General features: G+C 42.8%; 95 protein-coding genes (1 of these 95 running past the window's edge). 39 read left to right on the plus strand and 56 right to left on the minus strand.

The window, feature by feature from the left end; all coding sequences use genetic code 11:
• Positions 1–125: 125 nt before the first annotated feature.
• Together secA and OHT75_RS06140 are read right to left on the minus strand one after the other, a co-directional pair.
• Entirely contained in the window at positions 126–2,846 is a 2,721-nt protein-coding gene (gene secA, locus OHT75_RS06135) for a preprotein translocase subunit SecA (RefSeq protein WP_264725811.1), read from the minus strand.
• 58 nt (positions 2,847–2,904) lie between these two features.
• The gene (locus OHT75_RS06140; RefSeq protein WP_264725607.1) at positions 2,905–3,804 is read right to left on the minus strand and encodes a M23 family metallopeptidase; all 900 of its coding nucleotides are present in this window, start codon (positions 3,802–3,804) and stop codon (positions 2,905–2,907) included.
• A 27-nt stretch (positions 3,805–3,831) separates the two neighbouring features.
• Here OHT75_RS06140 and OHT75_RS06145 point away from each other — a divergent pair, with 27 nt between their 5' ends.
• Positions 3,832–4,290 carry a DUF721 domain-containing protein gene (locus OHT75_RS06145; RefSeq protein WP_264725608.1) on the plus strand — a complete coding sequence of 153 codons (459 nt, stop codon included), beginning with the start codon at positions 3,832–3,834 and terminating at the stop codon, positions 4,288–4,290.
• Here OHT75_RS06145 and lpxC read toward each other — a convergent pair.
• The 15 genes from lpxC to mraZ form a co-directional block, all read right to left on the minus strand.
• Positions 4,287–5,207 carry a UDP-3-O-acyl-N-acetylglucosamine deacetylase gene (gene lpxC, locus OHT75_RS06150; protein ID WP_264725609.1) on the minus strand — a complete coding sequence of 307 codons (921 nt, stop codon included), beginning with the start codon at positions 5,205–5,207 and terminating at the stop codon, positions 4,287–4,289. The two genes, OHT75_RS06145 and lpxC, sit on opposite strands and share 4 nt — an antisense overlap.
• Positions 5,208–5,451: 244 nt before the next feature.
• Positions 5,452–6,618 carry a cell division protein FtsZ gene (gene ftsZ, locus OHT75_RS06155; protein ID WP_264725610.1) on the minus strand — a complete coding sequence of 389 codons (1,167 nt, stop codon included), beginning with the start codon at positions 6,616–6,618 and terminating at the stop codon, positions 5,452–5,454.
• 27 nt (positions 6,619–6,645) lie between these two features.
• Complete coding sequence (gene ftsA, locus OHT75_RS06160) at positions 6,646–7,881, minus strand: cell division protein FtsA (RefSeq protein ID WP_188842030.1); 1,236 nt, start codon at positions 7,879–7,881, stop codon at positions 6,646–6,648.
• Positions 7,878–8,648 (minus strand): cell division protein FtsQ/DivIB, encoded by a 771-nt coding sequence (locus OHT75_RS06165; RefSeq protein WP_264725611.1) that lies wholly within the window; start codon positions 8,646–8,648, stop codon positions 7,878–7,880. The genes ftsA and OHT75_RS06165 overlap by 4 nt, the downstream gene beginning before the upstream one ends.
• A 111-nt stretch (positions 8,649–8,759) precedes the next feature.
• Complete coding sequence (gene murC / locus OHT75_RS06170) at positions 8,760–10,226, minus strand: UDP-N-acetylmuramate--L-alanine ligase (protein WP_264725612.1); 1,467 nt, start codon at positions 10,224–10,226, stop codon at positions 8,760–8,762.
• Between the two features lies 1 nt (position 10,227).
• On the minus strand, positions 10,228–11,292 hold the full coding sequence (gene murG, locus OHT75_RS06175; RefSeq protein ID WP_264725812.1) for an undecaprenyldiphospho-muramoylpentapeptide beta-N-acetylglucosaminyltransferase: 1,065 nt from the start codon (positions 11,290–11,292) through the stop codon (positions 10,228–10,230).
• 47 nt (positions 11,293–11,339) lie between these two features.
• Positions 11,340–12,554 carry a cell division protein FtsW gene (gene ftsW, locus OHT75_RS06180; RefSeq protein ID WP_264725613.1) on the minus strand — a complete coding sequence of 405 codons (1,215 nt, stop codon included), beginning with the start codon at positions 12,552–12,554 and terminating at the stop codon, positions 11,340–11,342.
• Complete coding sequence (murD, locus tag OHT75_RS06185) at positions 12,544–13,863, minus strand: UDP-N-acetylmuramoyl-L-alanine--D-glutamate ligase (RefSeq protein ID WP_264725614.1); 1,320 nt, start codon at positions 13,861–13,863, stop codon at positions 12,544–12,546. The genes ftsW and murD overlap by 11 nt, the downstream gene beginning before the upstream one ends.
• Positions 13,864–13,869: 6 nt before the next feature.
• A complete protein-coding gene (gene mraY / locus OHT75_RS06190; protein ID WP_264725615.1) occupies positions 13,870–14,952 on the minus strand; it encodes a phospho-N-acetylmuramoyl-pentapeptide-transferase in 1,083 nt (360 codons plus the stop codon).
• Positions 14,953–16,326, minus strand: coding sequence for a UDP-N-acetylmuramoyl-tripeptide--D-alanyl-D-alanine ligase (locus tag OHT75_RS06195; protein ID WP_264725617.1), 1,374 nt, complete (start codon positions 16,324–16,326; stop codon positions 14,953–14,955).
• Positions 16,323–17,825 carry a UDP-N-acetylmuramoyl-L-alanyl-D-glutamate--2,6-diaminopimelate ligase gene (gene murE, locus OHT75_RS06200; RefSeq protein WP_264725618.1) on the minus strand — a complete coding sequence of 501 codons (1,503 nt, stop codon included), beginning with the start codon at positions 17,823–17,825 and terminating at the stop codon, positions 16,323–16,325. The genes OHT75_RS06195 and murE overlap by 4 nt, the downstream gene beginning before the upstream one ends.
• Complete coding sequence (locus OHT75_RS06205) at positions 17,822–19,558, minus strand: peptidoglycan D,D-transpeptidase FtsI family protein (RefSeq protein WP_264725619.1); 1,737 nt, start codon at positions 19,556–19,558, stop codon at positions 17,822–17,824. Before OHT75_RS06205 ends, murE begins: the two co-directional genes overlap by 4 nt.
• Before the next feature lie 11 nt (positions 19,559–19,569).
• On the minus strand, positions 19,570–19,884 hold the full coding sequence (gene ftsL / locus OHT75_RS06210) for a cell division protein FtsL (RefSeq protein WP_264725620.1): 315 nt from the start codon (positions 19,882–19,884) through the stop codon (positions 19,570–19,572).
• A gap of 10 nt (positions 19,885–19,894) precedes the next feature.
• Positions 19,895–20,836: a 16S rRNA (cytosine(1402)-N(4))-methyltransferase RsmH gene (rsmH, locus tag OHT75_RS06215; protein WP_264725621.1), complete on the minus strand. Its 942-nt coding sequence runs from the start codon at positions 20,834–20,836 to the stop codon at positions 19,895–19,897.
• A gap of 21 nt (positions 20,837–20,857) precedes the next feature.
• A complete protein-coding gene (gene mraZ / locus OHT75_RS06220; RefSeq protein WP_264725622.1) occupies positions 20,858–21,316 on the minus strand; it encodes a division/cell wall cluster transcriptional repressor MraZ in 459 nt (152 codons plus the stop codon).
• A 686-nt stretch (positions 21,317–22,002) separates the two neighbouring features.
• Here mraZ and OHT75_RS06225 point away from each other — a divergent pair.
• Positions 22,003–22,284 carry a hypothetical protein gene (locus OHT75_RS06225; protein WP_264725623.1) on the plus strand — a complete coding sequence of 94 codons (282 nt, stop codon included), beginning with the start codon at positions 22,003–22,005 and terminating at the stop codon, positions 22,282–22,284.
• A 17-nt stretch (positions 22,285–22,301) separates the two neighbouring features.
• Here the strand turns inward: OHT75_RS06225 and glpK are convergent, their stop codons facing one another.
• The 4 genes from glpK to glnA all read right to left on the minus strand — a co-directional run bounded on the left by glpK (position 22,302) and on the right by glnA (position 27,960).
• Complete coding sequence (gene glpK / locus OHT75_RS06230) at positions 22,302–23,789, minus strand: glycerol kinase GlpK (RefSeq protein WP_264725624.1); 1,488 nt, start codon at positions 23,787–23,789, stop codon at positions 22,302–22,304.
• A 100-nt stretch (positions 23,790–23,889) separates the two neighbouring features.
• Positions 23,890–24,318, minus strand: a complete 429-nt coding sequence (locus tag OHT75_RS06235) for a nuclear transport factor 2 family protein (protein WP_264725625.1) — start codon at positions 24,316–24,318, stop codon at positions 23,890–23,892.
• A gap of 72 nt (positions 24,319–24,390) precedes the next feature.
• The gene (locus OHT75_RS06240; protein ID WP_264725627.1) at positions 24,391–25,743 is read right to left on the minus strand and encodes an outer membrane protein transport protein; all 1,353 of its coding nucleotides are present in this window, start codon (positions 25,741–25,743) and stop codon (positions 24,391–24,393) included.
• Positions 25,744–26,550: 807 nt separating this feature from the next.
• Positions 26,551–27,960, minus strand: coding sequence for a glutamate--ammonia ligase (gene glnA, locus OHT75_RS06245; RefSeq protein ID WP_264725628.1), 1,410 nt, complete (start codon positions 27,958–27,960; stop codon positions 26,551–26,553).
• Between the two features lie 561 nt (positions 27,961–28,521).
• Between glnA and typA the strand changes: the two genes are divergently transcribed.
• The 5 genes from typA to glnG all read left to right on the plus strand — a co-directional run bounded on the left by typA (position 28,522) and on the right by glnG (position 34,334).
• On the plus strand, positions 28,522–30,339 hold the full coding sequence (gene typA, locus OHT75_RS06250) for a translational GTPase TypA (RefSeq protein WP_264725629.1): 1,818 nt from the start codon (positions 28,522–28,524) through the stop codon (positions 30,337–30,339).
• 152 nt (positions 30,340–30,491) lie between these two features.
• Complete coding sequence (gene ppnP, locus OHT75_RS06255) at positions 30,492–30,803, plus strand: pyrimidine/purine nucleoside phosphorylase (RefSeq protein ID WP_264725630.1); 312 nt, start codon at positions 30,492–30,494, stop codon at positions 30,801–30,803.
• Positions 30,804–31,187: 384 nt separating this feature from the next.
• The gene (locus OHT75_RS06260) at positions 31,188–31,715 is read left to right on the plus strand and encodes a DUF4124 domain-containing protein (protein WP_264725631.1); all 528 of its coding nucleotides are present in this window, start codon (positions 31,188–31,190) and stop codon (positions 31,713–31,715) included.
• A 136-nt stretch (positions 31,716–31,851) separates the two neighbouring features.
• Positions 31,852–32,889 (plus strand): nitrogen regulation protein NR(II), encoded by a 1,038-nt coding sequence (gene glnL / locus OHT75_RS06265; RefSeq protein WP_264725632.1) that lies wholly within the window; start codon positions 31,852–31,854, stop codon positions 32,887–32,889.
• 32 nt (positions 32,890–32,921) lie between these two features.
• Positions 32,922–34,334 (plus strand): nitrogen regulation protein NR(I), encoded by a 1,413-nt coding sequence (gene glnG, locus OHT75_RS06270; RefSeq protein WP_264725634.1) that lies wholly within the window; start codon positions 32,922–32,924, stop codon positions 34,332–34,334.
• Between the two features lie 69 nt (positions 34,335–34,403).
• Here glnG and fieF read toward each other — a convergent pair whose 3' ends face one another.
• Together fieF and OHT75_RS06280 are read right to left on the minus strand one after the other, a co-directional pair.
• Positions 34,404–35,273 (minus strand): cation efflux pump FieF, encoded by an 870-nt coding sequence (gene fieF, locus OHT75_RS06275; protein ID WP_264725635.1) that lies wholly within the window; start codon positions 35,271–35,273, stop codon positions 34,404–34,406.
• A gap of 229 nt (positions 35,274–35,502) precedes the next feature.
• Entirely contained in the window at positions 35,503–35,991 is a 489-nt protein-coding gene (locus OHT75_RS06280; protein ID WP_264725636.1) for a Spy/CpxP family protein refolding chaperone, read from the minus strand.
• A gap of 280 nt (positions 35,992–36,271) precedes the next feature.
• Between OHT75_RS06280 and OHT75_RS06285 the strand changes: the two genes are divergently transcribed.
• The 6 genes from OHT75_RS06285 to OHT75_RS06310 all read left to right on the plus strand — a co-directional run bounded on the left by OHT75_RS06285 (position 36,272) and on the right by OHT75_RS06310 (position 41,574).
• Positions 36,272–37,708: a cytochrome C biosynthesis protein gene (locus OHT75_RS06285; RefSeq protein ID WP_264725637.1), complete on the plus strand. Its 1,437-nt coding sequence runs from the start codon at positions 36,272–36,274 to the stop codon at positions 37,706–37,708.
• A gap of 83 nt (positions 37,709–37,791) precedes the next feature.
• Positions 37,792–38,478, plus strand: a complete 687-nt coding sequence (locus OHT75_RS06290; protein WP_264725638.1) for a response regulator — start codon at positions 37,792–37,794, stop codon at positions 38,476–38,478.
• On the plus strand, positions 38,478–39,851 hold the full coding sequence (locus tag OHT75_RS06295; RefSeq protein ID WP_264725639.1) for an ATP-binding protein: 1,374 nt from the start codon (positions 38,478–38,480) through the stop codon (positions 39,849–39,851). Before OHT75_RS06290 ends, OHT75_RS06295 begins: the two co-directional genes overlap by 1 nt.
• A 106-nt stretch (positions 39,852–39,957) precedes the next feature.
• A complete protein-coding gene (locus OHT75_RS06300) occupies positions 39,958–40,695 on the plus strand; it encodes a type 2 periplasmic-binding domain-containing protein (RefSeq protein ID WP_264725640.1) in 738 nt (245 codons plus the stop codon).
• 85 nt (positions 40,696–40,780) lie between these two features.
• Positions 40,781–41,245, plus strand: a complete 465-nt coding sequence (trmL, locus tag OHT75_RS06305) for a tRNA (uridine(34)/cytosine(34)/5-carboxymethylaminomethyluridine(34)-2'-O)-methyltransferase TrmL (RefSeq protein WP_264725641.1) — start codon at positions 40,781–40,783, stop codon at positions 41,243–41,245.
• Positions 41,242–41,574: a DUF2956 domain-containing protein gene (locus OHT75_RS06310; protein WP_264725642.1), complete on the plus strand. Its 333-nt coding sequence runs from the start codon at positions 41,242–41,244 to the stop codon at positions 41,572–41,574. The genes trmL and OHT75_RS06310 overlap by 4 nt, the downstream gene beginning before the upstream one ends.
• 35 nt (positions 41,575–41,609) lie before the next feature.
• Here the strand turns inward: OHT75_RS06310 and OHT75_RS06315 are convergent, their stop codons facing one another.
• The 8 genes from OHT75_RS06315 to OHT75_RS06350 all read right to left on the minus strand — a co-directional run bounded on the left by OHT75_RS06315 (position 41,610) and on the right by OHT75_RS06350 (position 48,998).
• Entirely contained in the window at positions 41,610–42,161 is a 552-nt protein-coding gene (locus tag OHT75_RS06315; RefSeq protein WP_264725643.1) for a hypothetical protein, read from the minus strand.
• Positions 42,142–42,747, minus strand: a complete 606-nt coding sequence (locus OHT75_RS06320) for a hypothetical protein (protein ID WP_264725645.1) — start codon at positions 42,745–42,747, stop codon at positions 42,142–42,144. Before OHT75_RS06320 ends, OHT75_RS06315 begins: the two co-directional genes overlap by 20 nt.
• 94 nt (positions 42,748–42,841) lie before the next feature.
• On the minus strand, positions 42,842–44,287 hold the full coding sequence (locus OHT75_RS06325; RefSeq protein WP_264725646.1) for a M16 family metallopeptidase: 1,446 nt from the start codon (positions 44,285–44,287) through the stop codon (positions 42,842–42,844).
• Positions 44,284–45,612, minus strand: a complete 1,329-nt coding sequence (locus OHT75_RS06330) for a M16 family metallopeptidase (protein ID WP_264725647.1) — start codon at positions 45,610–45,612, stop codon at positions 44,284–44,286. The genes OHT75_RS06325 and OHT75_RS06330 overlap by 4 nt, the downstream gene beginning before the upstream one ends.
• Positions 45,613–45,979: 367 nt before the next feature.
• Positions 45,980–46,639 (minus strand): class I SAM-dependent methyltransferase, encoded by a 660-nt coding sequence (locus OHT75_RS06335; RefSeq protein WP_264725648.1) that lies wholly within the window; start codon positions 46,637–46,639, stop codon positions 45,980–45,982.
• A 28-nt stretch (positions 46,640–46,667) separates the two neighbouring features.
• Positions 46,668–47,039, minus strand: a complete 372-nt coding sequence (locus OHT75_RS06340) for a hypothetical protein (RefSeq protein ID WP_264725649.1) — start codon at positions 47,037–47,039, stop codon at positions 46,668–46,670.
• Positions 47,036–47,653 (minus strand): tRNA-uridine aminocarboxypropyltransferase, encoded by a 618-nt coding sequence (locus tag OHT75_RS06345; protein WP_264725650.1) that lies wholly within the window; start codon positions 47,651–47,653, stop codon positions 47,036–47,038. The genes OHT75_RS06340 and OHT75_RS06345 overlap by 4 nt, the downstream gene beginning before the upstream one ends.
• A 145-nt stretch (positions 47,654–47,798) precedes the next feature.
• On the minus strand, positions 47,799–48,998 hold the full coding sequence (locus OHT75_RS06350; protein ID WP_264725651.1) for a multidrug effflux MFS transporter: 1,200 nt from the start codon (positions 48,996–48,998) through the stop codon (positions 47,799–47,801).
• 124 nt (positions 48,999–49,122) lie between these two features.
• Between OHT75_RS06350 and OHT75_RS06355 the strand changes: the two genes are divergently transcribed.
• Positions 49,123–50,091: a LysR family transcriptional regulator gene (locus OHT75_RS06355; protein WP_264725652.1), complete on the plus strand. Its 969-nt coding sequence runs from the start codon at positions 49,123–49,125 to the stop codon at positions 50,089–50,091.
• Positions 50,092–50,183: 92 nt separating this feature from the next.
• Complete coding sequence (locus OHT75_RS06360) at positions 50,184–50,546, plus strand: hypothetical protein (RefSeq protein WP_264725653.1); 363 nt, start codon at positions 50,184–50,186, stop codon at positions 50,544–50,546.
• Between the two features lie 201 nt (positions 50,547–50,747).
• Here the strand turns inward: OHT75_RS06360 and OHT75_RS06365 are convergent, their stop codons facing one another.
• The 3 genes from OHT75_RS06365 to OHT75_RS06375 all read right to left on the minus strand — a co-directional run bounded on the left by OHT75_RS06365 (position 50,748) and on the right by OHT75_RS06375 (position 54,079).
• A complete protein-coding gene (locus tag OHT75_RS06365) occupies positions 50,748–51,482 on the minus strand; it encodes an EAL domain-containing protein (RefSeq protein WP_264725654.1) in 735 nt (244 codons plus the stop codon).
• A gap of 220 nt (positions 51,483–51,702) precedes the next feature.
• Positions 51,703–53,121, minus strand: coding sequence for a tetratricopeptide repeat protein (locus tag OHT75_RS06370; protein ID WP_264725655.1), 1,419 nt, complete (start codon positions 53,119–53,121; stop codon positions 51,703–51,705).
• 223 nt (positions 53,122–53,344) lie between these two features.
• Positions 53,345–54,079: a hypothetical protein gene (locus tag OHT75_RS06375; protein ID WP_264725656.1), complete on the minus strand. Its 735-nt coding sequence runs from the start codon at positions 54,077–54,079 to the stop codon at positions 53,345–53,347.
• Positions 54,080–54,237: 158 nt separating this feature from the next.
• On the opposite strand from OHT75_RS06375, the gene OHT75_RS06380 reads away from it, so the two are divergent.
• Positions 54,238–54,771 (plus strand): DUF2780 domain-containing protein, encoded by a 534-nt coding sequence (locus OHT75_RS06380; RefSeq protein ID WP_264725657.1) that lies wholly within the window; start codon positions 54,238–54,240, stop codon positions 54,769–54,771.
• 112 nt (positions 54,772–54,883) lie between these two features.
• A complete protein-coding gene (locus OHT75_RS06385) occupies positions 54,884–55,333 on the plus strand; it encodes a tellurite resistance TerB family protein (RefSeq protein WP_264725658.1) in 450 nt (149 codons plus the stop codon).
• Positions 55,334–55,340: 7 nt separating this feature from the next.
• Here OHT75_RS06385 and yjeH read toward each other — a convergent pair whose 3' ends face one another.
• Positions 55,341–56,630: an L-methionine/branched-chain amino acid transporter gene (yjeH, locus tag OHT75_RS06390; RefSeq protein ID WP_264725659.1), complete on the minus strand. Its 1,290-nt coding sequence runs from the start codon at positions 56,628–56,630 to the stop codon at positions 55,341–55,343.
• Positions 56,631–56,771: 141 nt separating this feature from the next.
• Here yjeH and OHT75_RS06395 point away from each other — a divergent pair, with 141 nt between their 5' ends.
• Positions 56,772–57,200 (plus strand): Lrp/AsnC family transcriptional regulator, encoded by a 429-nt coding sequence (locus tag OHT75_RS06395; RefSeq protein ID WP_264725660.1) that lies wholly within the window; start codon positions 56,772–56,774, stop codon positions 57,198–57,200.
• 79 nt (positions 57,201–57,279) lie between these two features.
• On the opposite strand, the gene OHT75_RS06400 is transcribed toward OHT75_RS06395, so the two are convergent.
• Complete coding sequence (locus OHT75_RS06400) at positions 57,280–58,110, minus strand: HDOD domain-containing protein (protein WP_264725661.1); 831 nt, start codon at positions 58,108–58,110, stop codon at positions 57,280–57,282.
• 251 nt (positions 58,111–58,361) lie between these two features.
• On the opposite strand from OHT75_RS06400, the gene menD reads away from it, so the two are divergent.
• The 4 genes from menD to menE are packed head-to-tail and all read left to right on the plus strand — an operon-like array spanning position 58,362 to position 63,434.
• On the plus strand, positions 58,362–60,101 hold the full coding sequence (gene menD, locus OHT75_RS06405; protein WP_264725662.1) for a 2-succinyl-5-enolpyruvyl-6-hydroxy-3-cyclohexene-1-carboxylic-acid synthase: 1,740 nt from the start codon (positions 58,362–58,364) through the stop codon (positions 60,099–60,101).
• Positions 60,101–60,895, plus strand: coding sequence for a 2-succinyl-6-hydroxy-2,4-cyclohexadiene-1-carboxylate synthase (gene menH, locus OHT75_RS06410; RefSeq protein WP_264725663.1), 795 nt, complete (start codon positions 60,101–60,103; stop codon positions 60,893–60,895). Before menD ends, menH begins: the two co-directional genes overlap by 1 nt.
• 9 nt (positions 60,896–60,904) lie before the next feature.
• Positions 60,905–61,930 carry an o-succinylbenzoate synthase gene (menC, locus tag OHT75_RS06415; protein WP_264725664.1) on the plus strand — a complete coding sequence of 342 codons (1,026 nt, stop codon included), beginning with the start codon at positions 60,905–60,907 and terminating at the stop codon, positions 61,928–61,930.
• 7 nt (positions 61,931–61,937) lie between these two features.
• A complete protein-coding gene (gene menE, locus OHT75_RS06420) occupies positions 61,938–63,434 on the plus strand; it encodes an o-succinylbenzoate--CoA ligase (RefSeq protein WP_264725665.1) in 1,497 nt (498 codons plus the stop codon).
• A 287-nt stretch (positions 63,435–63,721) separates the two neighbouring features.
• Here menE and OHT75_RS06425 read toward each other — a convergent pair whose 3' ends face one another.
• A complete protein-coding gene (locus OHT75_RS06425; RefSeq protein ID WP_264725666.1) occupies positions 63,722–65,878 on the minus strand; it encodes a TonB-dependent siderophore receptor in 2,157 nt (718 codons plus the stop codon).
• A gap of 441 nt (positions 65,879–66,319) precedes the next feature.
• Here OHT75_RS06425 and OHT75_RS06430 point away from each other — a divergent pair, with 441 nt between their 5' ends.
• Positions 66,320–67,387, plus strand: a complete 1,068-nt coding sequence (locus OHT75_RS06430; RefSeq protein ID WP_264725667.1) for a PepSY-associated TM helix domain-containing protein — start codon at positions 66,320–66,322, stop codon at positions 67,385–67,387.
• A 64-nt stretch (positions 67,388–67,451) separates the two neighbouring features.
• Here the strand turns inward: OHT75_RS06430 and OHT75_RS06435 are convergent, their stop codons facing one another.
• Together OHT75_RS06435 and nfuA are read right to left on the minus strand one after the other, a co-directional pair.
• On the minus strand, positions 67,452–68,027 hold the full coding sequence (locus OHT75_RS06435; RefSeq protein ID WP_319803628.1) for a type II secretion system protein: 576 nt from the start codon (positions 68,025–68,027) through the stop codon (positions 67,452–67,454).
• A 105-nt stretch (positions 68,028–68,132) separates the two neighbouring features.
• Complete coding sequence (nfuA, locus tag OHT75_RS06440) at positions 68,133–68,711, minus strand: Fe-S biogenesis protein NfuA (protein WP_264725668.1); 579 nt, start codon at positions 68,709–68,711, stop codon at positions 68,133–68,135.
• Between the two features lie 161 nt (positions 68,712–68,872).
• On the opposite strand from nfuA, the gene OHT75_RS06445 reads away from it, so the two are divergent.
• Entirely contained in the window at positions 68,873–71,488 is a 2,616-nt protein-coding gene (locus OHT75_RS06445; RefSeq protein WP_264725669.1) for a M14 family zinc carboxypeptidase, read from the plus strand.
• On the opposite strand, the gene OHT75_RS06450 is transcribed toward OHT75_RS06445, so the two are convergent.
• Positions 71,485–72,354, minus strand: a complete 870-nt coding sequence (locus OHT75_RS06450) for a ComF family protein (RefSeq protein ID WP_264725670.1) — start codon at positions 72,352–72,354, stop codon at positions 71,485–71,487. The two genes, OHT75_RS06445 and OHT75_RS06450, sit on opposite strands and share 4 nt — an antisense overlap.
• 36 nt (positions 72,355–72,390) lie before the next feature.
• Here OHT75_RS06450 and bioH point away from each other — a divergent pair, with 36 nt between their 5' ends.
• On the plus strand, positions 72,391–73,176 hold the full coding sequence (gene bioH, locus OHT75_RS06455) for a pimeloyl-ACP methyl ester esterase BioH (RefSeq protein ID WP_264725671.1): 786 nt from the start codon (positions 72,391–72,393) through the stop codon (positions 73,174–73,176).
• 110 nt (positions 73,177–73,286) lie between these two features.
• Positions 73,287–73,733 (plus strand): hypothetical protein, encoded by a 447-nt coding sequence (locus OHT75_RS06460; protein ID WP_264725672.1) that lies wholly within the window; start codon positions 73,287–73,289, stop codon positions 73,731–73,733.
• A 62-nt stretch (positions 73,734–73,795) separates the two neighbouring features.
• Here OHT75_RS06460 and OHT75_RS06465 read toward each other — a convergent pair whose 3' ends face one another.
• Positions 73,796–75,805 (minus strand): LTA synthase family protein, encoded by a 2,010-nt coding sequence (locus OHT75_RS06465; RefSeq protein ID WP_264725673.1) that lies wholly within the window; start codon positions 75,803–75,805, stop codon positions 73,796–73,798.
• Positions 75,806–76,234: 429 nt separating this feature from the next.
• On the minus strand, positions 76,235–77,899 hold the full coding sequence (locus OHT75_RS06470) for a phosphoethanolamine transferase (RefSeq protein ID WP_264725674.1): 1,665 nt from the start codon (positions 77,897–77,899) through the stop codon (positions 76,235–76,237).
• A gap of 692 nt (positions 77,900–78,591) precedes the next feature.
• On the opposite strand from OHT75_RS06470, the gene OHT75_RS06475 reads away from it, so the two are divergent.
• Positions 78,592–81,744: a hypothetical protein gene (locus OHT75_RS06475; protein WP_264725675.1), complete on the plus strand. Its 3,153-nt coding sequence runs from the start codon at positions 78,592–78,594 to the stop codon at positions 81,742–81,744.
• An 80-nt stretch (positions 81,745–81,824) separates the two neighbouring features.
• Entirely contained in the window at positions 81,825–82,913 is a 1,089-nt protein-coding gene (locus OHT75_RS06480; protein WP_264725676.1) for an OmpA family protein, read from the plus strand.
• A 130-nt stretch (positions 82,914–83,043) separates the two neighbouring features.
• Here the strand turns inward: OHT75_RS06480 and OHT75_RS06485 are convergent, their stop codons facing one another.
• Complete coding sequence (locus OHT75_RS06485) at positions 83,044–85,380, minus strand: Tex family protein (RefSeq protein WP_264725677.1); 2,337 nt, start codon at positions 85,378–85,380, stop codon at positions 83,044–83,046.
• A 192-nt stretch (positions 85,381–85,572) separates the two neighbouring features.
• Between OHT75_RS06485 and OHT75_RS06490 the strand changes: the two genes are divergently transcribed.
• Positions 85,573–88,617, plus strand: a complete 3,045-nt coding sequence (locus OHT75_RS06490) for a bacteriohemerythrin (protein WP_264725678.1) — start codon at positions 85,573–85,575, stop codon at positions 88,615–88,617.
• Positions 88,618–88,752: 135 nt separating this feature from the next.
• On the opposite strand, the gene OHT75_RS06495 is transcribed toward OHT75_RS06490, so the two are convergent.
• Together OHT75_RS06495 and greB are read right to left on the minus strand one after the other, a co-directional pair.
• Entirely contained in the window at positions 88,753–89,322 is a 570-nt protein-coding gene (locus OHT75_RS06495; RefSeq protein WP_264725679.1) for a cytochrome b/b6 domain-containing protein, read from the minus strand.
• 774 nt (positions 89,323–90,096) lie between these two features.
• Positions 90,097–90,582 carry a transcription elongation factor GreB gene (gene greB / locus OHT75_RS06500; RefSeq protein ID WP_264725680.1) on the minus strand — a complete coding sequence of 162 codons (486 nt, stop codon included), beginning with the start codon at positions 90,580–90,582 and terminating at the stop codon, positions 90,097–90,099.
• A gap of 302 nt (positions 90,583–90,884) precedes the next feature.
• Here greB and OHT75_RS06505 point away from each other — a divergent pair, with 302 nt between their 5' ends.
• From OHT75_RS06505 to OHT75_RS06520, 4 genes are all read left to right on the plus strand, one after another.
• Positions 90,885–91,442: a hypothetical protein gene (locus OHT75_RS06505; protein WP_264725681.1), complete on the plus strand. Its 558-nt coding sequence runs from the start codon at positions 90,885–90,887 to the stop codon at positions 91,440–91,442.
• A 243-nt stretch (positions 91,443–91,685) separates the two neighbouring features.
• Positions 91,686–92,411, plus strand: a complete 726-nt coding sequence (gene ompR, locus OHT75_RS06510) for an osmolarity response regulator transcription factor OmpR (protein WP_264725682.1) — start codon at positions 91,686–91,688, stop codon at positions 92,409–92,411.
• A gap of 3 nt (positions 92,412–92,414) precedes the next feature.
• A complete protein-coding gene (gene envZ, locus OHT75_RS06515) occupies positions 92,415–93,749 on the plus strand; it encodes a two-component system sensor histidine kinase EnvZ (protein WP_264725683.1) in 1,335 nt (444 codons plus the stop codon).
• A 125-nt stretch (positions 93,750–93,874) separates the two neighbouring features.
• Positions 93,875–94,729 (plus strand): hypothetical protein, encoded by an 855-nt coding sequence (locus tag OHT75_RS06520; protein WP_264725684.1) that lies wholly within the window; start codon positions 93,875–93,877, stop codon positions 94,727–94,729.
• Positions 94,730–94,934: 205 nt separating this feature from the next.
• Here the strand turns inward: OHT75_RS06520 and OHT75_RS06525 are convergent, their stop codons facing one another.
• The 7 genes from OHT75_RS06525 to OHT75_RS06555 all read right to left on the minus strand — a co-directional run bounded on the left by OHT75_RS06525 (position 94,935) and on the right by OHT75_RS06555 (position 100,894).
• Complete coding sequence (locus tag OHT75_RS06525) at positions 94,935–95,408, minus strand: peroxiredoxin (RefSeq protein WP_264725685.1); 474 nt, start codon at positions 95,406–95,408, stop codon at positions 94,935–94,937.
• A gap of 323 nt (positions 95,409–95,731) precedes the next feature.
• Positions 95,732–97,192 (minus strand): ATP-binding protein, encoded by a 1,461-nt coding sequence (locus OHT75_RS06530; RefSeq protein WP_264725686.1) that lies wholly within the window; start codon positions 97,190–97,192, stop codon positions 95,732–95,734.
• Positions 97,192–97,851, minus strand: a complete 660-nt coding sequence (locus tag OHT75_RS06535; RefSeq protein WP_264725687.1) for a response regulator transcription factor — start codon at positions 97,849–97,851, stop codon at positions 97,192–97,194. Before OHT75_RS06535 ends, OHT75_RS06530 begins: the two co-directional genes overlap by 1 nt.
• 24 nt (positions 97,852–97,875) lie before the next feature.
• Positions 97,876–98,790, minus strand: coding sequence for an FAD:protein FMN transferase (locus tag OHT75_RS06540; protein ID WP_264725688.1), 915 nt, complete (start codon positions 98,788–98,790; stop codon positions 97,876–97,878).
• A 35-nt stretch (positions 98,791–98,825) separates the two neighbouring features.
• Entirely contained in the window at positions 98,826–100,130 is a 1,305-nt protein-coding gene (locus OHT75_RS06545) for a DUF3570 domain-containing protein (RefSeq protein WP_264725689.1), read from the minus strand.
• Positions 100,121–100,309 (minus strand): DUF4266 domain-containing protein, encoded by a 189-nt coding sequence (locus OHT75_RS06550; RefSeq protein ID WP_188842053.1) that lies wholly within the window; start codon positions 100,307–100,309, stop codon positions 100,121–100,123. Before OHT75_RS06550 ends, OHT75_RS06545 begins: the two co-directional genes overlap by 10 nt.
• A 54-nt stretch (positions 100,310–100,363) precedes the next feature.
• Positions 100,364–100,894, minus strand: coding sequence for a TlpA disulfide reductase family protein (locus OHT75_RS06555; protein WP_264725691.1), 531 nt, complete (start codon positions 100,892–100,894; stop codon positions 100,364–100,366).
• 241 nt (positions 100,895–101,135) lie between these two features.
• On the opposite strand from OHT75_RS06555, the gene ppiC reads away from it, so the two are divergent.
• The 3 genes from ppiC (at position 101,136) to OHT75_RS06570 (ending at position 105,093) form a co-directional block, all read left to right on the plus strand.
• Positions 101,136–101,414 (plus strand): peptidylprolyl isomerase PpiC, encoded by a 279-nt coding sequence (ppiC, locus tag OHT75_RS06560; protein WP_264725692.1) that lies wholly within the window; start codon positions 101,136–101,138, stop codon positions 101,412–101,414.
• Positions 101,415–101,801: 387 nt separating this feature from the next.
• Complete coding sequence (locus OHT75_RS06565) at positions 101,802–104,189, plus strand: fatty acid cis/trans isomerase (protein WP_264725693.1); 2,388 nt, start codon at positions 101,802–101,804, stop codon at positions 104,187–104,189.
• A 136-nt stretch (positions 104,190–104,325) separates the two neighbouring features.
• Complete coding sequence (locus OHT75_RS06570; protein ID WP_264725694.1) at positions 104,326–105,093, plus strand: hypothetical protein; 768 nt, start codon at positions 104,326–104,328, stop codon at positions 105,091–105,093.
• Between the two features lie 339 nt (positions 105,094–105,432).
• Here OHT75_RS06570 and OHT75_RS06575 read toward each other — a convergent pair whose 3' ends face one another.
• Positions 105,433–106,401, minus strand: coding sequence for a TDT family transporter (locus OHT75_RS06575; RefSeq protein ID WP_264725695.1), 969 nt, complete (start codon positions 106,399–106,401; stop codon positions 105,433–105,435).
• A 207-nt stretch (positions 106,402–106,608) separates the two neighbouring features.
• Here OHT75_RS06575 and OHT75_RS06580 point away from each other — a divergent pair, with 207 nt between their 5' ends.
• Positions 106,609–107,505: a LysR substrate-binding domain-containing protein gene (locus tag OHT75_RS06580; protein WP_264725814.1), complete on the plus strand. Its 897-nt coding sequence runs from the start codon at positions 106,609–106,611 to the stop codon at positions 107,503–107,505.
• Between the two features lie 59 nt (positions 107,506–107,564).
• On the opposite strand, the gene OHT75_RS06585 is transcribed toward OHT75_RS06580, so the two are convergent.
• Positions 107,565–109,661, minus strand: coding sequence for an alkyl/aryl-sulfatase (locus tag OHT75_RS06585; protein ID WP_264725696.1), 2,097 nt, complete (start codon positions 109,659–109,661; stop codon positions 107,565–107,567).
• Positions 109,662–109,832: 171 nt separating this feature from the next.
• Here OHT75_RS06585 and OHT75_RS06590 point away from each other — a divergent pair, with 171 nt between their 5' ends.
• Positions 109,833–110,750 carry a LysR family transcriptional regulator gene (locus OHT75_RS06590; protein ID WP_264725697.1) on the plus strand — a complete coding sequence of 306 codons (918 nt, stop codon included), beginning with the start codon at positions 109,833–109,835 and terminating at the stop codon, positions 110,748–110,750.
• A gap of 377 nt (positions 110,751–111,127) precedes the next feature.
• Here OHT75_RS06590 and OHT75_RS06595 read toward each other — a convergent pair whose 3' ends face one another.
• Positions 111,128–113,596: an alpha/beta hydrolase family protein gene (locus OHT75_RS06595; RefSeq protein ID WP_264725698.1), complete on the minus strand. Its 2,469-nt coding sequence runs from the start codon at positions 113,594–113,596 to the stop codon at positions 111,128–111,130.
• Between the two features lie 426 nt (positions 113,597–114,022).
• Between OHT75_RS06595 and OHT75_RS06600 the strand changes: the two genes are divergently transcribed.
• Positions 114,023–115,006, plus strand: a complete 984-nt coding sequence (locus OHT75_RS06600) for a TerC family protein (RefSeq protein WP_264725699.1) — start codon at positions 114,023–114,025, stop codon at positions 115,004–115,006.
• 81 nt (positions 115,007–115,087) lie between these two features.
• On the opposite strand, the gene OHT75_RS06605 is transcribed toward OHT75_RS06600, so the two are convergent.
• Positions 115,088–115,343: the end of an efflux RND transporter permease subunit gene (locus tag OHT75_RS06605; RefSeq protein ID WP_264725700.1), read on the minus strand. The gene runs 2,879 nt beyond the window's last position; only the last 256 of its 3,135 coding nucleotides appear in the window; the start codon falls outside the window, past its right edge; its stop codon occupies positions 115,088–115,090.

Below are 115,343 nucleotides of genomic sequence, written 5' to 3' on the forward strand. Positions count from 1 at the left end.
ATCTCTGTTGCAGGCCTTTATACATCAACCAGTAGATCGGTCAACCGATCTAAAAAGTGCTTATCTGATCGGCATTAGCTATATAAGCTGCTTTTTGAGTGGATATCTTGGTAGTAATAGAAGAACTAACTTATTTTACCATGACACTGTTTGTATTTTTGACCAGAACCACATGGGCAAGGATCATTACGCCCCACTTTTTCACCTTCGCGGATCACCGTTTGCGGTTTGGCTGGAGCTTCGCTTTCATTATCGCTTAACGCCTGTGCTGAGGCATGTTGGTAAGCTCGTTGGATCTTTGCTTCTTCTTCGCGACGACGTTGTTCCATTTCATCAACATCTGATTGTGCTTGAACTTGCACTTTAGATAAGACGCTAATCACGTCATGCTTTAATGTTTCAAGCATTTGTTGAAATAACTCGAATGATTCACGCTTATATTCTTGCTTAGGGTTTTTCTGAGCATAACCACGTAAATGGATACCTTGGCGAAGATGATCCATTGCTGCAAGATGTTCTTTCCACAAACCATCTAATGTTTGTAGCATCACCGCTTTTTCAAATTGGCGTAAGACTTGCGCACCGACCATATCTTCTTTTGCTTTAAATGCATCTGTCCAAGCTTTTACAATACGCTCACGTAATGTTTCTTCATGTAGTTCGTCTTCTTTATCTAACCACTCTTGGATAGGGAGCTTTAATGAGAACTCATTTGATAAACGTTGTTCGAGTCCTGGTACATCCCATAACTCTTCTAATGATTGAGGTGGAATATAAGTATCAATAACCCCAGAAATCACATCTTCTTCGATATTTTTAATGGTGTCTTCGATGCTTTCAGCATCCATTAGCTCGTTTCGTTGCGAGTAAACCACTTGGCGTTGATCATTGGCGACGTCATCGTATTCCAATAATTGCTTACGAATATCGAAGTTACGTGCTTCCACTTTACGTTGAGCATTTTCAATGGCACGTGAAACCCATGGATGTTCGATTGCTTCACCTTCTTCCATACCCAGCTTTTTCATCATGCCTGAGACACGATCTGAAGCAAAGATACGCATTAAGCTATCTTCCATAGATAAATAGAAACGTGAAGAGCCCGCATCACCTTGGCGACCCGCACGACCACGTAACTGATTATCGATACGACGGGATTCGTGACGCTCAGTTCCAAGAATGTGTAAACCGCCTGCAGCAAGCACTTCGTCATGGCGGATCTGCCAATCTGCTTTAATCTTGGCTTTTTGCTCAGCAGTGGGATTATCTAGTGCTTCAATTTCCATGTTCCAGTTACCGCCTAATACGATATCTGTACCACGGCCTGCCATGTTTGTTGCAATCGTCACCGCACCTAAGCTACCTGCTTGGGCAACAATTTCAGCTTCTTTTTCATGGAACTTAGCATTTAACACGTTATGGGGAATTTTGGCTTTTTTGAGTAAGCCGTGCAGTAATTCTGATTGTTCAATCGAAACGGTACCCACCAATACTGGTTGACCACGTTCGCGGCAACTTTTGATATCGGCAATAATCGCATCATACTTTTCTTTAGCCGTTAAATAGACTAAATCCGCCATGTCGTTACGAACCATTGGACGGTTAGTTGGCACAACAACGGTATCTAAACCATAAATGTGTTGGAATTCGAATGCTTCGGTATCTGCGGTTCCTGTCATACCCGCTAATTTTTCATATTGACGGAAGTAGTTCTGGAAGGTTATTGATGCCAAAGTTTGGTTTTCATTTTGAATGTGCACACCTTCTTTGGCCTCAACAGCTTGGTGTAAACCTTCAGACCAACGACGTCCTGGCATAGTGCGGCCAGTGTGCTCATCAACAATCACTACATCGCCATCTTGAATGATGTAATCGACATCGCGTTCAAATAAAGTATGAGCACGAAGTGCTGCATAGACATGATGTAATAATGAAATGTTGGAGGCAGAATACAGAGAGTCACCTTCTGCAAGCATGCCCTGTTCAGTGAGTAGTAACTCAACCTTTTCTTGGCCACGCTCAGTTAAGTGAACTTGTTTACCTTTTTCATCAATCGTGAAGTCGCCTTCACCAATGAAATCTTCGGTATCTTCTTTGTCTTGACGGATCAGGCTAGGTATTAACACGTTCACTTTTGTGTAAAGTTCAGAGCTGTCTTCAGCAGCGCCTGAAATAATCAGCGGTGTACGCGCTTCATCAATTAAGATTGAATCGACTTCATCGATAAGGGCATAGTGCAATGGACGCTGAACACGTTCTTGCGGAGAAAATGCCATATTGTCACGCAGATAGTCGAAACCAAATTCATTATTGGTACCGTAAGTAATATCTGAGTTGTAAGCTTCTTTTTTCTCAACTTGACTTAAACCAGCAACGTTAACACCGACTGTTAGGCCTAAGAATTCAAATAAAGGACGGTTAAATTCAGCATCACGACGGGCTAGGTAATCGTTCACGGTAATCACGTGGACGCCTTTACCACTAATACCATTTAAATACGCTGGTAATGTGGCGGTTAAGGTTTTACCCTCACCGGTGCGCATTTCAGCGATACGATTACTGTCTAGTACCATGCCGCCTAATAACTGAACATCAAAATGACGCATATCGAACACACGCTTTGATGCTTCGCGAACAACCGCGAATGCTTCAGCCATTATGCTGTCTAGGCTTTCACCCGACTCTAAGCGCTGACGAAACTCTGTCGTTTTTTGTTTTAATTCTTCATCAGAAAGCTTTTCGTAATCTGCTTCCAATGCATTAATTTTATCAACCACTTTGCCTAAGCCTTTCAGGGTGCGGTCGTTTCTGCTTCCAAATACTTTTGTCAGTAATTTACCTAACATCTTAGTCACTTATCTCTTGTAGGTTTGGCTCATCAGAGCGCATTAACCGTTAATATGATTAACTTGCTTTGCGGTAAACAAACTTTTGCGGATCAATTTGTTGTCCATCGCGTAGCACTTCGTAATGCACATGAGGGCCGGTTGAACGACCTGTGCTTCCCATATTGGCAATTTTATCGCCTTTGGCAACGACGTCACCTACGTTTACTGACAGAGATTTATTGTGTCCATAGCGAGTGCGAAGGCCATTACCATGGTCTATTTCGACAAGCTCACCATATCCAAACATACTTCCTGACCACGTTACGACACCTGCGGCAGTTGCTGTAACGGCTGTCCCTTCTCGCCCGGCAAAATCAATACCTTTATGCATTGTTCTGCGGCCATTAAAAGGGTCATTACGTAAACCATAGGGCGAAGATAACCAACCTTTATCGATTGGCCGCCCTGATATATAACGCTCTTCATCTATATGGAGATTCGTTGACACTGTTTCAAGTAGTGACAACTGAAGATTATTATTATCAATTCGTGATGCCAGCTTATCCATATCACTAATAAGCTGACTTAATTCGATTCCTGTCCCTAATTCACTGTAACCGCCAACGCCGACTTCTGTTTGAAAATCGAATTGGTCATCAAGTAAATTATTTTGGGCAACCTGCTGCCCAAGGGCTTCAAGTCGAGTAATTTTGGCTTGCATTTTAGCAACATGGGTAACTAATGTGGCTAATTGCACTTCGGTTGCGTGTTTGAGCTCAATCACTTGTTGTTTTTGTTGCTCACGCAGTTGTTGGTTTTTATCGACTTTAGCCTGTTGATTAGCAAAGCGATCGGCACTGTATTGGTAAATTGCAGTCCCTGTTACCATAATCATAATCGGTAGGAGGAACCATCGTTTACTGGGTTGCCAGCGCGTGACCCCATTTCGACCTTGAACAAATACTGTTACACTCATAGCCTAATTCAGCCATCTTATTATCATATGAAAAAGCCCCCTCAAGACCTCAGCAATTTATTACATTTGTCAGGAAAATTACCTGAACTCGCTGAGAAAGCAGAACTACTGAATAATCTGAATCGGTATGTGAAACAAATTATTGGTGGTCCTGCGGCAGAGCAACTTAATGTTGCTAATCTCCGCCAGGGTGTTCTTGTTATTGAAACGGCCTCCGCTGCTTGGGCTGCTCGGCTCAATTTTCAAAAGCCTAAACTATTACGACAACTTCAGGCTGAAACGCTTCCCATGCTCACTGCTATTGAGGTTAAAGTCAACCCAGGTTTAGCAATGATTAAAGCAAGCTCTCAAATTAATCACGCAAAACTCAGCAATCAATCTGCACAACATATTGCTGCGCTAGCTGAGCATGTAGATGGATCACTAGGTGAAAAACTAAAACGGCTGGCTGCATTGGCCAGCCGTAATAGGCAATCTAAGGATTAAGCGAGTGCGGTTGTACCAGGCACCATAAAGCTGACAGGTACATCGGCTTCTTTGTCGAAGCTGACTAATTCCCATGCATCCTGCTGGGCTAGCAAAGCTCTGACCAATTGATTATTTAACGCATGGCCGGTTTTAAAGGCTGAAAACTCACCGACAATGGCATGACCTGCTACATATAAGTCACCAAAAGCGTCGAGAATTTTATGCTTAACGAACTCGTCATCATAACGCAGACCATCAGGGTTGAGGACGCGGTACTCATCAAGCACAACAGCATTTTCCATGCTGCCACCTAACGCAAGGTTATTAGCACGTAAATATTCAATATCACGCATAAAGCCGAAGGTTCTTGCACGGCTGATATCTTTAACAAATGCCGATGTCGAAAAATCCATAACCATATGTTGTTGGCTGCGGGCAATTTCTGGGTGAGCAAAGTCAATTTTAAAATTAACCCTAAACCCTTTAAACGGTTTTAGCTCTGCCCATTTATCTCCGTCTTCAACACGAATAGGTTTGGTGATCTTAAGGTATTTTTTAGGTGCTGCCTGTTCTTTAATTCCTGCACTTTGCAGCAAGAAAACAAACGGGCTGGCACTGCCATCCATAATTGGGATTTCAGGCGCATCAACTTCGATAACAGCGTTATCAATGCCTAAGCCTGCAAGGGCAGCAAACAGATGCTCAATTGTAGAAATACGAACACCAGCATCGTTTACAAGTGCTGTACACATCGTTGTTTCACGTACTAAATGCGCCTTTGCAGGTATCGACACTGCAGGCGTAAGATCGGTACGTGTGAGTACAATCCCTGTATTTACTGGTGCGGGCATAATGCACAGAGTAACCTTGTTGCCGGAGTGTAATCCGACACCAGTACTCTTCACCATTTTTTGAACAGTTCTTTGAAAAATCATTCATTTACCCGTAAATAACAATAAAAACAAAAGTTTATAAAAATAACTTAAAGCTATCATGTATAGCTGGTACGACATGCTACCATATCTTGCGTCATTCACAAAAAAAATGCAAATAGGTGCAAAACAACGGTATATCGTTATTTGCTATCACAACAGTGAACTTTTCATCTGATTAATTCCATATGGTATTAATCTCGGCTTATCAAAACCGCTTGTTTAGCGGATTGATAATGATGCAAAGTTAATCTGCTTGCTTACGTAAAAATGCTGGAATATCTAAATAGTCCGCATCTGCACGTGGCGTTGTTAATGGCTGTGGAACAGCATTGCCTTTTGGTGCAGCATAAGATTGCTGAATCACTGGCTCATCAACTGGCTCTGGGCGAGTTTCAATCACAACAGGCTCAGGGCGAGGAGCTGGCTTTTGCACTAACTGAATATCAGGCTTTTTTTCAGCACCAATACCCGTAGCAACCACTGTTACGCGCAGTTCTTCACTCATTTCTGGGTCAATTACCGCACCAACTACCACTGTCGCATTATCAGATGCGTAAGCTTTAACATGGTTACCCACGGTTTCAAGCTCTTCAATACTGATGTCCATACCTGCTGTGATGTTAACTAATACGCCGCGCGCGCCAGCAAGATCAATATCTTCAAGTAAAGGACTTGCAACTGCTGCTTCTGCCGCTTCTTCTGCACGATCATCACCAGTTGCGACACCAGTACCCATCATGGCATTACCCATTTCTGACATAACTGTTTTCACGTCGGCGAAATCCACGTTAATTAGGCCTGGGCGAGTGATTAATTCAGCAATACCTTGAACCGCACCTAATAACACGTTGTTTGCGGCAGCAAATGCATCAAGTAAAGACGTACCACGACCCAATACTTTTAATAGTTTTTCATTCGGGATAGTGATTAACGAGTCAACGTGTTTAGCTAGCTCTGCAATACCTTGCTCGGCATAAACCATGCGTTTTTTACCTTCAAATGGAAAAGGCTTGGTCACAACAGCGACTGTTAAAATACCTTCTTCGCGTGCAATCTCTGCAACTACAGGCGCGGCACCAGTACCTGTACCACCGCCCATACCAGCTGCGATAAAGATCATGTCAGATCCTTTAATCGCGGCACGAATGTTTTCACGGTCTTCTTCTGCAGCTTGACGGCCAACATCAGGATTAGCGCCAGCGCCAAGTCCTTTAGTGACATCACGACCCAGTTGAATCGTTGAGCCTGCACTTGATTTACGTAATGCCTGTGCATCCGTGTTTGTTACGATAAACTCAACACCTTCAATGTTGTGCTTAACCATATGCTCGACAGCGTTACCGCCACCACCACCGACACCGATGACCTTGATCACCGCTTCGTCTGAATGTGTATCCATGATCTCAAACATAGTCTGATCTCCGTTAGTCTGCGTTATTTAAAATTCACCCTTAAACCAGCTTTTCACCCGATTCAAAAAGCTAGTTACCCCTTGGCGATCAGGACGTTCAAACTGGCGTTCGATAACCCTTCTAGCCCCATAGTGAAGCAACCCTATCCCTGTTGAGTAAATTGGTTGGTCCACGTATTCATATAATCCTTTTACTGGCAGTGGCGAAGCAACTCGCACTGGCATACCGAAAGTGGCTTCGGCAATGTCTACTGCACCTGTAATGGAAGATGTGCCACCGGTTAGTACAATACCTGCAGCAATTTGATCTTCTAAACCGCTGTCTTGTAATTGTTTAAGCACTAACTCGAATAATTCTTGATACCTTGGCTCTACAACTTCAGCTAAGGTATGGCGTGACATGCTGCGTGATGGTCTTCCTCCCACAGATGGCACTTCGATACTGTCTTCACGGCTTACCATTGAGCTTCTTGCACTGGCAAACTGTACTTTAATTTGTTCGGCATGTGTCAGGGGGGTACGGAATATTTTGGCAATATCGCTAGTCACTTGGTTACCCGCCACTGGCACAACTGCGCAATGGCGTAATGCCCCATTGGTATACACTGCTATATCCGTTGTGCCGCCACCGATATCGACAATACACACGCCTAAATCTTTCTCATCGTTAGTCAATACTGAGTCTGCTGAAGCAATGCCCGAGAACACTAAGTCATCCACTTTTAAACCGCAACGCTCAACACTTTTGGTGATGTTTTTTGCCATATCATTTGCACATGTCACGATATGGGCTTTAGCTTCCATTCGCATGCCTGACATGCCAATTGGGCTTTTGATGCCATCTTGAACATCAATAGAATATTCTTGTGGCAATACGTGTAATATCCGGCGCTCTGTCGGTATCTTTACTGAGCGCGCGGTATGGATCACGTTGTCGACATCTTCTTGTGTCACTTCTTCGTCGTTAATCGACACCATACCATTTTCATTTTGGCAGGCGATGTGTTTACCCGAAATGCTTAGATAAACCGACGAAACTTGGCAATCAGCCATTAATTCAGCCTGATCAAGGGCGCGTTGAACACTGCGTACGATAGAGTCGAGATCATTTACCCCGCCCTTATCCATGCCACGAGAAGGATGATTACCTAAACCAATAACACTAATTTCACCGTCAGGCAGTACTTCACCAATAATCACGGCAACCTTGGATGTTCCGATATCTAACCCTACGATAAGGTTTCTTTCCTGATTCTTGGTCATTTGCTCTCAGTTCTCTTATTGGTATCAGCCCAGCCCACTGCAAAACCTGTGTCGTAGCGTAAATCGACTGTCGCTACAGGTTTCTCGCTTTGTTGCAATGTCGGGTATACATTGATAAAACGCTGTATTCGAGTCATTTTATCTTCACGCCCTAGCTCTATTTTTATGCCGTTAGCTAATTCGGCTTGCCACGCATGACGTGGACTTAAACGCAAACTGGCTAATTTAAATCCATTAATTTTCAGTAAATCATCCAACTGCCCATAACTGACTAAGACTTCTTCTGCCATATCATCCGGTCCAGATAACATGGGTAAATCGGTTAATTCTGGATAACCTACCGCATCAAACACTTCGCCATTAACATTAAGCCAAGCTTGCCCATTCCAATGCGCCACAGCTTGTTGCTCTTGTATGGTAACCTTAAACTTTGCAGGCCATTCTCGTCTCACCGACGCGTGATAAACCCACGGTAAATCTTCTAGTGCTCGCTGCACATCAACAACATCTGCGTTAAAAAAGCTGCTTTTCATTAACGATTGCAATGCCGTTTGGATCTCTTCATCAGAGGTAAATTTACGTTCACCTTTAACGGCAATCGCTTCTATCGGTAGCGCATCAGCATCATTCAACAAACCATGAAGCTTTAACCCACCCCATGTAATTGTGATTAACACGCTGAGTAAAAACAGCAAACCAAAATACAAATACCAATCGACTTGTTTTAGCTTTTGTTTTAACTGGCGCCCCTTATTACTCCACGACACCGATAATTACTCCCGAAGATTACCATTTCTGCCCTGCAACAAACCGGTCATTATATAGCGCTTAATGACTGTATAAAAGCACGATTTTTCAACCGCATAGCTGTACAAAAACTAATCTATTTTATCTTGACTTTCGGGCGCATTAAAACCCAATTCTGTCGCAGCTAAATCACGCGATAATGCCCCAATATTACCTGCACCTTGGGTCAGTAATAAATCACCATCCTGCAGTACATCTGGAAGCACACCCGCTAGCTGTTCAGGTCCTGAAACAAAAATAGGATCCACTTGACCACGAACTCGAATCGAGCGGCATAATGCTCGGCCATCAGCGCCTGGTATTGGGTTTTCTCCCGCAGCATACACATCAAGCAATAATAAACAGTCCACCTGTGACAACACATCGACAAAATCTTCGTATAAATCACGTGTTCGGCTATAACGGTGCGGTTGATAGGCCATCACTAAACGCTTATCGGGCCACCCTGCACGTGCGGCTTTAATTGTGGCAAGCACTTCACTTGGATGGTGACCATAATCATCGACTAACATGACTTTGCCATTTGGCGTATCAAATTCACCTAAATGCTGAAAACGACGACCAATACCTTCGAACTCAGCAAGGGCTTTTACGATTGATGCATCGTCAATGTCATCTTCACTTGCGACCGCTATCGCAGCCAGTGAATTAAGCACGTTATGCTGGCCTGGTAAATTCAACACGATATCTAAATCGGGTTTATCTTTTCTGTGGGCGGTAAACCGTGATTGATGTCCTTGCTGCACAAAATTACTGGCACGTACGTCGGCATGCTCACTAAAACCATAGGTCACCACTTGACGACCAATACGCGGCAATAGCTCTTCAATTACCGGATCGTCAACACACATCACCGCTACACCATAAAATGGTAAGTTATGTAAAAAGTCGACAAAAGTGGTTTTAAGCACTTCAAAATCGCCGCCATAGGTGTCCATATGATCGGCTTCAATATTAGTCACCACACTGACCATTGGCTGCAAGTGTAAAAAGCTAGCATCGCTTTCATCGGCTTCGGCAATCAAATAGCGACTGGTGCCTAAACGCGCATTGGTTCCTGCACTGTTAAGCAATCCACCAATCACAAAGGTAGGATCTCGCTCGGCTTCACCGTAAACACTGGCAATTAGGCTGGTAGTGGTTGTTTTACCATGGGTGCCAGCAATGGCAACCCCGTGGCGGTAACGCATTAATTCAGCTAACATTTCCGCACGGCGCACAATAGGTGTACGGTTTTCTTGCGCGGTAAGAATTTCTGGGTTTTGCTTGTTAATGGCCGTTGATACGACCACCACATCAACACCAACAACATTGTCTGCATGATGGCCAATAATGATCTTGGCACCTAATCGTGCTAATCGCTCAGTCACGCTATTTACCGCAATATCAGAGCCACTGATTTGGTAACCTTCATTGACTAGCACTTCCGCAATACCACCCATGCCGGCACCACCGATGCCAACAAAATGAATGCGCTTGATCCGTCTCATTTCAGGGATCATAGTGCGAAGTTGTGCGTACTTTTCTGTCTTTGTCATGTTAACCCTTGTTCGCTACCGTGGCGCATATATCTGCAACTCGTTGAGTGGCATCTAGCACCGCAACGCCGCGTGCTTTTAACCCCATTTGGAGTAAAACCTGTCTGTCACTGGCAAATAGCTGCAGTTTGTCTGCAAGCAATTGAGCCGTTAATTCTGTTTGCGGGCATAAAAAACCCGCCTGTGCATCCACAAGTACTGATGCATTTTTAGTTTGATGATCATCAACCGCATGTGGGTAAGGGACTAAAATACTGGGTAAACCCACCGCTGCAAGTTCTGATACGGTTAACGCACCAGAACGACACACGACCACATCTGCCCAGCGGTATGCCGCTTCCATATCATCAATAAACTCAGCAACATTCACCTTATCCAACTGGTTAAGATGCTGATATGCAGCCTTAACTGAATCAAGGTTATTTTTGCCCACCTGATGCCAAACTGTCACTGAATATTGATTAGATAATTTCGCGACAGCATCGGGTAACGTTTCATTCAGTACTTTTGCCCCAAGACTTCCACCCACAACAAGCACTTTTAAGGCGTCCTCGCTAAGGGGTTTCGCCTCACTGCCTAATGACACAAGTTCTTGCCGAATAGGGTTACCGACAACTTCAACATTTTTTACTGTGTTGGCGAAGGTATTAGCAAATGCACAAAGTACTTTAGTCGCAATTTTTGACAATAATTTGTTGGTTAATCCGGGGATCGCATTTTGCTCATGCAGCACCACGGGCACGCCAGATAATTTAGCCGCCACGCCACCAGGGCCACTGGCAAAACCGCCCATACCCAAAACCACATCGGGTTCAAAATCATCAATCACCGCTTTAGCCTGAATAATAGAGCGTATGACTTTAAACGGAGCTGAAAGCTTACGTAACAAACCATTACCACGCACACCTTTGATATCGATAAATTCAATATCAAATCCATGCTGCGGCACTAATCGCGCTTCCATTCTATCGGCCGTACCTAGCCATCGTACTTGCCAACCTTTAGCCGCAAGGTGCTTGGCCACGGCAAGCGCCGGAAAAACATGACCACCAGTACCACCGGCCATCACTAATAATTTAGGGGAACGACCATAAGCCACTGCACTTGTATTTGTCACGACTTAGTCCTCCCTTGCACTGCTTGTATCAAACTCACTCGCCTTTCATGATCGATTCGCACCAACAGCATAACTGCGGCTGTCATCACCCATAAACTACTGCCACCATAACTGATAAAAGGCAATGTCAGCCCTTTGGTTGGCAACATACCAATACTGGCTCCTACGTTAACCACGGTTTGGAAACAAATCCAAATGCCCACGCCATACGCCACGTAACTTTCAAAAGGGCGTTGCATTTGCAAACATAAGTTACCTAATCGTATCGCACGCAAAGCGATAAAAAATAGCATCAGCAACACACAAATAATGCCGATGAACCCGAGCTCTTCACCTATCACCGCAAAAATAAAGTCGGTGTGCGCTTCAGGTAAGTAGGCTAATTTTTGAATACTGTTGCCTAAACCTTGCCCCAGCCAGTCACCGCGACCATATGCCATAAGTGACTGAGTTAACTGGTAGCCACTGCCAAATGGATCGTCCCATGGGTCCATAAACGAGGTGACTCGGCGCATACGGTAAGGTTCAAATAGCACCAACAATACGAACGTGGCCACACCTAATAAAATCAGCACCATAAAGTCGATTATTCGAGCGCCGGCCAAAAATAACAAGCTCACAGTACACACGAACAACACCACCACAGTGCCTAAATCTGGCTGTAATAATATCAATACGGCGAACAGACCATAAACACCAATTGGCTTGTAAAAACCTTTGCGGTTATCGCGTAATTCACCATGACGTCGAACCAAATACCCTGCCATGTAAACAATAAAAACAAACTTTGCTATTTCAGCTACTTGTATACGAATAGGTCCAATTGATAACCAACGTCTTGCCCCATTCACCGAGGTACCAATCACCAAAACAGCAAACAATAAAACCAGCACGCCAATCATCAACATGCCGCTGTTTTTTTCCCAGTAACTGACATCCGCTTTGAGTACTGCAAAGGCAATCACCACACAGCCGATTAAGTAAAAAACATGTCGCCCGATAAAATGAAATGGATTGCCGGTTAGCTTCTCCGCTTCAGGCATGGAAGCTGACATCACCATGACAAAGCCAAAACACATCAAGCTGATAATCGCGACTAAAAATGCCCTGTCGTATAGCGGCATACCCGGGGAATTATTGTCAGCTAATAATGACGGCCAAAGCCCATTTAGGCCTTGTTTGAATAAGCTTAATTGCTCATTACTGGCCATCTAATTGCTCCACGCATAATTTAAAGTCATCGCCACGGGCCATGAAGTTTTTATACATATCTAAACTGGCGCAGGCAGGAGACAGCAACACAATATCGCCGGAGAAAGCCAATTTTGCAGCCTGCTCAACTGCTTCTTTCATGGTGCTAACGCTGATACTATCCGCTTTTAATTCAGCGATTTTATGACCATCTTTACCTAAAGTAATCACCTTTGCGACATGGTCTAAGGCTGGAGTTAGTGGCGTAAAATCTGCCCCTTTACCATCGCCACCGGCAATTAAAAACACTTCCCCTAAATGGGTGTTTAATCCCTGCAATGCTGCAACCGTTGCGCCAACATTGGTGGCTTTAGAGTCATTAATGTAAGTTACGCCATCGACTACCGCGACCAATTCACAACGATGGCTTAGACCTTTGAAGCTACTTGCAACCTGAATGGCAAATGCTTTATCCACACCGCAAGCATCCACTAATGCCATCGCAGCAAGTAGATTGGCATGGTTATGTGAACCTATCAAAGTGACATCATTTAAGTTCATGATTTCACTGTCACCGTGAAAAATCTTACCGTCACTCAATCCCCATTCGTCACCTTCTGGCACACCTAAACCAAAGGTGTTTTGGTTCATGGGTTCAAGTGGGAACGTTAATTCATCATCGCGGTTATACATGACAAATTTGCTTTGTGGATATAAATTTAATTTGGCTTCACGGTAGGTGTTAATGCTGCAATATCGATCCATATGATCTTCACTGATATTCAAGCAGGTAGCCGCAATGCAATTAAGTGAAAAGGTTGTTTCAAGTTGAAAACTCGACAATTCAAGCACGTAGTAATCGGCATCTAATGCTAATAGGTCTAAAGCAGGAATGCCGATGTTACCGCCCATGACCACTTTTAAGCCTGCGGCTTTGAGCATGTCGTGAACTAACGTGGTGACGGTTGATTTACCATTCGAGCCGGTAATACCAACAACGCAAGGTTTCCTATCAGCGATCTCTCTGGCAAAAAGTTCAACATCACCAATAACTTCAATACCCATATCACTCGCAGCTTTCACCTCTGGGGTATCCACTGCAATGCCTGGACTGATGATAATTTGCTTTGCTTGCACCAAATAGCGGCAATCAAAACCGCCTGTGATCAGCTCAATATCAGCAAACTCTTTTGCTAGTAAATCTTCACCAGGAGGGTGACGACGGCTATCCATTACTAAGGGTTTAATGCCTTGGGCAACCAAATAACGCACCACTGAAAGCCCAGTGGCTCCCAGTCCCAACACTATATGAGTGTAATTGGATAGCATAATCATTTACCTTAACTTCAAGGTCGCTAGACCCAGTAACACAAGGAATAACGAGATAATCCAAAAGCGCACAATCACGCGCGGCTCTGGCCAACCCTTTAATTCATAGTGATGATGGATGGGTGCCATACGGAAAATACGCTGCCCTCTCAGCTTGTATGATCCGACTTGTAAGATGACCGACACCGTCTCCATGACAAAGACACCACCCATGATGATCAACAGGATTTCTTGGCGCACTAATACGGCGATTGTGCCCAATGCAGCGCCTAGTGCTAACGAACCTACATCACCCATAAAGACCTGTGCTGGGTAAGTGTTAAACCACAAAAAGCCGAGTCCTGCCCCAACAATGGCTGTGCATACAATCACAAGTTCACCCGCTTCTGGTAGGTGTGGTATGTGTAAGTAATTGGCAAATTGTGCGTGCCCTGAAAGATAGGCTATCAAAGCAAATGCACCGGCAACCATTACCGTTGGCATAATGGCTAAACCATCTAATCCATCGGTTAAGTTCACCGCATTACTGGCACCCACTATGGTGAAATAGGCTAAAAAGATAAACACAATACCCAGTTGTGGCATCACATCTTTAAAAAACGGCACGACCAGCTGGGTTTCTCCAGGTATGGCTGATGAAGCATATAAATAAAACGCGACCACTAGCGCAGCAATTGACTGCCCGGCATATTTCCAACGGGCAATTAACCCCTTAGAATTTTTCTTGACCACTTTTAAGTAATCATCTAAAAATCCAATCGCACCAAATGCACCTAATACAAACAGCATCACCAACACGTAGCGGCTAGATAAATCGCCCCATAATAAAACACTGATAAAAATACCAGCAAGGATCAGCAATCCACCCATTGTGGGTGTACCGCGCTTGCTAAAATGCGACTCTGGTCCATCGTTACGCACCACTTGACCAATTTGCAATAACTGCAATCGCTCAATCAACTTGGGTCCCCACCAGAGACTAAATACTAATGCGGTAAGTAACCCCAAAATAGCTCGGAATGTCACATAAGAAAAAACGTTAAACCCGCTGTAAAATTGGGTTAAATACTCGGCCAGATAAACCAGCATCTACACTAACTCCCCACACCCGAAGGCATCTACTAACAAATCGACCACGCGTTCCATTGCCGCGCTTCGAGAACCTTTAACTAATATGGTCGCCTCGCCTGGCAACTGATTTAATTGTGCTATTAATGCCTGAGCCAGTGCGGTGACATCTTGAAAATGTGGGCTACCAAATGCTTTACTGGTATTAGCAGATAAACTGCCGCAACAATAAAGTGCATCAATATTAGCCACTTTTGCTTGTTGCCCTAACTGCTCATGCAAAGGGGCAGCATTGTCGCCTAATTCGCCCAAATCTCCCAGTACTAAACACCGATAATTATCGCGTTGTTGTAACCAGGATATTGCAGCCTGTACGGAACTTGGGTTGGCATTGTAACTGTCATCAACCACTAAGAAGCGCCCTAGTACCTTGGGCATCATTCTGCCCTTAACGGGTTGTAACTGACTTAAGCCGCTAGCAATTGTTGATAAATCAAGCCCTAATGCAATACACATACAGGCTGCGGCCAAGGCGTTGCTGACCTGATGTATACCTGCCAATGGCAATTGCACCACAACTGATTGGGTTAAATATTCAAGATTAAATTGATAGCATCCGTGAATATCGGCTGTTAAATCGGTTGCTCTAACATCGGCTTTTACCCCCGGAATGCGCGAAAAATGCAGCTGTTTATACCCAGCAGCTTTAGCTGACATAAACTCAGCAAAGGCATCATCGGCATTAATCACCGCCACGCCATCTTGATTTAGATGATTAAAGATTTCAGACTTGGCCTTAGCAATCCCCTCTACAGAACCAAAGCCTTCAAGGTGGGCACTGCCGATGTTATTCACTAAAGCCACTTGAGGCTGCACCAGCGCGCTAGTGTAATCAATTTCACCTTTATGGTTTGCACCAAGCTCAAACACCCCGTATTGGTCGCCTGCCGACAAACGTAATAATGTCAATGGCACACCGATATCATTATTAAAATTGCCCGCGGTAAAGAGCACCTGAAATTGTTGCGACAATATAGTGGCAACCATTTCTTTCACGCTGGTTTTGCCATTTGACCCCGTCAGAGCAACGGCGATAGGGGCCACTTGCTGGCGTACAAACTGGCCTAATTGCCCCAGAGCTTTATGGGTATCTTCAACTACAACCTGTGGTACGTTTAATGGCAATTGTGTTGATACCAAAAGCGCTTTAGCGCCATTTTCAATCGCTTTATTGGCAAATTCATGGGCGTCAAAACGCTCACCTTTTAAAGCAATAAACAGGCTGTCATTATCACACTGACGACTGTCTGTACTCACAGCATCAATGGTGATGTTGTCACCGACTAATTGACCATTTAACGCTTGTGCAATTTGAACTAATGAAAGTGAAATCATATCGAGGCCTCCATTAACTGTTTGGCCAATGCGCGTTCATCATAATCCAATCGTTTGCCTGCCACTTCTTGATAGGTTTCATGACCTTTACCCGCCAATAAAATAATGTCGTGCGGTTTCGCTTGCGCCACAACGTGCTTAATTGCGTTGATCCGGTCGATATTTGACAAGGCTTGTTCTGGCTGACTCAGTCCAGCTAAGACATCATCGATAATGGCTTGTGGGTCTTCACTTCTGGCATTATCACTGGTCACCATCACACGATCAGCAAAGGCTTCGGCGGCTTGTGCCATAAGTGGGCGCTTACCTTTATCTCGGTCGCCACCACAACCAAATACACACCACAATTGCCCATGGCAATGGACTCTCAGTGCAGTTAATGCTTGTTCGATTGCATCTGGAGTATGTGCATAATCAACCACTAAAGTAGCTTTACCTTGGCAAGAAAAACGTTCCATGCGTCCGGCAACGGGTTTAATTTGCGGAAGAACCTGAAGAATTTCAGCCATATCGATGCCTTGTAACGATAAGGCTGATATTGCGGCTAGCACATTGGATAAATTAAATTCACCTAATAATGGCGAAACAAGATTAGCCCTTAGCTTGTCAGAGCCATTGTTGGCCGGATATACCAAGGTAGCGCTTACCCCTTGTTCATCAAATTGCGTATTCTGGCAATAAAAATCTGCTTGTGTGTTAGCCACACTATAAGAAAACAACTGAGGGTTGGCTAGCGTTGGGGTAGCGTTAAATTCGTTAAGCCAATTGGCACCAACTGCATCATCAAGATTAATCATGCCATTTTTTAACGAGGCAAATTTAAATAAACGTTTTTTAGCCGCAGCATAGGAAGCCATATCACCGTGATAATCAAGGTGGTCTCGGCTTAAATTAGTGAATACAGCGGTATTGAAAGGCACTGCTTCAATTCGACCTTGCACTAAACCATGGCTGGATACTTCCATGGCACACACGGTTGCGCCTTGCTGTTCAAATATCGACAATTGCTGCATCACAGTGATGGCATCGGCAGTAGTATTACCACTGTCAATAAGCTCACCCCATAAACCATTACCTAGCGTGCCCATAACGGCGGCTTTTTGTCCCAATAATGTCACCAACTGAGCAATAATTTGGCTGACTGAGGTTTTACCATTAGTGCCCGTTACACCAATCACGCTCAGCTTGTTTGAGACCGTATAATATTGTGCTGCTACAGCTGATAGTTGTCGGCTCAGTTGGCAAAAATGAATCACAGGGATGCCATCAACCCAGTCGACTTTTTCATGTTTTTCAGGGAAGTCGGTGTGAGCTAGCACAGCCGTTGCACCTTTTTCGATTGCAGCCGCAATGTATGCTCGGCCATCCACTTTATGCCCAGGCAAAGCCACAAACACTTTACCCACTTCAGCTAGGCGACTATCAAGCGTTAAACCACAAATCGTTTCAGCCCCGGCATAATAAAACCAGGGTGCAAGTAAATCTTTTAGTAACATCATTCTGCGCTCCTTGGCGCAGATGCCATTTGGATGGCCTCACGTTTAGAAATGGGCTCAACATTAAGCATTTGTAACGCACCCGACATAATTTTTGCAAAGGCTGGGCCGGCCACATCGCCACCATAATACTTATCGCCTTTGGGTTCATTAATCACGACTGAAATAGCTAACCTTGGGTTGTGAACAGGCGCAACACCGGCAAAAAGCGCTACGTAATCATCACCATAACCTCCGGCTACTGCCTTACGACTGGTACCAGTTTTACCCGCTATAGGGTAACCATCAATGTGTGCTTTGGTGGCAGTACCGCCGGCTTCAGTCACCCCAACCAGCATTTGCATGACATCATTAGCTACTTTTTCTGATAAAACCTGTTGCCCTTTAGGTGCTTCTTTTAACTTTAAAATCGACACTGGATACAACACGCCACCACTGCCTAAGGTGGCATACATGCGTGCTAATTGAAGTGGCGTTGCAGTAAATCCATAACCAAATGATAATGTGGCGCGTTCAAAGTCAGACCAACGACGACGATCGTGAATTAATCCAGCACTTTCTCCGGTTAAATTAATCCCGGAATAATTGCCTAACCCCATTGATTGATAGGTACCAAGCAATTGCTGCACGGGCATGGATAAAGCCAGTTTACTGATGCCCACGTTTGATGATTTAACCAAAATTTTTGCCAGTGACATGTCACCGTAATTATTTGAATCTCGCACCTGACGACCACCAATGCGCATCCAGCCCGGTGATGTTGGGATTAGCTCATCTGACTTAACCGTTCCGGCTTCTAATGCCGCAGCGACCACAAAAGGTTTTACCGTAGAACCGGGTTCAAAGGTGTCAGTTAATGCACGATTTCGCATACGATGCGATTGTAAATTATCACGCGCATTGGGGTTATAAGAAGGCGTATTCGCCATCGCCAGAACTTCACCGGTTAGTACGTCAATGACCACTACCGAACCTGATGTGGCTTGGAACGTTTCAGTGGCACGTTTAAGTTCTCGGTAGGCCAATTGCTGAATGCGCTGATCGATACTCAGCACAATATCGTTAGAGCTTTCGCCCTCTTGGACTATGTCTAAACGCTCGACCACACTGCCGTCGCGCGACTTTCTCACTTTTTGTTTTGACGGCGTGCCCGTTAGCCAGGTGTTATAAGTATTTTCAATGCCTTCAATACCCACATCATCAATATTGGTGATACCAATCAACTGCGCGGCAATTTCACCCGCAGGATAGTAGCGACGTGATTCTGATTTCAGGTAGATGCCACCAATCTTTAACTGCTCAATATAATCTGCTACAGCAGGTGTCACTTGACGTTTTAAGTACACAAATCGCTTTTTAGGATCACGTTTTACTTTGTTAACCAGTTTATCAACGGGTTCTTGCAACACATCGGCTAATGCTTGCCAACGACGCATATCAACGAAGGCTTTTTGATCGTGCGCATGTTTAGGATCGGCCCATACTGCACGAACAGGTACACTCACGGCTAACATATCGCCATTGCGATCGGTAATCAGGCCACGCTGCACCTGATTACTCGTCGTTCGTAAGGTACGCATATCACTTTCATGGCGGAGTTTGTCAGGCTCAATGATTTGAATATAAGCTGCACGAGCAATCAAACTCACAAATAGCAGAAATACAAACCCCACCACAACGTATAAACGCCATGGGATCAATTCTGGGTTTTGCTTGCGTTTTGCTTGTCTAGACATATTCCCTATGCTCAATTGGCCCTGATGACCACTTCCTCTTTAGGAAGCGGTCTGGACATATTCAAATCTTTAGTCGCTATTCGAGTCACGCGGCTATGTTCCGACTGCGACTGTTCTTCTAACAATAAATTGCGCCATTCAATATCTAAATGGTCTTGCTGCTGTAGCAGCTGATCCCATTGTGAAGTTAATTTACGGCTCACATGGCTGGTGTAAACCACAGCTACTGCATTAATCATCACCACAATGCTAAGAAGCACTACCCATTTGTGATGCCAAATATCTTGCAAAACAAGTCGAGGTAAATTCAGTGCAGACTGACTCACAATGCTAACCTCAGTACGCTAAGCGCTCTGCCACACGAAGCACTGAGCTGCGTGAGCGAGGGTTTTGTTCTATTTCTTCATCCGATGGCTTCATTGCCTTGCCCATTGACTTCAGCTTACGCGATTTATTAATTTCATCTTCAGTAATGGGTAAGCCATGCGGCACACTTTCGCCTTGGCTATGACGACGAATGAAGCGTTTTACCATGCGATCTTCTAATGAATGGAAGCTGATCACCGATAAACGACCTTCTGGCGCAAGGACTTTTAACGCACCTTCTAATGCTTGATCAATTTGTTCCAATTCACTGTTGATATAAATACGTATCGCTTGGAATACCCGTGTTGCTGGATGCTTGTTCCGCTCTTTGTTTTTGGTAATTCGGGCAATCAAATCTGCTAAATCTTTGGTACGCAAAAAGGGTTTTTCATCTCTATCAGCAGCGATACAACGAGCAATATGGCGAGAATTTTTTTCTTCGCCATAGGTTTTAAACACCCATGCCATATCTTCGATTTCAGCTCTGGCTAACCACTGCGCAGCGGTTTCACCTTGGCTATTGTCCATACGCATGTCTAACGGGCCATCGCGTAAAAAACTGAAACCTCTATCGGCATCATCAAGTTGCGGTGAGGAAACACCTAAATCCAACAACACACCATTAATTTTGCCCACCAACCCTAACGCTTCAACATAATCCGCTATCTGGCCAAAACCTCCATGCACAATTTGAAAGCGTGGATCGTCAGCAAATTGCTTTGCCGCTTCAATCGCTTGTGGGTCTCTATCAATAGCAATTAAGCGTCCCTTAGGACCAAGATGACTCAACACATGCCGTGAATGTCCACCGCGACCAAATGTGCCATCAATATAGATGCCGTTTGGATCGATATTAAGACCATCGACGGTCTCTTTTAATAACACGCTTAAGTGGGCAAACTCTTGACTCATTAGGGTCTTCTTTTTATTCCATTACAGGGTGAAGTGGCTCAATCTTTCATGATTGGCTAAATTCTGGTTACTGATCAGCTCATGGTTTTGTTCCATTTGCAGCTGCCAAGCACCCTCTTCCCATAATTCAAATTTATTTAATAAGCCTACCAACATGGTTTTCTTTTCCAAATTGGCAAAACTTCTGAGTATTGGTGGCACAACGATGCGACCATGGCTGTCAAGCTCACATTCTTGGGCATAGCCCAATAGCTTGCGTTTTAACGAACGTTCAGTGGGATCAATATCAGATAACTGCAGCAGCTTAGTTTCCATGAGCTCCCACTCATGTAGGGGATAAATCAATAAACAAGGAGAGTTGATATCAACGGTAAGGATGAGAGTGCCATCGTGCCCATTACGTAACGCATCACGGAATCTCGCTGGCATAGCGATCCGTCCTTTTGCGTCCATATTGATTGCACTTGCGCCTCGAAACACGTTTATAAAGTCCTTGTTTTTTTAATTTGATCCACAATGATCCACTTTTTCCCACAAATGCTAAGTTTAGGGATACAACACAAGGGTTGTCAAGGGATGTGGACATATATTAAATCCAGACGCCAAGCGGGTTAGCAGGGAATTAGTAATCAACGAACAAATATCAAATATAAAACGAAGAAATATGAAGAAATAACAGAGTTAATTAACAAAACCAGACACATATAGGCGGTTATTTCAGCAGTTTTGATCTTAGGTGGGAAAAAGAAACAATCACATACAGTAGGTCTGAGGGCAGAGAGGAAACGATTTAGTTGAATTTAGTTTGATTTTTAGCCATGTTCTTTAATGAAACTTAATCTTTAAATGATCAAAAAATAGCGCTTTAGTATGAATTCCATCTTGTTGACGACCGTTCACAGTCAATAAGTGTTCAGAAAAAGCACAGAAAAAATGCATGATAACAAGGCAGGTTTTGATCATAAGAAGCGATTATACAATCTAAAATTTTAACCCGTTATTACGTATTTTCACCCGCTAGAATGGACAGTTATTGCTTATGATGGCCATGAGCCATGTCAATAAAAGCATGAGACTCATTTTTAATCGACATTGGCCGATATAAGGATAACAATTGCAAAGAGCTCAATAAAGGATCTGAGCGATGATCACTCAAGGAGTAACGAATGAACTTAGATAGCATATATAGCATGCTTTCCACACCAGTGCGTTTAGTTAATCATCGTAAACGTATTGTTGACCGTGTGGATGATAGCAGTGAAATTGCCGCTGACAGCCATGAAGCGCCTCAGTCACAGTTGCCACCAACATTGGGCAAACACACCTCGATAACCGACAATAAAGTGGAGCCCATAATGGAAGATGGGCAGCATGAATACATCACCGATGATGAAGCGCCACTTAAAGAACTAAAAGTCCCTGTGAAGCGCATTGATGTAGAAGTTTAGCTTTTACTTTAATGGCATTATTGGGTGCTAACCTGTTTAACGGCTTTAAGCCAACCTTGATACAAGGTTTGTCGTGAACCCTTATCCATTGTGGCAGTAAAGATGCGATCTGTCGCTAAAATGGATTGTAATTCCTGGGTTGATTTCCATACTCCGACGGCCAATCCCGCCAGAAATGCGGCGCCCATAGCGGTCGTCTCACTGACTTTAGGTCTTAACACATGCACATCGCTGATATCGGCTTGAAATTGCATTAAAAAGTCATTTGCCACCGCACCGCCATCGACTCGAATTTGGGTTAATGCTACCCCAGAATCTTTACTCATCGCATCGAGTAAATCATGGGATTGATAGGCAATTGACTCTAATGCCGCGCGAATAATATGATTTCGATTTGCACCACGGGTTAAACCAACAATGGCCCCCCTAGCATCGGCATCCCAATAGGGGGCTCCCAATCCGACAAATGCTGGAACCACATAAACCCCATTAGTGTCGCTGACTTTATTAGCATAATATTGGGTATCATAAGCCTCTTGTATTATGCCTAATTCATCCCGTAGCCATTGAATAATTGCCCCACCCATAAATACCGAACCTTCAAGGGCATAACAAGCTTGACCTTTATCACCAATCGCCACCGTAGTTAACAAACCATGGGTTGACTCAACGGCTTTATCACCGGTATTCATCAGTAAAAAACAGCCAGTCCCATAAGTATTTTTTACCATGCCAGGTTGCAGACACAGTTGACCAAATAATGCCGCTTGCTGATCCCCGGCCATGCCCGCAACCGGAATGCCCTGACCGCCGGCAAGCTCGGTATCACCGTAGACTTCACAGGAAGATTTAACTTCAGGTAACATTTGCCTTGGAATATTGAACAATTTAAGTAAGTCGTCATCCCACTGCTGGCTATGGATATTAAATAGCATGGTACGTGATGCATTGGTGGGGTCCGTCACGTGCGCCTTACCTTGTGTCAACTTCCATACTAGCCAAGTATCGACAGTGCCGAATAATAACTCCCCCGCATTAGCCTGCTCTCGTGCACCTACCACATTCTCTAAGATCCATTGAATCTTTGTCGCTGAAAAATACGGATCTAGCACTAAGCCGGTTTTTTGCCGGATCTGCGCTTCAACACCTTGTGCTTTTAATTGTTGGCAAATTGCCTGACTGCGACGACACTGCCACACAATGGCATTATAAATCGGCTTGCCAGTGTGCTTATTCCAAACAATAGTTGTTTCACGCTGATTAGTAATACCCATTGCGGCCACTTCATGACGATGAATGCCTGCTCGGGTTAATACCTCGACTAATGAAGAGCTCTGCGAGGACCAGATTTCCATCGGATCATGCTCTACCCAACCCGCATGGGGGTAATACTGGGTAAATTCCCGTTGCGAAATAGCCACGATGTCAGCCTGATGGTTGAACACAATCGCTCTAGAACTCGTGGTTCCCTGATCTAAAGCAACAATGTATTTTTTTGCTGTCATATGAAGCTCTCTTTATCGGAGGAAAAAACCTAAGTCTAGATTAGCGTAAAAAGAAAATAGCTAAAAATTGAGCGTGAATTTTTTAACAAAGCAAACAAATTTAATTGGTTGTGTCACATTGATGGGCTTTGTAATACCACACAGCAGCAATTTTTTGGTTTTCAAAAAGGTACACCCCAATACTGCAACGGGACAACCACTCACCCTCTTGTTGCCAAGAAACCTGTTCTACTGTACTGACAAAATCCCCCGAAGTAACAGATTTAATTACCCTAGAATGGGCTCTATTTGCATCAGCGAAATAATCTTTCATTGATTTAACCAGCTCATCCCTAGACGTTGTTTGGCTGGTCATCCCCGCTCGGGTAACATCAAACCAATAGGCCTCCTTGGTTACCATCTGCCCCATTAACTCAGGATCGCGCTCATTAAATGCCTCTACAAATTGCGTGACCATTTGGGATTTTTCATTGGCTTGAACGGCAAATCCCAGCCCCAAAATCAACACAACCCAGATAAATTTCGCCATGATGGTCCTTAAATAAAATCAATGTAAAAAAGCCCCGCAATGCGAGGCTAATATAGGATAACAAGCATAAAGTTACATTTTATAGCTCAATTGTACACCCGCAAGCAACACATCACCTGTGGCTTCGCCATTAAAGGTCACTGAAGCTAAGCCCGCTAAATCCTGCTCTTCGCTGATAGGCGCATCACCATACATTTTGATATAAGTTACCGCAAAGTCTACGGTAAGATTTTTAGTTGCTTGGTAGCCCGCGCCCACACTAAACCATAAACGGTCAGTATCTGGAATCGTCGTTGTGCGGTATTGATCTTCGACAGCCGTTTGATCCAACGCCATACCCGCTCTTAAAATCCAATCATGATTCAATAAATACGTGCCGCCAACAGCATAACGCCAGTTGTCTTTAAAGTTTTCGTTTTTAACTAAATCTGATTCTATATCGCCAATCGGCTTTTGCTCACCAGGAAAATAAGCCACTAATTGATCAAAAACGCTCCATTGGGTCCAGTTTACGCTAGCATGCATGGCAAATTTTTCAGTAAGCTGATGATGAGAAGCTAATTCAGCAAAAGCAGGCAGCTCAATCGGTAAATATCCTTCAATCGACACATTTTGACCGCCATCATAAAGTAAACCAGAAGCATGACCGTCTAACTCTAATTCCACACCGCTATGATAAGCCAAACCTAAACGGTGATCAGCGTTGATTTGCCAGCTTGCTCCGGCTTTCCAACCGACACTGATATCATCACCTTTCATCGATTTAAGGCTTGTACCAGGATCAGGTAAGCGACCAGCAACTGGCGCAGGTAATGCAGGATTGGCTTTAATTGCACCCACCCAAGCCGGAGTGGTTGCGCCAATTTCGCCTTCACCATACACCACACGCAAACCTGCACCTACGCTAAATGCATTATCCAATTTGTAGGCAATATTAGGGTTAAACTCAACGGTAGTGATTGAGGTTTTGCTTCCAAAAATAGCTGCTGCGTGGGTTGGATCAATTTCTGTTGCTAATCCATAGTTTGAATTAACCGTTAAACCCCAAGTCCATTGCGAATTTAATTGATTAGAATAATAGAAGTTAGGAATAAAGGCGTCACCTGCAACATCATGGGCACTGGCTGGAATATGCAGCGTTTGTCCGCCAAACAAAGGGGAATCAAGCGCAATATCACCTGTTACATCGATATTGGGCATCACATATACGCCACCAGCTGACAGTTGACGGCCTTCTAAATAGCTCAGCATCGCTGGGTTACGAGACTGTGCCGAAGCATTATCTGCCATGGCTGCTTCTCCGGCGAATGCGCGACCTAAACCGGTTGATGAAAATTCTGCTAATTGAAAACCTGCAGCTTGAGCTTGTGAAGTCGTGCCAAAAACAATGGCTGAAATAGCCAAAGTAAGTATTGTTTTTTTCATTATATTCTCTTATTCGTTGTTTTTTATGCCGATTATATTCAATCAAACGATCTTATAGAGTAAATGCTCGACATTTATTCGCAGCAAGTTTACGGATAAAAAGCCTTAATGCAACAGCCAAGGGATAAATGCCGAACCATATTTGTTGTTGAAATACCGATAACCCGCTCACAAAATGTGCTGAAAATATCCATTTTTTAAAGCACTGTTGACTGAATAAATTAAACAATCATCCAGAGATATTAATTAACCTTAATTATCAGTAGGTAAGGTAAAAAAGATGGCGTTATTTTTGGTACAGCAGTAAGCTGAAAAAAGAGAATAAAAACGCAAAACACGTTAATTTTTTGGCCAAATAGCTTGTAACTAATTGTAAAATAGCCAGTAAATAATCCACCTTCTGAAAAAGGTGGCTTTAATATCACTCCCTAAAAGGGAGCTTTCCTATCGTAAGATACAAGACGCCGTAAATATATCCCTATAGGCTCAACTAAATCATCCCTGATTTAGAAGCTTATACCGCACCATTAGCAAAGCTCACCTATCACTTGAGTTTATAAGCTATGTTCAACAGAACTGATAAGCCGTGTAACGCATGAATGCGTAAGCGAGCCGCCATGGAAGCAACCTCGGCGTGCTTATAAGTCGTTAAACATTACCTGACTCCTCAATACCATTGAACGTACTTCAGGCAGAGCCGAATTGAAGATAACCACCTACTGAAGTCGGCGGTTTAGGACTGAAAATAAAAAACCCTGCGTTAACAGGGTTTGTTTTACTTATGCACTAAAGAGTTAGCAGATAAGATTATAGGCTGTAGTACATTTCGAACTCTAATGGATGAGTTGTACGTGCTACACGCTCAGCTTCAGCTGTTTTCAGTTTGATATAAGACTGAATAAAGTCTTCACTGAACACGCCGCCTTTAGTTAAGAACTCATGGTCAGCTTGTAAGTTTTCAAGTGCGTTTTCTAAAGACGTTGCCACTTGTGGAATTTCTGCCGCTTCTTCAGCTGGTAGGTCATACAAGTCTTTGTCCATTGCATCGCCAGGGTGGATCTTGTTTTGGATACCGTCAAGACCTGCCATTAGCAACGCAGCAAAACCTAAATATGGGTTTGCATGTGGGTCTGGGAAACGCGCTTCAATACGACGACCTTTAGGGCTTGGCACCACAGGAATACGGATTGACGCACTACGGTTACGCGCTGAATAAGCTAACATAACTGGCGCTTCAAAGTGTGGCACTAAACGCTTGTATGAGTTAGTGCTTGGGTTAGTGAAGGCATTCAATGCACGAGCGTGTTTGATAATACCGCCAATATAATAAAGTGCGATGTCACTTAAACCAGCATACTTGTCGCCAGCAAATAAGTTTACGCCATCTTTAGATAATGACTGATGCACATGCATACCACTACCGTTGTCACCCACGATTGGCTTAGGCATAAAGGTGGCAGTTTTGCCATAAGCGTGTGCCATGTTGTGAACAACATACTTTAGAATTTGGATTTCATCCGCTTTCTTAGTCAGTGTGTTAAAACGGGTTGCAATTTCGTTTTGACCTGCTGTAGCAACTTCATGGTGATGCGCTTCAACAACTTGACCCATTTCTTCAAGCACTAAACACATCGCGCTACGTAAATCCTGTGATGAGTCAACTGGTGCTACTGGGAAGTAACCCCCCTTCACCATTGGACGGTGGCCCGTGTTGCCTTCTTCATAACTTTTTGCAGAGTTCCATGCCGCTTCTTTTGCGTCGATTTTCACGAAACAACCTGACATATCAGTACCAAAACGTACGTCGTCAAATAAGAAGAACTCTGGCTCTGGACCAATAAGAACTGTATCAGCAATACCAGTAGACTTTAAATACTCTTCTGCTTTTTTAGCAATAGAACGTGGGTCACGGTCATAACCAGTCATAGTGCCTGGCTCTAAAATATCACAACGGATAAGCGCAGTGGTTTCTTCTGTGAAAGGATCAAGTAAGAAAGTTGATGCATCAGGCATTAATACCATGTCTGATTCGTTAATGCCTTTCCAGCCTGCAATAGAAGAACCGTCAAACATTTTGCCGTCTTCAAAAAAATCCGCGTCAACTTGATGAGTTGGAATAGATACGTGCTGCTCTTTACCTTTAGTATCGGTAAAACGTAAGTCAACAAACTTAACTTCTAATTCTTGAAGTTGCTTTAATACTGATTCAACTGACATTCTCAAGCCTCCGGTAGGGTCAAGGGTATTCCCTTCTTAATTTAATCTTACTGTTTACCAAGTACACTTACTTAGATAAACCAATGTAAAACAGTAATGTTCACATGATGTCACTTACTTAGCTATTTTTGTGCCAAAAATATAACCAACTGAATTATATAGATTTGATTTTTTAGCATTGTGAAATAATTATCAAAACGCACCAAAAAGATCCACAGTTGCACCAATATAGAGCAACAATTAAATGAGCTGCACTGTAATTGAACATGTCGAGTATATAGAGACTCCTAAGCAAAAAGTGCACTTAGATAACAATTTACCAAACCTAATTCAGAAAACTGTGTTCTTAATGTTTATCAAGCTTTGCGCAATGAAATTGACCATTTAGCCCAGATAAGTCGAAATATATCTGTCCAAACGTGTGAAAATAGTAGGTGTTCAAAAAAAATCCTATCTACTGAAGCCTTGCTGGAGTAGAATGGCACGCTTTTTTACGGTGGCTATAATTAATTGCGACTGTAAATAATTCCTTTTTTGTTTGATGGTATAGAGGTTTTATCCGTGCTAGAGAATTTACGTAACATCGCCATTATTGCACACGTTGACCATGGCAAAACAACCCTGGTAGACAAGTTGCTGGCGCAGTCAGGAACCCTTGCATCTCGAGGAGAAGCTACTGAGCGGGTGATGGATTCAAACGATCTTGAAAAAGAACGTGGGATCACCATTCTGGCAAAAAACACTGCCATCAAGTGGAACGACTACCGTATTAACATCGTAGACACACCAGGTCACGCCGATTTCGGTGGTGAAGTTGAACGTGTTCTGTCTATGGTTGACTCCGTTTTATTACTAGTAGATGCAGTTGATGGCCCAATGCCACAAACTCGCTTCGTGACTAAAAAAGCGTTTGCCCAAGGCCTTAAGCCAATTGTTGTTATCAACAAAATTGACCGTCCTGGCGCACGTCCTGATTGGGTTATCGACCAAGTTTTCGATTTATTCGACAACCTAGGCGCAACTGACGAACAGTTAGACTTCCCTATCGTTTACGCTTCAGCATTAAATGGTTTCGCGACTTTAGATCCTGAAGACACAAGCGAAGACATGACACCTTTGTTCCAAACAATCGTTGAAAAAGTATCTTTCCCTGACGCTGACGCTGAAGGTGCTTTCCAGATGCAAATTTCACAACTTGACTATAACTCATACGTGGGTGTAATCGGTGTGGGTCGTATCAAGCGTGGTAGCGTTAAAACGGGTCAACAGGTTACTGTGATCGGTGCTGACGGTAAGAAACGTAATGGTAAAATGGGCCAAGTATTAGGTTACATGGGTCTAGACCGTACTGAAGTTGAAATTGCTAACGCGGGTGACATCGTTGCAATTACTGGTCTTGGTGAGCTAAAAATTTCTGATACGGTTTGTGCCGTAACTGAAGTTGAAGCATTACCGCCGTTATCTGTTGATGAACCAACATTAACCATGACTTTCCAAGTAAACACTTCTCCGTTCGCGGGTAAAGAAGGTAAGTATGTTACTTCACGTAATATTCTTGAGCGTTTACAACAAGAATTAGTTCATAACGTTGCATTACGTGTTGAAGAAACTGACAGTCCAGACCGTTTCCGTGTTTCGGGCCGTGGTGAATTACACTTATCAATCCTAATTGAAAACATGCGTCGTGAAGGTTATGAGTTAGCCGTATCACGCCCAGAAGTTATTCTTAAGACAATTGATGGTGAATTATGTGAGCCATTTGAAACCGTAACGGTTGATGTTGAAGAAGAGCATCAAGGTACTGTGATTGAAAAATTAGGTACCCGTAAAGCTGAAATGAAAGACATGCAACTTGATGGTAAGGGTCGTGTACGTATCGACTTTATTATCCCAAGCCGTGGCTTAATCGGTTTCCAAACTGAGTTCTTAACAGCCACTTCTGGTACTGGTTTGATTTACCATTCATTTGATCACTATGCACCTCATAAAGGCGGTGACATTGGTCAACGTGCTAACGGTGTATTAATTTCAAACGCAACGGGCAAGGCACTGACATTCGCACTATACGGTTTACAAGACCGTGGTCGTTTGTTTATCGGTCACGCTGCTGAAGTGTATGAAGGTCAAGTTGTGGGTATTCACGCTCGCTCAAACGATCTAACAGTTAACTGTTTGAAAGGTAAGCAGCTGACTAACATGCGTGCGTCTGGTACTGATGAAGCACAAGTACTAACTCCGCCAATCAACATGACTTTAGAGCAAGCGCTTGAGTTCATCGATGATGACGAATTAGTAGAAGTAACACCGAAGAACATCCGTGTTCGTAAGAAATACTTAACTGAAAACGAACGTAAGCGCCATAACCGCGCTGGTGCGTAATCAGTCAGCTTATTTGAGTTGAATTTAAAGCCCAGATTATTCTGGGCTTTTTTGTATCTAATGGTTTTATATAGAGAACCGAAACATTAAAAAATAACTAGATATTCACAATAAATAGATATAAATTCACACCAAGTTATTTTATGGAGTGGGTGAATATGTTAGAAAATGTCAATGTGGCACTACAAGCAAACGTGTATTTTGATGGGAAAGTAACTAGTCGGGCAGTCTTTTTTACCGATGGTTCGAAACAAACCTTGGGGGTGGTATTGCCTGGTGAATATACGTTTTCAACCTCTCAAGCAGAGGTCATGCAAGTCACATCAGGCAATTTTGAAGTGCTGCTACCAGATGCATCTGAATGGACTAACTTCCCAGCTGGTACTCATTTTGAATTAGCTGCAGGCGTAAGCTTTAGTATTCGTACAAACGCTGTGGCGGAATATTGTTGCAGTTACCATTAAGCCATCATTGATACCCTTTTATGGCAAACTTAGCCTTGAAAGCATTTTCAGGGCTATCTTAATCTACCCGCTAACGCTTCAAAATGATTACCCTTGAGACATCACCATTTTATTGATGACTCCATATCACTCTCTCAATATAAACACCCAGAATAAGCACGACTACCAATGATAATAAATAACTGCTCATTCTCGTTTGTAAAATTTTTACCATAGCCAGATTTTTTGATGGCCTACACATACTGCTGTCTGATGATTTTACAAACGGAACCCAGTCTCCTTATTAGCCGAGTATTTTTGGTAAATCAGTCTAAATAAACTATGCTAGTTTTTGGTTCAAAAAAGTCTACTATAGCAGTTGTACTCGATGAGAAAGGGATCAAGATGCGACTTATTATATTGCTCAGCCTACTTAGCATTAGCTTTTGCAGCAGCGCAGCTGTGTATCGTTGGGTTGATGAAAATGGCAAGGTACATTATAGCGATGAGCCACAGCCAAATGCAGAGCTTGTCGAGGTTAAACAAAATACTCAAAATACCATTGAGCTGCGTGAAGCCAAAATAACCTCTCCTATCGAACCTGATGACGCTGTCGCACAAACGACGATAACGATTATTTCGCCAACCCATGAAGAAACCATTCGCAGCAATGAAGGTAAATTCGATGTCACTGTCAGTGTTGCACCTAAATTATTACGGGGGATGTTTTTAGCCTTATTTATCGATGGTGAAATAAAAGCCCAACCTCAAACATCCACAACGTTTAACCTTGAAGGCATTTATCGTGGTGAACATGCCATTGTGGTGAAAGCCTTAGATCAAAACGGCAAAGTCCTTGCATCTAGCTCTCCTAGAACCATCTATCTTCATCAAGCAACGTTGGTCAAGCGGCCTACCCCGAGAGGGGGTTAGTTATTAATTTCATTAAAAACAATGTATTAATTTAACAACCACTTTGCCCAAAATAACATTTGCTTGATGAAACTGGCTTGCAGCATGCACCACATTGGTGCACCATGATGGTGCAACCCAATATTCAGGACGGCAAATGGACACCAATAACCTACTAAATCATTTAGTCACTGCGGTGTTAGTCATTGATACTAACCTTAAACCACGCTTTGCCAACGCAGCAGCTGAACAACTATTGGCTGTCGCTAACCATAAGCTGCTGGAATTACGCCTACCCGATTTATATCAATTTTTAGGTGTTGATGAACATATTCTGCGTGATGCGGTGTCGTCAAACCAAGGTATTACCGTTAACACCGCTGCATTGATCACCTTAGATGGCCAACATCACACCATAGATCTTACGTTAATTCCTATTGAGAATGAGCAAAATCTCAGTATTTTAGAGCTGCGCCAAGTGGATCAACAACGTCGTATCCACCAGCAACTTAATATGGATGCACAGCAACAAGCAGCCCAATATTTAGTGCGCAACTTAGCCCACGAAATTAAAAATCCGCTCGGGGGATTAAGAGGTGCTGCACAACTCTTATCAAGGGAGCTGAACTCACCTGAATTAAAGGAGTTCACTCATTTAATTATTGAGCAGGCCGACCGCTTACGCAGTTTGGTTGACAGATTATTAGGCCCCCAACGCCCAACGCAACACACAGAGCATAATATCCACCAAGTGGTGCAAAAAGTGCTCAAATTGGTTGAAATGGCATTACCCGAAAACATCACCTTAAAACGAGATTATGATCCCTCAATCCCCGATATTCAGATGGATCCTGATCAACTTCAACAAGCCGTGCTTAATATTGTCCAAAATGCGATTCAAGCATTAGACAATGGTGGTGGTGAAATTTTGATAAAAACCCGTACACAACATCAAGTGACCATTGGCACTCAGAGATACAGGCTGGTTTTGGCGTTATCAATTATCGATAACGGCCCTGGAATACTTCCCGAGCTCATGGATACCCTATTTTATCCTATGGTCACGGGGCGAGAAGATGGATCAGGCTTAGGATTGTCGATAGCGCACAACATTGCAAGACTGCATGGCGGCCGCATTGACTGTGTCTCTGCGCCTGGCCATACCGAATTTATTATTACGCTGCCATTACAATAATTTTAGACCTAAAGGCAGAACGAGGTAGCAAGATGACAATAAGCGAACAAGTATGGGTTTTAGATGATGATAGCTCCATTCGCTGGGTGCTAGAAAAAGCGCTATCCGGTGCCAAGCTTAGCAGTGCCAGCTTTGCGGCTGCCGAATCGTTATGGCAAGCGTTAGAGCATTCACAACCACAAGTCATCGTCTCTGATATACGTATGCCAGGCACGGATGGACTCACACTATTAGACAGATTACAGCTGCATTATCCGCATATTCCGGTCATTATAATGACCGCGCATTCGGATTTAGACAGCGCTGTGAGTGCTTATCAGGCGGGGGCTTTTGAATATCTGCCAAAGCCTTTTGATATTGATGAAGCCATTTCGTTAGTTGAGCGCGCGCTGACCCATGCAACCGAACAAACACCCGCCGCCCCAGCTGAAACCGCCGTAAAAACCCCTGAAATTATTGGCGAAGCACCTTCGATGCAAGAGGTATTTCGTGCCATTGGACGCTTATCTCGCTCATCCATTAGTGTATTAATTAATGGCCAATCTGGTACAGGTAAAGAGTTAGTTGCTGGTGCACTGCATAAGCACAGCCCTCGAAAAGATAAATCCTTTATCGCACTTAATATGGCGGCAATTCCTAAAGACTTAATCGAATCCGAACTTTTTGGCCATGAAAAAGGCGCGTTCACCGGCGCGGCAAATGTGCGTCAAGGACGTTTTGAGCAAGCCAATGGCGGTACATTGTTTCTAGATGAAATTGGCGATATGCCGCTAGATGTGCAAACGCGTTTATTACGCGTGCTGTCTGACGGCCAATTTTATCGCGTAGGCGGACATCAAGCGGTACAGGTGGATGTGCGCATTATCGCGGCAACTCACCAAAATCTTGAATTACTGGTGCAAAAAGGGACTTTCCGTGAAGATTTATTCCATCGTCTCAATGTGATCCGAGTGCACTTACCGCCGTTATCACAACGCCGTGAAGATATCCCTCAATTAGCCAATCATTTCCTCAATTCAGCCGCAAAAGAAATTGGCGTAGAACCGAAAATATTAACCAAAGAAACGGCGGCTAAATTGTCACAACTGCCTTGGCCAGGTAACGTACGTCAGCTAGAAAACACCTGCCGTTGGCTGACCGTGATGGCATCGGGACAGGAAATTCTACCTCAAGATCTACCACCAGAATTACTCAAAGATCCGGTTTCAAACCACCACACCCAAACAAGTCATGGGGATTGGCAGTCTGCATTGACAAGTTGGATTGATGAAAAACTCAGTGCGGGTGAAAATGATCTGCTCACTGAAATTCAGCCCGCTTTTGAACGCATATTACTTGAAACGGCTTTAAAGCATACTCAAGGTCACAAGCAAGAAGCGGCAAAACGTTTAGGTTGGGGGCGTAATACGCTAACACGTAAACTCAAAGAGTTATCGATGGAGTAACTTAGCACGCTTAGATTACATAGCATGAAGCCTAGAATCTGCCCTAGGCTTCTGTGCAGCAGGGGTCATCTAAACGGGATCTTGGTGAATAATCACTTCCGCCTCCTCAAAGGCGTTCTTAATTCTTAACCCTGTTGCATCGGCAATTCGATGGGCATCAAATAAAGGTTGTTTGCCGTCTAACTCTAAATGCAATTGAATAAAAATGGTTTTACCTGACTGACGCGTACGTAAATCGTGTATGCCTTTTACATGACTATCGGCTAACGCTAAGGTTTTAATTTGCTCTCGGGTTTCAGCATCAAGCTCTCTATCCAGCAAACTTTGTATTGAACGGTAGCCCAAATCGATTGCCTGTTGTCCAATAAAGAGTGCTATCAATACAGCAAACAAGCCATCGGCCCACCACCAGCCATAGTTGGCTAACACCAATGCCAGTAATACGGCCGAATTTAAAAATAAATCCGATTTATAATGCAATGAATCCGCTTCAACAACCGAACTGCTGGTTTGCTCTAGGGCTTTTTTCTGCAATAACACTAATCCTAGCGTCACAACAATTGCAATAACTGATACCACCACACCTATAGTGGCATGGGTAACTGGCACGGGGTTTATCAGCTTTTCACCGCCATAGAACAGCAAAATACAAGCTGAACCTAAAATAAATCCCGATTGCGCTAACGACGCCAGTGGCTCAGCTTTACCATGGCCATATCGATGGTCTTTATCCGCAGGGACAATTGCATAGCGAATAGCGATAAAGTTAATGATAGAGGCCATCGCATCAGCGAATGAATCCGTCAAAGACGCCAACATACTTGCCGAGCCTGAATATAACCATGCAATGAGCTTTATCACAATCAAGCCTAGCGCAACCACCACTGAGGCTCGGCTGGCTAATTTGACCCAAAAATCATAATTTTGGTTGGTTTTCATTACCGGATTCATCCAATCATTCATCACTAATTGGCTTAATCATAGCAATTATCCGGGTAGTGCTTCGACAATGTTTACATCTTTTAACAAGATAACGCGCTGAAAGTGTGATGAAAGCAGCAAACATTAAGTTAATCATTCGGGCCTGTTGAGCTTTTAACATCATGTCACGATGAAGCGCAACTGGCCCAAACTTAACGATTTGTCGCTGAGGTACAGTGAAGAGTAACTAGCGTTTTTTGCCTTGTTTTTCTATGCGTTGAGTAAACTTAGCCTGTTGCTCAGGGGTCAGTAACTGGTAAATCTCATTTTGCATTTTCATATGCTGTAGCATTTTCGCTGCTTTGCGCTCTTGATTGGCTGCAATCAACTCTTGCGCCTTGGCTTCATCAAAATTAGCATTGGTGATCACACTCACCATCTGTGCTTTATTAGCGGCTCTGACTTCTGCTGACGGTTTTTCTGGACGTTGTGCTTTGTATTTTTCAACAATCGCTTTTACATCTGTTTTTTGTGTTTCAGTTAGATCTAACATACGGAGCATCTTATGCATGCCACCTCTGTGGTGTCCATGTTCATATTTACCCGCTGATTGCCTCTCAACCTGCGCATCGGCTGTTGGCTGCTCTGCTGATTGTGCATAAAGCTGACCAGTCAATAATGCAGAGCCTGCAATCAGTGCAACAAGACCCGCTTTAATAGGAAAACGTGTTTTCATAACAATTACCTCGTTGATGATGGCTTATTCATTAAGCCGAAATGAATGTTGGCAAAGTTCACAACATGAGACCTAGTGTAGCCATTGCAATGTCAATGAGGGTGTGACGAGCGTAAAGCTATGTAAAGCTATAAAAATGAGTCAGTGATCAAGCTAACAAATTACTGTAAATATTGTGATTTAATGAGAGCAAGTTAACGTAACGGCAACCTCGTTCTTACAACGCCATGCCTTAAGCATAAAATTCACTAAAGATTGTATTTCTTACTTAAGGTCTATCATGAATCTGACTTTCACACGCTCTTGGGTCTTGTTTGCTATATTATTATTTTCAGCTGCATTGACTCCCCCTGCAGCACAAGCATCACCCCAAAACGATGCGATTTGGATGACTCAGCAAGCCGACCAAACGATTATCAAGCTGCATTTTTTCTGGTCAGAAACCTGTCCACATTGTCGAAAAGCCCATCCATTCATTGATGCTTTAGGTGAACGATTTGATTGGATCGCAGTAGAAGACTATCTCATTAGTCAGCCCGGCAATGTCGATAAGCTCATGGAAATGGGTAAACTGACTGGCAGTGAACCTAAATCTGTGCCCTACTTTGCCGTTTGCGGCGAAGCCATCATTGGTTACAACAGTCATCAGGTTACTGGGCAATACATTGTTGAACGCTTAGTTGATTGCTACAAAAAACAAGGCGGACAGCCTGAAATAGGTAATACACTTGCAGATTTTCTTACCCTAAATAGCCAAGCTGATGAGCCACTATTTGGCACCTGTGCAGAAACCAGCAACGCAGATGATGGCGTAGCAAGCACCTGTGGAATGACCCAACACAGCTCAGATAGCGATACAGAGCAAGCCTCAGAGCCGCATGTACAACCCGTGGATATTCCATTAATCGGCGCAGTTCATCCTGAAAAAATGTCACTGCCTTTGTTAACGGTTGTGCTGGCTGGTGTCGATGCATTCAATCCCTGTGCTTTTTTCGTATTACTGTTTTTACTCAGTATTATGGTGAATGCTGGCAGTAAAAAACGCATGTTATTGGTCGGGGGGATTTTTGTGTTTTTCTCTGGCTTTATTTACTTTATCTTCATGAGCGCCTGGCTTAACTTATTCCAACTGCTTGGTGGTGGCGATGGCGGCATTATTATTACCTGTGCAGGCATACTGGCATTAGTGGCTGCCACGGTAAATATTAAAGACTATTTTTTTGGCCGAGGTGATGTCAGTTTATCTATGTCGGTGGAAAATAGAGGCAGCCTAATTAAACGCATGGGCAAATTATCAAAGGCCAGCTCATTACCCACTATGATTGTCGGTTCATCCGTATTAGCCATTTTAGCGAATGCGTATGAACTATTATGCACTGCTGGCTTCCCGATGATTTACACCTCAGTACTCTCGATTTCAAACTTAGACGTTATGGAGCGCTATTTGTATCTGGTTGCGTATAACGTGGTGTATGTTATTCCATTAGCAACTATAGTGATCGTGTTTTCTATGACATTAGGTAAGCGTAAACTAACAGAAAAAGAAGGTGAAAAACTTAAACTGATGTCAGGGATCATGATGCTAGGGCTTGGGGGGATGTTAGTTATTGACCCCATGTCACTGCAAAACCCTGTGTTATCTATAGGGCTGATTATTGGTGCCATTATCTTGACCTTTGTCATCGTCAAATTGGCTCAAGTATTAAAATTCAAATAATCGACTAATGTAAAACTGTGCAATGATGATGTCATCTCAGCCCACCTTAAGCTAAAGTGTTTAAATGCAGATTGAGGGCTGAAATGAATCGAATTTTACTTATTGACGATGATGTCGGATTATCAGAATTATTAACCCAACTTTTAGAAATGGAAGGGTTTGTCGTCAGCCAAGCTCATGATGGTCAAGCGGGGTTAGCGTTAGCATTACATTCAGACTTCGACCTTATCTTACTCGATGTCATGCTGCCCCAATTGGGCGGCTTTGAAGTGTTAAAAGGCATCCGTAAACGTAAACAAACCCCCGTATTGATGTTAACGGCTCGCGGAGATGAAATTGACCGAGTTATCGGCTTAGAAATTGGCGCTGATGATTACCTACCCAAGCCATTCAATGATCGTGAGTTAATTGCGCGTATTCGGGCAATTTTGCGCCGTGCAAACACCACCGGACAAGGTTCTGTGGCGACTGACTCAGTTGCACTGGGTGATTTATGCCTAGACCCTACTCGCCAAGAAGCCTTTTGTAACGATCAGTTAATCATCTTAACATCGACTGAATTTAGCTTATTGCTGAATCTGTTATCCTGTGCGGGAGAGTTAGTCACCAAAGAAACCTTAAGCGAAAATGTGTTGGGCAAAAAGTTGATGCCCTTTGACCGCAGTTTAGATATGCATTTATCTAACTTGCGCAAAAAACTGCCCGAACGAACCGATGGCCGCGCACGAGTAAAAACCTTGCGAGGTAAAGGTTACATTTGGATCCCATAATGCGCGCAACCGCCCCACTTAATAGATTATTTTTTAAGTTGCTTATTGGCTTCTGGCTATGCAGCTCGCTGACTATCGCATTAGTATTAATGCTGCCGATGATACTGCAAAGCCATGATCGCGCGCCATTAGAGGCACGCTTACAGCAAGCGCTTCATCAAGTTGTTGAGGATATTCAACAGTCACCGGATATTCTGACCACGGATAAGCTATATCAGCTCCAACGACAATATTCAAAGCGCGACAGACCATTACGCATTTATGTCGCCAATGACAATGGTCAGGTGATCAATAGCCGTAAAGTCCCACGGTCATTAAGACAATTCTTATTGATGGCAGAGGATGCAAAACAGCCTATTAGTCACCAGTTTAGAAATGAGCTGGTATTTGGACCGCTCGCGTTCAGTGTTAATCAACAATCCTATCAGGTATATGGCAGAGTCCCCGCCAACCACCCCCGACCTTGGTTTTTATATTTTTCGGAAAACAAATTACTCACCGCCTCCATCGCAATCTTATTCTCCGGCTTATTATGCGGACTGCTTGCTTGGCATCTCAGCAAACCACTTAACAGCTTAAAATACAGTGCGAACGCACTGGCTAAAGGTGATTTTTCGCACCGTGCGGACAAAGCAACCACAGGTAGAAATGATGAAATAGGCCAATTGGCTCAGGCCTTTAACAGTATGGCTGACTCAATTGAAGCCATGATGCTCAATCAACAAAGGCTGATGGGCGATATCTCTCATGAGCTAAGAACCCCCTTAACCCGCTTAAAACTGTCACTGGCATTAGCGCGTAAAAAAGGCCAAGACACCACAGAATTAACGCGTATCGAATATGAAGCCACCCAATTAGATGACTTAATCGGTGAACTGTTAACGCTTTCAAGGGTCACCCTGAATGCTAGCGAGGTTCGAATTCATGCAGAATTGAGTGAAACCCTCAGCCAAGTGCTAGATGATGCTGAGTTTGAAGCAGAACAACAACACAAGCAGCTGCATATTGATATTGATGACCAACTTGCATTTGAGCATTATCCAAAACCTTTGTGCCGCGCTATTGAAAACGTATTACGCAATGCGATTCGCTACGCGCAGAAACACGTTAACGTGGTTGCCGCGCTCAAAGGTGAACAAGTCATCATCGAAATCCAAGATGATGGCAAAGGGATTGATGAAAAAGAACTTAGCGCCATTTTCAGACCCTTTTATCGCCCTGATGATGCCCGCGACAGAAACAGCGGTGGATGGGGGTTGGGCTTAGCCATCACCCAAGCTGCTATTCATATACACAAAGGCAATATTGAAGCGATGAACACCTCGCCTCAGGGTTTACTGATCCGCATTGCATTGCCACTTAACCGCTACTAAAGCACGATGAAATAAATGACACACAAATGCATAAGTCACGCTAAAAAAAACTGCTATCATTATTCGATATCATAAAACGCTTTACCTTTAACGAATAAGGATATTCATGCACTCTCAGGCTTTTCTCAAAATTGTCCAATCAATCCCTTTATTTCTTGCCGCCATTTTTGTTGCGCCGCATTCCTATGCTCAGGCGATTAATGTTATCGCCCTTGAATATCCGCCTTACCTGACTGAAAATCAACCCGAACACGGTACGGCATATGATAAATTAGCCCAAGTTTTCATCCACTCCCCAGTCAGTATTCATCCGCAGTTTTTGTCACCAGCTAGGGCTCATAATCGGGTAGATCAAGGGCAATGGTGTTTAAGTTTTTACCCGCCCATTACCCCCGGTAAAGATCATGTTTTGGTGCCGCTACTTAAAGAAAAAATTGAACTAAAACTATTTAGACTAGCCGAACCCGAAGTGTTTATAGGCAATGAATTATCAGGCAAAGTCGTGGCCCAACTGCGTATGCAAATGCTTAAAGGTGTGGCTAAAGAATTTGTCGATGCGGGAGCGAAACTCGTGTTAGTCGACACCCTAGAGCAAGGGGTTAATTTATTACTTAAAAACCGTGTCGACTATGTATACGGTGATATGAATGCCATTTACTATGCTACCGAAAAAATAGGTTTTCCTAGCGCATTGATTCAAGATTCAGCCCTAGTGTTGCGAAGCTTTCCTATCGGGGTTTGGGTCAATAAACAATGCGAAGACAGCAACTTTGCCCTGTCACAATTAAAGCGTCAGGGATTTCGCCCGTTAAAAGATCTCAGCACTTTAATGGCAACACCTTGAAGCTTAGCATCAATAAACGCAGTTAATCATGGAGCTTGTGACAAGTTCAGCTATAATGCACCGATATTTTTTGAGGTAGGTCAGCATGTTTCATATCGCCCTTTACGAGCCAGAAATCGCCCCAAACACGGGAAACATTATTCGTTTATGTGCCAACAATGGTTCACATTTACACCTTATCGAGCCTCTTGGTTTTGATTTAGAGGAAAAGAAATTACGTCGTGCAGGTTTAGATTATGCTGATTTAGCACGTGTAACGCGCCATAAAAATTATCAAGATTTTCTCGTCGCGATGGCGGGAAAACGCATCATGGCTTGCACAACTAAAGGCAGTCGTCCGCACACCCAAATCGCCTTTGCCGAAGATGATGTATTGTTATTTGGCCCAGAAACCCGTGGCTTACCTATGGATATTATTAACGCAACTCCTTTAGAGCAAAGGCTGCGTATTCCGATGACAGCCAATAGCCGCAGCCTTAACTTATCCAATTCAGTTGCCATTATTAGTTATGAAGCCTGGCGGCAACTTGATTTTGTAGGTGCTCAATGAAGCCACCCATTTCAATTGAGACTCAGCAACAAGCATTAAATATTGCTAAATCGACCCAAAAAGAAGGCCAAACAAAAGAACAAACTAAACTGATTGCCACTGGCATTGAAAAGGGCATTGCTGTCTATAAAAAACAACAAAAGGCAAAAGCCAGACAAAGTGATAAAGCGCGTAAACAACAAGCAAAACATAAACAACATGCTCAGCATGATGAGCCCGAATTAGAGTTAGAATTTGATGAGCCAACCCAGATGACGCCCGTGGTATGGGGATTAATTTGTCTGTTGGCATTAAGCTGGATATGTTTTGCTTGGTATATTTGGGGTTAATGTTTTAACCCTAGCCACTCATTTTGTCACTTAAGTTACTTGGCTAGGCACTGCGACTCGATGGGCATCAAACTGATGCCCCTTACTACCTGATAGTTATCACTATCATCATCTAAAAAATGGGCACTTTGTTGCCATAACCATTGGGCTTGCTTACCTACTGATAGCGCTTCAAATGAAAGGCGGATCAATGCGGGTCGCTGTTTAATCTCCCCCTCACCTAAAAACGCAAACCCGCCCACCTGCTGATACAATGTAAGTGACTGATAAATATCGGCCTTGATTCCATCAGAGTAGACTAATTCAATATCACTACCACGTTGGCGAAACCACCAGGTTTCACTATTCACAAACCGCGCCCCTTGGCTAACACTGATATACATATTACGCCCATCGGCAGAACACATGATGGAACTAGTTACTTGTTTTGAGATACCTTTGGGATTAGCTGCGCTACCTTGCCACTCGCCAATTAAAGCCGCGCAAACAACATCAAGCGGCACTTTAGCTGCCATTGCAGATATCGGCAAAGTAACCAATAGCACGATGACGGCCAGAAAACGGACTTTAAAACAATTCAATATCATCTTGTTGAGGCTTTGCAAGATGTTGTTGATAGAGTGCTAAAGCTTGTTTTAGTGTGCCACCCTGCAAAATACAATCAAACAATGCACGCTCTTCTGCTAACGAATAGCCATTTTTTATTTGTTGATTGACCTGCTGCCAAGCCGCGCGAGTATGCCGAGCGTCTGGATCACCAAGCACTTCTTTGGTCAATCCCAAACCATTTACCACATGCTGTAATCGTTGCGACAACCTATCGTAAAATTGAAATGCCATTACACCTTGATTCACCTTTGCCGCCAATTGTTGCCCATGATCCCTGATGGCTTGAGGGGTATCTTTTTGCGAGGCTAAATAGTGGTTAACCTGCTGCTGGTGAGTTGCCATATCAGTAAATAACTCTCCTAAACTTGCCACTTTTTGGTCACCGTCATAGAGGCCTAATTCTATTTGTGCCATAGCTAAAATCAGTAAGTTCATGGTTTCTTGAACATGGCACCAAGGCTCATCTAACTCCGATACCGTTGTCGGTGGTTTGATGGGTTCAGTCACTTTATGCTCATCATGGGTCATTTTTGTCGATGAGACATCTGCGGATATTTTTGCCATTTAATCAAACTCTTTAACAATGCTATTTAAAAATATACACCCTAAAAAACAAAAGACCCACTAATGAGAGGGTCTTTTTCAGCTTCAACGCAAATTACTGTCCAAAACCACTGTCTTTAATATCAACCAGTGTCACTTCGCCATACTGTTTGGCAATATCGGCAATTTTGCTAGCGTTACCAATCAACACATATTGTAAGTGCTGTTGTGGGAAATATTGCTTAATCAAGCGTTGAGTATCTTCTAAAGTTAAGCCATCAACCTTAGCTTGAAATTGATTAATAAAATTATCGTCAAAACCATATAAGTACATATCTGACATTAACCCCGCCAGTTGACTGGCCGTTTCAAACTTAGGTGGAAATTGTCCTTTCACATAAGCTTTTGCCGAGTCGAGTGTCGCTTGGTCTATGCCCGTTTGCCACAGTCTGGCGTAGGTTTTTAGCGCTAAATCAATGGCCTCTTTGGTGGTTTGTGCTTTAGTAAAGGTGCTGATTTGAAACACCCCTGCTTTTGAATAAGGTACAAAACCTGAACGCGCCCCATAAGTTAACCCCGCATTCACCCTTAGCTCATCATTCAACCATGAGGTAAAGCGCCCACCTAAAATGGTATTCACCACAGTTAACCCTACATAATCAGGATTATCATAACTGATCCCCATACCACCTATCACAAAGGTGGTTTCTATCGCATCAGGTTTATCCACTAAAAGCACTTTGCTTTGGTTTATTTCCGGCAGCCCCTGGCTTAAATCAGCTTGAACCACGACTTCAGTATTTTGCCAACCACCAAATGCTTGTTCTAACTTAGCTTGCATTTGTTGTGGGTCAAAATCACCGACAACACTGATGGTCATGTTACTTGGCTGATAGTAACCCTTATGGAAAGCACGCAATTGCTCAATCGTTAAGGTGGCAATGGACTCGCTATTGCCAGAGCTTGGATTGGCATAAGGATGCTCACCAAACACTAACTTATTGAAGTAACGACCAATCACAGCACGAGGGCTTTCTTTTTGCTGCGACAACCCCACTATTTCACGTTGCTGTAGTTTGGTAAATTCTGTCGCATCGAAATCTGGCGCCATCACCACATGGCTAAAGATAGGCAATACGTTATCGATATCTTTTGTCATAAAACTGGCATCAATATAACTGCCTTCTTGATCGGCAGCGGTATTCAAACTTACCCCCATAAAATCAAGCGTTTGTTCAATGCTAGCTTTAGACTGCCCACCCGCACCCAGCATTAAGCCCTGGGCGGTTATGCTGGCCAAGCCTGAGGAGGTGTCATTTACAGCCCCCGCACGCACCACAGCACTTAAGGTAATAAGTGGCACTTCTTTTTGCACCATTAAATTCACTTTTAGGCCATTAGATAAACTAACGGTTTGGTATTGTGGCAAACTAAAACTGCCCGTTTCGACGACGGTTACTGGGGTATTTTTAGCCGTGGTTGCACACCCGCTCAACAACAAGGCACTGGCAATCGCTAAAGCCGATAACGACAATTTAATGGATTGTTTTATCAGTCTCATTTGTCGCTCTCCTCAGTGGCAGCTAACACACCGACTGTACGATTAGCTCGAATTAAATAGGTTTGCGCCACTCGTTGAATGTCCGCTGGAGTGACGGTGTTATAGCGCTCTGGCGCATCAAACAATTTTTCAAAACTACCAAAATACATTTCATAAGTCCCTAGCGTATTGGCTTTGCCGTTAATGGTTTCCATGTCGCGGTAAAAATTGATTAATTTGATATTTTTGACTTTTTCTAATTCTTCTGCAGTCACCCCTTGGGTGGCAATTAAGTTAATTTGTTCAAGTAATGCCAGCTCAAGCGTATTGGCTTCAACCCCCGAATTTGCCACGCCCAGAATATAAAACAAGTTAGGGTCGAACGACATTGGCATATAAGTTTCAGCTGCGGTCGCAATTTGTTTATCCACTAAGCCTTGATAAAACCGAGAGCTATTGCCCTGGCTCAAAATTGAACTTAATAAATCCAAAGCATAGTAATCCGCATGGCTAGTGGCTGGAATATGATAAGCCAGCATCACATTCGGTGTACTTACCGAATCCTTTTTAACAAATACACGACGCTCACCATTTTGCAATGGTTCTACAGTGCGAACCTCTTTGGGAGGTGCTTGTGCTGGAATTGGGCCAAAGTATTGATTAGCTAATTTTTTAACTTCAGCTAATTTCACATCCCCGACAATAACAACAACGGCATTATTCGGTGCGTAATAGGTTTTATGATACTGCTGCAAATCTTCTAATGACCAAGCCGCAATATCAGACTCGTAACCAATCACTGACCAGCTATAAGGATGTGCTGAAAATGCCACGCCTTTTAATGCTTCTTGAATCGTACGCCAGTTTGAGTTTTCTAAACCGGTAGTGCGCTCTGATTGCACTACACCGCGCTCACTTTCAACCATTTCAGGATTAATATCGAGATTTGCGATACGGTCGGCTTCTAAATCAAAAATCGTTTCTAATGCATTAGCAGGAAACCAATCCGTGTAAACCGTCATGTCTTCTGTGGTGTAGGCATTATTTGCCCCACCTGCAGCTTCCATTGTTCGGTCAAACATTTTGGGGCCAAACTTTTTGGAACCATTAAACATCATGTGTTCAAAAAAATGCGAAATACCGGTAATGCCAGGTACCTCATTACGAGAGCCAACCTTCCAGAATAAATACATGTTGGCGTTGGGAATCGAACCATCCTCTAACACCATAATTTTCATGCCATTATCTAGGGTAAAACTATTAATATCTTCAGCTGTTGTTGCATCTGCATTTGCTGTACTTAGTAATCCTGCCAGTAACATTAATGCGCTTAACGTTCGTTTCATATCTCGCTCCTTTGAGCTATCTAATAACTAGTGTGCTGCACCCATAACATCAGGCTCAATTAATATCTAAGGGCCGACAAACGCTTCAAATAAAGGCTCATTTGGGCAACTCATTCGGAATACTTCACTCTAACAGTGATAACCAGCGTCCATTGAAGGTTCAGCAATAGCGCCCAGCGTTTTTTGCATGAGCCGCAATATTGGCTAACTTACCTTTATTTTGCAAAATTGTTAATTTTTTTGCTGTGGAGAGAGAAAAACAATTGTATCGATTTATTTGCAAATCTTTATTTTCGAGATTAAGCACACTCACCCTAGCTGAGCTTTATCATTCTCTTTTTTAAAAGCGCGACTTAATCAGCGATCTTTAGGGGCTCCTAAAAAACACCACATCGTTATCGATGATCTCTAATTGCCATTGGTAGGCTTGCGCGATCCACTCAAAGGTCGCCTCACTGTAAAAATTAATGTGTGTAGGGTCATGCTTATAATGCCAATCAATAAAACTCGCATGGTCACGCACACGCTTTGTCATTATGGCTAATAAACCAGCAGGTTTTAGCAAGCCTTGTAGCTGTTTAAACACCTGCTGAGCATCGGCAATGTGCTCCAGCACTTCTGTCATGGTAATAAAGTCATATTGCTGCTGAAGCTGTCCCTGCTCAGGGAAATAAAATAAGTCGTAATTATTAACAGACACGCCTTGTTTAGCCGCCATCTTACTCAATACCGCACCTTCTCCGCAGCCATAATCTAGCCCTTTGGCATCAGGCTGAATAGCATGTAAAACTGGCGTGAGTGTGCGCGATAAAAAGCGCTGATAGCCTTCATCTGCTACGGTGTTATCGTGCAAATCATAGAAGGCTTTTTCAGCCACTTCATCAAGGTAAAAAACAGCTGGCACTGTCACAAGTTGGCATTGTTGACACTGAAAATAAGCACGCTTTTTGTCTTGATGAAACAAAACTAACTGATCATGATGACAAAGCGGGCAATGACTCGGTGCATCGGGTAAAGCGTCATACATGGCTAGGGACTCTTAAAAATCAATCTGACTACTTTTCTTCGCTAATCTGTCTTTCTTTAGCGGCGGCTTCTTGGGCTTGTTTTAAATACTTATTCTCACGTTCAGCACGCTTTTCAAATTGTGCTTTTGCTTTATCTCGTTGCTCGTCTTGCCACTCACCAGACGCTTGATTTGACAACACCTCTTGTTCACGCTCAGCGGTTTCTTGTGCGGCGGCGCGCGCTTTTTCAAGTTGAGTTTGCTCTAATTTTTTTGAGTCAATTCGGCCTTGTTCGGCCTGTTTTTCTAGGGACAACTTTTTACGCGGCTTTTCGGGGTCAATAGATGTGATGATATCGCTGGCAAACACCATTGACGATGACGCGAGTGCCACACAGAGACTTAACAGAGTGTATTTCATTTTACTTCCTTGTTATGCAATTGATAGCGGGCTTTGATGTCTTCAGGCATGGCGCTCAACCTATGTTGCACCATTGCATCAAATGCTGCAAATAAAGGTGTGGTGTCTGCAGCAGGATCGAGTGTTGATAATAATAGCGCCGTGGCCTCGAGGGTGGATAAACTATCAGGGCGCTTGGCCTTACGAATAATGTAATTGGAGGCATGTTCAACCTCTAAATGAATTGCAGGGTAATCTAACAACCAAGGATTCGACTGCAGTATTTTATAGGCTTTGCGCCAGGTGCCATCGATTAAAATAATGATGCTATCGGCCTGAGCACCACATTGTGAAGCGGTTTGGCTGGTTTCACTTGGATAAACTACATATATTGGCTTAGTAGTTTGAGTTAGGTAGGTTTGTAACCCAGTAAAATCTTCAGCGGTTTCCCCTACAAACACCTGCATATTCGGCATAACCAGACGCATTAACCGAACAGTATTTTTAGCATGATTAACTTCACTAGGATGCTGCATGACAATGACATGAGTGCATACCTGCAACGGACTAATCACCTGGCAAATACAGACAGTTTTTGGGTACTGGCAAGTTGGACAATAATCACGTTTTAACAAAACATTCTAATAACCAAGGAAACATTAAAAATAAGTATATCAATATTTGGTTAAGTGTTTATAGGTAAGCATGATTCACACTGTTTACTTAAATTTACTGAGGTGTCGCGATAAGCAACACCTCACCATGCAAGAACACTATCACTTATGCATGCTGCTCTTGATGCCAATGGTTAAAGCGCTGCATTCCCATCATGACCAATAACAGACTGGACATGCCGCCCATTAAGATGGCAATGGCAAACGGCGCTGGAATATCCGTTAATTGAATTAGCGCAGTCAAAATTGATGCGCCGCTCATTTGAATGCAACCTAACATGGCTGTTGCTGTACCTGCTCGCTCACCAAAACCGGACAAGGCCATACTCGTAGCAGGGCCTAATAAAATTGCGAAACCAACGCACAGCAACATCATTGGTAGCATAAACGCAAATCCCGCAGCTAATCCCGTTTGTGGCCCAACTAATTGCATCACCACTTCAAGGGCGGCGGCGGCAATTAGACAATTAAGCGCCACCACCACTCCCGCACGGTTACCAATACGCCTAACTAACACAGGCGCGGCAAAGCATGCTGCAATATTAACCGCCGCGTTTAATCCAAATAAGGCGCTAAAGGTTAGTTCAGACATCCCCAAACGACCAATAAGCCATACCGGAGAATAGGATACATAACAAAGAATGGAAGCCATGGCCACCATGCATGTTGAGGCATAAAACATAAAATGGCCATCGCTCAGTACCGGCTTATATCGTCCCCAACGGTAAAGTTTACCTGAGGTATCAGTATTTAATGGACGAGTTTCCGGAAACTTAAAGCCGACGAAAAATAACACCACGATGGCGTATAGCGCCATAAAAATAAAAGTAGAACGCCAGCCAAATTGTAAGGCTAGTAAGCCTCCAAGAGTAGGTGCTAGCGCAGGTACCACGCAAATCGCCCCATTAAGATAGCTATACATAGACACGCTTTGCTTACTGTCATAGCAATCACGAACCGCGCTAAACACCACAATTGAAGTAGAACACGCGGCTAACCCTTGAAAGACTCTGGCTAACTGCAGCCATTCAAACTCAACGGCATACGCACCTAGCAAACTGCTAATGCCATACAGCACAATACCAAACAAGGCGATAGGACGACGCCCAAACCGGTCTGCAAGTGGCCCAATAAGAATTTGTCCCACTCCCATAGCGAACAAGAATAATACTAGGGTGGATTGAACCTGGCCGTCCGATACGCCGTACTCCAACGCCATAGTTGGCATAGAAGGCAAATAAATATCAATGGCCAGTGGGCTTAACAGCACCATTAACATTAATAGCGGCAATAAATTACGTTGCATCAGAATTCTCACTCATGTTTAAGCTAGGGGGTACAGATCGGGGTAGGTGAAATTTTATCGCATTAGAGGTATGACAAGAAATGATATAAAATCCACAATGAATTTCCCTAAAGGAATATCTGTAATGAATTTAGACAACCTTGCCAGAATCGATTTAAACCTATTAGTGACACTGCAAGTGTTACTTGAAGAGCAAAGCGTCACTCGTGCAGCTAATCGCTTACATCTGAGCCAATCCGCTTTAAGTAAAAGCTTAAACCGTCTTCGCGACACCTTAGACGACCCTCTGTTTCAACGCACGGCTCACGGCTTAAAACCAACAGCACATGCATTGGCATTGGGTAAGGTGTTGCCACAAGCGCTACAAAACTTGTATCAACTTACTCAACCACCAAGTTTTGAGCCCGCCACCAGCCAACGTCATTTTGCCTTAGCCATGGTTGAAAGTGCCTATGAAACCCTGATCCCGTATTTTATTGGGCCACTGCTGCAACAAGCACCTAACTTAAAGTTAGACTCGTATGGCTGGAATGAAAAGTCAATTTACGATTTACAGCATGGACAAATAGACTTTGGTATCGCGGGTCGCGATATACACCCGCAATCACAATTTAAAATAGACGATCTGGCTGATGGCCTTGAATATCAAACCTTATTCAATGATAAGCAAGTGTGTCTAGTGCGCCAAAATCACCCTATTTTACAAGCGCTGAGCCGTGGCGATTGGAATAAAGAAGCCTATTTAGCCCTAAGCCATGTGCAAGTGCGTTGTGAAGGTAACGATTGGTGGGCATTAGATTACCATTTAGCAAATACCAACCACCATCGTCGGATATCAACCACTGTGCCTGACTTTTACGGCGCGGCAAGTATCTGTGCCCACACTGATCTGATTTTTACTTTGCCATCCAGCTTTGCCCATCATGCACAAAATCTTTATTCGTTAGTACAAATTCCGCTGCCATTTGAGTTTATGCCTATGGCGTACGTTTTACTTTGGCATGAACGCAATAATCAGGAACCTGGGCACAAATGGGTCAGAGAAATGATTTTTAATAGTATTCCTAAAGCGTTAATGCTTGCGGCACATTAACCACATTTAACGTGACATATTATGTCTTGCTGCGGCACACTTGCTGTAAATTATAGAGACACTGTTTAGGCCAATTGCATTTAGGAGTCATTATGAGATTTAACTCGTCATTTAATTCAGCGCATTTAAAGCACAGATTCTCATCCATGAATCCCATTATCGTAATGCTCTCGCTTATCAGTATCGCGATATTAGCGTTAGTATTATTGCCTTTTTTACTCTTATTAGGCCTATTGAGTTTCATTACGTTTCAAATATTAGGCCGTACATTTTTGTCGCCCAAATTGAAACAAGCCTACGCCTCATCACAACGTCATCAAGGTGATATTTATCAAGGTCATAATGATATACAGCGTGAGAATACCGCACCTTATGGCCACATGTTTAAGCAACCTAAAAACTCTCGGCCTCAAGGTCGCACCTTTGAGCATAACGCCGATGAGCAAGTAAACTGAAGCCATTCGTCGTCCAATCAAAAATGCCGATCATAAGACTTATTCTGTTGCGCTACAGTGAGAAAAACGGGGTTAATGCACCCTCGTGTGTTGTTGATGACCTATAAAATGGGTCATCAACATTTGCCTTACACCACATGCCGTTGAGTTAAACAACTTCAGCTATTGAAAATAAAAACGTATAAAGCTGGCGCTTAACAATCATTTCACCATCTTGAATAGTTTTTTATAGTAAAATCCCTGCACAAAATCGATGCCGAGTTTATTGGCCAGTGCTAAGTCATCCGCCGTTTCTACGCCTTCTAAAATAACGTGTTTGTCTGCACTGTGGGCATAATTAATAATCGATTTAACCAATAGCATAAAATTTTCATTGGCCTGATTTTGTAATACGTATTTATCCAGTTTGATATATTTAACTAATTGAATAACTGAGGTTGAAATCATCGATTGTGGATTACATACATCGTCAATTGCGGTGAGAATATTATTTTTAGCCAAATTTTTTATCATCGCCAAACTCATTATCGCATCATTAATTTCTGAGTTTTCAATTAACTCAACAATGATTTCGGCTTTCTGACACTCTTTAAATAATTTCAAAAATGGATTGTTTTCATCAATTACCCCACTAGAAAAATACGAGTCTTGATCTAAATTCACAAAAAGGTTTGAACCATTAACGGCATAAGATAGCTGTAATCTTTTTTGTTGATATTCCACTTGAAACAAACTTAATGGACTGCTGTGTAAAGAGGCATAAACCAGATCTGGCCTAATGGTAGTGTTATCGGCATTGTAAAATCGCGCCAAAGCCTCGTAAGCAAAAATGTCATTGTTGCGACAATCAATAATAGGTTGATATTCTACACCGAATCGTTTTCGCTCAATTAAATCGATTAAACATTTAGGGTTTAAACTGTCTTCATGCTTCATATTTCATGTGAAGTAACTCGCGCTACTTGCTCCTGCATACTACTGAGAGCGCGCAAGTGTAAATGAGAAGTATTATCAGGTAAAGAATATAGACTATCAAGTTAACCAAGATGAATATAATGCATACTATTACTCAATAATTGCATTAAAAAACAGCAATATTGGGCAATAACGATGTGTTAATTTTGAGGTGATTATTCGAATAAACGCTACACGCCTTTTACTGAAGGTATGTTTTAGCTTGTTGCAAGCTGGCCAACTCTTCTGCGCTAGGGTTCAACGCGATAACACTGTCAATTTGCATCAATAATGATTGCCACAAAGGCTCAATGACTTGTTGCTGTATATCATCGCCGTAGTGCTTGGCTTGCTGCAATAAGTATGCAGATTGCACCACATCGATACGGTTTAGCATGCCATCGGCTAACGCCACACTCAGCTCAATCATGGCGGTAACATTATGGCCATATTTAATCACATCATGTAAATAACGCTCCGCGAGTTCAAGCTCTGTCGCCTGAGCATTATCATTGTGAAGAATATCCGTAGCACAATGCAACATCGCATCAAGCTGCCCCTGACTTGCGGCTTCTTGCATCCATAAACGGCTTTGATCAGCTTCAGCATTGACCCCTTCGGCCAATAATAATGCCAAATGGTATTGGGATTGTGGGTAGCCAGATTCGGCGGCTTTGCTCATCCAAGCTAGCGCTTGCTGATAGTCATTTTGTTGATAGTACAACACGCCAAGGTTAGACATTGCCTCGATATTTTCTGCTTCTGCCGCCTGCTGAAGTAAGGCTTTGGCTTGTTCAACATCAACAGTAAACACTGTGCTACCGACCAAATAAAAATACCCCAGTAAAGCTTGTGCATCAGTTATACCCGCTTTGGCTGCTTGCGCTATCAGTAACTCTCCCTGCTTAACTTGGTCGCTTTGAGCATAGCCATGCAACAAACTTACCCCATGCTCATACAATGCCGCATCTTCAAATGGTGCAGCTTGAGCAAACCAGTAAGCCGCCTGGGCAAATAAGCGTTGCACTTCATCCTGGGCAGTTTGCAGCGCTGAAGCGGTATTGATATCAAAAGTCGTTGCACTGGCTTGCTCCTGTGCCATAAGCGCTTGAGCTTTTAATGACATCGCCACTAAATACTGTGCGTGATGATCGTTTTGCATCATCGCTCGGTAGCATAAATCTCTCCCCGCTAGCGAATCGAATGCGACAAATTGGTAAACGGGTACAGCAGTGCAATGTAATACCGGATAAAGCTTGGCAACTAAATTAAGAATTTGTTTAATCGACTTCTCTGCCAAAGTCACTAGCTGAGTTTGCGTTAAATGATATTTTTCAGGATGTGCCCCACGATTACCATCGCCACGCAACTTATGCATTGTGCGAATCGCGGTCACGTCTAGCAAGCGCCGCTGATTCAATTGCTCAATGCGGTCGTAGAGATTTGGACTATTAAACTCAAGATGGTGCTGTTCGGCGATGAGGATGGCCAGTTTATGGGTGAAACTGCGCACAAATACCAACGCTTGGGTCGGTATATCTCGGACATAACTCTTGGCGCTGGCGTAATCTTCTCCCAGCTCAACCGAGAATTGGCTAACTAACTCAATATCAGTTATCAATACCCACTCCTGTCAAATGGCTTATCGCCGCGCGGGATAATAAACGCATAATCAATACTTCTTTTCACCGCTAACATGACTGAATGCATTGCGACAGAACCGCTATCGCACATGAATTCGCCTTGTTATCAGCGCCGCGTTCACCTTTGAACCAAGCACATACAGGCTTGCTATTTTATTGTCGTATTTTCGCTAACCGCAGTTGCAGTTAAAGAAGCGTAAATTACACCTCAGTGTGAGTGTCGTCGCTAGATGGCGTATCCGTTTTACGATTAACCATATATAAGCGAAACAAAGCGACGTTAATAAATAGCCCTAAAAATGCAAATATGGTATCTGTGATTAACTGTAATGGAAAACCTACCTGCGCAGCTATTTGCGACAACGTGCCACCAACTAACGATAATGGAATATACAGCATTAAAATCGCAATCGTTTTGGTTGCAATCGGCCCGGTAAATACAAAGCTAGCTTTAATGGCTTCTAAGGGGGTTAGCTGCTCCACAATGACCATAAAGTTCACATAGGCCAAGCGTGCAAATAGGTAAAAACTGATCACCAGCCCCACTAACCACATTGGCCCAAATACAGCAAAAAGCATCACCGGGGTTAAAATGGCTAACCCAGAAAAAACACCGGCAAGTAACAATGGCGGCACAAATTGAATACTTTGTTTATATACCATTGCAGTCGTAACATCATGACCACGCGAGCGGACTTCAAGATACACGGTAAGCGCTGCAATTAACGTAGAAAATAATAATAGCAATGCCATCATTGCTGCGCCATGGATCCCACCAAATTGCGGATTTTCAACATCAGCTTGGATCATTTCATTCCCCAGCCAAAGCTGGATCATCACTTGAACAAGCAACAATGGAAATGTCATTGCCGCAAGCTGGCCAATATGGTTACGAAAAAAGTAATAAGCTTCAGTCAAAATAGCTGAAAGTGACATAAATGAGATTCCAAAAATCAACTTAAGATGTATATGGGGCTTAGGATACCCAAAAATGACTGATTTTGCACAATACAAAATCTTCATATGTCGCAAAGCACCAAAAAACGTTAAGATGATGGCAATTAAAGCACAATATTTACCAAAGGATGGATTATATGAATCGTTTTATAATTGCGAGCTCAGTATTGTCGGCCGCTTTATTAACCACACCTGCTAGCGCAGGCTGGTTAGACAATGTCACTAAAACTGAAGTTGCACCTGTTGCCACCCAAGCTAAAGCGGCAACTGGCTTAGCTGACAATGCATTAGTTGGCAATGTTATGTCGCAACTAGGGTTAAATGAGCAGCAAGCCGCAGGTGGGTTAGGGTCTTTACTTGGCCTAGCACAATCCAACTTAGGTGATAGTGACTTTAGCGCGTTAAGTAAAAGCATTCCTGGTATCGATTCATTATTAGGCGCGGCTCCCGCGCTAGGTGGCGATTCTGGTATGTCTGGCTTATTATCTAAAGCAGGTGACTTAGGATCGTCATTTCAAGGCGCGGCAATGGTATATGATTCTTTTGAAAAACTCGGTATCTCAAAAGAATATATCGCCCCTATGGTCGATATTGCTAAGCAGTATTTACAACAGCAATCGGGAGACGGTTCTGTTGATTTATTAATGAAAGGCTTAGGTTCTTTACTGTAAAGGTATACCTACCACAAAGGTAAAATGGTCAACCTAAACATTAATTAATGCCGAGCACAGTGCTCGGCATTATTGTCTTTGCTAGGATGGGCTTTCAACGAGGAGTCATATTATGATTGCAAAACTCAAACAATTTATTCAGGCACGTACTCATGCAGTAAGCCCAGAAGACAAAGCCCACCAATTAAGTTTGGCGGCAGCAACCCTACTACTTGAAGTGGTGTATGCCGACGAAACCTTCAATGAATCTGAAGTGGCGTTGTTGCCCGACATGTTGAAAAACACTTTACATATCAGCATTGACGAAGCACAAGACCTGATTAAAGAAGCCACTTTAATCAGAGGGAATGCCACTTCGTTATTTGAATTTACCGCTGAAATTAATCAGCAATTCACTCTTGAAGAAAAACAGCAATTGCTACTTGCAATGTGGCGTCTAGCCTATGCCGACGGTGAATTATCACGCTATGAGGATCAAATCATTCGTCGCTGTGCTGATTTACTTTACCTCAAGCACAGCGAACTCATTCAAATGCGTAACATAGCAATGGAACAAAGGTAGGCGCTGATTACTCCGATGACGGTGTTGGCATAATGGTATGTTTACGCTGTAAATGTGTTTTTTGCCACCACATAAAAGGCGCTATGATTGTCACTAACAGTATTGCGTATAGCATATTGTCAGCAAGCGCTACCCCAATACCGATACAAAATACGCAACTGGCAAGGATTAACGGTAAATAGCGTTTACTTAACAGCTTCACCGCCGACAACATAGCTAATAGGTAAATAATCACAAATACCCCATTGCTCCAGGCAATCAATTTTTCTAAATCATGCTGCGAATAAAAAGTGGCGACAATCACCAAGGCCATCGTCCCTAAAATGGCGAACAAGGCCCTAAATGGAACACCATGGCGATTCAGCACCACAAAATATTGAGGTAAAATACCTTCTTTACTGAAGCTCCATAGCAACCTTGCGGCGCTACCAGCATAGACGTTTACGGTAGCAAGCCCACTCGCAATGCCTAAAACACCGATAATACTTGCGCCATATCCCTGTAAAAAGCTGCCACTGACTAAATAGTCAAATGCGCTGATCATGGCTACGCCGCTTTTATCGGATGGCACCATCAACAATAAAAATGTACAGGCTAAGTAAATCACCCCCACGAGCACAGTACCCATCAAAATGGCTGGTAACATGTCTTTATCTGGGCGACGAAAATCACTGGCAAGGTGAGTCATGGCTTCAATACCTAAGAAGCTCCAAAAACCAATACCCATCGCCAACATCACCGTATTCACTTGTGGATGACTTGCTTGGTTAAATGATGCAAGCTGCTCTGAATTCAAGCCACTGACAGCAAACAACACCGCCACTACGCTCACAATCGCTAAGGTTAAGCCAAATTGCAATTTGGCAGACACCTGAATGCCGCGAATGTTTAACCCTAATAACACCAACACCACAACTAGCTCTGCGACCAGTTGCCAACCCCCTCGCAGTGGTACTAAAGCATCCATAAATTGGAAGGTCATTAAAATAGCGGCTGGCGCACCGATGGGGATCACTAACAAAAAAATCAACCCTATGGTTCTACCTGCTGTGCGGCCAAAGGCTTTTTCCACAAAATAAGCTGGCCCTGCGGCATGGGGAAAGCGGCTGGCTAACAACCCAAACACCAGTGCCACCGGAATAATAGCCAAGGTGAGTATTAACCACCCCAATAATGCTCCTGATCCGGCGACCGCAATAGTCATTTGCGGTAAAATAAACACCCCTGTTCCCAACAAAGTGGTGGCCATTAATCCTGCACCTTGCCAGCGCCCTATTGTTCCTGTTATTTGATTCATTTGTTATTCTACTTGGCTATGTTTAGGTTATTATAAGTTCAAATTGATTTTCAATTTGTCGGCGATGAGCGCCTAACTGCGGTATCAAACCAACAATATGACGGTTAACAAACAAAATACCAACAAAATGACGGAGTAGTTGTGGATAAATTTGATAAAGCCATTATAAATGCGTTGCGCCAAGATGCGCGACAAAGTATATCCACTATTGCAGATACAGTCAGTTTGTCCCGCAGCGCCGTGACAGAGCGAATTAAAAAACTGGAAAACTCAGGAGTGATCCGCGGTTATCAGGTGTTATTAAGCGAATCGCAAAAACAAGGGGTCTCGGCCTACTTTGAAATACAACATAAATGCCCTCGATGTGCCGATGTGGTGCATGTATTTCACAGTATACCTGAAGTGATCACCTGCCAAGGCATTACTGGTGACATGGATTTATTAGTTTACGTGCACGCCGATTCAATGAAGCGCTTGCATGAGATCCGTGAATATATTGATGCGCAAACCGACATTATCAAAATCAAAACCCATGTGGTGATGAGTGAGTGGATTAACAATCACCCCTAAATTCGGATAATGACGCCTAAAAACAAAAACCAGCCATACAAATAACTGGTTTAAGAGTTAACGATTACATACTCGAGCGTTAGGCTAATTGTTTGCCTATCTCTAGCCCTTTACCACGGAGTTCAATCAGTTTGTCGGTTAGGCCAGACATATCCATTTTAATAATACCAGCATTATTAGCGAGAACGGCTAGCCAAGCGGTGAATGGCTCCTCACCACGCTCATCATCCCAATGGATGAAAATTTGATTCGACAAATAAATTAACACGGCTAATTTTGAAGCTGGATCTGCCTGCTTAGGATTGCGTTGAAATTCAATGCCTGCCACTAAAGAAGGCGCGAACTTCCAGGTTTTTGCCAATAACGCCCCTACCGATGGCGAATCAAAACCCAGTAGCTTGGTTTCCAAATCCTGTATATCTCCGCCCTGCTCGGCCGCTGCACGAATTTGTGCTGCTAAAGATGGCTCGACCGTTGCAATTAACAAATCACCAATACGATGCAATATACCGCAGGTAAATGCCTCGTCAGCACCGACACCGCAGCGCTTAGCTAACTCTTGGCTATATAAGGCAACCTCAAAGGTTTCGCCCCAAAAAGCTGCCAAATCAATACCTTCAACTTTAGGGATAGCACCAACAACCGCAGAGGCAATCACTAAAGTACGCAATGTTTGCATGCCTAATCGGATCACCGCATCCTCAATAGAGCCGACTTCACGACTGCGACCAAAATGAGCAGAGTTAGCTAAACGCAACACCCGCGCACTAATTAACGGATCTTGAGCCACTTTGGCAGAAATACTTCTTACCGAACTGTTGTCATCATTTACTGCTGCTAATAATTCACTAATTGCTTTGGGTAAGCGAGGTAACTCATCAACTCTATTTAATAATGCCGCAGACTGCATATCTGTTCTCCTTATTATATTGCTAAACAACCTTTGAAATAGCACGCTGACTTAAAGTTGTTTCCGTTTATAGATTTATATAAATCATATAAATAACATTAGCACAACAAAAATACAGCAAATGATTTTTTACTTAATATTGTCGATGATAAAATTATGATATCTTTCAAAGAAATTACGCTTAAATCTTAGATATAGCCATAACGAAAGGTTACACTTAAACAGACTCTTTTTTGCAGGTAATTCTTAATATGCAACCTCAGCCCAGTGCCGATTTAAATCTTTTATGGGGGCAAATCATCCTCGAAGAACTTAGCCGTTTAGGGGTTAAACACGTCTGTATGGCACCGGGTTCTCGCTCCACGCCATTAACTTTGGCTGCGGCTTCACAGGCTACCATCCAAAGACACATTCATTTTGACGAGCGCGGCTTGGGGTTTATGGCACTGGGTTTAGCCAAGTCCAGTAACACGCCGGTGGCGATCATTACCACCTCTGGCACAGCGGTCGCCAATTTGTACCCTGCGATTGTTGAAGCCTGGCTAACCCATGTACCGTTAATTGTGCTCTCGGGTGATCGTCCCAGTGAATTAATTGATTGCGGCGCCAATCAAGCCATTATTCAACCCGCTATTTTTGCTAATTATGCGACACAGGTGAATTTACCCACACCTGATTTAGCATATCCAGCCAGTGCGTTACTCACCACGTTAGATCAAGCAGTTAGTCAGCATAGTCAGCCTATTCATATCAATTGCATGTACCGTGAACCGTTTTACCCCAATGAGCTGAGCCCTTTAACTAAGCAGGCAAAAAATGCTCCTGTGGTCATACAGCAATATTTAAAACCGCTTACCCAATGGCTCAGTCATCAAAAACCATTTAGCCAGTATCAACAAAATATGGGCGCTTTATTGCCCAGTGAAGACACCTTAAAACGTTTCGCCCATGGTAAAGGCATCATTGTGGTAGGCACCTTGTCGCCCGATGACACCCCAGAATTAATCGTTGAAATAGCCCAAAAACTCGCATGGCCAATTGTGACCGATGCACAATCACAGCTAAGACAACATTCAGGTATCATTGGTAATGTTGATCAACTGCTGCTTAACCCCAAAGCCACTAAGCTTTTAGAACAAGCCGAGCGTGTGTTGGTGTTTGGTGGACGCTTTATTTCAAAACGGTTAATCAGCTATTTAGCAAATCAAGCTTGGCATAGCTATTGGCAAGTATTACCTCACTCAAGCCGATTAGATCCCAGTCACCAAAGTAAACAAATTTGGCAAACCAGTGTGAGTGCATTTTGTAAACTGAGTTGGCCTCGATCATCAAGTGCCAATTGGGGACTGGAGTTAATCAACCACAATGAAACCCTAGCCGCTTTGTTTACCCAGCAAATCGATCAAACTCAATTTGGTGAAGCTCAGGTGATTCGTTGGATAGCCCAGCAACAAAGCGCTGAACAAGTATTATTTATCGGCAACAGCTTACCCATCCGCCTATATGACATGTATGCGCCAATTGGCCCCGCACAGCCCCAAATATATACCAATCGTGGCGCATCAGGCATTGATGGGCTAATAGCCACCAGCGCTGGGATTGCAATAGATAAACAACAAAAAATGACCATGATTATTGGCGACATTTCATGCTTACATGACTTAAATTCGTTGGCGTTATTAAAGCAAATCACCTCAACCTATGTGTTGGTGATCCTAAATAACGATGGCGGCAATATTTTCAATTTATTACCTGTGCCGACAGAACAATTACGTCAAGATTTTTACCGTTTATCCCACGGTTTTGAATTTGGTTACGGCGCTGCCATGTTCGGTTTAGCGTATCGTCAAGCTGATGATTTAACGTCTTTTATTGAAGCCTATACCGAAGCCTTTGAATTTGATTGTGCCAGTGTCATTGAAGTGAATGTCAGTGCGACTCAAGCAAGCGATCAAATTGCGCAAATTAGTCAATGGGTTAAGCAACACTAATGACCTGGATAAATCGATACGGTGATCCTCAGCTACCGGCCATGGTGTTTTTACACGGCTTTATGGGCGCAAAAGAAGATTGGCAACCAATGATGGCCAAAATCAGCCAATACTTTCATTGTATCTGTATCGACTTACCTGGCCATGGCGGCAACTCATTCACTTTGCCCCATCCTGGTTTATTCAGCGCAGCTGAACATATTATTCAAACGGTGAATAATTTAGGCTATACCGAGTTTCACCTTGTGGGCTATTCATTAGGAGGGCGTATTGCGTTACAAGTGGCTCGCATACAACCACAGGCAATATTGAGTTTAACCTTAGAGTCGGCGCATCCAGGTTTACTTAGCGATGATGAAAAAAAACAACGGGCAATCAATGATAATAACTGGGCAGATAAGTTGCTCAGCCAGCCTTTTGAGCACTTTGTGCAACAATGGTATCAACAAGCCGTGTTTAGCGATCTCAGCGATAAGCAGCGCCATTTTTTAATTAGCAAACGCCTGAGTAATCAACCAAAAAGTCTGCACGCATGCTACTTGGCCACATCATTAAGTTTGCAGCAAGATTGCCGTAATGTGGTAGAAAAACTGACGTGCCGGTGTGCCTTTATCGCAGGTGAACAAGATAAAAAATTTCAGCATCTAGCTCACAACTGGCAGCAATCGCTTCACTCAGGCGCTTCGCTACAGTTAGTCATCATTGCTGGGGTTGGTCACAATATTCATTCAATGCAGCCACATATTTTCAGTAATACGTTACTATCATTACTTCGCGATGAACCCACACAATAAGAGTACCCTATGCCTAAGATCACATCGCTTGAACTGTACCAATATCAAATTGATTTGAACATGCCATTACCCGTTGCAAAACAGAGGATTGATCATCGTGTTGGCATTATTGTGAATATGATATTAGATGATGACCAGCAAGCTTTTGCTGAAATATCCCCCTTAGCCGGTATCGATATTGAAGGCTTGCCTTTACAAGGATTCAGCCATGAAACCCTTGCCCAAGTCAGTGCTGAACTCACCCAATTACAAATCGCACTTATTGGCAAAGACGTGAATGAACTTAATACCGCCATCGCTAACAGTGCATATCCTTCGGTGCAATTTGGGTTAAGCGTGTTGCTGGCAAAATGCTTACATCAATTTCCTGCTAGAGTGAAAACTCAAGCCAATATTCCATTGCTTTACCCTGGCTTATCTGCCACGGCGATAGATAGTAAATTGGCCGACTTAGCCAATATAAACAGCGTAAAAATCAAAGTCGCCCAAACCGATATGGATAGCGAAATCGCATTTGTGCACCAGGTATTGGCACGTAAGCCGAGTTTAACCCTTCGACTCGATGCTAATCGTGGCTTTACCCTCAATCAAGCAGTCGACTTTTTAGCCTGCTTACCCAAAAAACAAATTGAGTACGTTGAAGAGCCCTGCTTGCAGCCTAGCGACAATATTGAGTTGTATAGACAACTTGGAATTAAATACGCTCTCGATGAATTTTTGCTCACCGCTGATTTAGACTTCGATAAACTCTTACAAAACCAACCCGGTATTGGAGCATTTATTTTAAAACCTATGCTGCTAGGTTCATTAAGTCGGATGCAAGAGATTATCAGCCTTGCCGATCATCAAGGTGTGCGCTGCATTTTAAGCTCAAGTTTAGAATCAGATGTAGGCATCACAGATTTGGCGTTTATCAGCCAAGCACTCACCCCTGATAGCCCTCCAGGGCTTGATACCTTAAGCGCATTTAGTCAGCGTTTGTTAGATGAAAATGGTCAGTTAAGGCTTAATAAACTCAAATCGCTGCAAGGCTAAACTGACTATGATGTTATCTTTGGTGCAACAAGCGGCCCTAAAATCACCTGATAATGCTGCTGTGCTGCTTGAAGGCAAGCCAATCACTTACGCTCACTGGGCGGCACATATTTCTGCGTTATCTGCAAGCTTGCAACAACAAGGCATAATGTCAGGAACCATTGTTGCAGTGATAATCCCTACCCCCCTTAACGCCAATAACAGCGAAAATAATGATTTAGCGCAGCATACCTTTACAGCCATGACACTTTATTGGGCATGTGTTGATATTGGCGCGATATTTTTCCCCATCAACGGTCGCTTTTCGGTAAATCAAATAGAGCAGCTAATTAAGCGCTTTCAAATCCACTTTATTTGGCAAAATTGTAAAATAATAGCGCGAGAACACCACCCTGGGTTAATTGATTTAACGCAAAACATCTCGACTAACGCGGTACTCGACAATGATCGGCCTACTTATACCGAGCAAAGAGTCAACCCGCACAAGCCGGTTAATATCATTTTGACATCGGGTTCCAGTGGCACACCCAAAGCGGCCGTACATGGGTTAATCAATCATATTGCCAGCGCTCAGGGTTCAAGCCGTTATATCCCCCTGCACCACAACGATCGTTGGTTACTGTCATTACCCTTGTTTCATATTGGCGGGCTGGCCATCGTGAATCGCTGTGCGCTTGCATCAGCATGCATTGTGATTAAATCAAGTTGCATCACCTTGGCGCAGCAACTTGAACAAGAAGCGATTACCCACGTATCTATGGTGCAAACGCAAGCACTGCAGATTCTGCAGCAAGCACCACAGGCATTAAGCGCATTAAAAGCGTTATTACTCGGTGGCGGTATTATTGAGGCTGCATTAATTGAAGCCCTAGCACAGAAAAAAGTAAATGCTTACACTAGCTATGGCATGACAGAAATGAGCTCGCAAATCACCACAGCAAAAGCCAACTTACATCAGCATCATGGTCGCCCTTTGCCTAATCGACAATTAAAGTTAGTTGATGGTGTTATTTGGGTGAAAGGCGAGTGTTTGTTTCAAGGCTATTTGAGTGTCAATGCGCAACAGCAATATCAGTTAGATTTGCCTGTCGACGAACAAGGCTGGTTTTGCACACAGGATCGCGGCCAATTAAATGAAAAAGGCCAACTCATCCTTCTCGGCCGAGCGGACAATATGTTTATTTGTGGTGGCGAGAATATTCAACCAGAAGAAATTGAATCCGTGTTACTGCAACACCCTTTGGTCAGTAAAGCGATAGTATTTGGCCTTGCCGATGACAAATTTGGTTTATTACCCGCCGCAATAATTGAATATCAGCAAGATGCATTACCCGCAAACATTGAACAGCAACTGGCTCAAATGGTGTCACAACAATTAGCGAGTTTTAAGCGCCCGCGATATTTTTATGTTTGGCCAAATATCCCAATGGATGGCCTTAAAGTTAACCGTAAACGCATTATTTCAGAGGTATTAAGTCGCGCTCATCAATCAACAAATGGCTAAATCATCCGTTCTTTACTTAACCGGATGTGATGGTTACCCACCATCCTCATTGCCAAAAAAGAGGCAGTAAAAGCGCTGACAACTTAAACCTGTCAGCGCTTTTACATTAGCAATTAATCCCCATCATAATGCATAACTGTTCGTTGTAATGGGTGCAAACACATGATAACAGCATTCATTTTTTAGATTGTAGAATAACAACTTATCATAAAAATCAGCCTTGTTATCTGGTGTTTTTCCTTGGTAATTACTGATCACTTATTGGCAGTAATTGGTAGCACAGATGCTTAAAACTTTGTTTGGAACGCCAAACTAAAATGTCTGCCTTCTCCTATTGTCACATCCGTATTAGTGCCGCCAGCAAGGTATTCTGTATCAAATACATTTTTCACATTAAAGCGGACGCTCATATCGACATTACTGACCACAAACGTATATGCAGCACCAAAATCGAATCGGACATAATCCTCTTTAATAATGGTGTTTTGAGTATTGGCAAACCGCTCGCCCACATAAACAGCACCAAAATTTAGCGCTAAAGCATCACTCACTTCATAGCGTGTCCACACATTGGCTGACCACTCAGGCGCATCAACAGGCGTTTTTCCATCTAAGTTTTGAGTATCTGCAGCACTGGTGATGTACTTAGCATCTAAATACATCATTGAGCTGGTGATAAACAGATTGTCGCTCAGTTCACCCTGGGCGCCCATTTCAAAACCACGATGATGCTGCTTACCATTTTGCGTGGTGATATATTCTTTATCGCCAATAGGTTCTGCCAGTTGCTCCTGCACAGTCACATTGGTCACCGTGGTATCAAATATGGCTCCCGTTAATAATAAGCCGCTATCAAATAGCTCCCATTTTGTCCCTAGCTCAAATTGCTCACCGTATTCAGGGTTTAAGTTCATCCCTTCATTCACGTCATTGTCACTAGTGACGATTGATTGTGGATTAAAGCTTTTTGAGTAGTTCACATAAATACTGCCGTTATCAGCGGGTGAATATATCACCCCTAATTTAGGCGATATTGAATGGCTATTTTCCCCCTCGCCCTCTTTTTTCTGCTCGTCATAACGCATCCCTGCCAATAACTGCCACTGCGGGTTAATGGTAATTAAATCTTGTATATAAAAACCATAATGCTTGTAGCTTGTTTCACTATTAACCTTACCTTGGTGATAATCTAAATCCGGTTGCGGCACAGATTCACCCGGCATAATATGTTGCTTCTTCTCGCCATCATGGCGTTTTTGACCGTAGTAATAATCTAAAATATTCGCACCAATCAGCAACTGATGATCAACACCCAGAGCGGCAAATTCTCCAGTGAAATCCATATAGGCGGTTTTATGCTGCCAATCATCATGACGGTCAAACGCACTAATATAGTACCCATCTTCAAATGGGTTTTCTGAGCCCGTCATTAATGAAGGTGAAGAGTCTAAGCGTTGGCGAGTAAAGGTTTGATGGTTGTAACCGGTTTTCATTTTCCAATTATCACTTAAATACCAGCTCAAATCAGCACCAAGGTTTTGCACATGATTATCGGTAAAAGCCCATGACATATCCCAAATGTCTTCACGGTCACCGATTAATTCGCCGCGACTATCTAGCCACCCACCGCGGTCAATGCCGGTTTTGTCATCGGTATAATCATATTTAACCGATAGTAATACATCATCGGTTAAATCGAATTCAAGATTAAGATACCCTAAAAATCGATCGCGCTCCTGCTGGCTATTATCATCTTGATATTCCCGCCAATAACTGGTGTCTTGTTTGACAAGAACGCTGCGATAACGAATGGTTTGATCATCGTTTAAGCTACCTCCAGCATCTAATTGCACACGGGTTGAACCATGCTCATCAGTATCCAGTTCAACATTAAATAGTGGGTCATAAGTCGGCTTTTTGGTCACCATATTAATTAAGCCACCTGGGCCTGATTGGCCATATAACATACTTGAAGGACCTTTTAGTACTTCAACCTGCTGCAGGGTTTCGATAGGTTGCACATAATGTGAAAACTGCTGCTGACCATTAATTAAAAAACCGCTACCAGAATCCAGCTCGAAACCGCGAATATTAAATACCTGACGGTTCCATTTCTCACTGCCACTGGTCACACTTGAGTCATTCACCAGCACTTCAGATAAATTAGTGGCAAGTTGTTCATCAGTCACAAAGCTTGGGATCACGTTTACCGATTGTGGCGTATCCATTAGGTCAATATCACCTCTCATCGCGCCAGAGGATGAGCCGACTTTATAATTATTAAAGTTCATGCCCATAATTTGGATACGTTCAATATTTAATGACAAATCCTCACCGTAAAGGTTACTGGTAGTTTTTGATGACGTTGGTGCTTGCTCCTCAGCAAAAACAACCACGGAAAGTAAGCTACTAATAACGGCGATTGCAACTGGTGATACCTTCATTTATTTACCCTAACGTTAAATTTAACTTTTGCTCAAAACCATATGAACATTAATGATAGTTATTATCATTACCATTTATTGTTGAGTAAAATAGATTTTCAACATTCAGATAATTAATGTGATATTCATCATTAACCATTGATAAACAACATATAAAATAAAACATAGACTACCAAAAAAACACAAGCAACCACACATAAAACCAACAATAAACCAAAAGGTGTTACACCTGTCGCAGACTGTAAATATTTAGAAGATAACATTCGACAATCCATTCGACTGGCTCACATTTTTACCCATCTTTACACTTCTTTAATTGATGAATCAAATGAGATTAATTATCATTCTCGAAATTTCATCCATGACGTTCAACATCACCTTGCTGCTAAGCAATTTCATGCATTCATCAATTAGCGCTATAACACTTTGAGAAAGTAAAATATGAAAGTAGTACCGGCTTTAAAATGGTTTCATAACTGGGTAGGTTTTTTTATCAGTATCACAATGCTTATTGTGCTGACGACTGGGGTATACCTAGGGGGTATGGACATACTTAAACGTATAGATGATCACGGACAAACGTTTGTCGCCCTCAATACTGCTGAAAAAGCACAAACACTACAAACCCTATTTGAACGCTACCCCCAAATGAGCTCTGTGCGTTTTCCAACGGAGCACACTCCCTATATTGAAGCCGCCACACGTGGTAAATCTATCGCACTGGACACTCAACTGAATGAGCTAGCGATACATGCCAACCATGACATTCCGTTCTACAGCACGATGTTTTGGTTACACCGCAATTTTTTATTGGCCGATGTGGGAAAATATACCAACGCTTGGGCATCATTAGCTGGCGGAGTCATTATCTTAGTTGGCATATACTTATGGTGGCGGGTGCGTAAAGCTTTTAGATTAAAACACAGTATTCCAACTGATACGCGCTCAAGCAGTTTGGTCAAGAGCCATATTCAACTCGGTTTATTTATCTCTGTTCCGCTATTTATTTTATGTATGAGTGGTTTTTTAATCACCTATAAAGGACTGTGGACTGGCTATTTACAACACCACACTGAAGAACCAATAAACTACCCTAGCAGCAAACCCAATGACTGGCTTAGCCAACTCGAAACCGCACAAAGCATATGGCCACAAGCGATTCTCGTTTCAGTTAATAAACCCAGAGTATCAAGCGAAGAAAACATCGAACCCACGGATTTGATCTATAGCATTCGCTTCGATAGCCACAGCGATGTGTGGTTAAGACAGGCTGACAATATCACCATTAACTTCAACACAGGTGAAATAGCATCAGTGTTAAAGCACAGTGACCGTGAATTGTCAGGACAAATCGCCAGTTTTGTTAGGCCGCTTCACGATGCGCTAAACATGCCGCTTAGCTACGTTATATTAATTACTTCCATCTCAATGGTGTCGATATTTATTTTATTATTCAGTAGCGTCACTTTTTATAGAAAAACTTTTAAGCCAAAATCTGCAGCGCGTTAATCTGAATAACCTCACTCTTAAAAAAATAGCGACCACTTGGTCGCTATTTTTCAATCACAATGAGTTAATTTTTGATGACGGCTTTCGCAGTGCCTGCAACAGAGTCGTAAACGATTTTAATATCAGCCTGATTACGATTACCCGTGTCTCCCAAGCTGCGCAACACATAACTGCATTGAGTTTCACCGTCTGGGTTGACGTCCGCTTGATGGCGATAGGATTCATAATCACTGTCATTATTACTGTTGGCAATCGATACCGAAGGTGGATTGGTTAACAGTCCATTCCATAAATCCACGCACCCTTGCTGACCACGTCCAATATTTTTAGGTTGGCCCATGGGATTGCCTTTATCGGAACCCAGAGGATAACCCAATCCATTAATATCGAGATCATTATTACCAAAACCCGGTAAATCATTCATCGCACGTTGATTGCCCAGTATCTGCCAACGGCTATGCACGAAGGTTAAACTCTGCTGATACGCCGCAGCGGTAGCTTTAACATCACTGATGGCGGCATCACGTTTAATGTCGAGGTATTTCTGCGCGGCAATTACGGCCAAAATCGCCAATACAATAATCACTACCACAAGCTCTATAAGAGTAAAGCCGTGCTGCTTTTGACGAATGTGAAACACTGTGCCATCCCATCTTCAGATACAAGATTAATACTGTAACATCAAAACCATACAAAACAAAAAACGCGCTCAGTAGGCGCGTTTTCATCAAACTGACTGGTAATCTTACGCGTAGGAATGCTCGCCATGCTGGTGATCGGTAACATCACGTACACCAGTTAATTCACCTGGGAACATATCAAGTAATTGCTTTTCGATACCATCCTTTAACGTGATATCAACTTGTGAACAACCATTACAGCCACCACCAAATTGCAGCACCGCGACACCTTCGGCCGAAATTTCAACCAACATAATGTTGCCACCATGGCTAGCAAGCTGTGGGTTAATTTCTGATTGAATAACATATTCAATACGCTCGGTTAATGGCGCATCATCAGCCACTTTACGCATTTTGGCATTTGGGGCTTTTAAAGTTAACTGCGAACCCATTTGATCAGAGACATAATCAATGGTGGCATCTTGCAGAAAAGGCACACTTTTCTCATCAACCATCGCCTTAAAACCATTAAAAGGTAGTTCCATGTCATCATCTTCTACCGCATCTGGTGGGCAATAAGATACGCCACACTCTGCTTGCGCGGTACCAGGGCTGATAACAAACACACGAATATGCGTGCCTTCGGCTTGATCAGCTAACAATTTAACAAAATGCGCCTGAGCTGCTTCGGAAATGGTAATCATAAAACCTGCTCCGTCAGGGTATACCTGAGTAAAATAGTAAGAATTAGCGCTATGATACTCCGTGTTGCATTTTGTTTGTAGCCCTCATCGTGTTTGTTGTCGAAAAAATGCGATAAATCACACCCTTTTAATGGCACTTATCGCCATTAGGCATTAAGGTTATGCCATTCTGGCTTGATTTATTGATATTGATTACCATGACTTTTATTCGTTTATTGTGTGTACTACTCACCAGCTTAATGTTGAGCGCCCCGCTGGGAGCGGAGCCCGCGCTATCCAAACTTGATTTAGCAATGGGCAACGTTCAGCTAGATAAGCGCATCACCTCGCCTGAAGCATTTTTAGGGTATCCGCTAGGAAAGTGGCATTTACGTCATGATCAAATCAATTTCTATCTCAAAACCTTAGCCGGTCAAAGTCCAAACGTCTCTTTAGACAGCGCAGGTTTCAGCCATGAAGACCGTGAACAACTCACAGCGGTGATCACCTCAGACAAAAATCAGCGTAATTTAACCCAAATTTTGCAGCAACGCAGTGAAGCAAAACAAGGCCTTGCCCAGCAAGGGCCTCTGGTCATCTGGCTGGCCTATTCCATTCATGGTGACGAAGCAAGCGGTGCCCATGCTGCACTCGCTTTTAGTTATTATTTAGCCGCAAGTCAAGAACCTTGGGTGAAGCAACTATTAGAGCAGGCCATAGTGTTAATCACCCCAAGTCAAAACCCCGATGGATTCGACCGTTTTGCAACCTGGGCTAACAATCATCAGGGCCAAACTATTGTTACGGATGAAAATCATCGTGAGCATTGGCAAGATTGGCCAACGGGCAGAGGTAACCATTATTTTGCAGATTTAAACCGTGACTGGTTGTTTTTACGCCATAAAGAATCACAAGGTCGAGTGGCATTTTTCCACAAATGGCAGCCGCATTATGTGGGCGATTTTCATGAAATGTGGCATAGCCAATCTTACTTTTTTCAACCTGGGGTGGTAGATCGCATCTATCCATTAACGCCAAAAGCGAATCATGAACTCACCGAAAAACTCGCTGATTTTCACCGTAAAGCCCTAGATGAGGCCAAACAGGTGTATTTCAGCGGTCAATTATTTGATGATTTTTTCTATGGTAAAGGCTCGACTTACCCTGACATCAATGGCTCGGTAGGCGTATTGTTTGAACAGGCCAGCGCCCGTGGACAAGCACAAGCCTCTGCTAATGGCACGGTAACGTTTCAAACCGCTATTGCAAACCATTTTGCCACCTCAATTTCAAGTGTGCAGGGTGCATTAGCACTAAAACAAGCGCTTATCGATTACCAAACCGCATTTTTCAGCGACAAACAACCTAAAGACTCAGCGCGCAGCAAAGGCCGCTTAATCCGCGCATTAAACGATCCCGCTCGCCGCGATGAACTGATTAATTTATTCCGCCTACATCAAATTCAATTTAATTACTTAACTAAATCATTATTCCATTCAGGGCAAGAGTATCGCCCTATCGACAGTATTTTTGTTGCTGATAATCAGCCGCAGCAAGCGTTATTAAGCGCACTGTTTGATAAACGAACCGATTTTATAGATCCGACATTTTACGATATTTCTACCTGGGATATTGAATCGGCTTTAGGCTTAAATGTGGTCCCCAATGTCACCCCAGATATTGATGTGCTGACCCGTCGCCCTATGCAATATCATCAACTTAATTTGAATAACACCACAGCGCCGCCATGGCCGCAAAACAGCGTGGCGTTACTGGTTAATTGGCAGCAATCACCAGCAAGCGGATTTGTGAATCAATTGCTGGCAAAAGGCGTGCAAGTTAAGTTTTCTAATCAAGAATTTAGTCTTAAGCAAACCCTGAACAAACAAACGGTTCAGAAAAAATTTGTTGCTGGTAGCTTACAAATTCCCTTAAAACAAACAGGAAAAAGCATAGCCGAAGTGAGGCAACTCACCTGGGAAGCCGCGACAAAATGGCAAGTAGAAGTGATCGCTACCGCAAGTTCAGCTAACTTTTCCGGCATCGATTTAGGGTCTGACGATTTTGCCACCATCAAACCTGTTATGCCCATGATCATAAGTGGTTATGGCAGTGATGCTTTTGAAGTCGGTGAAATTTGGTATCACTTAGATAAAAAACTGTCTCTCCCCGTCAGCTTAGTCAATGCCGAGCGGATCGACGGCCTTGATTTAAGTCGTTATACCCATGTATTTATGACGGAAGGTAACTTTAGCAGCATGAACGATGTTAGCGCCCGTAAGCTAGGTCAATTCGTGCAAAATGGTGGCGTGATTATCGCCCAAAAAGCGGCGTTAACATGGCTGAATAAACGCAATGTGTTAAGCCAAGAAGTGCAAACCGAACGTTATTACCACAAACTGTTTAACAGTGATGGCTTACGCTTTAGCGATCAAGCTGCCTTTAAAGCTAAGCAGCATATTGGCGGTGCCATTGTTAACCTAACCTTAGACACATCCCATCCATTAACTTTTGGCATGCCTAGCACAGTTGCTGTGATGAAAAACAAACCATTGGCATTTGAAACCAGCTCTCCGCCTTTTACTGTGGCAGGACATTATCAAGATAAATTATTGTCTAGTGGTTATATGGCACAGGAGTATCAGCGGGCGTTTGCCAATAAGCCTGCCATGATAGTGGAGCGAAAAGGTAAAGGGGCGATTGTGGGATTAGCCGATAATATGATGTTTAGAAATATCTGGCTAGGCAGCGAGAAAGTTTACGCCAATGCCTTGTATTTTATTCAGGCGACACCCTAAACCCGCTCGCGTAACTCAGGGGCTTCCGCACGGGCGAGACACCATGCCTGACTCGCAATATGATGCTGTCTTAATAACAAGGCCATCTCATTCACCGTAGTGCCAGTGGTGACAACATCATCGACTATCGCCACATGTTGGTAGGGAGAGTGAGCCCCCAAGGCTTTTAAAGGCGATTGAAAAACGTTAAGAGCAAACGCCTGATGGCAATTATCCCGGCGCTGTTTGCCATCCAGCCCAGCTTGTGGCGTAGTGTCTTGGCAGCGGAAAATAAATTGATCATCCATAGGGATATCTAACAAATTGCTCAATTGCCTTGCAATCAACCAAGCCTGATTAAAGCCTCGCAGGGCTAACCGATTGGCATGTAATGGCACCGGAATAATCACCTGTGGCAAATCAATCAGACCATAGTTCGCAAGTTGTTGTATTCGATATGCTAATTGCTCTGACAAGACATTCAATGCCGCCATTTGACGTTGATATTTAATTGCACTCACCAAGTGACCAAATCCCTGATGATAACTGCACGGGGCAATCACTTTAATAGGCAGCCTCGCCATACATTGACCGCAATACTCTTGCAGTCTTGTTAAGGGTTTAGCGCACCCTAAACACACTTCAGTCTGATACAAACCACTGACTAAACACGTTTGGCAAATGCCGGTTAACATCCTTCGTGGAAATGTCTGTTGATAGCCTTGTTGCTCAATCCTTTGCTGGCACAGCAAGCAGCGGTTAGGTAAACTACAACGCAATTCGAAGCTGAAATGATGTAATAACTGACGCATTTTTGCCAGCAAGGGAATGGAAGAGAGACCAACATCCTTGTCATTTTCGTTGTAATTGAAACATTTATTAGCCATTTTCACTATTCATTCCATTAAATAGAGGCAAAGCATTTGACTCACCCAGCACTGTATATAAATACCCTAGGTGATGGCCAAGATATCGTGTTACTTCACGGTTGGGGGGTTAATGGTGCGGTATTTGAACCCTTAAAACAAGCACTCAGTCAGTATAGAGTGCATTACGTTGACTTGCCCGGTTTTGGTGACAGTCCCATGATTGAGGGTGATATTCATGACTGGGCCTCGGCACTCATTCAACAACTGCCAAGTAACGCCATTTGGTTAGGCTGGTCCCTAGGTGGTCTTGTCGCCACTCAAATTGCGTTAAATTTTCCCGATAAAATAAAAGCCCTGATCACAGTGGCCTCATCGCCCTGTTTTATGGCGCAGACGACTGAAACGCCTCAAGCTTGGCCGGGTATTGCGTCTGAAGTGTTAGGGCAATTTTCCACTCAGTTACATCACAACCTAACCAAAACCGTTGAACGTTTTTTAGCGATTCAGGCAATGGGCAGTGAAACCGCTAAAACCGATATCCTCAAAATAAAATCATTGGTATTGGCCAAGCCGTTACCGAGCGAGGCGAGTCTTCAACAGGGTTTAGCTATGTTAGCCGAGGTTGATTTACGATCTCAGTTAGCCAATATCACAATGCCTTGGTTAAGAGTATGGGGCAAGTTAGATGGATTAGTGCCCCGAAAAGCAATAAACATGCTGGCCAAAAATTCAAATGTGGAAGACATCATTTTAGCCAAAGCCTCACATGCGCCGTTTATTTCGCATACCGATCAGTTTATCGAGCACATAAGTCACTGGCTGAACGCGCTTAAGCCCTAATATCACTTTCACAACCTGATACAATTGACTATAATTCAAACATATTGTCGGTAACGCATCCATCTGTGGATGTTAAATTTATGCCTAAATACTGACAGAGGTGATTGACTATGTTGATTAATTCTCACTACCCACAAGTACCTTTAGCAACCAGCAATGTTGCGACGGATCTTGCGCGAGTGGATAATCAACAAAAACCACCGATCATCCCGCCGCAACAACCGACACAAAATCATCCAGAACGCGCCTATAATCCACAAAATGAGCGCGTACCCGCTTATAAAATTGTTGAGCAAAAACAGCAGCAACAACACGCTAACAATCAACAGCAAACGGCCCAACAAGCAATACCGAGTCAGCCCGTAAGAGTCATTGCTAGCAATACTCCGACAATTCAGCGCAAAGACATTCGTATTAAGCTGGCGACATCGGCACAAACAGAAACCACCACGCCAGAGAATAAAAAAGCAGCAAATCATGCCTCAACACAAGATGCTGCTTATTTCCAATTGGTACGCCAGCATGTTAGCCAATACTATGGCCAACACAAAACCTGATCAGTTATCGCATCACTCACCTAGCACTAAATCACTAATCTAGGACTTAGCAGAAAACGTGGTTAGCGGGATTCGGTCTCAGTCACTTGCTTAGGTAAACTGAACCAGTGCTGATTATAAGCGGCACTGCCCCATAACGCCCACCCTAAGGCATTTTCTGCCTGTTGAGTATCAAGCTCTCGTGACGCTAAGGTTTCTTTGCTGAAATCATATACAAAGCTCTTTGCTGGTTGTTCAGGTTGCAAAATGGTGACATCTTTACCTTCCAAAAGCGCAAAGTTTTTATCATATTGCATCATCGCTCTACCCTGCCAATCTGAGGGTTGCTGGGTTAAATCTCGGCCCAACATAGGATAACTTCCTGATATTCCGATCATCGATAACAAGGTTGGTGCCATATCTATTTGACTAACCACCCGAGGATCGCGCTTTGCTTCAACGCCGCCACCCAAAATTAACCCTGGAATTCTAAAACGTGAAATAGGCACTAAGCTGGCACCACCTACACGACTGTCATGATCCGCCACCACCAAAAACAAAGTGTCGTTCCAATAATCGGATTGTTGAGCTTTCTTGAAAAACTCACCCACAGCGTAATCGGCATATTTCACCGCATTGTGCATGGTGTATTGTGGTTGTTCATATAGCTCAATACGGTTATCAGGGAACTCATAGGGATCATGGTTACTAGAGCTAAACACTAAGCTAAAGAACGGCTTACCCTGTTTGTGCATTTCAGTAAATTCATCATGGGCTCGGAATAATAAATCTTCATCAGAAACCCCCCAAGATGCTACAAACGTAGGATTTTTATAATCGTCTTGATCAATGATTTGGCTAAAGCCATTCCCTAAAAAGAAACTACGCATGTTGTCAAAATGGCTTTCTCCGCCATAAATAAACTGGGTTGAATACCCCTGACGCTTCAATAATTCGGCAATAGTAAAAAAGTTCGTTTGGCTTTTACCTAACTTCACCACGGCCCGTGCTGGGGTTGGCGTAAAGCCCGTAGTAATCGCCTCAATACCGCGGACAGAGCGCGTTCCTGTGGCATACAGATTTTCAAAAAACCAACCTTGAGTAGACAATTCATCGATACTCGGTGTTAAGGGTAATCCACCTAAACTGCCAACAAACCTTGCGCCTAAACTCTCCTGTAAGATAATCACCAAATTTTTAGGTTTACCCTGATAAGTGGCTTGGTTAAAGGTTAGACTTGGAAACTCAGTAGAGGTGAATGCCTCGGCAGATCGGCCGCTTTGCTGGCGAATGATCTCGATTATTTTTTGCTGTTCTAACTTACCGTAGACTTTAGAAGCATCTTGCTCATTGCCCATTTGTTTAATCGCAAATGTTAATGAGTAGCTTGAATTTAACAGTAATGAATTGACCAATGGATCATCAGAAAACGCCACCAATGATGGATTTAATGGACGATGCCCCAGTGCTGAGCGCGCGCCTAAAATGGTGATACAAATAACAATCACCGCAAGCACCGGACGCCAATACCAACGAGGAAATCTAACATTACGGGTTAAATAACCAGATAAACGCCAACCGCCGTATAGCGTCACCACCGAAACCACTAGGGCTAAAAGTAGCTCTAATTTTCTTCCGGCCCACAACATCGACAACACTTCTTTAGGATAAATCAGATACTCGACATACAAGCGGTTAGGTCTTAACCCATATTCTTGAATAAATGACGGGGTGGATATTTCGAGGAAAACAATGAGCCACAAGCCAAGTGTTAACCAAACACGTAATAACACGGTCCACAGCTGGCCGATAACATGCTTGCCTGAAAACAAAGCTGTACCTAGCCCAGCAATGCCCAATAGCCAACATAGGGTGGCAATATCAACACGTAAGCCTTGTAAAATAATATGCGACCAGCCTTGGGCATCATTCACTCGGTCTAATTGCCACAACGACAAACCTAGGCGGCTAACCGTGGTTACCGCTAATATAATTAATGCAAATATCACAATAGCTTTAAAGCTATGCTGTGATTTAGGGTAACGTGCTGATTTTATATAGTCTTTATTCGACCCAAGGGAAAATACTCCCATAAATGGCTCCAGTATCTTTGTTATTATTATTGATGTATTACAACACAGGATGCGTTATGGGGATGTTATCATGGCTGTGCCTGTAATTAATATTTATCTTGCCTCAGTCATTATCTTTTTATATTTATCAATCCATTTAATAATCTAACCTGTAATCAGACGTTAAGATTCATAATAGGTTCAAATACCTGCTAAAAAATGTCACATTTTAATAACCTCAGCGACCCGCTGTAATGATGACACTGAAAAACTAAACGTGATTTAATCAAAGTCATTTATTCTGACAATATTATCAACATCTGCCCAACCTAAACGTTAACGACTCAGATGCTAGCCGATATGAATGTTGGAAATAGCGGCAAAGTTAGGCGATCAAAATCTGCATTTATTTGAAAAACACATCAACTTCAAACTCAGAATAATTAATCTTTAGTCCAATTTGCACTCATGACTAATATCCAGTTGCGAATTTTTTAAATGCGTTTCAATACCATATAAGCCTAATAATGTATGGAATAAATTATCGTGAGAATGTCCTGAACGCTGAGCTTGTTGGATAATACACTGCCGACTTAATTGCTTTGCTTGAGTATAGTTTTCAGGTAACCACATCAACCAAGGCACATGGATCTGTTCACTCGGTGCAAAAGCATAGGGAGTACCATGTAAATAAATGCCGTTTTCACCCAACGATTCACCATGGTCAGATAAATACACCAATGCAACATGGTATTGGTCTGAATATTGCTCTAATAAGGCTATGGTTTTCGCTAAAACATAATCGGTATATACCAAGGTATTGTCATAAACATTGACGATTTCTTCATCGGTACAATTTTCAATATCGCTGCGATTACAGGCTGGCGTGAATCGTTGCATCTCAGCAGGATAACGCTTGAAATAGGTGGGGCCATGGCTGCCTATCATATGTAAGGCAACCATTTGGTTACTCAAAGGCGTATCGGCTTGATTTGCTACTTTGTCACTCAAAAATGTTGATAGCTTTTGCACTAACACTTCATCAAAACAGCTCAATCCATCACAAAAAACCGGATCTTCAGACATCGAAATGTCAACTTTAGTGCCCCTAGCAGCCACCTCTTTATCACCACCATCATTTTCAAACCAGACAACATCAACCCCAGCCTGCTTCATCACATCTAATACATTATCTTGGGCGTTAGCTTGTTCACGTTTGTAATTACTGTGGTTTAAGTCTGATATCATGCAGGGCAATGAATGTGCTGTTGATGTGCCACATGAAGTAACATCATTGACCCTAATTAATCCAAGCTCTTGCGTATAGGGATTGGTATTGCGCCCATAGCCATAGTAAGCCATATTTTTTGCACGAGCTGTTTCACCTACCATTAATACAAATAAGGTAGGCTTAGTATCGGTAAATACACCCACCTTGGCATCGGTTGCACGCGCGTTATAAGGTAAGGCTTCGGTGAAGTATTTGTTGTTTACATACTTCACCGTATTAAAAATATGCGCCGGTATGATCATTTTATTCAAATAATGATGATTTCGGCCAACAGAGACGTAATCTTTATAAAAGAATAACACCACCCCACCCACGAGTAGCAACCCTGTTACCCCTAAAGCCATTCGACGTAAAAAGGTGTTGTTGATACTGCTAGCGGGTTTGATTTTAACGAGCCATAAAAAGCAAGTAGGCAACACACCAAAAACAAAAAAATACGCTACCGAACTGATATTGAGATACGAAAACGCTTCACCTGAATGGGTTTCAAAAATGTTCTCCATCATGGCGTAGTCAAATAACACATTGTATTTCAAGGTGGCGTACATTGCGGCTGCGGACGTTAGCAACAAAAGCGTCATCAACGGTTTGAAGATAAAACGTGACGACAATATGCTAAAAATCAACATAAAAAAGCCAGTTAATACAATCGCTGGCGTAAATGAAAAAAAGCCATGTCCTTCAGTCGTTAGCTGAAAAATCCGCTGATTGATAGGGAAATTGATCACGACGGCAAAATATAATGCAGACCAAATAATCAGTGTTTCTTTGGTCACCTCAACCGAGTTCAAACAATTATAAAAACGAGATAATAATTTCAACATGAAACCCAAGGTTAACTATCTTGACTAGAGCATGAACAAATAAACTTAAGATAAACTTAAGATAAACTGAATGATTCAATTGGTTAGCAAGTCAGATATTTTTATTAGTTTTTAAGGCAAGTTAACACAGTGATATCAAGAAGATGCTCACTTGAATAATGAGGTGTCAAGCAACCCTTAAATTAAAACAGTAAATTGTCATATTACCTATCACTTCAAGTATAAAGTGAATCCCATATGGATTAGATTTCCTACAAGAAGAGAAGAAAAATAACAACTATCGAATTAAATTCTTACTCAGTTTTGATAAATAGCTAAAGGTATCCTACTTTTTATAAAGTAGCCAAAACGCCTCTGATGTACCTCAACAGCAATAAACAAAAGCAAAAGCAAAATCTTGATGATTTAAAACTAAATAACCAAAATTTGACGATGCTCAATCACATAGAAGCACAACACAGTCATGAGATCTAGATTAGCTCATGTAACAGAGCAAATTTTAAACAAAAAAATCAAGTTGAAGGTATTTGTTTGACTGGATACAAAAAAATGAAAAAAAAGAGTATATCATATTCCCATAATGCATAAAATATACACACTAAATAAATCAATACAATAATTAACTATTTTATAAATAGTCCTGTGAGTTTCCATTGAAAATTAAGCATTCATTTCATTTTATCTTAAAAAAGATGGGCCGGTATTTTATCACGCTTCCTGTGGTGATCACTCTTAGCGCATGCGGTGATGACGATGGCTTTCCGACAGCTGAAACATTTACCCCCCCAAAAGCTAGCAATCTCAGCATCGAGCCTGAAACCGTAGTCGATAGTGAACTTTCAGGTTTCTATTTATATAGCGATAACGCCAAAAGGCCAGAAGGTGACTCTGTCATTGAATGGTTCATTAATGATGAGTTCATTACCACATCTGCAACATTCACTCCTGATAAAACAGTTGAAAATGATTGGATAAAGTTTTGCATTACCCCCGTAGCCTCATACGGTAACAATAATATTGGCGTTAAAGTCTGTAGCACAAGCTATGTTATCCAACCGAAAGTGGGTAGCGCACCAGTGGCAAGTAATGTCGCTATCGCCACACCACTGCAACCGGGCAGCGCGACGACCGCCAGTTACAGCTACAGTGATGCTGACGCAGACTTAGAAGGTGCAAGCTTAATCCAATGGCGACTCAACGGAGTCGACAGCGGCAACGGACTGGCGTTGACATTGCCTGCAGACAGTGAAGGCAAAAGCCTCGAGTTTTGTGTCACCCCCATAGCCTTAACTGGTGAGCCGAAACAAGGTGCTCAGGTCTGTGATACACAAACCATTATCGGCAGCTATATCGCACCTGTAGCCTCCAACCTAGGAATTACGCCGCAAGCAACTCCCAACACGCTACTATCTGGTGACTACACCTACTTTGACAATGCCTCTCGCCCAGAAGGCGTTAGCCTCTATAGTTGGCTTATCGATGGCAGCCAAGTGAGCAGCAATAGCACTGTCACGCTCGGTGTCGATAGCGAAGGTAAATCGCTCAGCTTCTGTGTCACCCCCGTTGCCAGCTTCGGTAATAACAGCATTGGCAGCCAAGTCTGCACCACACCTGTAGTTATCCAACCGAAAGCGGGTAGCGCACCAGTGGCAAGTAATGTCGCTATCGCCACACCACTGCAACCGGGCAGCGCGACGACCGCCAGTTACAGCTACAGTGATGCTGACGCAGACTTAGAAGGTGCAAGCTTAATCCAATGGCGACTCAACGGAGTCGACAGCGGCAACGGACTGGCGTTGACATTGCCTGCAGACAGTGAAGGCAAAAGCCTCGAGTTTTGTGTCACCCCCATAGCCTTAACTGGTGAGCCGAAACAAGGTGCTCAGGTCTGTGATACACAAACCATTATCGGCAGCTATATCGCACCTGTAGCCTCCAACCTAGGAATTTCGCCACAAGCAACTCCCAATGCGCTGCTCTCTGGTGACTACACCTACTTTGACAATGCCTCTCGCCCAGAAGGCGTTAGCCTCTATAGTTGGCTTATCGATGGCGGCCAAGTGAGCAGCAATAGCACTGTCACGCTCGGTGTCGATAGCGAAGGTAAATCGCTCAGCTTCTGTGTCACCCCGATTGCCAGCTTCGGTAATAACAGCATTGGCAGCCAAGTCTGCACCACACCTGTAATTATCCAACCGAAAGCGGGTAGCGCACCAGTGGCAAGTAATGTCGCTATCGCCACACCACTGCAACCGGGCAGCGCGACGACCGCCAGTTATAGCTACAGTGATGCTGACGCAGACCTAGAAGGTGCAAGCTTAACCCAATGGCGACTCAACGGAGTCGACAGCGGCAACGGACTGGCGTTTACATTGCCTGCAGACAGTGAAGGAAAAAGCCTCGAGTTTTGTGTCACCCCCATAGCCCTAACTGGTGAGCCGAAACAAGGTGCTCAGGTCTGTGATACACAAACCATTATCGGCAGCTATATCGCACCTGTAGCCACTAATCTCAGCTACTCCCCAGCTGCAGTGGTAGGTAGCACGCTAATCGCAAGTTATGACTACAGCGACAGTAAAAATCGTCCTGAAGGGAGCAGTTTACTTACTTGGAGAATTGATGGGGTTGATTACGCCTCAGGTGACACATTTTTAATCCCTGTATCTGAGGAGTCTAATGAACTCAGTTTCTGCATCACGCCAATTGCCAGTTTTGGCGAAAATGATACTGGATTGGAAGTCTGTACTCCGGTCGAAACTATTGCGCCAAAACTTGGTAGTGCACCCGTCGCGTCTAACCTTGTTTGGGATGCATTCCCCAAAGCGAATACATTACTCAGCGTCACGTATGATTTTAGCGATGCAGATGGTGACTTGGAAGGTGTCAGTTTATTTAGCTGGAAAATTGATAATGTCGAAGTTAGTCAAAGCATGAATTACACACCGCCAATCAATAGTGAGGGTCAATCAATTAGCTTCTGTGTGACCCCCGTAGCCGTTTCTGGTTCGCCTAAAGTGGGCAGCGAAACTTGTATCACCACAACACTGGCTGCCATATTTTTAACTGGTGAACTTAAACTCTATGAAACTCTGACCTTAGATGTTAGAGGTTATTCAATATCCAGTGTCAGTTGGAAGTCGACCAACCCCTCAAGAAATGCGGTGCGTTCCACCGATGAAAACAGCTACACCATAGATAGAGATGAAGTGGATGAAAGCGCCATTAACCTTATCGGCCATGATATCGAAGTTTGCGTAACCACTGTTGAAGAAGGAGAAATATGTTTATTAGCATCTTCATTCTCCGAAACCAAGGTGAACGGAGGACTGCCTATCGCCCTTGACGGTAGTAACAATATTACTCAAAGAGCTGTTGCACCTGTTGACTATATAGAGCTCACAATTGGTGGCGTCACTAAACGCCTGCATCGCCCACTGACGATCCATGAGTCGATACGCCTCAATGCATCACTTCCCTCTGCACCACTTCATGATGGCGCGCGAAGTGAAAATGGTAGTGACGTTAAGTTTGCCCAGTATACATGGCCAAATGCCAATGCATTATGTACTGCTCGTGGCATGTCGCTTGCAGTAGAGGGAGATACTGATACGTCAGATCCCTTTGGTTTAAAACAATACTTCGACGATACCAAAGTAAAATACCCCTTACTCAACAGTGCACCAATCACAATGGCCTATGGATGGGGAACTGATGGTGATTATTATTGGAGCTCATCTGACATAGGTGGTGGATCACATAGAGATTTCTATATGGTAACTGGAGCACCAGGCACACTTGCAGATACGATTCCAGAGTATGCAGCCTGTATTGAAATAGTGCCCTAATCACCTTTAGGTATCAGCCAACCAAAATAATTGATGTGCAATTACAAATAAAAATTTTAAGGTCTTCTCAGGAGTTAGTTATGTTCGACCGTTATCTGTGTATTATTTTATCGAGCTTGTCAGTCTTAATGCTCACATCTGCAGTGAAAGCGGAAGAAATTATGACGTCATCGACCACTACTGACAACTCAATTTACATCGGAGCCAAAGCAGGTTGGATGCACTACCAGAATGCCTGTGAGGATTGGAATACTGCATGTGATGGTAACGATACGGCCTACGGTTTTTACACAGGCTATCAATTTACACAACACTTCGCGCTTGAAGCCGCCTATTTAGATTTAGGACAGGCTGTTGCTACCTATCCACAAACGGGCTTAGAAGAGACCTATGTTGGCGCTATGACATCATGGGAGCTTGCCGCACTAGGGCGATTTAGTCTTAGCGAAAACTGGGATATATTTGCGAAATTGGGGACTGTTGCATGGCAAGGTGAAAATCAAGGACCTTACAGCACTCGCTCAGATTCTGGCTGGGCACCTATGGCTGGCTTGGGTTTCGAGTATCATTGGTCTCCAGCTTGGACGGTAAGAGCTGAGTATCAATATATTAACCAACTAGGTAGTGAGCAAATTGGCGGAAGTAATGGGCACCTCACCACCCTAGGAGTTCACTATCGCTTTGGTCAGCGAGCAGTAGTATATAATTCTGCTAAAACAGTAAATGTGGCTGATTCATCCAAAACAGCAGCTGTAGCATCTGTGCTTCCTGCTTCACCATCAGAAACTCAAATAGAACCGCTTAAAAAAGTAATTTTATTTACTTTTGATAGCAGTGCTTTACGAAACGAAAATGAGCTAGAAGAAGTACTTACACAGCTACATAAATATCCAAACGCGACAATCCTCATTAAAGGATATACTGATTCAATAGGCGCACATGATTATAATCAAAAGCTTTCAATGTCTCGAGCATTGACAATTTCTGACTATTTAATAAAAAAAGGCGTACAGCAACATCGCATAAAGTTAATCGCCTTGGGCGAATCATCTCCAGTTTCACCTAATAATGAACCACTTAAAAGATACCTTAATCGAAGAGTAGAGCTTGAAATACCCGCCTTGGTAATAAGCGAGACAGACAAAACAAATCAGGACATCACAGAATAGTCTTTTATCGTTACGGCGTTAAGGCTAGTCCTATGCTGTAAGTGAAATACAATGAATGACTTCCACAAAAATAAACTCCGCCGAAGCGAAGTTTATGGTGTCGAAATCATTCAGGTTTAACTGCAGTGAATTATTTTTTCATTTTGGCAAACGCGTCGGCAAATGCATTACCCATTGCGGCATTTGCTGGAGCTTTAGGGCTACTAACAGGTTTTTGGCCTTTTTTAGCTGCTTGTGGCTTTTTAGCTTGCGCATTTGGTTGCGCTTTATGGGACAGATTTGAGGGTTGCGGCGTTTCATCAAGGCGCATGCTTAAGCTCACTCTGCGACGCTCAATATCCACTTCCATCACTTTCACCTTTACCACATCGCCCGCTTTTACTACGGTATGGGGATCGCTCACAAACTTGTCAGTTAATGATGAAATATGCACTAAACCATCTTGGTGCACCCCAACATCAACAAAAGCACCAAAGTTAGTCACATTGGTCACCACGCCTTCAAGGATCATCTCAACCTTAAGATCCTTAAGCTCTTCTACACCATCTTTGAAATGAGCGGTTTTAAACTCACCACGCGGATCTCGTCCCGGTTTATCCAGTTCCGCTAAAATATCAGTGATTGTCGGCAAACCAAATGATGCAGTAACAAATTCAGCCGCATTGATGCCCTTGAGCAATTCACTATTGCCAATGAGTTGGCCAACATCGTGTTTGGTGGTTGCGGCGATAGCTTCAACGATGGAATAAGCTTCAGGATGCACGGCAGAACCGTCTAATGGGTTTTCTCCCTGACGGATACGCAAGAATCCGGCAGCCTGTTCAAAGGCTTTAGGGCCAAGGCGCGCAACTTTCAACAATTGTTTGCGGTTGGTAAATTGACCATGTTCGTCACGGTAATCCACTACATTTTTGGCGAGGGTTTTATTTAGCCCTGCTACCTGCGCTAATAAAGGCGCAGATGCCATATTTAAATCAACACCAACACTGTTTACGCAATCTTCAACCACGGCTTCTAACGATTGTGATAACTGACTTTGACTCACATCGTGTTGATATTGCCCCACGCCAATGGCTTTAGGTTCAATTTTTACTAATTCTGCTAATGGGTCTTGTAAGCGGCGGGCGATAGAAACCGCGCCTCGAATAGACACATCTAGATCGGGGAATTCATTGGCAGCAAACTCAGATGCGGAATATACCGAGGCGCCCGCCTCACTGACCATAACTTTGGTTAAGCGCGGATGGCTTTCTTTCACCATGGCAATTAATTCACCCGCTAACTTGTCGGTTTCACGCGAGCCTGTACCGTTACCGATAGCAATAATCTCCACCTTATGCATAGCAATTAGGTTGGATAACGTTTTAATCGATTTCTCCCACAGGTTTTGCGGCGCATGGGGGAAAATAGTAGTGTGGGCCACTAACTTACCAGTGTTATCAACAATCGCCACTTTGACGCCGGTGCGAATACCAGGGTCTAACCCCATCGTCGCTTTCGCGCCAGCTGGTGCTGCCATTAATAAATCACCTAAGTTTCGGGCAAACACTTTAATGGCTTCTTCTTCTGCGCTTTCGCGCATTTTAGCGATAAACTCGGTTTCCATCTGTAAGGCAATTTTAATCCGCCATGTGGATGTGACTACCGTTTTTAACCATTGATCGACACTCGAATCGGTTAATTTAAGTTTGAAATGATCGCTAATAATCACTTCGCAATAGCTACCCTGACTTGCTTCAGTACCAGGGTCGGCATTAAGACTTAAACTTAAAATGCCTTCATTACGGCCGCGTAACATTGCTAAAGCTCGGTGGGATGGCACCTTGGTAATGGCTTCACTTTGCTCAAAATAATCGCGAAATTTTGCGCCTTCTTTCTCTTTGCCTTTAATCACTTTACTTTCAAGCACAGCATGTTGGGTTAAATGCTGACGAATTTTTAGCAACAACTCAGCATCTTCTGCAAAACGCTCCATCAGAATATATCGCGCCCCATCTTGCACGGCTTTGATATCGGCAAAACCGGCTTCAGAATGAATAAACTCAGCGGCTTTGGAATCTATATCAAGGGTGCGATCTGCCAGCAAGCTATCGACCAAAGGTTCGATACCCGCTTCTATCGCAATTTGACCTTTGGTTCGGCGCTTAGGCTTATAAGGTAAGTACAAATCCTCAAGGCGAGTTTTGCTATCAGCGTCGTTTATTGCCTGTGCTAAAGCTGGGGTTAGCTTACCCTGAGCATCAATGCTCGATAAAATAACTTGGCGGCGATCGCTCATTTCAGTCAGATAAGATAAACGCGCATGTAACTGACGTAGTTGAGTATCGTCTAAGCCACCGGTTGCTTCTTTACGGTAACGAGCAATAAAGGGCACTGTAGCGCCATCGTTAAGTAGTGCGATGGTAGCATCGACTTGTTGTTGGCGTACATTCAGTTCTTGAGCAATGAGTTGGGCAATATTATGCATAGCGGGAGTTATATAGGCTTAAATTTTAACATTGCCCCACAATACCACAAACCATCGAAAACGTGATATTGCTAGTCGTCATTAAGTGCAACGATAAATCATGATTTAAATTGATTTTGCGATTCACTACAAAGATTAGTTTCAGCAACTATACTCAGGTTTTAGGGATGAAAATATGAGCATGATAGTGGTATGACTGAATCAATAGACATTTTCCCTTGGGATGATAATTTTTGCACCGGACTGGCAAAGATTGATCATCAGCATAAAAAATTAGTCGCCATTCTGAATCGGCTGGCCAATCATGCCATATTTGGCAATCAGCAGCTTCAGTTAAACAGAGTGTTCAAAGAGCTAGTTGATTACACGGTTTACCATTTTCAAACGGAAGAAGATATTTGGCATCAGTATTTAACTGATGATGAGATGGTCAGCGACCATAAACTGAGCCACGATAGCTTCATTCAACAGGTACTTCAGTTACAGTCTGAACTGACTACCACCCCATCAGAGGCATTGCTTGAAAAAACCATCTCATTTTTAACTCAATGGTTAGCGTCACACATTTTAGAAAGTGATCGCTACATGGTGATCTATGTACTTGCGCTAGAAAGCGGAATGAATAAACAAGCCGCTCAAGATTTTACCCAACAAAAAATGCAAGGTTCAAGTCGCCATCTTATTAATGTCATTCTCTCCATTTACGCCAGTTTATCAACCAATACTTTGCATTTGATGCGTAAAACCAGATTAAGTAATGAAATTCAACAAAAGCTAATGCGGAGTGAAAAACGTTTTGAAAAAGCGATGTTCTATGCACAGGTTGGGTACTGGGATCTTGAAAACTTAAACGGAAAAATGCAGTGGTCCGCGCAAATGTATAGCTTAATGGGCACAGTAAAAGAGACCCCGCCTACGCTGGCATTAATGGCCGACATCATTCACCCCAAATACCGTGCAACCTTAATGACATCGATAAAGTCCTGTTATCACAACGGCACCGAACATCATTTGCAATATCCCATTACCCGCCCAAGCGATAACCAAATCAGATGGATTGAATGTCGAGGAAAGCGGGTGGTTGCCGAAAATGGTAAATTTTCTATTTCGGGATTTGCCCAAGACATTACAGAGTTTAAACAGGCAGAAATTAAACTGATAGAACAACAGCAACAATTACAGTTTATCTCTGATAACTCACCGTTTTACATAGCAAGGTGCGATGAAACCCAAAAATATATTTATGTGTCTAACCCCTATGCCGCCTTATTTGGCTTAAGCCCAGATGATATTTTAGGTCGAACCGTTAAAGAAGTCGTAGGCGAAATCATTTATGAGGAAATTAGCCCCCATATTGATAAGGTGCTTTCTGGTATGCCTGCCTCCTATGATTTATGTTTGTTGTCTAAAGAGCTGCTAGTGCAATATGTGCCAGAATTTGATGAGCAACAAAACGTGATTGGCTATATCTCAGGTATTTCTGATATCACTGAACGCAAACAACTTGAACAAAAACTGCGTCTTGCGGCAAAGGTGTTTGAGTCTCAGGAAGGCATTTTCATTACCGACGCCAACAAGACCATTTTGCAAGCTAACTGCGCTTTTAGCAAAATTACCGGCTATCGAGAACAAGATATTATTGGTAAACCACTGACTCAGTTTAATACCGATGCCGATAATGAACAATTCTATGATCAGATTTTAGATAAACTCCGCACAGAAGACAGCTGGGAAGGCGAAACCTGGCATCCACATCAAAACGGCTCTCCATTCCCCGCCTATTTATATATTGATGCCGTACGCGATGAGCAACACTGTATTAGTAATTACATCGTCACCATCAACGATATTTCAAGGCGTAAAAAAAACGAGCAAAAAATACAACAACTGGCATTTTATGATCAACTCACCCAACTCCCTAATAGACGCTTATTACTGGATAGGTTGAATCGAGTCATCATTTCCAGCAAGCGACTCCATAAAAATAATGCCTTTTTATTTTTGGACATTGACCGCTTCAAAATGCTCAATGACACATACGGGCATGATATGGGAGACCTATTGTTAACTTCAATCGCCGAACGTTTAAGCGAATGTGTACGTGAAGAAGATACCCTAGCCAGAATTGGTGGAGATGAGTTTGTCATTATTTTAGAAGGATTAAATGAGCAACAAATTACGGCGGCCTCTCAGACGACCGAGATTTGCCAGAAAATTTTAGCGGCCATGAGTCGTTCATTCCAGCTAAAAAACATTCAATATAATTGCAGTGCTAGCATTGGTGTGGTGCTATTTAATGACCCATCAACCACCGCGTCAGAAATCATGAAACAGGCTGACATTGCCATGTACCAAGCCAAAGTGGCGGGTCGAAATACCCTGCGGTTTTTCGACCCAACAATGCAGGAAGAAATTTCAAAACGTGCCAAACTCGAAAGTGAATTATTTGATGCCGTTAAACACGGTCATTTTAAATTATTTTACCAAATACAGGTTAACCACCAGCAACAACCTGTGGGTGCAGAGGCCCTTATACGATGGCTGCATCCACAAAAAGGTATCATTCCTCCCGCAGAATTTATTCCCTACGCTGAAGAATCAGGACTCATTTTACCTATTGGACAATGGGTAATAGAAACCGCCTGCCAACAACTTAAACAATGGCAGTCCCATCCTGCAACCAAAGCACTGACAATATCCATTAATGTCAGCGCTAAACAATTCCGCCAACCTGAATTTTTTGATCAAGTCATTGATATTATAAATCAATATGATATCGATCCAACATTATTAAAAATGGAGCTTACCGAATCATTACTGTTAAATGATGTTAGTAATACCATTGTGCAAATGCATGCCTTAGGCAAATTAGGCATTCAATTCTCATTAGATGATTTTGGTACGGGCTATTCTTCACTGCAATACCTTAAAAAACTCCCGCTATACCAATTGAAAATTGACCGCTCGTTCATTCGAGATCTAATCACAGACAAAAGTGATCAGTCGATTGTTAAAACCATTATTTCAATGGCGCAAAGCTTGAGTTTTTCGGTGATAGCTGAAGGTGTAGAAACCATTGAACAACGACAGTTTCTTAAAAGTGAAGGGTGTTTACATTATCAAGGTTATTTATTTGGTAAACCTTTACCTATTGAAGAGTTTGCACAACTTGTTGATAGCATGCAGGCACTAGACCATCCTAGCCATCCTGATTCAGCACTCAGTCAAAGTGCCTAGGGCAACTATGCCCGCAATTATCCACCTTGCCTGACATCATTTTATCTCTCAACATAAAACATGACCAAAGATAAATACGCCCGAGTTATTCCATCATAGTCGAGCGATGGAATAACTAGGGCTGCTAAATGCTCGCTACTCACCACCAATCATTTTCGACACGAGCCCTTTGTCATGTCCTGTTTCAGCCAACACAATGCCGGCTAAATGCAGCACAATAAACGGAATGAAATACCACAACGCTAACTTATGTATTGTTTCAGCCAGCTCTTCTACAGATTCAGGGCCAAACTTCAGCAATAACCCCGTAATCATAGAAAATGTCACCCCAGCATAAAACAACCAATATACTGCCGCTTGCATTTTTTGCTGTAAGTTTGCCTGCGGATTAAATGGCGATAAATAATGTAAACCACATTTAGCCATATAGATAAACCGAGCCGACAAAAATACGCCAACAGCATAGCCAAAATAAATGTGCCACTGAAACATCTCGCCGCGGATCATTTTGGCAATACTCACCGCTTGCTTACTATCAATAGTCACTGAAATTTTGGCTAAACCCTGCTGAATAATGGCCGCCATATGGTTTTTTTCCATCCAGCCCAAACGCAATAATATCGTCAGCAACATTACCAGCATTGCAAACGCTAATCCCCAGTGGATAAGTCGATGAACCAACGGGAACTTATGCGATGTTTTCATAATCAACCTCGAAGTGATGCAATTAGGTTTAATTCGTTATTTGATATCCAATAACGATCATTTTTAACTATTGTGATGGCTAAAACTTAAGTAACGCTTATGACATGCAAGAAATTCATTAAAGCGCAAAATCACATTATGATGTGAGATATACCTAGCATAATAGACAGCATAATATTGCAAAAATCAGCGGCTGATTTGCCTTTATACCAATCCGTATTAGGGCTAGTATGAGCAAAGTCTAATGCGGATTGGTATTGTTTACCGTTTGTTAACAAAGATACCTTTTTGGCTAACTGTAATTCACCCACCTCTTTCTTAGGTTGATCCCCAAGCCTGCATGGAAACATGGTGATATACAAGGATGACTAAATGCGCTCTATTTCATTTACCCCCCAATAGCCTAAAAAGACTTACCATCAGCCTTGGGAGGGGCTTGTGTTCATGTTGTTATTTTAATGAATAAATTATGACGTAATTGCTTTGTTATCGCCCACAAATAACAAAAGCTAAAGTGGAAACGGCAACAAGATGTCGCAGTCTAGGAAAGCGATTTGATATGGTGGGAAGTGTCCGTCATTGAAAAACAGCAGACTAACGAATAGCCCGAGAAGCTATAAGCTATAAAGCCGGTTAACTTACATTAATGTACTCTAATTAATCAGAGCTCTGATTAAACAGAGCTTTGATTAAACTGAGCTGTGATTATACTGAGCTGTGATTATACTGAGCTGTGATTATACTGAGCTGTGATCAACTTAGGCCCAAATAGAGTTAGGCTTGCTCAGGTAAATGATAGAAAATCTTGTTAATGTACCAGCATTTTTCACCATCAGGTGTGCTGACAACGGCCTCATCATCGACTTGTTTTTTCAACAATGCGCGCGCCATTGGTGAGTCAATTGAAATGTAACCTTTGCGGCCAAAAATTTCATCGTAACCCACAATGCGAAAGGTCAGTTGTTGACCGTCATCATTTTCAACTTCAACCCAAGCACCAAAAAAGACTTTACCCTCTTGCTCAGGCGAATAATCAACTATTTTTAAGTTCTCGATAGATTTGCGCAGGTATCTGACTCTGCGGTCAATCTCACGAAGACGCTTTTTATTATACTGATAATCAGCATTCTCACTGCGATCGCCTAAACTGGCCGCCCAGGCCACTTTTTTGGTGATTTCTGGACGCTCTTCGCGCCACAAAAAATTAAGTTCTTGTTGGAGTTTTTCAAACCCTTCACGGGTAACAATAGCCGTTCTCATAATATGCTTACAATGACAATTAGAAGATAAAAAATGTAAAAAACTAATATACCATGATTCCTGACATTAGCAGGCACATTGTCATCGCTCGGCTTAATGTCATTACAACATTGACCCAAAGCTCAGTAACAGGCCATTTTTTCGACTATACTTAACGCTTCACACGTACACATAAAAGGAATTATATGTACTGGTTTGCGCTTCATTTTATTGATAATAATCCCCGTCCCAATTGTCTAAGTCGACTGCTATTTATGCTTTTATTGAGCTTTGGTACATCTTCGCCGTCTCATGCAAATGATATGAATAAGCTAGCGGTAAATGCGCCCTGCACTCAAGGTGATTGGTGGTATGAATCTGACACTCAATTGGGTTTTATTCACATCAATGGGGATCAAAGTTACAGTCATGTGGTCATCGACCTAAATACCCCAAAAAGCAGTTATCACCATTGGGGACGAGTTGTGATAGTTGACGGGAAACGGCAATTTCGGCCCAGTGAAATAGCCTTTGGATCTCAAAAAAGCACAATGTTCGGGTCAGATTTAAAATTAATACCCGCATTAGGCCCAAGTCAAACTGACAAGGCCGCTGTCGATGCATTATTTGCTCAAACCATTCATTGCACTGTGTCAGGAACGACACAGCAATTAACATTATCAAACGACCATCACCAGACTCAGGAAAACAACGTCCTTTATCAAGCTTTTAAGCCGCATCATACTTTCGGTTATTGGCCAGATAATCAGTCTGCGGATATCAGTTACCTGATCATTTTTCCCAATAATCATTATGCCTACATTTACAGTGACCTAGAACAAATCACTGCAACAAAATTTGAGTTTGGGCGACTATTTTAACCACCATCACTGTAACGCAAGCCTAAGAAACCTCAATAAGCTGCAATAATACTGATATTGTGGCTTTTGTTACAATTTCAGCACCCGCATTCACAAAGCACAAAACTCAACAAAATCAATAAGATTGATTTAAATACAATCCTGTTGGTGTACAAAATCGCAAAACTTACTTTTCAGAGACTATTAGCCAGACGCTAAACTGGTTATATTGAGTCAAAATGCTAAAGATAAAAGGATATTTTCATGGGTCAAGAAACGTCTAAAATTCTCGTTGTTGATGACGACATGCGACTGCGTTCACTATTAGAACGTTATTTAATGGAACAAGGTTATCAAGTTCGCAGCGCCGCCAATTCTGAGCAAATGGACAGATTACTTGAGCGTGAAAACTTTCATTTATTAGTATTAGATTTAATGCTGCCAGGCGAAGATGGCTTATCCATTTGCCGCCGTTTACGTCAGCAAGAAAATCCTATTCCTATTGTCATGTTAACCGCTAAAGGTGATGAGGTTGACCGCATTATCGGCCTAGAACTGGGCGCAGATGATTATTTACCTAAACCCTTTAATCCGCGTGAATTATTAGCCCGCATTAAAGCCGTAATGCGCAGGCAAACCACCGATGTACCTGGCGCTCCAGCTCAGCAAGAAGCCGTCATTGCTTTTGGTGATTTTTCACTTAACTTAGCCACCCGTGAAATGTTTCATGGTGAAGAAAGTATTGCGTTAACCAGTGGCGAATTTGCGGTGTTAAAAGTATTGGTATCCCACCCACGCGAGCCATTATCTCGCGATAAATTAATGAATTTAGCAAGAGGCCGTGATTATTCGGCGCTGGAACGCTCTATCGATGTGCAAGTGTCTCGCCTACGCCGTTTAATTGAAAAAGATGCCGCTAACCCACGTTATATTCAAACGGTTTGGGGTTTAGGCTATGTGTTTGTGCCTGATGGCTCTACCCGAAAATAACCTGTGCCAGAACCAGTCAAACTCACATTAAGATGGTGGCAACACCTTCTACCGCGAAACGCCTTTAGTCAAACAGTGGTATTGATTGGTAGCTTGCTGCTGATCAATCAACTGGTGTCTTATTGGTCGGTTGCAGTTTATTTTATCAAACCCAGTTATGAGCAAATAAATCAGCTTATTGCTCGTCAAATCAATATTTTATTTGTTGATGGTGTGGATGTTGGCCGCGAACACTTATCGATAGTCGACGCCTTAAATGCCAAGGTGCGACATGACGGCATGACCGTTTATAACCTCAAACAAGCGCAAGAGGCTGGTTTAGATAATGCCACTTATTATGGTTTTTTGTCTGATCAAATGTCAGTCTATTTAGGTGGCGAAGCTGAAGTCAGGTTCTCTCAGGGCGATAATTTAGATGTGTGGATTAGGCCGCCACAAGCGCCATCATTGTGGATTAAAGTGCCCCTTACTGGCATTAATGAATCAGATTTATCCCCACTAACCTTATATTTATTGGTTATAGGTGCGCTCAGTGTCGCCGGGGGTTGGTTATTTGCGCGCAAACAAAATAAACCGTTAAAACGCTTACAAAAAGCGGCGGTTACCGTGTCTAAAGGCAAATTCCCCGACCCTCTCCCCTTAAGTGGCTCAACTGAAATTGTCGAAGTGACCCATGCGTTTAATCAAATGGCGCAAAGCATGAAACAACTTGAACAAGACCGGGCCTTATTAATGGCGGGGATTTCCCACGATTTACGCACCCCATTAACTCGTATCCGTTTGGCATCTGAAATGATGGTTGAAGATGATCAATACCTTAAAGATGGCATCGTCAGTGATATTGAAGATATGGATGCTATCATCAAACAATTTATTGCCTATGTCCGCCATGATCAAGAGGCCGTTAGAGAGCCCTTTCCTATCAATCAACTCATTCAAGAAATTCAGCAACAGGAAAGTAACCGACAAGGCGAAATCGAAGTTGTACTCACCGATTGCCCCGATATTCCCATTCAGCATGTTGCCATTAAACGAGTACTCAGTAATCTAGTCGAAAATGCTTTCCGCTACGGGCAGGGCTGGGTCAAAATCAGTTCTTTTGAACAAGGGCGCTATGTCGGTTTTAGCGTGGAAGATAACGGTACTGGAATTGATATGAACAAAGTGGATGACTTATTTCAGCCATTTACCCAGGGAGACACAGCTAGAGGCAGTGTTGGCTCAGGCTTAGGTCTGGCGATCATTAAGCGGATTATCGACCGACATAATGGTAAAGTGAGCTTAGCAAATCGTCCCGAGGGTGGACTCATTGCGCGCGTACTCTTGCCAAAAACGTAACCCAAAACAGCGTCCAAAACTTCCAACTATTTTTGTCTTCAGCTCCATTTTTACGACGATATTTACCTTCAACATGTTAACATTAGATAACACAATTCTTTTACATTAAAAAGGTTATCTAAATTATGAAATTGATGATGTCAGTGCTCAGTAGTTTAATATTGGCAAATATCAGTATCTCAGTTATGGCAGAAGAAAAAGCTTCGCCATTAGCCGCGTCGCTTATTGTCGGTCTTGAGTCCTATCCTGACTCAGAATATAGCTCAATGTCTCGCGGTGCTGGTGTGTCAATAATTTGGGATGACCGCCGTTACAATAATGGCTTAAAACTGGATGAGAATTATATTCGCGCGCGCGCTACCTATTACTTCGAGAAAGACTCAGAAAAATACGATAACGACCGCTACCGTGATTCAATGGATGCTAAATTTCACTTTTATCGTCCTTTTACCAGCTTCGGTGATCAGCAACAATATATTGTCAGTGCGCACACGCGTGTTGAAGGCCATTACAACAGCCAGCAATTAGAAGAATTTGAAATATTAGCCATTGCAGGTTTAGGCTTAAATCGTCGCTTTACCGATGTTAATCATTACGATCTTGGTTTTGTATTGGGTGCAGGTTATAGCAAAGAAGAAAAAGATGATGATTGGCCACGTAATGAACTTGGTCACGGTGTCGATGTTCTTGGACGCTCTGGTCTAGGTTACTTTTTTGAATGGAACAACGCCTATACTTTCACCAATACGGGCGTACAAATTACGGCCTCTTATAGCCATTTTTCCGGTGAATGGGCCTATGACAATAATCAATTTTATAAAGTTGATCATTTAAAATTTGGCGTCGTTGTGCCATTAGGTAATCAGAATAATTTACTCCATTTCGCGACTGAATATGTCAGCCGTGATTATGAATTAGATTTAATTGGTTTTGATGATGTGTTGTACCGTGTTGGTGCGGAATACATTCACTATTTCTAAACTAATATCTCAATTGTGATAAACATGGTCTGTTTAGATGAGTTAATCCCCATCTAATTGAGCGCTATGGCTATTGCATTAACATTGGTCAAATACCCAATACACATGCCACTCAGCCGTTAAAATAAAAAGCACGCTATCAATACCATGATGGCGTGCTTTGTTATTTTTAGCTTATCGCCACGGAAAAGTGGTGAAGAAAGCCTTATAAGGCAGCTAATATCGCTTCAGCCGTGCTGACTTCAAATGCTTTTGGTGCTTCCACATTTAATACTGTCACCACACCATTATCAACAACCATGGCATAACGCTGTGAACGTACACCACCAAAACCTGCGGTATCCATTTCTAAACCTAATGCTTTTGTAAAGCTAGCATCGCCGTCTGCAAGCATCATTAATTCTGATGCATTTTGCGCTTCGCCCCAGGCTTTCATCACGAATGCATCGTTAACCGACACGCAGGCAATAAAATCAACGCCCTTGGCTTTAAGCTGGTCCGCTAGTACTACAAAACCTGGCAAATGCGCTTCTGAACAGGTTGGCGTGAATGCGCCTGGAACAGCAAACAATACCGCTTTTTTACCCGCAAATAACTCAGCAACATTGTGATTGACCATGCCATCTTTGGTTAATTGGCCTAAAGTACCTACGGGTAAAGCTTGTCCTTGTGCGATCATTTTTAAATCCTTAATGTGTTATGAAGCCTGAATGTCGCAAGCTAAACGGCAAGTGACATTAAGGCAGAAATATGAATATTGTACGCGGGTTAGCATAAATTAGCCCAAACTAATTCACCACAATTTAGCTTAACAGATAAGATAAATCAGCATCATTTTAGAACAGCTCACTTTATCAGAAGGTGAATGATTAAAAACACTTAGCTTAGCCACTTACAAGGGGTTGTATTCAGGTAGTTCTATCAAAAAAACTTAAGTTTTATCAATGTACTTAAGTTTCATCAATGCACTAAGCGCTAACACATTGTTTAAGGCTCATGGCATTACTCACTAGCTATCGCCTTAGGCGTTATGGGTAAAGTGACTAACACGACCAATCCATTGGGTAAATTGGGCTGAAGATGAATTGCGCCACCGTGCAGGCCGACAATATGCTGACAAATGGATAAACCTAATCCAGCCCCTTGGCTATCATTTTCATCTACCCGATAAAAACGCTCCTTGGCGCGGGTAATTTGGGTGTCAGTCATGCCTTTTCCACTATCAGTAACGCGAAGCAGGATTTGACCATTAACTTCTGTGGCATCAATAGAAATCATTGATTCTTTAGGGCTATATTTACAGGCATTTTCAATTAAATTTTTACACACTAATGCCATATAAAAAGGGTCGACATTGACCATTAAATCATCGGCAATATTTATCTGCCATTCATAATCGGCAATTATCGTAATCAATTGATTTATTGAAGTTTCAATAAGGTCGCTCACCCGAGTAGGTGCTAAGGTCAAGGCATTTAATGCGTCAACTCTAGATAGCAACAACAATTGCTCAACCATATGACTCATGCGCTCAACCCCCTGTTCAATCGCATTTAAATGCAGCTGAGCATCCTGTAATTGTGGCGCTAATGATTCTGGCACGTCATTTAATACTTCCTGCAGGCCATCATGGTGAAGTTTCACAATCGCTAAAGGGGTTTTTAGCTCGTGTGCGGCATCGGCACTAAAGCGCCTTTCACGCTGCATGGCTTGAGCAATCCGCGCTAAATAATCATTTATCGCATGCTGAACAGGCACTAACTCTTTGGGCAGTTCAAGGTGTAAAGAGGATAAATCTTGCGGCGTTCGACTTAGCAAACGGGTTTCTAAGGCTTTTACGGGCTTAAACAAATAGTAGGTAAACAAGAGTAAAATTAATAACACTATCGGGGTGACAATTAAAGGTACTGCCCAAGCGTTAGACATCATTTGATCAAGTAATTCTTTGCGCACATCCTCAGTTTGAGCGGTCACTATCCACACTTCATGTGTTTGTGAATAATAGCTAAACACATGCCACGACACATCATCAATATTGCGCAGTTCATATCCTTGCGTAAACGAGGTTAACGCTTTATCACCTGAACTATCTGAAAAAACTAATAAATCCCCCATCGAATTTAATAACTGAAACGACAATTTATGTTCATACATTAAATTCAGCGCGGTAGATTGTTCGGCAAATGTCTCAATATCTGTCGTTTGAACATGAAGTTGAATCGGTTGCAGGGCAAGTTGTTCAACCTTACTTTGGGTAAATTGATTAACGTAAAATAACTCAAGCACTTTGGCGGTTTGAAGCATCTGAGCATCAAACAACTCTTCAATTTGCTCTCTAGCATCTTCACGATTTAAGGCATTGGTGATCACCACAGTGATAATCATTGCAATAGTTATCAAGACGCTCATCAACATGCGTAATGAATAAATAGATTGCAGTTTTTGTCGCAACGCGGCAAACATTAGACCACCTCAACCAGAGTGTAACCTATGCCGCGCACGGTTTTGATTAACTCATTGGCCATTTTCTTGCGCAAATGATGAATGTGTACCTCAATTGAATTACTGCCCACTTCTTCCCAACCATAGGTTAACTGCTCAAGCTGACTTCGCGTTAATACTCGCCCTGCCGATTGAGCAAACTCCAGCAGCAACTGGTATTCTCGCCTTGAAAGCTGAATAGGTTCACCTTTGAAAAACACTTCGCATGTTGAAAAATCGATACTCAACGCGCCATACGTAAATTGATTATGGTCTAAACCATATTGTCTTCTCACAATCGCGCGAAGTCGTGCAGCCAGCTCACGTACATCAAAAGGCTTACTGAGGTAATCATCTGCGCCCATATCCAAACATGCCAAACGAGTATCAAAATCGGTGTTAGCTGTCAGCACGATTGTCGGCACTGAAATACCCTTTTTACGCCATTGTTTAAGTAAGTCTGTACCATTACCGTCGGGTAAACCGAGGTCGAGAATAATTGCGCTAAAATCTTCATAATCTAACGCCGTTAACGCCCGTTGATAGCTAGAAATATGATCAACTTGCATGCCCAATTTCGTTAAGCTGAGGCACACGCCCTGGGCCAATAATGCATTGTCTTCAACCAGTAATACCCGCATGTTAATGTCGCCTTACGTTATAAACTATCTGAATACTTTAAAGTTTACTGATTGCTGCTGAAGAAAAACCTCAGCATCTTTACCTTGCAACATGGCCATTGTCGCTAACATGCCCGCGGTGATGCAATTAGGTCCTAAAACGGTCACTGAGCGAGGTGCATCAAGCACCGGATAACCTGTGCTTGGATTAATAATATGCCCGTAACGACGTCCATCCACCTCAATAAATCGTCGCGTATCACCACTGGTTGCCAAAGCCCCTTGATGAACACTCAATAACGCAGCAGCATTATCTAAGGCATCTGGGTTTTCGATACCAACTTTCCATGGGTCACCTACTTTAGGGACTAAACAGCTAATATCACCACCAAAGTTAACCAATACTGAAATATTAGGCCACTTTTCAGCTAACAAATAAGCCACTTTATCAACGGCATATTCTTTACCTATCCCGCCAAAATCAAGATTCATTTGTGCTGGCATAGTGATCTGTTGTTCATCAAACTTCACCGCAGCAAAGTTTACTTGTACTTTTGCCAGCATAATATCGGCTTCGGCGGGCACTTTAGCACCGGCATCAAAGCGCCACAAACGCATTAGTGGGCCCGCACTAATATCAAAATCCCCCTCACTTAACTGATAACATTGCTGAGCAAAACGCAAGAGCTGCAAGGTTTCGCTATCGATTGCTGTACCCATGCCTTGAGCATGATTAATTTGCCACAGTGGATTGCCCTCAATAAAGCGACTGTATTTTTGCTCAATCCGTGCCGCCTCTTTACTGGCAATATCTAACATTGCTGTTGCAATGGTATGATCGTCGGTGGCAATTAGCAGTTCACACGGGCTAGCCATTGCACGAAAACAAGCTAAAAAGCCCCAGCTCCGACCCTGTAAAGTCGACGTTGGGGCATGATTTATCACATTTGATGAACGCATTCGCGGATTATCTCAGATCACTTAACATGTTCATCTTAAAACGAATAACTCACTTGCGCCACAATCGCTTTTACCTCAGGAAATAGTTCAAATTGATTCAACTGTCCAATTAACTCAGTGCCATTATTTTCAGGCGCCTGTTGGTAATACTCTAAACGGTAGCTAAGTTCATGTCCGCCAGACAAACGCTGACCAAACTTTAATCCCACCGTATATGCGCTCATATCGCCAATACGATAATCGGCACTGGCAAATTCAGGCAAAGGCTCATCAGCTAACAAAAAGGGCTGATAAAAATTGGCTGCCTGTTGTTGGTAGTAGCGCAGGTGTATTTGAGCATAAAACTGTGGGCTCAAATAATATCGATAATGGGTTTCCAACGTGTGGGATGAAATGTCCCAATCATCGGTACTGTAACGATAAGAGAAATCAACCACACCTGAATCTAACGCGCCTTTAGCCATTAAAAACACACTGTGTTTTAAGCGGTCTTCGGGGCGATTTTCATAACGGTAAGCCTGAGCTGTACCACTACTATCAACCTGAGATAACACCTTATATGGATCGGTCATGTAGCCCGACACATTAGACAGCCCGTAGTTAGCTTGCATTAACCAATAACGATTAATGTTTTGGGTAACCCCAAGCATAAGATCAAACGTTTGCTTATCATCGGTACCGGATTGACGGGTGTCATCAAATGCAGCTTGAAACGCCGCCTCGGTATCATATTTAGCTCTAAGTGCCATTTCAGATAACGCCACAGGCCTGCCACCTACGGCATCAATGGTATCTTGGGTAAACGCCCCTGATAACGCCACAATTGTGTTGTTTTTATTAAAGCTGCGCTCAATACCTGCATTTAAACCTAACGATAAATAATCAAATTCAGTTGAGCCATTTAACCCCACATTTACGGTCCAATCTGGGTTAAGTACTTCCATCCAATTCGCGCTTAACTGTACACGGGTATCGTGAAAAGTATCATCAAGCGGAGTTTCACCCGCATTAACGGTATACTCACCATTACCTGAAGGCCGCGTAAAGGTTTGACTACTGTCCTGCGCCACCGCGCCTGATGCCGACGCCCCCGTTAAACTGTCTACCACCAGCTTCATGTCTAATAGCGAGTTATCACCAAAGGATTTCTGCACATTACCAATGACTTCAGCGGCTTGCACCCTATCCTGCTCGCCGTAATACATAATGGCGGCGTCCACTTTCCAATCATCCGATTTTACAATTTCGTTCAGATCTGTCGCTTGGGCATTAGGGTTGATTAAACTGCAACTCGCCATGGCTAAGGCGCCTGCAATATTGCGTTTTTGAGTTAATTGCATCCGCAACCTCCCCCCGCTAATGAGCGGCCACCACTGGTACCTTCTTTACTAAAATAAATATGGTCGTCTAAAGCCATATCCAGCTTTTCACTGTCTAGAGCCATATCAGCTCTAGCGAGTTGATCTTTTTCCCACGGCTCAACCCCCAAGGTTGAGCAAGCCGATAAACCAGTTAGCATAACAATAGCGAGTCCAGCTTTGACATTGAATCGAATCAAATGGTTTTTCATAAACTACTCCACTAACAACTGTTGAATTTCTTGCTCGTACAAGGCTTTTTTATCATCATAAAAACCCACATGCTTTTGCACTAGCTCGCCTTGGCGATTAAACAAAAAGCTACTGGGCATGCCTTGTAGCTCAAATGATTTAGCCACATCGCCTTCGGGGTTATAACGCACAGGGAAATTCGCGGGTAACTTTGTTAAAAACTGTGCTGCAAGCTCAGGTTCAACATCCAAATTAATCGCCACCACGGCTAATCCTTTGGCGGCATATTTAGCATGCATGTCATTCATCCAAGGGAATGATTTACGACATGGCCCGCACCAAGATGACCAAAAGTCGACATAAACCACTTTGCCAGCAAACTCTGACAGGTTAACGGTTTCACCTTGGGCATTTTGCACTGCATAATTTAACCCCGGTGCTGCAGTGCTTGAGTGGGAAAACGTGATAAACCACAACGCGCTGAAGCATAAAGACAGTGCATGGACGGCTTTTTGAAACGACAGTGACGAAACTTGATAATGAATGGCTGGCATGATCAATCCTGATAAACCCTTTACTAGCAATCTATCGAGCCAATCTTAAGGTTTTCTTAAGGAAAAATGATAAGTGTTTATTTTGTAAAATCAGTCATTAGCACCACTAAGCCCGCTATCATGATTATTGCGCATTCGGTTATCTTTATCCGATAAATCCCATGCAACTTGTAAGGTTAGCAACAGGCATAAGCAATGATATAATGCCGTCATCAGCGATATTTTATATAAGGTTTACATCATGGCACGCACCGCTAGCGCATTACACATTTTGGTCAAACACAAAGAGTTGGCCGATGACATTATGGCTAAGCTAAAAAAAGGCGCTAAATTTGATGTGCTTGCAAAACAGCATTCGACTTGCCCATCAGGCAAAAAAGGCGGCAGCTTAGGTGAGTTTAAACAAGGCCAAATGGTACCTCCCTTTGATAAAGTGTGCTTTAGTGGCGAGCTTATCACCCCGCATTTGGTTAAAACAAAATTTGGCTGGCATGTGGTAAAAGTGTTGTACAGAACATAAATTAGCCTGCCAAATAACAAGCCAAAATGATGTTAAAAAGTGTGTTTCCTGCCCGGCAGTGGAGGTAAGCATCAAAGCCTGAAGCTGCATGCCCCAATTAATATGATCATGATTCCGCTATTGATATCCGATTATTTGTTATAGTTATATTCGCTACAGTAGGCAGTGAATAGTGATTTGCCTATTTTAACTTTTTCCTTGCATGCGTTAATCCCGCTAAACTATAAGTAACGCGAGTAAAAACTTAAATTGTGGTGCATATTTTTCAACGGATGCGCATTGCATCGCTCACAATGAGCAGAGAAATTCATCCGCAAGGCAAATCAACTTTTTTCCCTCAATCAGCAGACACCCAAACACCACAGATCAAAAGGTTGCCAATTGACTATGTATAAACATTTTTTTAAGTACTACGGACGCTCAGCGGTCATCTTTATTGCAGTCCTCTTGACTGGATGTGCAGTGTTTGCAGGCTTAAATTTCGATAGTTTATACGGTGAAGCCCAGCCACAGCAGCGCATGGTTGCCACAACCTCACCTCAAGCTCAGCACTACATTAATGATGTTAAACCCATAATAGATAACCGTTGTGTGGTCTGCCATGCCTGCTACGATGCACCATGTCAGCTAAAAATGTCCTCCGCTGAAGGGATAGACCGTGGCGCGAATAAAGACAAAGTGTACCAAGGCACCCGCTTACTTGCCGTTGATACCACTCGTATGTTTGTCGATGCCAAATCAACGGCAGAATGGCGCGATAAAGGTTTCTTCCCCGTACTGAATGAGCGCACACAATCAGCAGAGGCCAACACGCAAGCAGGTGTGCTTGCCCGAATGCTGCAGTTAAAACAACAGCACCCTCTGCCTACTGAAGACATTCTTGATGACTCGTGGGACTTTTCTTTAGATCGTAATCAACAATGTCCATCCGTTGAAGAAATGAGCCGCTATGAAGCGCAATTTCCTCAATGGGGAATGCCTTATGGTTTACCGCAAATATCCAACCATGAAAATACGATTTTGATGCAGTGGCTTGCCAATGGAGCCCCGATGGCAGCTATTCCCGCCCCTTCTATTGCGGAACTGAACGCGATAGAAAAATGGGAAACCTTCCTCAATATCACCTCATTAAAACAACGACTAACGAGTCGCTATATTTTCGAACATTTGTTTGTTTCTCATTTATATTTTGATGACATAGCAAGCGGCCAGCCGACCTTTTTTAAATTGGTAAGATCGACAACCGCACCAGGTAAACCCATAGATATTATTGCCACACGTCGACCTTACGATGATCCTCAAACCGAGGTGTTTTATTACCGTTTAGAACAAGTGCGCGAAACCATCGTAGATAAAACACACATGCCATATGCACTCAATGATGCCAAGCTTGAACGTATCAAGTCATTATTTATTGAGCCTAATTATAGCGTTACAGTTTTACCAAGCTATGAAGCAAGCGTGGCTGCTAATCCGCTTATTGCCTTCACCGACTTACCCGTCGAGGCGCGATATAAGTTTATGCTTGATAATGCGCAAAACACGATTATGGCTTACATAAAGGGCCCAGTATGCAGAGGACAGCTAGCACTCGATGTCATTAATGATAGGTTTTGGGTGTTTTTTGTCGATCCTGACTTACCAGAACTTGCACAACAAAATGATTTTTATCGCTCACAGGACGATAACCTGACTCTTCCAGCAGAAAAAGAAAGCAACACATTACGGCCTATTGCAAATTGGATTAAATATGCCGGCCAACAAGGTGACTTCCTTAGAGCTAAAAACGCATTTTTAGATAAACAATTTAAACATAATGAGCATTTAACTACTCAACTGATTTGGGACGGTAATGGCATTAATTCGAATGCAAGTTTAACGGTTTTTCGTCATTTCGATAATGCTTCTGTCGTACAAGGATTAGTGGGCGAGCAGCCTAAAACAGCTTGGGTGATTGGTTATTCGCTATTAGAGCGGATTCATTATCTACTTGTTGCTGGCTATGATGTTTATGGTAATTTTGGCCATCAATTGATTACACGCATGTATATGGATCTTCTTCGCATGGAAGGTGAGTCAAATTTCTTAACATTTTTACCTGCCAAAAACCGTCATCAAGAACTGGCGGATTGGTATCAAGATGCAAATTTGTATTTAACCAAACATCTTGCGGGTGATATTAATGAAGTCAGTACTCCCCCCGCAATTACTTACACCACAGATAACCCAAAACATGAACTATTACACATGCTCAAAACACGGCTAGAAAAGGTGTTACCCACACGTTACGCACTTGAGTCGACAAAGCTTTCAAATGAAAGTAAGGATTATCTGCAAAAGATTAATCAGCTCAAAGGTGAAAGCGCGTCTATTTTTCCCGAGCTGACGTTTATTATGATTGAGCCTGAAGATAGCGCACTTGATCCGCAACTGTTTACCCTAATAAGAAACAGTGCCCATAAGAATATCTCTAGCTTATTTGATGAAGAATCAAATCGGCAATATCAACGCGATGATGTCACGCTTGTTAACGGTTTACTGGGGAGTTACCCGAATGCTTTTTGGCGAGTGAAAGAAACGGAGTTACCCGCATTAGTTACTCAAGTATTACAGGTCAAAACGGCGGGTGATTACACAAAGTTATTAGATAATTTTGGTGTCCGAAGAACAGACCCGTCTTTTTGGTATTTTAGTGATGTATTAATGACACAATATAAAAAGAATCACCCAATAGATGCAGGGATACTTGATTACAATCGACTTGAAAATCGATAACCACATTTATTATTCATTATGATGAGTTGGGGTTTAGTTTATTTACAAGCAAATAACAGGCAACCAGTGCGCAACAATTAACCACCAAATTTAACATTTAGGTTAAAAAATCCGTATGTGTTAGGCTCTTTTGATAATGAAAAAATTATTTTTCATTAAAAGAGCCCATCTAAATATGACCAAATCAAATTCACTGTTTTTAATTTCATTCACTTATATCTGCGTAATTACAATGAGTGCCTGTAGCAGCACGTCAAAACTTGACGTAATCAAATCAGGAGACTCTGTTGCGTTTGTAACAACATCAGATACCGACAAAAACTTACCCCTTAATATTTCAAATAAAGGTATTACAGAAGATGCTACAACAGGAGGACTAGCAGGTGCAGGCGTAGGTGCAGCAACAGGATTACTGTGTGGACCTTTATTTTTTATGTGTTCTCCTTTTCTTGCTTTAACAGGGGCTGTTGGTGGAGGCGGTTTAGGTGCCGTAGTTGGAGGCGTAACAGGACTTTCAACAGAAGATGAAGCTAATTTAACAAGTAAAACCACCATTTTTATTAATCATAACGAACCACAAAAAACACTATTAAATGAAGTAAAAAAACAAGCTAGTAAAAGCTTTACTGTTGTTGATGCTCCTAATAATAATCAAGTCTCTATACAAATTCAGACGCTAGAATTTCATTCATTCAGCGATGGTAGAATTGCGCTTTATGTAGAAGTAGGGGTTATTGTTAATTACCTTGAAAAAGATCGACAGCAAAATAAAACAAAAACTTACCAATATCAGGGGCCACCTGAATTTGTTGATACTTGGTTAGAACAAGATGATATCTTTTATCAGCAACGATTCAATGATGCTTATCGCACGATCACTGATCAAATAATTAGAACACTATAAATTTGTCATGCAAAATCAAACTTACCGAATAGACCTTTTTAAAATTTTTTGGTGATTTGAATTAATGCATAACCAATCCTGACTATAGCGTTATGGGTGTGAATAGGTTTCAGAGTCATTCAACTTTATTCACACCCATTATTAATCACAATGCGTCATAAAATGTGAGGTATCGAGGTGAATGTTGAAATGTTTTTAGCTATGTGCAAAAACAAAATTTATCATTCAAAACGCCCTCAAATTAGCCTCAAATTAGAGGGTGTTTACACCTTTGGTTAAGGCACTTTTGTCTAAAAATGTTTGCCGTCCAATAACGCCTCGACAATCTAAGCCCCCTGATTAACCAACCATAGATTTAACTCTAAATGGCTGATAAAAATACAGATATCGTATTGCTACGTAGACAACAACCCCTGTCGCGATAACCAGCTCTAACTGTGCTAATCGGCGTACCTGCTCAATATAATGCACTGCAATATTGGTTGTTTCCATCCAACTGACCATTTTGAACAACGCTGTTGAGCCTATCACCATCGGGAAAGTAAACGCTGCGTAGCCAGGGCTAAAAGGCAGAGTCAGCAACTTAATAAATGCTAGGTAGATAACACTGGTCATCAACACTGCAATGCCAAATAGTAACGCGATAATGATGGGTGATGGCGTAGTCGATACGGTTAAATACCCTGCCAATGACAAACTCGCTGGGGCTGCTAACACTGCCAAAGTGGGCTTGGCTGCATCGGGTACTTCTTGGCTAAACATCAAACGATAGATCATCAGCGGTAACATCACAGCATACGTTGCCATGCCGAAGACTAAGGCGATATGAGCAATTAAAGCTAATTGTGGGGTGCCCGAAAATGACACATCCGCAACGATGATCCCGACCGGCGGTATAAACCAGCTAGGTACCATGTGGTGTAATTCAAATGCTTTTGCACGATGGTATAAAAAGCTCATTAAAAATACGATATGTAAGCCTACGGCAAATAACCATAATGCATCGCCTGCCAATAAATAAAACTGCCCTAGCGCGTTTGACACGACCATCGTTGCCATGGCAAATGTGGGGAGCACACTTCCAATCACAGGGTGGGCTAAATCCTCTTTTAAAGTATCAGATAAGACTAAAAACTTCACAGCTAATACCATGAGTAACACACTGGCAATGGCCGCGCCTATCAGTTGACCGTAGCCATTTAAATTGGCGATGTTTTCCCAACACCAACCTAAACTGGCAATCCCTAAAGCCAAGCCGGCCATTGGTGTAGGCGCTGTAATTAATTTACCTTTAGCCATATTTATCATGCTGACCTCTAACCTTTTCAATTAACTCGCGGATGAGTTTCTTAATGCGATGTTACCCTCGCCAACTGTTTAGATATATCCAATTATTAAGAACGTGAGTTAAGTAATATTGAACGCTATACTTGGCAATAACAAACCGCCAAACGCTAGGGTCGTCAATGGCGGTATTGATAACAATCATAAGCGGGGGATGATGTCACTATGGTCATGCACATATCTTTGAAGCAGCTCAATGTATTTCATGCGATTACACAATACAAAACCTTAACGGCTGCGGCAGAGCAGCTTTGCTTATCAAAAGCCGCCATCAGCATGGCGTTGGCCGAACTTGAAAAACAACTGTCCCATCCATTGTTTGATCGGGTAAACAATCGCCTTATTCTGAATCAAGAAGGGCGACAGCTGTTACCCCTAGCGGATGAACTCCTAAATCGTGCCCAGCAGATCAACCATCTTTTTGGGGAAAATCCAGCCCTGTATGGCAAACTGAGGGTGGGCAGTAGCGATACCATTGGCAATCATATTAGCCCGTATTTACTCAGCCAATTTCGACAGCAACATCAGCATTTATCGCAAAGTTTATTTATTTCAAACTCGGCCTCCATTTGCCAAAAGTTAGTCGATTTTGAGCTAGACATTGCCCTTATCGAAAGCCAAACCCATCATCCAGATTTGATTTCAATTCCTTTTAGTCATGATGAAATGTGCATAATTAGCGCCAAAGATCACCCTCTCGCCAAGCACAAAAAGCTGACGATAACCGACTTAGAACATAGCGACTGGGTGTTAAGAGAACCTGGTTCTGGCTCACGTGAAGCTTTTATAAATACTCTGGCACCTAAACTGAATCATTGGCAACTTGCCTTTGAGATCAACACCACTGAGGCATTAATTAGTAGTGTTTCAGCAGGACTGGGATTAGGCTGCTTATCGACCTTGGCGGCACAATATGCCATTAAAAGTGGTCGAGTAAGCCAGTTAACGCCGCCCATTAACATGCCTCGACGCTTTTGCTTTTTAATCCATAAAGACAAATATCAAAATCCATTGCTTAAAAGCTTTATGGCTTTTTGTCAGCAATGGCAAGCTACAGGAGCAAACTAAACCCCATCAAAAAACCGCTCAATGAGCGGTTCTTTATGGCGGATTAAGTTAATCAGTATTTACTTATTATCGTGACCATGGTGACGACCATTGTGTGCTGGTTTAGCAATATCTTGCATGTAGATAGCACGATTAGCTTCAATCACTTTATCTGACGGCAGTGGCACAATCTCAAATGCCGCGTCAAATTCTGTCATCACGTTAGCTAAGATTTCTAAGAAAGACGCATCGCCTTGAATATTAGCCGCTTTACTTGCAAGCAAGTCTTTAATTGTTATTTGCTTAAGGTTCAGTCTAACAATGTCCGATTGATTGATAGTCAAGGTCGCGGTTGCAGTGTCTTTAACTTTATCAATTTTAGCGTTACTTAAGTTACCGTTTGAAAGCTCTACCACGTAGATGTCTTGGGTATCTGGAAGCACTAAATTAACTTCAAAGGCATAATCTTGCGCTTTAATTGAATCCACTTTAATCGCTAAGTAATCCAGTAACGACCCCACTGGCATTTCAGCAATAATATCTGCTGATGCTGATTTTAATGCCCCCGCTTGACGGCCAATACGCAGCTCCTGAGCCCCTGAAAGATAGACATTTCTCCAACCTGCGCCCTCCGATTGATACCCTAACTGCTCATAAGTATCAGCCAATAGCGAACGAGCATCGTTGTTAGTTGGGTTATTGACGACCACTTTGTTCAACACGGTTGCCACAAAGTGGTATTCACCGTTAGCAAAATCCGCTTTGGCACGTTTTAAAATCGCTTTGTCACCGCCCATGTATTCAACAAACTTAGCGGCTTCCGCTTTTGTGGGTAACGGATTCAGGTTAGCAGGATTCATGTCAAAATAACCGAGGTACATGTTATATACCGCGCGCGCATTGTGCGAATAAGTTCCATGGTAGCCATTAGTGTGCCATGCATCTTTAATTGATTGCGGTAATACTTTTTGGATTTCCCAGCCTATATCTTGTAAAACCACGCCATTATTAGCCAAACGTAACGACTGGTTATGAACAAAACCATAGTTATCGCGCTGCAGTTTTAAGAAATCATTAATATCATGGTTGCTCCACACGGGTGAGCTATGTGCTGAGAATAAAAACTCTGCTTCACCGCCCCATTGTTGGATCATGTTATTAATTTCTTTTGACCACTTCAGCGCATCACGTACTTTAGCACCGCGTAAGGTATACACATTGTGCATGCCTTTGTAGGTCACTTCCGCAGCCCAAATCGTCTTCATACTGGGGATATAAGCCACGGCTTCTGATACGGCTTCAGTACCTGATGCATCCATAAACACAATTTCTAAGCCATCAATCACTACTGTTTCGAATTTGCTTTCAAGGTTAGTTTCGTGATGTGGCAACACATAGGTGATCTCACCTTTAGCAATCCCATTTGATAAGGCCGCATCAACAATCGTGGTATCTGATGGCACCATAGTCGCACCGTATTGATAAGATGTACGGCGAGACATGGCATTACCCGCAAGTACGTTTTCATCCACCATCTCTTTGGTGATATTGGCTGAACCGTACACTTTTACGTTCGGAAACATATCCTGAATGCCACGAGAGCCGCCAAAATGATCCGCATGTGAGTGCGAATAAACCATAGCAACAACAGGATCATTATTGCCAAAAGGCAAGTGTTTAAGGGCGAAGGCTAACGAGGCTTTAGCCGCTTCACGGGTGGTGAGTGGGTCAAATACAATCCAACCATTATCAGTACGCACTAAGCTCATGTTGGCTAAGTCAGTACCGCGAATTTGGAAAATATTATCGTTCACCTGATACAAGCCATAGGCTTCATTGTTCATCTGTGCTTGGCGATAAAGCGAGGGGTTAATGGTATCTGGTGTTGTATCACCGATAAATTCATAGGCATCGGCTAATAGTGCTGCGGTTGCAGCATCAAGCGGCGCAATCAAGTTAGCGCGGCCTTCTTGAAACGACTTTGTATCGTCAAACTTTAACCCTTTAGCAAACTCAGTATTGTATGCTTTAGTCGCCTGAGTGGCGGGCTTGCCTTGATACATAAATGAGGTTGTTAATGCATGTTCATCTTGGCCTGCAGCATGGTCATGTGCCACAGCAGAATAGCTAAAAGACAAGCTTGAAATAACGATTGAAGCAATAACGGACTTGTTCATAAATAATCACCTATAGTGAGGTTGCTACTTGATACCAAGCGAATAATCAAAACGCTCGCTGACTTAATTGCATTCATCATAAACTGTTAACAATTTAGATAAACAAAGGTAACTATGGTTAACTATTAAGTTATACTTATGAATTAACATCCGCTGTTATAGTGAGTACTTATGCCAAACAAGATAGATTTAAATCTCTATAGTGTGTTTTCGCAGGTATACCATCACCAGTCGATCACCCTCGCGGCTGAGCAACTTGGGGTAACTCAAGCGGCGGTCAGTGGATCGATAAAACGTTTATCACTGATATGTGGCCATGACTTATTTATTCGTCATGGCCGCGGCATTATCGCTACCCTCTATGCGCATCAACTCATGGAGCAACTGCAGCCTTCGCTTGAAGTGTTAGAAGGACTAGTCGAAGACACTAAGGAATTTGATAGCAAACGTTCTAAGCGGCAATTCACTGTGCTTGCCTTCGAGTCCATTACCGATCAACTGTTACCCCATACTTTGCATTTGCAAACGCTAGGCAATCCGCTCATCACCTTTAAAGATCAAAATACCAATGAGACACAAATCAATGAGGCGCTATTTTCCCAGCAAGCCGATTTGGCGATTGATATTACCGATAGCCGCGATAACACCTTAATTTACCAACCCCTTGCTACGGATAAAATTGTATTGATTTGCCGCCATAATCATCCGCGCATTAACGGCAATGTTAATGCAGAGCAATTTTTTTCTGAGCAGCACATTAAGCTCAACCTCACCCGCGCAAATACCTCGATTGTGGATTTTTATGCAGAGAATAATCTGTCCACCCGCAAAGTGGTGGCAGAGTGTAACTCGTTGCTTTCGTTAATTTCTTTAGTAGCGCAAAGCGATTGCATTGGCGCCTGCAGTAAATCATTAGCCCATAAATACCAGCAGGCGTTTAATATTCAAATTATCGACATGCCAGTTAACATTAAACCCGTTCAATTATCATTAATTTGGCATCGACGGCAGCGAAACAATCCTGCGCATAAATGGTTACGCGACACCATCAGTGAAATTTACCAGAATCATATTGGTCTATCGCAATGATGGTTAATCAATTAGCGACAAACGGCTCATCTGACGGTTGAATATCAGCAAAAGATCCACCTTCTAAAAAAGGTGGCTTTGATATCACGCCCTCAAAGGGCGCTTGCCTGCCGTGCATTAACAAGACGCCGTAAATATATCCCTATTTGCTCGACTCAATCATCCCTGATTTAGAAGCTTGTACCGCACCATTAGCAAAGCTCACGTATCACTTGAGTTAATCAGCTATTGAACGTACTTCAGGCAAAGCCTAATTGATGATACCCCCTACTGAAGTAGGTGGTTTAGGGGCTGAAAACAACAAACCTCGCATTGCGAGGCTTGTTTTATCTCGCCCAAACTCGGGCTAAATGTGATAAATAGGTGATTTAATCAAGCTATTTTTTAGTCTCAGGATAAAGGCTATTCCACCACTCTGGTTCACCTTTTAACTGTAAATCAAACCATGCTATTGTGGTATCCCACCAGTCAAAACGCACTTTACGTGCATTTATATGGTGATCTTGACCGGCAAATTCGACTAATTCGACGTCTTTGTTTAATAACTTAAGCGCGGTATACATGTAATGACTTTCGCCAACAGGCACGTTGGTATCGGCATCACCGTGGATAAGTAAAAGCGGCGTAGTAATTTTGTCTGCATGGTATAGCGGGCTTTGATCTACGTATAGCTCACGGTTATTCCATGGAAAACTGCCACGACTGGCTACACCTGAATAACCATAGCCCCACCAGCCATGTCCCCAATATGAAGACAAGTTACTGATACCAGCATGGGACATAGACGCGGCAAAAATATCGGTTTGGGTCGCTAAATACATGGTCATAAAGCCGCCATAGGAGGCGCCCATATTACCCACTTTTTTAGGGTCAACGGCAGGGTAAGCCTGTAAGAATGCTTGAGTTCCCTCAATAATGTCATCCGCACTGTGCTTACCCCAGGCATTCACATGGCGGCCACTGAACGCTTGTCCATATCCCGTTGTTCCATTTGGCTGTAATACATAGACCACATAACCTTGTGCCGCCCATAAATTGAATGGCCAGCGCCCGCTAAAATGACGTCCAACAGGTGCAGTACCACCGTAGTAATAAACTAATGCAGGGTATTTTTTAGTCGCATCATAATCAACGGGTAAATACACTCGTCCATCAATCAGCTGACCTTGTTTATTGGTAAAATCAAAGTCTTCCATGTTACCGAAACGCGTGTTCGCATAGCTGGTCACTTTGCTATCAAACAACATCAGTTTACGATTGGATTTGATATTCATGACGTATGCTTGTTGCGGCACCGTTGCCGATGTCCCAGCATAAACGATGGTAGGCAAGGCTTGATCGGTAGCAATCCCAAAGCTGTTTACCATTTCGACACCGGTGTCGATTTTAGTAAACTTATTTTGGCTTTTATCGAAGAAATATAAGGGCGAAAGATCAGCCTCTATCACTGATAGAATCAAATCTCTGCCTGCCACGGCTGTCATGCTAGCAATTGCGGGATCAAACTCTTTACTTAACGCGGTAATTTGCCCGGTTTTGGTGTCACGCCAATATAATTGACCATCATAGTCGTTCACTTCTATTGCAGGATCTTGTTTACCTAAGCCATCCATAAAATTTGGACCCGCTAAAATAAACATCCCGTTCTCACCATATAACGCACTGCCAAAGGTACGGTATTCGCCAATCAACGTTTCAGTTAAGGTGGCAATATCTAATTCAACTAATTGTGATAGTCCGTGGGCAGGCTCGGCATAGTCAACCTCCGAGCGGGTCAATAACAGCTTACCTAAACCGATATCGCTATCGAGTAACTCACTACTTTGCTTAGATTCGGTTAATTGTCTCATGACGCCCGAACCCACATCGAGCTGATATATTTGGCTGTTATTACGCCAATAGCTCCAGCGATCTTCCAGTGCCTGATAACGCTTTGAGGTGGCTTTTTCGTCCGCTTTAAAGGTTTTTTGCCAACTCAATAACAAGGCATCGCCATACCACTGCAAACCTGAGACATTTTCAACTTTTTCTGCTATCACTTTTAGTGATAAATCGGCGATATCTAACAACACAATTTGCTGGCCAGTTACAAACGCTAACTGCTTGCTATCGGATGAAAATGCGCTGCTTTGCGGTAGGCTATCTTGCCAGCGGTAAAGTACTTGGTTATCAGCAACGTCACGTAGTTCAATAATTGAAATGGCTTTATCACCCTCATTAGGTGAATATTCAACGGTTGATTGCAGTAGGTATTTACCATTAGGCGATAACTGCATACTGCTAATGGTTTTAGCATCAAACAACTGCTGCGCTGACACGCGTTGGCTATCCTGCTTGGCAAAACTCAGTACATCAACCTCATTGTTACCCTGCCAATCCAAACTAAAAGGCACATCAGCTTGCTGACCATCAGCCAACACTATCAGTTGATAATCACCATTAGCTAACACCAGCGGCACTTCGTCTGCAGATTTGACGAGCTGCCCATTTAAATACACTTGTGGATTTTCAAGCCCTTTTATCTTAAGGGTCCCCTGAGTAAATCGCTGAGTTGATAGTGGGAGGTGGTAAGCTAACCAGCCTTCACCTTCTGCTTTTTCTACCGCCGATTGCCACGTTAATGATTGGTTGAAAACCAATACGGGTTGAGTGGCATCCGGTTGGGTTAACTTTGCAACTAGATTGGCACGTAACGCATCGGCATGAGCACCTTTAGATAACGCCACTGCACTTTTTTGGCTAACCGGGCCAAGGCGCTGTACCTGATTCAGATCGATTTCGGCGCCATGGGCCATGCCCGCAACGGCGAGGGCTAAACTGGTTAAAACCAGCGTAAAAGATTTCATGGAAAGTCCTTTTTTAAGTTATTTTTATGAACTGAAATATTGATAAATTAGGTGTGCAAAATCATATAATTGTGACATTTTGACAAAGATGGCCTAAAAATGCATCTGTTTTCGGGCTCAAACCAAACATAGCATGACCAACGAGTGTCAATCTTTGCCGTGCAACACCAAATTATCTGTACCAACAAAATGACAAATGATGTGTTTATCATTAGTGAAAAATCACTACCGTTAATTCAGCATAAAATACTGTTAAAACTACAAAAACCATTTTAAACACTCCTTAACTTAAGCTCATTTTAAAATCCACAATTTATACTGACGCGCCGGTATAAATTGCTTGTATAAAAAGTGATGATTGAATGGCTATACTGGCCTCTTATTAGTGTGTTTTGTCATACTGATTATCGATATCTAAGGAAATGTATGGAACTGCTTACAACGTTGTTTATTGGGTACCCAGTTTGGGTATGGGCAATGTTTTTTACTTTTGTCATCGGCTTATTAGCCTTTGATTTAGGTGTATTACATAAAGAGCAACATGAAATCTCTGTCGCAGAAAGCCTGAAACTGTCGGCATTCTATATTGCGATGGGCTTGTTGTTTGGGGCGTGGTTATGGTGGTACAAAGGCTCTACCGCCGGTATGGAATACCTGACGGGTTACTTAATTGAAAAGTCGCTATCAATGGATAACGTGTTTGTTATTGCCTTAATTTTTAGCAGCTTAGGCATTCCACGTCTTTACCAGCATAGGGTGTTATTCTGGGGCATACTCGGCGTTATTGTACTGCGCGCAATCATGATTGGTCTTGGTGCTGTGTTAGTCGCTAAATACCAAGGCATATTGGTATTGTTCGGTTTATTCCTTATTTTCACAGGTATTAAAATGCTGTTCTCTGATGACGAGCACGGCAGCCTAGAGGACAATAAGTTTTACAAGTGGCTAAGAAGCAAGATGCGCTTTACACCAGGGTTACATGAACAAAAATTCTGGGTACGCGGTGAAGACCACCAGCTGAGTAAAGGGTGGTGGGCGACACCATTATTTTTAGCACTCATTTTAGTCGAAACGGCTGATTTAGTGTTCGCGGTAGACAGTATTCCAGCAATTTTTGCAATAACCCAAGATCCATTTATTGTGTACACCTCAAATATTTTCGCTATTTTGGGCTTACGTGCCTTGTACTTTGCTCTAGCGGCAATGGTGCATCGATTCCATTACTTAAAATACGCTTTGTCTGTGGTATTGGTATTTATTGGTGTCAAAGTCGGGCTGGTGTATTTTAACCAAACAGGTTTAATTGACTTTAAAATACCAACCGCGCTGTCTTTAGGGGTGACCTTTGGTTTACTGTTGGCAGGCGTGTTGTACTCATTATGGAAAACCCGAGATCAATCGCCAACCTAGATGATCTCACCTTCCTAATGTGAAACTAAAAAGCCCTCAATACTATTGAGGGCTTTATTTTTCATCGGTTCGTGGCTTAAGTTACTTGGCCATTTTTCTGCCGTATATCAGTAAATATATCGCAGGGATCACAAACAAAGATAACAACGGTGCAGTAACCATACCACCAACCATAGGCGCCGCGATTTTTTGCATCACTTCATTCCCTGTACCGCTGCCCCACATAATCGGCAATAATCCAAAGAAAATCGTCGCGACTGTCATCGCTTTGGGGCGGATACGCATTACCGCACCATGAATTAACGCTTCGGTTAAATCTGCACGATGATGATATTGC

Origin of the sequence: Shewanella subflava (assembly GCF_025971955.1) — a bacterium.
GTDB classification, from domain to species: Bacteria; Pseudomonadota; Gammaproteobacteria; order Enterobacterales; family Shewanellaceae; genus Shewanella; species Shewanella subflava.

Bases quoted from the DNA above. Each gene is read 5' to 3' on its own strand.
- OHT75_RS06490 (WP_264725678.1), top strand. From the start codon at position 85,573: ATGACTGAATCAATAGACATTTTCCCTTGGGATGATAATTTTTGCACC.
- yjeH (WP_264725659.1), bottom strand. From the start codon at position 56,630: ATGAATCAAATAACAGGAACAATAGGGCGCTGGCAAGGTGCAGGATTA.
- OHT75_RS06365 (WP_264725654.1), bottom strand. From the start codon at position 51,482: ATGAAGCATGAAGACAGTTTAAACCCTAAATGTTTAATCGATTTAATT.
- OHT75_RS06595 (WP_264725698.1), bottom strand. From the start codon at position 113,596: ATGAAATCTTTTACGCTGGTTTTAACCAGTTTAGCCCTCGCCGTTGCG.
- OHT75_RS06225 (WP_264725623.1), top strand. From the start codon at position 22,003: ATGAACTTAGATAGCATATATAGCATGCTTTCCACACCAGTGCGTTTA.
- OHT75_RS06240 (WP_264725627.1), bottom strand. From the start codon at position 25,743: ATGAAAAAAACAATACTTACTTTGGCTATTTCAGCCATTGTTTTTGGC.
- lpxC (WP_264725609.1), bottom strand. From the start codon at position 5,207: ATGATTTTTCAAAGAACTGTTCAAAAAATGGTGAAGAGTACTGGTGTC.
- OHT75_RS06470 (WP_264725674.1), bottom strand. From the start codon at position 77,899: ATGTTGAAATTATTATCTCGTTTTTATAATTGTTTGAACTCGGTTGAG.
- OHT75_RS06195 (WP_264725617.1), bottom strand. From the start codon at position 16,326: ATGATTTCACTTTCATTAGTTCAAATTGCACAAGCGTTAAATGGTCAA.
- trmL (WP_264725641.1), top strand. From the start codon at position 40,781: ATGTTTCATATCGCCCTTTACGAGCCAGAAATCGCCCCAAACACGGGA.
- OHT75_RS06555 (WP_264725691.1), bottom strand. From the start codon at position 100,894: ATGCCAGCCATTCATTATCAAGTTTCGTCACTGTCGTTTCAAAAAGCC.
- OHT75_RS06330 (WP_264725647.1), bottom strand. From the start codon at position 45,612: ATGAAACGAACGTTAAGCGCATTAATGTTACTGGCAGGATTACTAAGT.
- ftsZ (WP_264725610.1), bottom strand. From the start codon at position 6,618: ATGTTTGAGATCATGGATACACATTCAGACGAAGCGGTGATCAAGGTC.
- OHT75_RS06340 (WP_264725649.1), bottom strand. From the start codon at position 47,039: ATGAAATACACTCTGTTAAGTCTCTGTGTGGCACTCGCGTCATCGTCA.
- OHT75_RS06140 (WP_264725607.1), bottom strand. From the start codon at position 3,804: ATGAGTGTAACAGTATTTGTTCAAGGTCGAAATGGGGTCACGCGCTGG.
- menH (WP_264725663.1), top strand. From the start codon at position 60,101: ATGACCTGGATAAATCGATACGGTGATCCTCAGCTACCGGCCATGGTG.
- OHT75_RS06400 (WP_264725661.1), bottom strand. From the start codon at position 58,110: ATGCAGTCTGCGGCATTATTAAATAGAGTTGATGAGTTACCTCGCTTA.
- menC (WP_264725664.1), top strand. From the start codon at position 60,905: ATGCCTAAGATCACATCGCTTGAACTGTACCAATATCAAATTGATTTG.
- OHT75_RS06460 (WP_264725672.1), top strand. From the start codon at position 73,287: ATGTTGATTAATTCTCACTACCCACAAGTACCTTTAGCAACCAGCAAT.
- OHT75_RS06585 (WP_264725696.1), bottom strand. From the start codon at position 109,661: ATGAACAAGTCCGTTATTGCTTCAATCGTTATTTCAAGCTTGTCTTTT.
- OHT75_RS06355 (WP_264725652.1), top strand. From the start codon at position 49,123: ATGAATTTAGACAACCTTGCCAGAATCGATTTAAACCTATTAGTGACA.
- OHT75_RS06535 (WP_264725687.1), bottom strand. From the start codon at position 97,851: ATGCGGGTATTACTGGTTGAAGACAATGCATTATTGGCCCAGGGCGTG.
- OHT75_RS06375 (WP_264725656.1), bottom strand. From the start codon at position 54,079: ATGTCACTTTCAGCTATTTTGACTGAAGCTTATTACTTTTTTCGTAAC.
- OHT75_RS06480 (WP_264725676.1), top strand. From the start codon at position 81,825: ATGTTCGACCGTTATCTGTGTATTATTTTATCGAGCTTGTCAGTCTTA.
- OHT75_RS06525 (WP_264725685.1), bottom strand. From the start codon at position 95,408: ATGATCGCACAAGGACAAGCTTTACCCGTAGGTACTTTAGGCCAATTA.
- ftsA (WP_188842030.1), bottom strand. From the start codon at position 7,881: ATGACCAAGAATCAGGAAAGAAACCTTATCGTAGGGTTAGATATCGGA.
- glnL (WP_264725632.1), top strand. From the start codon at position 31,852: ATGGACACCAATAACCTACTAAATCATTTAGTCACTGCGGTGTTAGTC.
- OHT75_RS06285 (WP_264725637.1), top strand. From the start codon at position 36,272: ATGAATCTGACTTTCACACGCTCTTGGGTCTTGTTTGCTATATTATTA.
- OHT75_RS06350 (WP_264725651.1), bottom strand. From the start codon at position 48,998: ATGCAACGTAATTTATTGCCGCTATTAATGTTAATGGTGCTGTTAAGC.
- menD (WP_264725662.1), top strand. From the start codon at position 58,362: ATGCAACCTCAGCCCAGTGCCGATTTAAATCTTTTATGGGGGCAAATC.
- greB (WP_264725680.1), bottom strand. From the start codon at position 90,582: ATGAGAACGGCTATTGTTACCCGTGAAGGGTTTGAAAAACTCCAACAA.
- OHT75_RS06320 (WP_264725645.1), bottom strand. From the start codon at position 42,747: ATGGCAAAAATATCCGCAGATGTCTCATCGACAAAAATGACCCATGAT.
- OHT75_RS06380 (WP_264725657.1), top strand. From the start codon at position 54,238: ATGAATCGTTTTATAATTGCGAGCTCAGTATTGTCGGCCGCTTTATTA.
- OHT75_RS06575 (WP_264725695.1), bottom strand. From the start codon at position 106,401: ATGATAAATATGGCTAAAGGTAAATTAATTACAGCGCCTACACCAATG.
- glnA (WP_264725628.1), bottom strand. From the start codon at position 27,960: ATGTCAGTTGAATCAGTATTAAAGCAACTTCAAGAATTAGAAGTTAAG.
- OHT75_RS06300 (WP_264725640.1), top strand. From the start codon at position 39,958: ATGCACTCTCAGGCTTTTCTCAAAATTGTCCAATCAATCCCTTTATTT.
- OHT75_RS06565 (WP_264725693.1), top strand. From the start codon at position 101,802: ATGTATAAACATTTTTTTAAGTACTACGGACGCTCAGCGGTCATCTTT.
- OHT75_RS06385 (WP_264725658.1), top strand. From the start codon at position 54,884: ATGATTGCAAAACTCAAACAATTTATTCAGGCACGTACTCATGCAGTA.
- OHT75_RS06315 (WP_264725643.1), bottom strand. From the start codon at position 42,161: ATGATATTGAATTGTTTTAAAGTCCGTTTTCTGGCCGTCATCGTGCTA.
- OHT75_RS06335 (WP_264725648.1), bottom strand. From the start codon at position 46,639: ATGTATGACGCTTTACCCGATGCACCGAGTCATTGCCCGCTTTGTCAT.
- OHT75_RS06545 (WP_264725689.1), bottom strand. From the start codon at position 100,130: ATGCAATTAACTCAAAAACGCAATATTGCAGGCGCCTTAGCCATGGCG.
- nfuA (WP_264725668.1), bottom strand. From the start codon at position 68,711: ATGATTACCATTTCCGAAGCAGCTCAGGCGCATTTTGTTAAATTGTTA.
- secA (WP_264725811.1), bottom strand. From the start codon at position 2,846: ATGTTAGGTAAATTACTGACAAAAGTATTTGGAAGCAGAAACGACCGC.
- OHT75_RS06205 (WP_264725619.1), bottom strand. From the start codon at position 19,558: ATGTCTAGACAAGCAAAACGCAAGCAAAACCCAGAATTGATCCCATGG.
- OHT75_RS06360 (WP_264725653.1), top strand. From the start codon at position 50,184: ATGAGATTTAACTCGTCATTTAATTCAGCGCATTTAAAGCACAGATTC.
- OHT75_RS06425 (WP_264725666.1), bottom strand. From the start codon at position 65,878: ATGAAGGTATCACCAGTTGCAATCGCCGTTATTAGTAGCTTACTTTCC.
- OHT75_RS06485 (WP_264725677.1), bottom strand. From the start codon at position 85,380: ATGCATAATATTGCCCAACTCATTGCTCAAGAACTGAATGTACGCCAA.
- OHT75_RS06145 (WP_264725608.1), top strand. From the start codon at position 3,832: ATGAAAAAGCCCCCTCAAGACCTCAGCAATTTATTACATTTGTCAGGA.
- OHT75_RS06260 (WP_264725631.1), top strand. From the start codon at position 31,188: ATGCGACTTATTATATTGCTCAGCCTACTTAGCATTAGCTTTTGCAGC.
- murD (WP_264725614.1), bottom strand. From the start codon at position 13,863: ATGCTATCCAATTACACTCATATAGTGTTGGGACTGGGAGCCACTGGG.
- glnG (WP_264725634.1), top strand. From the start codon at position 32,922: ATGACAATAAGCGAACAAGTATGGGTTTTAGATGATGATAGCTCCATT.
- OHT75_RS06520 (WP_264725684.1), top strand. From the start codon at position 93,875: ATGAAATTGATGATGTCAGTGCTCAGTAGTTTAATATTGGCAAATATC.
- OHT75_RS06290 (WP_264725638.1), top strand. From the start codon at position 37,792: ATGAATCGAATTTTACTTATTGACGATGATGTCGGATTATCAGAATTA.
- OHT75_RS06445 (WP_264725669.1), top strand. From the start codon at position 68,873: ATGCCATTCTGGCTTGATTTATTGATATTGATTACCATGACTTTTATT.
- murE (WP_264725618.1), bottom strand. From the start codon at position 17,825: ATGATGTTACTAAAAGATTTACTTGCACCCTGGTTTTATTATGCCGGG.
- menE (WP_264725665.1), top strand. From the start codon at position 61,938: ATGATGTTATCTTTGGTGCAACAAGCGGCCCTAAAATCACCTGATAAT.
- ppiC (WP_264725692.1), top strand. From the start codon at position 101,136: ATGGCACGCACCGCTAGCGCATTACACATTTTGGTCAAACACAAAGAG.
- mraY (WP_264725615.1), bottom strand. From the start codon at position 14,952: ATGCTGGTTTATCTGGCCGAGTATTTAACCCAATTTTACAGCGGGTTT.
- OHT75_RS06540 (WP_264725688.1), bottom strand. From the start codon at position 98,790: ATGCGTTCATCAAATGTGATAAATCATGCCCCAACGTCGACTTTACAG.
- ftsW (WP_264725613.1), bottom strand. From the start codon at position 12,554: ATGGCCAGTAATGAGCAATTAAGCTTATTCAAACAAGGCCTAAATGGG.
- OHT75_RS06530 (WP_264725686.1), bottom strand. From the start codon at position 97,192: ATGTTTGCCGCGTTGCGACAAAAACTGCAATCTATTTATTCATTACGC.
- fieF (WP_264725635.1), bottom strand. From the start codon at position 35,273: ATGAAAACCAACCAAAATTATGATTTTTGGGTCAAATTAGCCAGCCGA.
- ompR (WP_264725682.1), top strand. From the start codon at position 91,686: ATGGGTCAAGAAACGTCTAAAATTCTCGTTGTTGATGACGACATGCGA.
- OHT75_RS06325 (WP_264725646.1), bottom strand. From the start codon at position 44,287: ATGAGACTGATAAAACAATCCATTAAATTGTCGTTATCGGCTTTAGCG.
- OHT75_RS06295 (WP_264725639.1), top strand. From the start codon at position 38,478: ATGCGCGCAACCGCCCCACTTAATAGATTATTTTTTAAGTTGCTTATT.
- OHT75_RS06430 (WP_264725667.1), top strand. From the start codon at position 66,320: ATGAAAGTAGTACCGGCTTTAAAATGGTTTCATAACTGGGTAGGTTTT.
- murG (WP_264725812.1), bottom strand. From the start codon at position 11,292: ATGGCCGGTGGTACTGGTGGTCATGTTTTTCCGGCGCTTGCCGTGGCC.
- OHT75_RS06550 (WP_188842053.1), bottom strand. From the start codon at position 100,309: ATGCTAACTGGTTTATCGGCTTGCTCAACCTTGGGGGTTGAGCCGTGG.
- OHT75_RS06590 (WP_264725697.1), top strand. From the start codon at position 109,833: ATGCCAAACAAGATAGATTTAAATCTCTATAGTGTGTTTTCGCAGGTA.
- OHT75_RS06505 (WP_264725681.1), top strand. From the start codon at position 90,885: ATGAATAAGCTAGCGGTAAATGCGCCCTGCACTCAAGGTGATTGGTGG.
- OHT75_RS06450 (WP_264725670.1), bottom strand. From the start codon at position 72,354: ATGGCTAATAAATGTTTCAATTACAACGAAAATGACAAGGATGTTGGT.
- OHT75_RS06280 (WP_264725636.1), bottom strand. From the start codon at position 35,991: ATGAAAACACGTTTTCCTATTAAAGCGGGTCTTGTTGCACTGATTGCA.
- OHT75_RS06580 (WP_264725814.1), top strand. From the start codon at position 106,609: ATGCACATATCTTTGAAGCAGCTCAATGTATTTCATGCGATTACACAA.
- OHT75_RS06495 (WP_264725679.1), bottom strand. From the start codon at position 89,322: ATGAAAACATCGCATAAGTTCCCGTTGGTTCATCGACTTATCCACTGG.
- glpK (WP_264725624.1), bottom strand. From the start codon at position 23,789: ATGACAGCAAAAAAATACATTGTTGCTTTAGATCAGGGAACCACGAGT.
- OHT75_RS06475 (WP_264725675.1), top strand. From the start codon at position 78,592: ATGGGCCGGTATTTTATCACGCTTCCTGTGGTGATCACTCTTAGCGCA.
- rsmH (WP_264725621.1), bottom strand. From the start codon at position 20,836: ATGAGTCAAGAGTTTGCCCACTTAAGCGTGTTATTAAAAGAGACCGTC.
- OHT75_RS06310 (WP_264725642.1), top strand. From the start codon at position 41,242: ATGAAGCCACCCATTTCAATTGAGACTCAGCAACAAGCATTAAATATT.
- OHT75_RS06235 (WP_264725625.1), bottom strand. From the start codon at position 24,318: ATGGCGAAATTTATCTGGGTTGTGTTGATTTTGGGGCTGGGATTTGCC.
- OHT75_RS06465 (WP_264725673.1), bottom strand. From the start codon at position 75,805: ATGGGAGTATTTTCCCTTGGGTCGAATAAAGACTATATAAAATCAGCA.
- OHT75_RS06570 (WP_264725694.1), top strand. From the start codon at position 104,326: ATGAAAAAATTATTTTTCATTAAAAGAGCCCATCTAAATATGACCAAA.
- OHT75_RS06600 (WP_264725699.1), top strand. From the start codon at position 114,023: ATGGAACTGCTTACAACGTTGTTTATTGGGTACCCAGTTTGGGTATGG.
- murC (WP_264725612.1), bottom strand. From the start codon at position 10,226: ATGACAAAGACAGAAAAGTACGCACAACTTCGCACTATGATCCCTGAA.